The following is a 112,348-nucleotide window of genomic DNA, read 5'->3' on the forward strand; positions in this document are numbered from 1 at the left end:
AGGTCGGGCACGTGAGAGCCCGTTCCGTTCGACTCCCGATGCTGGCGGGCGCCCTGCTCGCCGGGCTGCTCGTGCCGGTCTCGCAGCCGGCCGACGCCGCCATCGCGCCGCCGTGGTGCGGCACGCCGTCCGCCGACGCGGCCGCCGCGCTCCCCACCGGCGCCAACGCCGGCGACCCGGCAGGCAGCTTCCCGCACATCCCCTACTACGCCGTCGGGTGCACGCTCGAGCGCATCCAGGGTGAGAGCAACGGCCGGATGAGCCTCGAGGTCATCGGCGAGTCAGCGCTCGGCCGCCCCATGTACGGCGTGGTGATCAACGCGCTCGAGACGAAGCAGCAGCGCGACGACTACCGGGCCTGGACGAAGGTCCGCAAGGAGATGCTGGAGGACCCGGCGAAGGCGCAGAGCCTGGTCGACGCGGCCGGCTCCCGGATCAAGACGCCCATGGTGGTGCAGGGCGGCATCCACGGCAACGAGTTCGAGGGCGTCGACGCCGCCATGGAGCTCATCGAGAAGTACGCGACGACGCCGTACGGCGTGGACCCCGAGGTCGACTACGCGCTCGACCACCTCGTGCTGGTGTTCAACCCGATCCAGAACCCGGACGGCCGCGTCTCCGGCCAGCGCCTGAACGGCAACGGCTTCGACCTCAACCGCGACTACCTCTCCCAGACCCAGACCGAGACGATCGCGTCGATCAACCTGCAGAAGGAGTGGCTCGCCCCCGAGCTGCTCGACCTGCACGGCTACGTCGCCCCCACCCTCATCGAGGGCACCACCAAGCCGCACAACCCGAGCGTCGAGTACGACCTCTGGATCAAGTGGAACCAGCCGCGCGTGGCCGCCAACGTCGCCGCGATGGACGCCGCCGGCTTCGAGACCACCATCCCGGTGACGGAGTGGTGCTCCGACGGGGACTTCCCCACCGCGCCGTCGGGCCTGTGCGACAACGGGCGGCCGCCCGGCCCCGCCGAGGCGGAGGGCTGGGACGACTGGGGGCCGTTCTACACCGGGATGTACGCCCAGCAGATCGGCCTCGACGCCTCCACCGTCGAGATGTGCTGGACGCCCTTCGACATCTGCGGCGGCCGCGTGGGCGCCAAGGACCAGCAGGTCGTCGTCGTCGAGTCCACGATGGACTTCGTCGCGGACAACCGCAGCGCGATGCTTCACGACCAGCTGGAGATCCTGAAGCGCAACGACGTCAACGCCCCGCGCCCGGCCTGCTGCCCGGCGCCGTACGACGTCGACAACAACTGGATGAACGAGTACGGCGAGGGCTACGTCATCCCGATGGGCACCGGCCAGCGCAGCGAGGCCGAGGCCAACCGGCTCGTGGAATGGCTGCTCTACAACGACATCGAGGTGCAGAAGACGACCCAGCCGTACACCTACGGCGGGACGACGTACGCCCCCGGCTCGTACCTCGTGCCGATGGCCCAGCCGCGCCGCGGGCTCGCGGACACGGCGCTGTCGGTCGGCGTCGACATCTCCGACCGCATCAACCAGCTCTACGCACCGCCGGCGGCCTGGAGCCACGGCTACCTGTGGGGCGCCGACGTCGTCCCCGTCGCGCGGGGTGCCGCCCTGCCGGCCAAGGTCAACAAGGTCCGCGGGCCGAGCCTGCTCGGCGGCGGCGTCCAGGGCGGCAGCGCCGACTACTACGCGCTGGAGATCGACTCCCCCACCGCCGTCCGCTTCCTCAACGGCCTCGTCGCCGACGGCGGCCTGCAGCCGAAGCTCGCGCTCGGCCCGGTGCAGGCGACGACGGGCACGCTGGCCGCGGGCTCCGTCGTCCTCCCCGCCGGCCGACAGGCCCGTCGCGCCCTCGACGCGCTCGCGAAGCGGACGGGCCTGGAGTTCCAGCCGGTGAAGGCGGCCGGCGTTCCGGCCCTGGAGGCCATCGACCGGGTCCCCCGGATCGCCGTCCTCGCCGGCAGCCTCGACCAGAGCGTGTGGTCGCTGCGCGACCTCGGCTTCCCCGCCAACCCGGTCTCCACGGCCATGCTGAACGGCGCCACCAACCCGCTGGACAGCTACGACGTGATCTTCAACGCGGGCACCGGCTACCCGGCCAACACGGCGGCCAACGCGACGGCCCGCGCTCGTCTCGCCGCGTTCTTCGCCGCGGGCGGCGGTTACATCGGAGCGGGTACGACCGGCGCCGGGTTCCTCACCAACGGCGGCCAGGTCACCGGCCTGACCGCGGCGGCGCGGACGGGCGGCGGGCGCTCGGGCATCGTCTGGTGGGACAACACCGGCGGCACCTCGAGCGTCATCACCGGTGCGTACCCGGCGCGCGACACCGCGATCATGGACCCGCCGACCTGGCTGACCGCCGTGCCGTCGACGTTCACGGTCGACGCGCGGCTGCCGCAGTCCGGCTTCTTCGCCGCCGGCCTGTGGCGACTGGACGAGCAGTCGGCGTCGGCGCCGGGCAGCGCGCTCGTCGCCCACGGGACCAACACGACCGGCACCGCCCGCATGACGGTGTTCGCGATGAACCCGCTCTACCGCGCTGACCCCGAGCGGGAGTGGCCGATGGTGAGCGCGGCCGCGTACTGGGCCGACAAGTAGCCCCGGCTCACCGTGCCCGTCCGACGGCGGCCCTGCTCCGGCAGGGCCGCCGTCGGCGTCCGCGCCCCTTCCCGCGGCGGGCGCCGGCGCCGGGTGCGCCAGAATGACGGCGCGGCGCGCTCGGCCCGCAGGACCGCGAGGAGCAGGCGTGGCAGGCGACGTTCGGTGGGGCTTCCTCGGCGCGGGCGCGATGGCCCGCAACATCGCCCCCTGTGTGCACGCGGCCCGCGGCGCGCGCCTGGAGTCGGCCGCCGCCCGGGACGCCGGAAGGGCGCTTCGCCTCGGCCCGGCCGGGTCGGCGTACGACGACTACGAGCTCGTCCTGCAGGACCCCCACGTCGACGCGGTCTACATCGCGCTCAACAACGACGCGCACCTGCCGTGGACGCTGCGCGCGCTCGAGGCCGGCAAGCACGTGCTCTGCGAGAAGCCGCTGGGCCTCACCGGCGAGGAGGTACGCCGCATGGCCGCCGCGGGTGAGGCCGCCGGCAAGCTCGTGGTGGAGGCGTTCTGGTACCGCTGGCACCCGCGCACCCGCCGCGCCGAGGCACTGGTCCGGGCCGGCCTGCTCGGCGAGATCAGGTCCGTGACGTCGACCTTCACCGGCGGGGTGACCGAGGACCTCGTCAACTACCGCTACGACCCCGCCCGCGGCGGTGGCGCCCTCTACGACGTCGGCTGCTACGCCGTGTCGGCCGCGCTCTGGGGGGCGGGGGCCGCTTCCCTGCGCCGGGCCGAGGGCGAGCTGGAGCTGCACGCCAGCGGCGTCGACCTGGCCGGCCGGGCCGGCCTCACGCTCGGCGGCACGGCAGCCGAGGTGAGGTTCGGCATGTCCGGGGCAGACGTCCAGTCGGTCGTCGTCGAGGGGACCGAAGGGCGACTCGAGATCCGGGAGAACGCGTTCGTCTCCCGCTTCGAGGCCGCCGAGCTGCACGTCGACGACCGGGTGGAGCTCTTCGCGCCGGTGGACCCGTACCAGCTGATGTTCGAGGCCGTGTCGGCCCGCATCCGCGGCGAGGCGGACACGATCGTCGAGATCGAGGAGTCGATCCGCATCGCGGACGCGATCGACGCGGTGTTCGCGGCCGCACGCGAGAGAAGCTGACGCCTCAGCGCTTGCCGCGCTCGTTCATCTGCCGCAGCCACGCGTTGTAGGCCGCCAGCTCGTCCTCCTCGCCGCGCGCGCTGGCCCGGTCGGCCGCCCGGTCGGTGCGCCGGGCCTCGCGCTCGTCCGCCCGCGTCCACGCGACGAAGACCGCGATGAGCACGATCGCGATCGGCACCTCGCCGAGTCCCCACCCCAGCCCGCCGCCGAGGTGCTGGTCGTCGAGCAGGCCGCGGCCGTAGGGGTCGCCGAGCTCCTCGTAGTAGTCGGCCGCGAGCAGCGACGTCGTGGACATCACGGCGATCGAGAAGAACGCGTGGAACGGCATCGCGGCGAAGAGCACGCCGATGCGGGCGAGGTAGGGGAGCTTGCGCGGCGAGGGGTCGATGCCCACCAGGACGTAGAAGAAGAGCGAGCCGGCCGCGAGGAAGTGCGCCGCCATCAGCGTGTGGCCCAGCGCGTGGTTGCCCATGAGGTAGCCGAACAGCGGCGTGAAGTAGAGGGCGAAGAGGCTGCCGACGAAGATGCCGCCGGCCACCAGCGGGTGCGTGAAGAACGAGACCGGCCGCGAGTGCAGTGCCGCGAGCAGCGCCTGCCGCGGGCCGCGCTCCTCCGGCGTCCGCCCGTTCGGCAGAGTACGCAGGGCCAGGGTCACCGGGGCGCCGAGCACGAGGAAGATCGGCGCCACCATCGACAGCACCATGTGCGACATCATGTGCGCGCTGAAGAGCAGGTGGGAGTAGGCCGCCAGGCCCCCGCAGGTGCAGTAGAGCACCACGGCCAGCCCCGCGTACCAGGACACCGTGCGGCCGACCGGCCAGCCGTCGCCGCGCCGGTGCATCGTCCGCACGCCCACGGCGTAGAGCGCGCCGGCGAGGATCACGAAGGTGAGGAAGAAGCCGTCGACCTGGTACTCGGTCAGGTAGCGCAGCGGGGTGGGCGCGGGCGGAGGGTCGAAGCCGAGGATCGAGCGCAGCAGCGACGCCGTGGCCGGCGCCGTGTCGGTCGGGATCGGCGTGGGCGTCCGCGCGAGGGCGACGGCCAGGCCGACCAGGCCCGCCATCACGAGCACCTCGACCGCGGCGAGCCGGGCGAAGGCGTCCCGGGAATCGGCCAGCCGGGGCAGCACCGCGAGGCGCATCCGCGCGCCGAACGCGACCAGCAGCGCGAAGCCGGCGGCCTTCCACAGGACCAGCCCGCCGTACTGCGAGGACAGCACCGCCTCGACACTGCCGAGGCGGAGCCACGCGCTCACGACGCCGCTGGCCCCGACCGCGACGGCGGCCCAGATCGCGATGCGGCTGTAGCGCGGGACGGCGAGGACGAGGGGCGCCCCCGTCGTGGTGCGCCGCCAGACCCACAGCAGGGCCGCCAGCCCGCCGGCCCAGAGGACGGCGGCGACGACGTGGACGACGAGGCTCGACACCGCGAGCATGTGGTTGCCGGCGCCGGCCGCATGCCCGGTCAGCAGCGGCGGGGTCACCGCGCCCACGGCCAGCGCGAGCACGAGCAGCGCGCCGCGTACGGACGTGGTGAATCGCGCCAGGACGGCGACCAGGCACGCGAGCGCGACCTGCACGACGAGCGCGCGGCCCTGCGGCAGGACGGTCAGGAACTCGTGCAGCGCCGAGCCCGACAGCGCCTCGAGGGGCGGCTGGCCGAAGACGTCGGAGAGAGTGAGGAGGGTCTGCACGAGCGCGGCGGACGCCCACGCTGCCGCCGCGGTGCCGGCCAGGCGTACGCCGAGGAAGGCGCTGCCGCGCAGCTGGCCCTCGCGGTTGGCGAGCAGCACCGCGCCCGCGAGCAGCAGCCCGACGGTAGCGACGGCGGCGCCGTCGGCGAGCAGCCGGGCCAGCGGCAGGCCCCACCCCGTGACGGGGCCGGCGTCGGGCAGCCCGGCGGCAGGCTTCTCCGGCCGTCCCCCACCCACCACCAGCGTCACGAGCAGGACGAGGTAGGCCACCGCCGCCGCGGGCGGGCCCCAGGGCCGGCGGGTACGCCGCGGGTCCGCCCGCTCGGGCGCCGGCGCGACAGGGGCGGTCGTCGAGGTCGAGCTCATCGGCCGCTCACCGGCCGTCGCGGGCGGCACGGTCGCGTCGGCGGCGGAGCGCGTCGACGACGAGGTATGCCGCCACGACGGCGACCACGACCCAGACGAGGGTGAGCTGGCCGCCGTGGCGGGACAGCCAGCTGGCGTCGTCGTCGCCGCTGGCCGCCGACGCCACGACGACTCCGGCCGGAGCGGGCTTGCCGTGCGCGACCGAGAACGTGACTCGCCCGGACACGGGGTGCCCGTCGGCCGAGACGACCCGCCAATCCAGCGTGTAGGCGCCGGCCGCGACGGCGGCGGCGAGCGGCGCCGTCACCGTGGCACCGTCGGCCGCGGCCTGCCCGAGCTCGACGCCCTGCCCGTCCGGGCCGCTCAGGACGAGCGCGAGGCCCACCGAGGACACGTCCTCGTCGAAGTCGAGCTCCACCTGCGGCGGCCCGCTCTCCAGCGCCTCGCCCTCGCTGGGGAACGAGGAGACCAGCGCCGTGTGGGCCGCTGCGGGCGACGCGGTCAGGAGCAGCGCGGGGGCCAGCACGCCGAGGAGCGCGAGCAGGAGGGCACCGGCGGTGGCCACCGGTGCGGGCAGGGCCCGGCGGGCGGGCCGCGACGAGGGAGGCTGACGGTCGAGGGCGCGCATGCTGGCGTCAAGTCTGCCTGCCCGGGAACGTGCGCGCGATGCCGGGAACCGTGCCGTCCGACACAGCCGGACCACCACGAAGCGTCCCGGCGCGCGCACGATGCGTCCGGGGCTCCTAGGGTGTCGCCCATGGTGGACCGGCTGGTGTGGATCGACTGCGAGATGACCGGTCTCGACCTGCGCGCCGACGCGCTCGTCGAGATCGCCGCGCTCGTGACCGACAGTGAGCTCAACATCCTCGGCGACGGCGTGGACGTGGTGATCAAGCCGCCCGCCGAGGCACTGGCGAACATGCCGGACGTCGTGCGCGAGATGCACACCGCGTCCGGGCTGCTGGCCAGCCTCGAGCAGGGCGTGACGCTGGAGGAGGCCGAGCGCCAGGTCCTGGAGTACGTCCGCAAGCACGTGCCGGACTCGCGCAAGGCGCCGCTCGCCGGCAACTCGGTCAGCACCGACCGCGGCTTCCTCGCCCGCGACATGCCGACGCTCGACGACCACCTGCACTACCGCATCGTCGACGTCTCGAGCATCAAGGAGCTCGCGCGGCGGTGGTACCCGCGCGCCTACTACAACTCCCCGAAGAAATCCGGCGGCCATCGCGCGCTGGCGGACATCCGCGAGAGCATCGCCGAGCTGGCCTACTACCGGGAGGCGGTCTTCGTCCCGCAGCCCGGACCGGACACCGACACGTCCCGTGCGATCGCGGCTCGCCACGTCCTCCCGGCCCCGGAGCCGGGCCTGCCTGCTGCTGCGGGCGAGGTGGCCGCGCCGCAGGGCGCTCCGGAGGAACTGGGCTGAGCTGCGCTCCGGGCGCCCGCTACACTCATCGCTGCCGCGGCGGGCGACCGGCGCGACGTTGGTGGGTGTAGCTCAGCTGGTAGAGCACCGGGTTGTGATCCCGGGTGTCGCGGGTTCGAGTCCCGTCACTCACCCCAACTGGGAGGCCCTGGCCGCTTCGGCGGCCGGGGCCTCTGCCGTTCGGCGGGCCGGCCCGCACCGGCGGCGAGGACGGGTCAGTCGGTGCGGTCTGCGTGCCGCAGGCGCAGGGCCGAGACCCCGAAGAACACCCCGCCGAGGAACGCGTAGCCGGCCACGTTGGCCAGCGTCGGGACGTCCCGGGACGCCAGCACCACGAACGAGGCACCGGCGGCGGTCGAGAGGGCACCGCTGGCCACCATCGCCGCCTGCCCGCCCAAGCGCCGCCGGGTCACGCCGACGGCGAGCTGGACGAGCCCCGCGACGACCGCCCAGGCTCCCCATACCCGCAGGACGGCGGGGATGCCGGAGGCGCACGCGGCGGCGACGGCGACGGCGGCCGCCAGGCTGATCACGACGTTGAGGCGCAGGCCGGCCAGCGCCCCGACCGAGCTCGGCCTCCGCGCGTCGAGCGCGGCAGCGGCCGCGTCGACCAGGGGGTAGAGCACGAGCAGGGCGACCGCCAGCGGGCCGAGGCGCGACGCCGTGCTCAGCAGGGCGAGCGCCCAGGCGACGGCGAAGACGCTGCGCGCGGCATGGAGCCGTCGGAGGGCGGACGCTGCGCCCGGGGAAGCGGACGGGGCGGTGGCGGTTGCGCTCATCGGAGGTCCGATCGGTCGTGCCACGCCATGGGCCGAACCGGCCACAGGACGGAAGAGAACGAACGTTCTCTCTCTGAGCTCACCGTCGCACTGCTCGGCCGAACTGTCAAGAACGAACGTTCTGCCTAGTAGCCTGGCGAGCATGGCGCGCAGCGAGCCCGAGAGCCGGCCGTCGGAAGCGCGGAACCGGCTGCTCACGACGGCGACGAGGGTCTTCTACGCCGAGGGCATCCACTCCGTCGGCGTCGACCGCATCGTCGCCGAGGCGCAGGTGACCCGCGCCACGTTCTACCGGCACTTCCCCGGCAAGGAGGACCTGGTCCTCGCCTACCTGGGCGCGGTCGACCAAGCCATGCGCAGCCAGGCGGACACGGCGGTCACCGCAGGGCCCACGCCCGTCGACGCCCTCCGGTCGATCGCAGCCGGGATCGCCCAGGGCATTCGGTCTCCCGGGTTCCGGGGCTGCGCCTTCCTCAACGCCGTGGCCGAATATCCCGACCCCGGCTCTGCCGTGCACCAGGCCGTCCTCGCCCACCGCCAGTGGTTCCTCGACATCGTCGAAGGCCAGCTCGCACGGGTCCGGAAGGCCTCGGCCGAGCCCGCCGCCCGCCACTTCGTCATGCTGCGGGACGGCGCCATGGCGGCCGGGTGCCTGTTCGAGCCCGACCTCGTCTGCGAGACCTTCCTGCGTGGGATCGAGGAGCTCCTCGAGGGCCATGCCGCACGTCGTCGCCCCTGAGGCGGGCGCTCATCCTCCGTGCCTGGCGAGAGCAGCAGTTCAGTGAATAGGGCTTCAGGCAACTTGTTGCGGCCTTCTGACGGCGTGACATCTCCTGCCGGCGCACAATCGAAGGCAGCGGCTCGGTTCAACGCCTCCGGCCCGGGTAGCCACCCTGCAGACCCGCGTGGCGGGACGGCGGCGCCTGTCGTCGTACGCCCGAGGCAGACACCACGGGGAGACAGGCAGAGATGGACCCGAAGCTCGTGTACAGCTTCAGCGCCTGGGTGGACGTCGCCGCCGACAGCTACGAGGACCTGCTCGAGCTGCAACGCCTGGCGGTCGAAGCCGGGCTGGAGACGCGGCTCACGCGCGTGCCCGACGGCGGATTCGACCACCACCTGCGGGTGTCGGTCGCCGGCGACGACCCACGCCTCGCCGACGCGATCAACGACTTCCGCATCCGGGTGGACCAGCTCGTCACCCAGGCCGTCGACTCGGCGGTCTGAGGCGGCTACTCCCCGAGCAGCCGCTGCAGCTCGAGGGCCTCGGAGATCTTGCGCAGCACCTTCGCGTCCACGGGGTCCCGCTCTCCCAGCCCGAACAGCCCGTCGAGCGCCGCGTCGTCGAAGTTGCCGTTGGTGATCGTGGGGAGCTGGTCGCGGCGGTAGTAGTGGTAGTCGCAGAGCACCTGGTCCACGTGGCGGATCGCGAACGGGTGGCGCAGCACGACGCGTACGACGAAGTCCCAGTCGACCAGCCGCGTCAGCGTCTCGTCGTAGCCGCCGACCTCCTCGACCAGCCGGCGCCGGTGCAGCATGACGTTGGTGTCGATGCTGTTGTGGCGCAGCAAAGACGCGGGGTTGTAGGCCGGGCTGTGCGTCTTGCGCCCGACGACCCGGGCGTCGTGCAGCGGGCCGTCGAGCAGGAACAGGTGGCGGCCGCAGTAGGCCAGCATGTCCTGCTCGCGCAGCTCGCCGGTCATGACCTCCAGGAACTGTGGGGACCAGACGTTATCCGTGTCGAGATAGGCGACGAGGTCGCCGCGGGCCTCGGCGAGTGCGGCGTTGCGCGCGGCGGACACGCCCCGGTGCTCACGGGGCAGGACGCGCAGCCGGCCGTCCGCGCACCCGGCGAGGACCTCGGCCGTGTCGTCGGTCGAGCCGTCGTCGACGACGAGGAGCTCCAGGTCCGGCATCGTCTGCCCGAGGACGGAGTGGATCGCGCGCGGGAGCAGCCCCGCCCGGTCGTAGGTCGGCATCACGACGCTGACGAGCGGCACGTCAGGCCCCCAGCGCGGTCGGCTCGGCGGCGGGGGCCTCGAGCAGGCTCAGGACCGCGGCGTCGAAGCGTGGCCAGAAGCGCCCTTGCGGCTCGTCCAGCCCCATGCGGGCGGGCGTGTCGAGGAAGTGCCACCGTCCGCGGGCGCGCAGCTGCGCGTCGACGAACTCGGCCACGACCGGTGTCGGATAGACGTTGACGTCCGTGAACACCGCCGCGCCATCATCGGCGCGGCGTACGAAGTCCACGCAGAACCAGTCCAGTCCCAGCTCGCGCCCGATCGTTCTCACCTGCTGCTGCTCCTGCTCGCTCATCTCGAAGACGGGCTCGTGCCCGGCCAACGTGCCCAGCCCTGCTTCCCACCCGGTGCTGACGATGACGTCCGTCGCGTGGACCACCCCGAGGAAGTGGAACGCGCGGTAGCGCCGGTGCAGCCCGTCCGCCCCGCGGGCGTCGACGTAGCCGAACGCGCGGTGCCCGGCGGGCAGCGGCCCGTCCAGCCGGCGCAGCTCCTTGCGGCTCGTCTGTCCCGGTCCCTTCACCACGACGAGGTCTCCCTCGCGCGGCTCCGGGTCGGGCACACTCACGCCGGCGTCCCGCAGCCGGGCGAACGTGTCAGGGCGATGGTAGGCGTCGTGGTTCTCGAGCCGGTTCAGGACCGGCACGTCGTGGCCGACCCTGCTCAGCGATTCACGTATCGCCGTTCGCACGTGCAGCGGCACCGGGTCCTGGGTCTGCACCCACACGACGTCCGCCCGCTCCGGCTCGTCGTCCACGACGGCGTGCACCACGCTGCTGTGCTCGTTGATCCAGTACGCGGTCACCGGCCCGAAGCTCGCCCCCGCCACAGGCCCCTCCAGCAGGCACAGGCGCACCGGGCGGCCCGCCCGGGCGTGCCGGCGCCGGCGCAGCGCGGTCAGCGGGCCCGGGGCGTACCCGATGCGGCCGGGCGGGGTGCCGGTCGCGAGCCAGGCCAGCGGCTGCAGCGGCGAGGCCCAGCGCCGGAGCCGCCACCCGGGACGGTTGTCGAGCCAGCGGTCCCAGGGGGCGGGGAGCCGGGTGTCGCGTACGAGCTCCTGCCACACCCAGTGCACCGCGCCTCCTGAACCGTCCGCTCAGCGTCGGTCCGACGTGAGGTCTGCAGGCATTTTCGCCGCTGCAGCCTGGTGGCGCGCGCGGGCTCCCGCGATCGCGCCCAGCGCGAGGCCCGCGGCGAGCAGCAGGAGGCCGCGCAGCCACACCTCGCCGTCGATCTGGGTGAACAGCACGACGCAGGAGAGGATGGCCAGCACGGGGAGCGCGGTCGGCGTGCGGTAGTGGTCCGCGGCCGCGTCGGGCCCAGGGCGGCGGCGCAGGACGAGCACCGCGAGGTTCACGCCGACGAAGACGATCAGCAGCATGAGCACCAGCGTCGAGGCCAGGGTGGCGACGTCGCCGGTGAGCGCCAGCAGGATCGACAACACGCTGGTGGCGGCGATCGCGACCCACGGGGTGCCGCGCCCGGGCAGCACGCGGGCCAGCGCTCCCGGCAGCAGGCCGTCGCGGGCCATCCCGTAGGCGAGCCGCGAGGACATGATCCCCGTGAGCAGGGCGCCGTTGGCCACGGCAACGAGGGCGATGGCGCTGAACAGCTTCTCCGGCACGCCGCCGGCCTCGCGCACCACCTCGAGCAGCGGGCCGCTGGACTCGACGAGCGTCTCCGTCGGCACGACGGCGCTGGCCGCCAGCCCGACGAGCAGGTAGACCAGGCCCGCCACCAGCAGGGCGCCGAAGAGCGCCCGCGGGTAGGACCGGCGCGGGTCCTTCGTCTCCTCGGCGATGTTGACCGAGGTCTCGAAGCCGACGAACGAGTAGAACGCGAGGACCGAAGCGCTCAGCAGCCCGGCCGCGACGCCGTGCTCGGACGTCCCGAGGTCCGTCAGCCGCGCGTAGTCCGCGTCGCCGCGCAGCGCCACCCAGACGCCGAGCACGATCACGAGCACCAGCCCGCCGACCTCGATGAGCGTGGCCACGGTGTTGGCCCGCAGCGACTCCTTGATGCCGCGCGCGTTCAGCAGCGCGAGGGCGACGAGGAACACCACGGCCACGCCCGCGACCGGCAGGTCCACGAACTCGGTGAGGTAGTCGCCGCCGAAGCCGCGCGCCAGCGCCGCGACCGACACGATGCCCGCGGCGAGCATGCAGAAGCCGACCACGAACCCGACGAACGGGCCGAAGGCGCGCGTCGTGTAGTGGGAGGCGCCGCCGGCACGGGGGTACGTCGTGGCGAGCTCGGCGTAGGAGCTGGCCGTCAGCATCGCCAGCGCGAGCGCGATGATCAGCGGCAGCCACACCGCGCCGCCCGCCTCCCCCGCGACCTCGCCGACCAGGACGTACACCCCGGCCCCGAGGACGTCCCCGAGGATGAACAGGAACAACAGCGGTGTCGTCACCGCCCGCCGGAGGCCCGGCCCGCTCGACTCACTCACGGAGCGGTTCGTGCCGCAGGGACGGGCCCGTCAAACAACGGTGCCCCGCGCGGGGCGCTCCGGAGCCCTTGGCAGGATCAGGGGCGTGAACGCCTTCGACGACGTGCTCGCGGCCAACACCGACTACCAGAAGACCTTCGTCGACCCGGGGCTGCCCGGTCGCGCGGCGAAGGGGCTCGCGGTCGTGACGTGCATGGACTCGCGCATCGACCCGCTCGGCATGCTCGGCCTCTCCCCCGGCGACGCCAAGATCCTGCGCACGGCCGGGGCGCGCGTCACCGACGACGTGCTGCGCAGCCTCGTGCTCGCGCACTACCTGCTCGGCGTCGACCGGGTCATGGTGCTCGCCCACACCGACTGCGGCATGGCGAAGGCGCGCGACGAGGACGTCCACGCGGCCGTCCAGCAGCAGGCCGGGATCGACAGCCGAAGCCTGGACTTCCGGACGATCTCGGACCAGGAGGCCACCCTGCGCCACGACGTGCAGCGGGTGCGCAGCTCGCCCTACCTGCCGAAGGGGATGCCCGTCGTCGGCGGGGTCTACGACGTACGCAGCGGCGCGGTGACGGTCACCGTCCCCTGAGCAGGAGTCAGGGCGCCAGCGCGGCGTCGACCGCCGCCTCGACGTGCAGCCGCGTGGTCGGGAAGACGGGCACCGGGCTGTCGGCCTGCCCGACGAGCAGCTCGATCTCGGTGCAGCCGAGGATGACGCCCTCGGCGCCCGCCTCGACGAGCCGGCCGATCACCTCGCGGTAGGCCTGCCGGGACTCCTCGCGGACGACGCCCTGGCAGAGCTCGTCGTAGATGACGCGGTGGACCACGGCCCGGTCGGCCTCGCCGGGGACGAGCACGTCGAGCCCGTGCGAGGCGAGCCGGTCGCGGTAGAAGCTCTGCTCCATGGTGAAACCGGTGCCCAGCAGGCCCACCCGCTCGAGCCCGGCCGCGCGCACCGCACGGGCCGTGGTGTCGCAGAGGTGGAGCAGCGGGATCCCGACCGCGGCCTGCACCTCGTCGGCGACCTTGTGCATGGTGTTGGTGCAGAGCAGGAGCACCTCGGCCCCGGCGGCCTCGACCCCCTTGGCCAGGCCGGCGAGCACCTGCCCGGCCTCGTCCCACTCCCCCGCGGCCTGCAGTCGCTCGATGTCGGCGAAGTCCACCGACGAGAGCACCACTCGGGCCGAGTGCAGGCCGCCGAGCCGCTCCCGGACGAGCTCGTTGAGCAGGCGGTAGTACTCGGCCGAGCTCTCCCAGCTCATGCCGCCGAGCAGGCCGATCACGCGAGGGGTCGGGGTCGTCATGGCGCCAGCCTGGCAGAGCCCCGTCGGCCTACGCTCGGGCTTTATGGCGGACCTGACTGCGGACGACGTGGCGAAGGCACTCGAGCGGCTGCCCGGCTGGTCGGGGAGCACCCAGCGGATCGAGCGGACCGTGCCCGCTCTCCCGGGCGGCGTGCTCGCCCAGGTGCACGCGGCCGAGGAGGAGCTGGACCATCACGCGGTGGTCGACGAGGGGCCGGGCGGGACGACCTTCAGCGTGTGGACCCACTCGCGCGGCTGCGTGACCGACCGCGACGTGGAGCTGGCCCTGCGCATCAACGCGCTGCTCGAGCGCGCCTGAGCCCGACGAGCGCCTCCAGCAGGTAGTAGTCGCCCCAGATGAAGGCGCCGACGTCGTCGCCGTTGCGGTAGACCTGCCGGCGCAGCACGGACGGGCCGCCCGTGCGCACAGTCGTGTAGGCCGGCGAGGTGAGCGCCGTGAGGCCGGCGAGCGCGCTCGCCCGGTAGCGCGCGCCCCGGCGCCGGTCGGGCTCGAGGCGGCCCAGCTCGAGCAGGCCCGCGGCCGCGACCGCCCCGGCCGAGGCGTCCTTCGGCGCGCCGCGCGGGGCGTCGAAGTCCCACGGCGGCACGCAGTCGGCCGGCAGGTGGGCGACCCACCAGTCGGCGGCCCTGCGAGCGGCCTCGCGCAGCGCCGGGTCGCCGGTCTCGCGCCACGCCGTCGTCAGCCCGTGCACCGCCCACGCCTGCCCGCGCGCCCAGGTCGAGGAGTCGGAGAGCCCTTGGGCCGACCAGCGCCGCAGCACCCGCCCCGTCCCCCGGTCCAGGTCCACCACGTGCCAGGTCGACCCGTCCGGCCGCAGGTGGGTGCGCGTGAGCGTCCGCGCGTGCGTTCGGGCGATCCTGCTCAGCCGGGCGTCCCCCGACGTACGGGCGGCGTCGAACATCACCTCGAGGTTCATCAGGCTGTCCACGATGACGCGGGCCACCGCGGGATCCTCGGCCTTCCAGGACCAGTTGGCCCCGACGGCGGGGACGAAGTGCCGCGCCAGCGAGCGGGCCGCGGTCAGCTCCGCCCTGCCGTACGCCGCGCGGCCCGTCAGCCGCCGGCCCTGCCCCGCGCTGCTGCCGAGCATGAACCCGACGTCGTGGCTGGTGCTGCCGGCCTGCCCGAGCAGCCCGGCGGTCCAGCGCTCGGCGCGGGCGCGCAGGCGCCGGTCGCCGGTCAGCTCGTAGGCCAGCCAGAGCGCGCCCGGGTAGAAGCCGGCCGTCCAGTCCGAGGCCCTGCCCCGCTGCCAGTGCCGGTCCCCCGGGTACGCGGCCTTCGGGTAGCGGGAGTACGGCGCCACGTCGGCGGCGACGAGCCGGCGGCGCGCGAGCGCGACCGTGGCCGCCGCCTGCCGCTGCAGCCGGGAACTGTCGCGGACGGGGGCGCAGCTCGCGCCGGTGTCCGCCGCTGCGGGCGCGGGAGCCGGCAGGCCGAGGGCCGGGGCGGCCGCGGCAGGCACGCCGGAGGCCAGGAAGGCCGCCGCGACGGCAAGGGCGAGGGCGCGACGGGAGCTCATCACCCCCGAGTCTGCCCGCCGGGGCCCGCGAGTCCCCCATGGGCCGCAGTCCGGCCGCGGAGCCCTCAGACCCCGCCGACGCGCGGCGGCACCCGCCACATCGACAGCGGGGGCACCACGCGCCGGAGCGCCTCGAGGTGCTCGGCCTTGGCCTTGCGCACGTCCGGGTCGTCCCAGAGGTTGGCCAGCTCGCCGCCGCCGGCGTCGTAGAGCTCGCCCACCTCGTCCTCGCGGCCGGCGTAGACGCCGCCGAGGTACTCGGTGACCTTCCAGCTGTCCGTCACGATCGTCGCGGAGGCGAGCAGGCGCGGGTCGTCGAGGTACTCGAGCACGACCGACTCCCGGACTCGCCGTTCCCCGCGCCACTGCGGCAGCAGGTCGTGGCCGTCGTCCATGGTCGCCGGGACCGGCGCGCCGGCGGCGGTCAGCAGCGTGGGCGCGAGGTCGGTCAGGCTCACGAGGCCGTCGTCGACGCGGCCGCCGCAGATGCCGCCGGCCGGCCAGCGGACGAGCAGCGGGATGGCGGTGCTCTCCTCGTAGGAGAACGGCCCCTTCATCCAGAGGCCGTGGGCGCCGCCGAGCTCGCCGTGGTCGCTGGTGAAGACCACGATCGTGTCCTCGGCGATGCCGAGCCGGTCCAGCTCCTCCAGCAGCTGCCCGACGCAGGAGTCGATCTGCTCGATCGCGTAGTGGTAGCGGCTCAGCGTCGCCCGCGCCCACTCCTCGTCGACGGCACGGAAGTCCTGCCCGTGGCACTGCCCCGGCATGGGGAAGCCGGGATCGAGGACGTAGCCCTCCTCGCGCAGCCGCCCCTCGCGGGCTGCCCGGTAGTGCGGTGGCTTGTCCTCGTGCTCGCCAGCGACGTACGCCGGCGGCACGACGTCAGGTCGGTCGACGTCGGCGCCGCGCGGGGCGACGAACGGGTGGTGGGGGCCCTGGTAGTTGACCGAGAGGAAGAACGGCTGGTCGGACGCGGCGAGGTCGCGCATGTGCGCGATCGCGCGCTCGGTCGCCCAGCTGCTGTCGTAGAGCTCGGGCGGCAGGTCCCAGTCGAACGCGGCGACCTGGCCATCCCCGACGACGGGCTCGAGCCGGGTCATGCCGTCGATCTCGACGTCGGTGAAGCCCTTGTCGTAGAGCCAGAGCCGGTAGTGCCCGCTCGCGCCCCACGAGCCGTGGCCGAAGCTCAGCTCGACCTCGTCGTAGCCGGCGTAGGAGCCGGTGTGCGCACCCCAGCGTGCCGTCGCCCCGCGCTGCAGCTCCGGGCTGTCCGGGCCCTGCCACGAGGACAGGTGGCTCTTGCCGATCAGCCGGGTGGCGTAGCCGGCCGCGCTCAGGGAGCCGGGCAGGCTCGGGTTGCCCTCGGGCAGGTCGACACCGACCGAGTAGGCGCCGTGCGCGTGCGGCAGCCGCCCGGTGTGCAGGCTGGCGCGCGAGGGGGTGCAGGTCGGCTGGCCGTACGCCCGGGTGGCCCGCAGCCCCGTGGCGGCGAGCGCGTCCAGGTGCGGGGTGCGCAACCCGGCCCGACCGGCGCAGCCGAGCGCGTCGCGCTGGTGCTGGTCATCGACGATGAGCAGGATGTTGGGGCGGCGGGTCACGAGAAGCTCCGGGGCGATCGGTTGCGGTGCTGTCCCTGGCAGGTGCGCGGCGGCGCGCTCAGCGGCGACAACACGAGGCCCACGGCAGGCACGGCTCAGCCTCGACGCGAGGCCGGAGCATTCCTAGTGCCATGGTAGGGATGGTAGTAGCCGTCCAGGGCGCTTGGCAAACGCCGGGACGGCGCCCGGACGCGCGCCCGCCCGGTTGGGGACGGCCTGCAGGCGTGAGACACCGCTGGATGGAGCAGGCTGCTCTTGTGAGCCACAGTGCGGACGAGCCGGCGGCCGGCGGCGGCCTGCTCCCCCGTCTCGGCGCGCTCCGGGCCGCGCTCGACGAGGTCGACCTCCCGCTCGAGCTGCCGGGCGCCGACGCCGTGCGCGCCGAGGCCCGGGCGCTGGCCGGCCAGCTCGACGACTACGTGCTGCCGCGGTTGCGCAGCATCGAGGCCCCGCTGCTCGTCGTCGTCGGCGGCTCGACCGGCGCGGGCAAGTCCACGCTGCTCAACTCGCTCGTGCGGGCGCGGGTGTCCGCCTCGGGGGTGCTCCGGCCCACGACCCGGGCCCCCGTGCTCGCTCACGCACCGGCCGACGCGGCGTGGTTCACCGGCCCTCGCGTGCTGCCCGGGCTCCCGCGGGAGACCGGCCAGCCGGGCTCGCCCGGGTCGCCCGGCAGCCTCGCCCTGGTCGCCAGCCCTGCCGTGCCCGCCGGGCTGGCGCTCCTCGACGCCCCCGACATCGACTCCGTCGTCAGCGCCAACCGCGAGCTCGCGGCGCAGCTGCTCGCTGCGGCGGACCTGTGGGTCTTCGTCACGACGGCCGCGAGATACGCCGACGCCGTGCCGTGGTCGCTGTTGCGCGAGGCGTCCGGGCGCAGCGCGGCCGTGGCGGTCGTGCTCGACCGGGTGCCGCCCGAGGCGCAGCAGGAGGTGGCCGAGCACCTCGCGGCCATGCTCCGCGACGAGGGGCTCGGCGACGCGCCGCTGTTCGTGATCGCCGAGGGCGGCGTACACGACGGGCTGCTCGACGAGGACGCCGTCGCTCCGGTGCGCGGCTGGCTGCACGAGCTGGCCGGCGACGCCGCCGCCCGCGCCGCCGTGGTGCGCCGCACGCTGCACGGCGCGCTGGCCGCCTACCCTGAGCGCGTGGGCAGGCTCGCGACCGGCCTCGCGGCGCAGGCCGCGGCCGGGGAGGCGCTGCAAGCGGCCGCCGCCGAGCCGTATGCCGCCGCCACCGACCGCGTCGACGCCGCGCTCGAGGACGGGTCCCTGCTCCGTGGGGAGGTCCTCGCGCGCTGGCAGGAGATCGTCGGGACCGGAGAGCTGCTGCGCCACCTGGAGTCCCGGCTCGGCCGGGTCCGCGACCGGGTCGTCGCCGCGGTGCGCGGACGGCCGGCCCCGGGCGAGGAGCTGACGGTCGCGCTGGAGTCCGGCGTCGAGGCGCTGGTGCTCGCCGAGGCCGACCGCGCCGCCGAGCAGGCTGTTGCCGCCTGGCGGGCCCAGCCCGGCGGCGCCCAGCTGCTCGAGGCGGCGGGCCCGGGCCTGGGGCACGCCTCCGCGCAGCTGCGCCCGGCCGCCCAACGGACGGTCCGCGAGTGGCAGGGCGGGCTGCTCGAGCTGGTGCGCGAGGAGGGCGCCGGGCGCAAGGCGACCGCGCGCGTCCTGTCCTACGGCGTCAACGGGGCCGGGCTGGTCGTCATGGTGGCGGTGTTCGCGTCCACCGGCGGGCTCACGGGCGGGGAGCTGCTCGTCGCCAGCGGCACGTCCGTCGTCGGGCAGAAGCTGCTCGAGGCGCTGCTCGGGGACGAGGCCGTCCGCCGGCTGGCGGCCAAGGCCCGCGCCGACCTCCGCTCCCGGCTGGACTCCCTGCTCGAGGGCGAGCGCGAGCGGTTCACCGCGTTGGTGCCCGAGGGGCTGGGCGAGCGGGGCGCGACCGTGGCCGAACGGCTGCGGGGCGAGGCCGCCGCCGTGGCGCGCGAGCTGCGGAGCGCGCGGTGAGCGGGCTGCTCGCGACACGGCGGCGCACGCGCGAGCTGCCCGAGCGGCTGAGCGCGCTCGACGCCGTCGTCACGGCGGCCGAGGGGCGGGTGCGCCCGGAGCTGGTCGACGCGGCACGCGGCGTGCTCGAGCAGGCCGGGCAGCGCATGCGGCTCTCCCCCGGGTCCACGGTCGTCGCGCTCGCCGGTGGGACGGGCAGCGGCAAGTCCTCGCTCTTCAACGCCCTGTCCGGCAGTGCGCTCTCGACCGTGGGCGTGCGCCGGCCCACGACGTCGGACACGCACGCCTGCGTCTGGCCGCCCGCCGACGCCGGGCCCTTGCTGGACTGGCTGGGCGTCGCGCGGCGGCACGTCGTGCCCGAGGCGGAGGCCGACCCGGCCCTTCACGGGCTGGTCCTGCTCGACCTGCCCGACTACGACTCCACGGAGGCCCGGCACCGGCGCGAGGCGGAGCGGCTCGTCGGCATGGTCGACATCCTGGTCTGGGTCGTGGACCCGCAGAAGTACGCGGACGCCGCCCTGCACGAGCGCTACCTCTCCCGGCTGCGCGCGCACCGGGCCGTGACGCTGCTCGTGCTCAACCAGGCGGACCTGCTCACGCCGGACGCGGTCGAGGCGTGCGTCGCGGACCTGCACCGGCTGCTGAAGGCCGACGGGCTCGGCGCGGCGCCGGTGCTGGCGCTCTCGGCGCGCACCGGCGCAGGGCTCCCGGAGCTGCGCGGCGTCCTCTCCGCCGCGGTCGCGAAGCGCGCCGCCGCGACCGAGCGGCTGTCGGCGGACGTGGACGCGGTGGTCGACCGCCTCGCCGGCGAGCTGGCCGAGCCGGCCGACGGCCAGGCGCTCGGCACCGTGGGGCGCAAGGAGCGCGCCCGGCTGCGCGAGGCGCTGGCGCTCGCGGCCGGCGTACCCGTCATCGAGGACGCCGTGCGCCGGGCGTCCCTCGCCCGCACCGTCGCCGCCACGGGCTGGCCGTTCACCCGGTGGATCGGTCGGCTGCGCCGTGACCCGCTCCGCCGGCTGCACCTGGAGGCCCCGGCGGGACGGTCCTCGCTGCCGCCGCCGTCACCGGTCGCCCGGGCGGGCGTCTACGGGGCCGTGCGCGGGGTGGTCGATGCCGCGTCGCACGGGCTACCTGAGCCGTGGGCGCGTGCCGTCGCCTCGGCGGCCCAATCCTCCGAGGCCGACCTGGACGACGCGCTCGACTCCGCCGTCACGAGCGCGGACCTGCCGGACACCCGGCGCGTCCGGCTCTGGGAGCGCGGCGTGCGCCTGCTGCAGTTGGCGCTGGCTGCCGTCGCGCTCGCCGGGGTGGCGTGGCTCTGCGCGCTCTTCGTGGTCGCATGGGCGCAGCTGCCGGACCCGCCGACGCCCGACGTCGGCCCACTGGCGCTGCCGACCGTGCTGCTGCTGGGCGGGGCGCTGCTCGGGCTCGCGGTCGCCGGGCTCTCGCGCGTGGTGGGCCGGGCGGCGGCCCGTCGCGCGGCGCGGCGGGTGGGCGCCGAGCTGCGACGACGGGTGGACGACGTCGCGGACGCGCACGTCCTCGAGCCGGTCAAGGACGAGCTGCAGCGCTACGTCGCGGCGCGGGAGGCGCTGCGGAGAGCGGGGTGACGCCCGCCCGGCCTCGTGGCAACCGCGCTTCCGTCGCGTCGCCGGCCGGCGGGAAGACGGACTTCGCGAAGACTCTGGAGTCCTACCGGGCCCGGCACGGCGAGATCCGGCTCGTCGACGTACCACCGTTGACGTACCTCATGGTCGACGGCCACGGCGACCCCAACACGTCCGCGGCCTACACGGAGGCGCTCGAGGCCCTCTATCCGCTGGCGTACGCCCTGAAGTTCGCCAGCAAGCGCGAGCTCGGGCGCGACTACGTGGTCCCGCCCCTCGAGGCGCTGTGGTCCGCGGCGGACATGTCCGTCTTCACGACGCAGCGCGACAAGTCCCGGTGGGACTGGACGGTGATGCTGATGACGCCGGAGTGGGTCGACGCGGGCCTCGTCGCGGCGACGCGGGCCGCGCTCGCCGCGAAGAAGCCCGCGCTGGCGCTGGACCGCGTCCGCGTCGAGGCCCTCGAGGAGGGCCGCTGCGCCCAGACGCTGCACGTCGGGCCCTACGACGACGAGGGGCCGGCGCTCGCCGACCTGCACGAGCGCTTCGTGCCCGAGCACGGGCTCGTGATGACAGGCCGCCACCACGAGGTCTATCTGAGCGACCCGCGCCGGACGGCGCCGGAGAAGCTCCGGACGATCCTGCGCCAGCCGGTGCGCCCGGCCCGACTCCCGCGTACGGGCGGCCGGGCCGAGCCTTGAGGGCGAAGCGTCAGGCGGCGACGGCGCCGCGGTGGGCGCGCTCCACGGCCTGCTCGGTGAGGATCGCCTCCACCTCGCGGGCCTCGTCGACGGTGTGGCGGCCGACGATCGCGTCGATCTCCGCGCGGTCCGCCGCGGTCACGTAGGCCCCCAGCTCGCGCTCGAGGCGGAGCCGGGCGTCACGCGCCGCGCGCCACTGGGCGAGCCGGGTCCGGGCCGTAGTCGTGTCGATGATGCTCATGCTGCACTGCTCCTGCTGCGGTCTCGCCTCCCGGAAGACGCGCCTCGAATAGGCGCTTGCCGTCCTCCCGGGAACCTCCCGCGTTTCTCCTTCCAACCCTTCGGCTGGTCGGCACGTCCACTATAACGGTTAGATCACGGAGATATTCCGGACTGCTCGTCGCGTGCGTCACGTACGCCCGATCGGCGCAAATCGCCGTTTTCGCCGACCCGCTTCGGAAGCAGACAACGCTGTCAATTACCCGGCCCGCACCTTCTGGCCCGCGACGCAAACGGCGATGCCGGGACACGCGACGACCAGGCCGGGGCGGCGTGCTCGAGCAGCGCCGTGAAACCGCCCTCGGACGTGTGGTCGAACCGCTGGGTGTCGGGCCGACGGTCCGACCCTTCCCCGTCCGAGCGCAGGCTGGTCTCGTGCGGCCCGGCGAGCATGTCGGCGACGACGTGGGCCTCGCGGGTGCGCCACTGCTCGTCGAGCCGGATGTCGTAGCGGACGGTGCAAGGACGGCCGTCCTCGACCGCCGAGGTGTGCCCCCGCAGCCGCCCGGGCTCGAGATAGACGACCTCGGAGTCGTGCACGGCACCGACGAATCGCCGCGCGGCAAATGACGGAAAGGGATGCAGCTCCATCTCGTATTGAAGCAGCGGCGACAAGCAGCTCTGCCCGGGCGCCACTCCGCCGCGGGCCGGCGCCTGCTCGGCGCTCACTCCTCGATCGCGCGCACGACACGTGCCGGGTTGCCCACCGCCACGACGTTGGCGGGCAGGTCTTTGGTGACGACCGCCCCGGCCCCCACGACTGTGTTGGCGCCGATCGTGACGCCGGGCAGGACGATGGCTCCCCCACCCAGCCAGACGTTGTCGCCGATGGTGATCGGCTCGGCGGCCTCCCACTTGTCCCTCCGCGGGCCCGGCTCGACGGGGTGCGTCGGCGTGAGCAGCTGGACGTTGGGCCCGATCTGCACGTCGTCGCCGATGCTGATGCGGGCGACGTCCAGGGCGACGAGGCCGAAGTTCGCGAAGGACCGCGCGCCGATGGAGATGTTCTTGCCGAAGTCGACGTACAACGGCGGGCGGATGCGGACGTCCTCGCCGACCGCCCCCAGCAGCTCCTCGAGCAATCGGCGCCGGAGCGGCGCCTGGCGCACGGACGTCGCGTTGAACGCGGCCATGAGGTCCATGGCCGCGGCGCTCGCCTCCGCGAGCTCGGCGTCGTCCGCGATGTAGGGGTCGCCGGCCTCCATCCGCTCGCGCATCGTGCGGGGGTCGCCGTCCGGCCGCGTCGTCATGTGGACGAACGTAGGCGCCCTTGGACGGCTGTCCATCTCGACAACAGCCATCGGGAGAGCCAGGGCCTGGTGAAGCGCCCCACAGCCTCCCGCCCGCGCCTTGCCACCCCCGTCCCCGTGTGACACCGTCGAGGTGAGCCCGCGCACCGGGCTCCCGGACGAGGGGTGCCGTACCCGGCGAGCGACAAGACGGCCCGTGGAGGCTCTCGTGTCCTGGCTCGTCCTCGTCATCTCCGGTGTCCTCGAGTCCGTCTGGGCGACGGCCCTGAGCAAGTCCGAGGGGCTCAGCCGGCCCGGCGCGACCGCGGTGTTCTTCGTCGCGCTCCTCGCCAGCATGGGCGGCCTGGCCTACGCGATGCGTGACCTGCCGGTGGGGACCGCCTACGCCGTCTGGGTCGGCATCGGCGCGGCGCTCACGGTGCTCTACGCGATGAGCACCGGCGCCGAGGCCGTGTCGGTGCTGAAGCTCGTCTTCCTCGCGATGATCGTGGGCGGCGTGATCGGGCTCAAGCTCACGCACTGACCTCCCGGTCAGGCGGGCAGTGGCCGGCGGGCGTTGTACGGCATCGCGAAGACCGTCCGGACGCCGCGCGAGAACAGCACCGAGTCCGGCGGACGCGCTGTCACGCCCGGCAGACCGCACGCCGCGACGAGCGCGTCGTCCAGCTCCAGCAGCTCGGCGCTCTGCAGGGGCCATGTCTCGTGGCGGTTGGGGACGTAGGCCGTGCGCCCGAGGATCCGGGTGTGCAGCCCCCAGCGGGCAGTGAGGAACTCGGCGAGCGGGTCGCCGGGCGGCAGCAGCGGGCCGGGCCGCACCGCGACCCGGGTGGAGATGCCGCGGGGAGCGGGCCAGCGCCGGCGGGAGGCGTACGTCAGCACCCCTCCTGCTTCCTCGACCCGCATGCGCGCCCAGGCGTACGGCAGCGCGAACGCGGCGCGGGCGCCCAGGACGACGGCCAGCCGCGACGCCTCGAGTGTCCGGAACACCACGCCCCGCCGGCCCTGCTCGTCGACCGAGTAGAGCCGGACGTTCGTCTCGGCGAAGGAGCCGAGCCACGGGACGGCGGGGCCGGGCCCGACGCCCGCCCCGACCATGCGGAACGGCACGAGGCCGACCCAGGTCGAGCCGTCGTGGACGTCGGGGCGCGTCCCCTGCGGCAGCAGCGGCGCCACGGCCGCGGGCGGCACGCGCCAGTGCAGGAAAGCCAGGTCCCTCCAGGACTGCCCGAGGATCTGCCGCCCGGGCAGCTCGGGCGCGGTCGCGGTCACGGGCTGGAGCGGCACGGGACCACTGTCGTCGCACCCATCGTGCGGCACCACCGGAAGTCACGCCTCCCACGGAGCGGGCACCGTCGGCGGGTGCGGCGGCTCGGGCGCGCAGTGCCGGAGCCGCCCCTCGGCCAGCCGCACCGTCACCGACCGGGCGGGTGGGGTCGTCGACGACTCGAACCGCACCGACGCGACCCCGTGCCCGGCGCCCACGAGCCACCCGCGGCCGAGCTCCGGATGCTCCACGTCCGAGCCCGGCGCCGACTGCTCGGTCACGAGCGGCGCGGAGTCGTCGACGGCGTCCAGCCGCGGGTCGGCGGCGGTCGAGGCGTCTCGGGCGTACGCCGGGTGGAAGCCGGGGGTCGCGGCCGGCTGCAGCACGGACGCGGCCGGCACCAGCTCCGCCACCGGCGCCTCGTCGAGCGCCAGCAGCAGCTGGGCGACCGTGTCGAGCGCCGAGAACGCGACCCCCACCAGCCGCACGCCTGTCCCCGGCGCGGACGTGGCGGCCAGCGCGTGCTCGGCGGCCGCGCGCAGCGGGGCCTCCTCGTCCGTGGGCGAGGCCAGCGACGCCGCGCGCGTCTCGGCGGTGAAGTCGGCGTACTTCACCTTCACGGTGACGGTCCGCGCAGCGGCCCCGGACCGCAGCAGCCGGCGGTGCGCCTCCGAGAAGACCGCGGCGTGGGTCGACCGCAGCGACTCCAGGTCGCGCAGGTCGGCGGGAAGCGTCCGCTCGGCACCGACGGACTTGCGCTCGCGGTCGTACTCGACCCGCCGCGCGTCACGGCCGTGGGCGAGGTCCCACATCGCGGTGCCGTGCGCCTGCCCGAGCAGCCCCACGACGGTCGGCTCGCCTGCCGCGCGGATGTCCGCCACCGTCTTGATCCCGGCGCCGGCCAGCTTCCGGGCGCTGACCGGGCCGATGCCGGGAAGCGCGTCGGCGCCCAGGGTGGGCAGCAGCAGCTCCTCGGCCGCGACGTCGAGCACCGAGGCGCCCGCCGGCTTGGCCGACTCCGAGGCCAGCTTGGCGCCCAGCTTGTGCCGCGCGACCCCGACCGACGCGGTCAGCCCCGTCGCGTCCCACACCGCCTGCCGCAGCGCGGACGCGGCGGCGTACGGGTCGCCCGCCCAGTCCACGCCGAGCACCGCGAGCTCCTTGCCCGGGCCGTCGGGGTCGAGGTCGGCGGGCTCCTCGGGCGCCCGCGCCGAGGACAGGTCGACGTAGACCTCGTCGTAGGCGACCTGCTCGACGCGCGAGAACGTCGCCTTGACCGGGGCGAGCGCGGCGGTCGAGTGCTGCGCGTACGCCGTGCCCCGCGGGGCGAGCCAGACGGCCCCGGGCGCCAGCGCGCGCCCCTGCCAGGACGGCATCGCCGAGTGGACGCCGAAGCGGCGGGCCGGGTAGTTCGCGGTGGTGATGACGCCGCGCCCGCCGCGGCCGGCCACCACGACCGGCCTGCCGCGGATGCTGGGCTTGGCCAGCTCCTCGACCTGCGCGAAGAACGCGTCGAGGTCCAGGTGGGCCACGAGCAGCGGCTCGGTGCCCGCCCGCCCGCCGTCGTCGCCGCCCACGACATCCACAGTGCCACCCGCCGCGGTGCGCCCCGGGTCAGGCCAGCAGCTTGGCCAGCGCGGAGGAGTCGAAGCGCTCGAGCAGCTCGGCCGGCCCCCAGTACGCCTCCACGGCCCCACGGTCGGTGAGCTCCTGGGCGTTGGTCCCGCCGCACTCGAGCCCGATGCACGGGACGTCGAGCTTCGCGGCGGCCTCGACGTCCCAGACGGAATCGCCCACGAACACGACGTCCCCCACGCCGAGCCCGGACTTCGCCAACGCCGCTTCCAGGATGTCTGGTTCAGGCTTGCTGCCCTCGGCGTCGGCCGAGCCCGTCGCCACGTCGATGAGGCCCTCGGCGTCGAGGGCAGCTCGCAGCGCGGAGAGCTCGTCCGCGGACGCCGAGGAAGCGAGCACCACGCTCAGCCCGCGCCGCTTGCACTCGCGCAGCAGCTCGACCGCCCCGGGCAGCGGGCGCAGCCGTGGCCAGAACGTCGAGTAGAGGCTGGAGTGCGCGTGCTGGAGGTCCTCGTCCTGGCCCTCGTCACGGCCGTCGCCGAGCACGTGCGCGACGAGCTTGTCGGCGCCCATCCCGACGGAGCGGTGGATGCGCGCCATCGGGACGTCGTGGCCGAACTGGCGGAACGCCTGCCAGAAGGCCACGGTGTGCAGATAGGTGGTGTCGACGAGCGTCCCGTCGACGTCGAACAGCACTCCGCGTGCCGTATCCGCCATGAGCCCTCCCCTGATGCGCCGAGGCACCTTCTGCCCCGGCGCACGGGAGGTCATGCGGGCGTCAGGCCGGCAGCACCCGGACCGTGCGCTCGCCGGAGAACGACGCGTCCAGGGTGTCCATCATCACCTGGTAGCGCTGCTTGCCGACCGGGCCGGCCTTGAAGCTGACCGCGTAGCGGCCGTTGGCGGCGAGGCGGCCGCTCGCGACCTGCTTCCACGTCCGGGCCTTCGCGTCCCAGCGGGAGACGAAGAACCGCAGCCGGTCCCCGGCGGCCTGCGCCGTGCCGGTCAGCGTCAGGGTGCGGCCGGCGACGACCGTGCTCGGCCCGTTCACCGTCACGGGCGCGCGCGTCGCCGCGTCGGCCGAGGACGAGACGAGCGCCGCCAGCGTCGCAGCCACGACCGCGACCAGCACGGCCACGGCGACGTAGCGCACCGACTTCTCCCGGAAGCTCCGGAGGCTGCTCGAGCTCCTGCGTACCTGCTGACGGGCCATTGCTGCTCCTCGATGACGTGCGCCGACGGCGTCCGGGAGACGGAGCGCACGGCCCGCGCCCTGATACAGGCCTCAGGGCTCGAGCAGGGCGCGCACGTCGGCCAGCTGGACGTCGAGCCACTTCTTGACGTCATTCTCGCGGACCACGCGCGCGGCGGCCGAGCTCAGCCCCCGCCGCTCCTCCTCGCTCATCGTCAGGGCGGCGTAGAGCGCGTCGGCCTGCTGCTGCACGTCGAACGGGTGCAGCGTCACCGCGAAGGCCCCGAGCTCCTCGTAGGCGCCGGTGCTCTCCGACAGCGCGAGCACGGCGTCGCGGCGGCTCACCGCGACCGCCTCCTTGGCGACGAGGTTCATCCCGTCGGCGATGGAGTTGACCATGAGGACGTCGCAGACGGTGTACGCCGCCACGGCCGTCGCGAAGTCCTCCTGGAGCCGCAGGTCGATCGGGCCGTGCCCCTCTCGGGTGTACTTCGCGTTGATCCGGGCGACGACCGCGCCGATCTGGCCGACGTAGTCGATGTACTCCTGCACGTCGAGCCGGCTCGGCTGCAGGAAGGCGAGGAACGTGACCTTCCCGATCAGCTCCGGATGCTGCTCGAGGAGCAGGCCGAAGGCGAGGAAGCCGCGCACGATGTTCTTCGACGGGTCGGTCCGGTCCACCCGCAGCAGGAACTGGCGCCCCTCGCCGCAGAGCTGCGCCTCCATGCGGTCCGCGCGCTCCCGCACCGCCGGCGACTGGGCCAGCTCCTCGAGGCTTTCCACGTCGATGGAGATGGGGTACGTGCGGGCGGACACGACGCGCCCGCCGACCCGCACGGTCATCGCCGCCAGGTCGACCGTCAGCCCGAGCAGCTCCTGCGCGCAGAGCAGGAAGTTGCGCGCGAACCGCTCGGTGTGGAAGGCGACGACGTCGTTGCCGAGCAGCCCGTTGAGCAGGCGCTCGCGCATGTCCTTCGGCAGCACCCGCCAGGCGTCCGGCCCGGGCCACGGGATGTGCACGAAGTGGGTGATGACGGCGTCCGGGCACTTCTCCCGCACCCGTTCGGCCACCAGGTAGAAGTGGTAGTCGTGCAGCATGACGAGCGCATGCCCGTTCCGGGATTGCACTTCGCTGATGACCGCTTCGGCGAACTGCTCGTTGACCCGGACGTAGCCCTCCTCGAACGCCTCGCGCTCGCGCTGCCCGAGCACCGGAGCCGTGGACAGCCCGTAGAGCCCGTGCTGCACGAACCAGAGCAACGGGTTGGCGACGACGGCGTAGAAATCCTCGTGGGCCTTCGCCTCGACGTCGACGAGCCGGATGCCGAGGCAGGGCGTGCCCGACCCCTGCTCCGCCTCCTCGGCAGTGGCGATCCGGGGAGTCGCGTCCATCACCAGCGGGATGTCCTCGCCCTGGTGCTCCCGGCTGACCGCGATGTCCTCCTCGGTGGACGCGGCGGCGACCCACACCGCGTCGTCGAGCTGGCCGGCCAGCCCGACGAGGGCCGTGACGAGGCCGCCCGCCCCGCGCCGGGCGGTGCGCTCGCCGCCCTCCCGACGGAAGGAGACGGGGGCGCGGTGGGACAGCAGGACGACGGGGAGCCCCAGGCGGCGAGCGGTGTCGGAGGCGTCGGGGACCTCGTCGGCAGGAGCGCCCGCTCCGGAAAGGGTCCCGGCGGACGTCGCGGGGCTGGAGTCGGCGGCAGAGGCGTCGGTGCTGGTCACGACGGTTGCCTACCCCGACGAGCCCCACGAGCCACGCCGTCGCGCATCGCAGAAACTCCGCGGCGAGGAGGTTGACCCGGCGCCAGCTGGGCAGGCTCTCCGGGCACGAGTCGAAGGAGACCTGGCCATGGAGATCACGCTGGACCACGACGGAGGCCGCCCCTCCGTCCTTCCGACTCCTCGACCTGTGGTCACCACCTCGGCGCCGTCGATCGTCACCCACCCGCCGCTCCAGGTCCGCCGCCGCGTGGTGCTGCTCGGGCCCGACGGCGACGGGCCGCTCGTGCGCCAGCGCATCGCCGAGGCGGTGCGCATGACCGAGAGCGGCAGCGTGGTCGTGATCGACTCCGACGGCCTGACCGAGGTGTCGCCCGACCTGGTCGACTTCCTGCGGTTCGCCGACGGCGCGGTCCAGCGCCGCGGCGGCACGCTGGCCGTCGAGCCGGCCGACGGCACGGTCGCCCGCCAGCTGCGCGACGCGCTCTGACCCGGAGCTACCTCCCGTACACCGCGTAGGCGTTCCGCCCCGCCGCCTTCGCCTTGTACATCGCCGTGTCCGCGTGGCGCAGCAGCGTCTCCACGTCGTGCCCCTGCTCGGGGTAGACCGCGATGCCGATGCTGACCGTGACATCGGCGCGGTTGTCGGCGAACACGATCGGCTCGGCCAGCGCGGCCCGGATACGCTCGGCAAGGCCGATGGCGTCGGCCTCGTCCACGTCGTCGGCGACCACCACGAACTCGTCGCCCCCCAGGCGGCCCACCACGTCGGTGTCGCGGACCTCGGCGGCGATGCGGTGCGCAGCCGCGCGGAGCACCCTGTCGCCCACCTCGTGGCCGTGGTTGTCGTTGACCGCCTTGAAGCCGTCGAGATCGCAGAAGAGCACCGCGCCGCGTCGGTCCCCCGTGGTCGACAGCTGCAGCGAGCCGGCCAGCCGCTCGTACAGGCTCGCCCGGTTCGCCAGGCCGGTCAGCGGGTCCTGTCGGGCCCGGCGGTCCAGCTCGGCCTCCGCGAGGTGCCGGTCGGTGACGTCCTCGACCTGGTCCAGCGCGTAGAGCGCGCCCCCCGACGCCGAGCGGATCAGCGTCGTCGTGACGGCCACCCAGATGCCGTCGCCCGCGGCGCGCTGCCAGCGGACCTCGCGCCGCCTGACCGCGGCGTCCGCCGGAGGACCGTCGGCGGCCGACGCGAGCAGCCGGCGCGCCGTGGCGGCCTCGGCGGCGCGGTCCTCCGCGGCGACGAGGTCCTCCGGCCGCATCCGGCAGAGCTCGTCTGCGGCGTAGCCGGTGATCCGCGCGAGCTGCTCGTTGACGCGCAGGAAGCGGGCCGGGCCGTCGCGGCCCACCTCGACCATCGCCATGCCCACGCCGGCGCCGTCGAAGGCGAGCCTGAACGCCTCCTCGCTGGCGGCGAGCCGCTCCTGGTTCTCCCGCAGCTGCTCGGCGAGGCTGGCGTTCGCGAGCGCCACCCCGGCCTGGGTCGCGAACAGCTCGAGCAGCTCGCGCTGGACCGGCCCGGGGCGGCGGCCGTCACGGGGCAGGTCGACCGAGAGCATCCCCAGCAGCTCGCCCGCGGCCGCGTAGAGCGGGGCGAACAGAGCGTCCAGGGGGTGCCAGGCGCCAGGCTGCTGCGGGGGGGCGATGTCCGGGATCCAGCTGACCTCGAGGAGCTCCGGCGGCACCCGGTCGTGCGGGACGAAGCGCAGCGCGCCCCACGGCTCGGCGAAGGAGAACTCGCGGTCGTACGCGTCCGACGGCTGGACCCTGCCCAGCAGCGCCTCGCGGGCGTTGCGCGGCCCGGCGACCGCGAGCGTCTCGAACATGCCGTCCGAGCGCAGGATGCTCAACGCCGCGACCTCGAACCCGACGCCCTCGACGACCCCGTCGACGACCGCCTGCAGGGTCTCCCGGAGCGTCTGCGCCCTCCCCACGCGCCCGAGCGCGCGGTAGAGGCTGCGCAGCGCGGTCAGGGGTACGTCGTACTCGCGCTCCAGCACACGCCCTCCGCATCCTTGCGACAGCTGCCCCAATCGTGCCCTACCCGGGGCGTGCACCTCCCGCGTCGAACGGGTCACCGCGCGTCCCGGAGGCCCGGGCGAGGTCGAGCAGCGCGCGCACCGGGACGGGGGCGTCGTGCTCGGCGGCGCGAACGGTCTCGCGGGCGCCGCCGCGCTCGAGCACGACCTCGATCTCGAACCCGTCGGCCGTACGCCCGGGCGCCCGGTCGCCGGGCAGGACCTGTGCGGAGGCTGCCTCGTCGGCCAGGGCGCGCAGCCGGCCCGCCTCCTCCGGCCCGAGGTCCGCCTCCGCGAGGGTCCACACCCGTGCGACGCCCGCGAACCCGCCGGTGCGCCGCACGACGACACGGACGCCAGGCCCGGCGGCGGGGCCGCCCGAGCCCGGGTGCTCGGTCACACCGCCACCCCCACGCCCTGCCAGGCTGCGCGCACCGCCTCGGCCGCCCCCTCGTACGCCGCTGCGGCCCGCACCGTCGCCTGCGCGAAGACGGGGAACCGCGCGGTGGAGCTGAGCCCCGGGTCGGTCAGGGCGGCGTACCAGACCCGGCCGGCGACCTCCCAGGCGTTGCCGCCGATCGCGGTGGCCGCGAGGTAGAACGCGCGGTTCGGGATGCCGGAGTTGACGTGGACGCCGCCGTTGTCCGACAGGGTCTGGACGTAGTCGTCCATGTGTGCGGGCTGCGGGTCCCGGCCGCCGAGCCGCTCGTCGTCGTACGCCGTGCCCGGCTGCGCCATCGAGCGCAGCGCCATCCCCTGCACCCCAGGGAGCAGGAGCTCGGCGCCCACCAGCCAGTCGGCCTCCTCCGCGGATTGTCCGAGGGCGCGCTGCTTCACGAGCACGCCGAACACGTCCGACACCGACTCGTTGAGCGCGCCGGACTGGCCCTGGTAGACCAGCTGCGCTTCGTACTGCGTCACCCCGTGCGTCAGCTCGTGCCCGATGACGTCGAGCGCAGCCGTGAAGTCGCCGAAGATCTCCCCGTCGCCGTCGCCGAACTGCATCTGCTCCCCGTCCCACTGCGCGTTGTCCCAGTGGTCGCCGACGTGCACCGAGGCCAGCAGCGCCATCCCGCGCCCGTCGATCGAGTCGCGGTCGAAGAGCGTCGCGTAGAAGTCGTAGGTCTCCCCCAGCCCGTCATAGGCGCGGTCCACCGACCCGTCCCCGGTCGGGCCGGCGCCCTCGGCCCGGGCCGGCCGGCCCGGGAGCTCGCCGCCGCTGGCGTCGTAGACCGTGCGGCGCGGGGCGAGCGCCGCCGCCGCGGCCCGGGCGGGCAGCACGCCGACCGAGCGGGTGGGGGTGGCGAGCAGCAGGGCCTGCGCGCGCGTCATGCGGAACGACGTGTCCAGCGCGAGCGTGGAGAGGGCCCAGTCGCGCTGCTGCGCGGTGCCGTGGCGGACGATCGCCTCGAGCACGTAGGGCGGGACGACCGAGCAGCCGGGGCGGAAGGACACCGTCACGGGCCTCTCCTCCCCGCGCGCCGCGCGCGCTACCCCCAGCGTATGGTTCGCCAGCGCCACGGGTAGGGCCGTCGTGGCACCGGAGGAAGGCGAGGCGATGGGCAGGGTCACGGCACGTCGCCCGGTCGTCCGGGTCGGGCACGGGGCGGTCACGTCGCGGCCCGACACGCTCGCGGTCGAGGAGCCGCTGGAGGTACGCGTCGGCGGCCGGGCCTTCGCCGTCACCATGCGCACCCCCGGCAACGACGTCGAGCTGGCCCACGGCTTCCTGGTCGGCGAGGGCGTGGTCCGGCGTGCCGACGACGTGCTCGCCGCGCGCTACTGCGCCGGGACCGACGACACCGGCGCCAACACCTACAACGTGCTCGACGTCGCCCTCGCGCCGCACGTGCCGCCGCCCTCGGCCTCGCTCGAGCGCACGACCTACACGACGAGCTCGTGCGGGGTGTGCGGGAAGGCGAGCCTGGAGGCCGTCCGGGTCGCCACCCCGTACGACATCGCCGCCGACCCGGTGCGCGTCGACGCAGCCGTCCTTGCCGGGCTGCCCGACGAGCTGCGCCGCGCGCAGCAGGCGTTCGACCGCACCGGCGGGGTGCACGCCGCGGGGCTCTTCACCCCCGACGGGCGGCTGCTCTGCGCGCGCGAGGACGTCGGCCGGCACAACGCGGTGGACAAGGTCGTCGGGTGGGCGCTGCTGCAGGGCCGGCTGCCCCTGCAGGGCCATGTGCTGCAGGTCAGCGGGCGGGCCTCCTTCGAGCTGGCGCAGAAGGCAGCCCTCGCCGGGATCCCGGTGCTCTCGGCGGTGTCCGCCCCGTCGAGCCTGGCGGTCGACCTGGCCGAGGAGGTGGGCATGACGCTGGCGGGGTTCGTCCGCGGCGGCACCTTCAACGTCTATTCGGGCGCACAACGCATCGTGGCCCCCGACAATGCCGAGCCGCTTCCCGCCCGCTGATCTCGGAGCGCCGGCCGCCCTTATCCGCCATTTCCCCCCGGCCATTGTCTAGATATCTCGGGGAACAGTGGTGCGAACACACCAGGCGGGCGAACGCGCGAGGTGTCAGCATGGAGGAGGAGCGAAAAGCCTCCAGGATCTCCGCGCGGGCGGAACGGGGTCGAGGGGAGGACCGTATGAAAGCGGACACAGTCGTACGAGTCCTGCTCGTCGACGACGACGACGAGGTCCGCGCCGCGCTGGCCGAGGTCATCGAGGACGACCCGCGGTTCGAGGTCGTCGCGGCCGGACGGGACGCGCCGGACGCGGTCCGGCTGGCCCAGGAGCACCACCCCGACCTGGTGCTGCTCGACGTGCGCATGCCCGGCGGGGGCGTCGCCGCCGCCGAAGCGCTGCGCCGGGACGCCCCCGAGGGGGTCCTGGTCGGGGTGTCCGCGCACGCCGACGCCGCGACCGTGGAGCAGATGGTGCGCGCCGGAGTCGTCGGGTTCTTCACCAAGGGCCAGCTCGGGGCCGACCTGCCCGACAAGCTGCACCTGTGCGTACGCGGCCACGTCGTGCTCGCCGCGGACACCGCCGCCCTCGCGCTGCGGCGGGTCCTCACCGCGCAATGAGCCTCGGACCGCGCACTCAGTCCTGCGCGCTCACTCCGGCACGCTCACTTCGGCTCGCTCATTCCGGCTCTGCGACCGGCCGCACCGGTAGCCAGAAGCGCACCTCGGTCCCTCGCGGCTCGCGCGGCCCGACGCGCCACCAGCCGCCGGCGATCTCGGCCCGCTCGCGCATCGTGGCCAGTCCGAGGTGGCCCGCGGGCGACGTCTCGAGCGTGGGGTCGATCCCCACGCCGTCGTCGAGGACCTCGACCAGCACCCCGCCGTCGGACTCCTCGACCCGCACCGTCGCGTGCTCCGCACCGGAGTGCGCGCGGACGTTGACCAGCGCCTCGCGGGCGACGCGGTAGGCCACCACGCGGCTCGGCGCCTCCGGCTCGAGATCGAGCTCGCCCTCCACCGTCCAGGCGACGCCGGTGTCCTCGAGCACGTGAGCCGCGGCGTTGCGCAGCGCCTGGACCAGGCCGGTGTTGAGCGCGGGCGTCTCGAGGTCGAACAGGAGCTGGCGCAGCCGGGAGGTCGCGTCGCTGACGTTGGCCTGCAGCCGCCCGAGCAGCTCGAGGTGGGCGGCGCCCTCCCCCGCGAGCCGGCGGGCGAGCAGGCCCAGCCGCAGGTCCACCGCGGCCAGCACCTGGATGGTGTCGTCGTGGACGCCGGCGGCGATGGTGCGTCGCTCCTCCTCCTGAGCCGTGACGAGGCGGGCGAGCAGGGCGGCGCGCTGGCGGTCGAGCTGGCGCAGCCGCAGCTCCGCCTCGCGCCGCTCGGTGATGTCCTGGAGCACCCCGCCGACCCCGAGCGGCGCCCCCGTCTCCGGGTGGCTCACGAGGAAGGCGCTGCCGGCGACCGGGACCTCGACGTCGGGCTCGTCGACCCGGCGCAGGAGGAACTCCCCCGTCCACGTCCCGCTGGCCTCGAGCGCGGCGCGCTGGCGCGCGAACAGGTCCGGCACGTCGCCGCCGGCCAGCATCGCCGCCGTCACCGTGCCGACGTCGGCGTCCTCCGCGAGCCCGATCAGCCGCCGTCCGGCCGGGTTGAGGTACTCGAGCCGGTGCTCCGGGCGCGGGCCGACCAGCAGGATCGCCTCGGCCGACCCGTCGGCCAGGGCCTTGAACCGCAGCAGCTCCTCCAGGGAGGAGGCCAGCGCGCGCTCGCGGTCCCGCACCTCCTGCAGCAGCCGCGCGTTGTCCAGCGCGAGCGCCGCCCGGTGCGCGATCTCGGCCGCGAGCGTCTCCTCCTCGGAGGTGTAGGCGGGCCGGGAGGCCCGACGCCCGACGATCATCGTGCCGAGCAGGTGCGCCCGGGCCCGCAGCGGGACGCAGAGCAACCGGAAGTCCCCCATCCCGGCATGGGGCGAGGCGGGCGGCAGCGCGTCCCGGGCCGACATCACCCGGCTCACCGGGCCCCCGCAGGCCGCGGCCTCGGCGACGAGCGCGCGCACCGCGGGCTGCGGAGGATGCTCGGCGAGCTCGTCCTCGAGGAAGCCCATGCTCCCGTCGGCCGCGGGCCGGATCGCCGCGACGCGCAGGTCCTGCCCCTCGCCCGCGAGGCGGACCACGGCGTAGTCGCCGACCATGTCGCGCGCCGCGCGCACGACGACGTCCAGGACCGACCGCACGTCGAGCGCCGCCTCGTCCAGCGCCGTCGACAGGTCGGCCAGGGCGACGGCCCGCCGCTCGGCCCAGCGTCGCCGGCGCTCCGAGCGCAGCCAGCCGCTCACGTCATGGGCCGCCACGAGGGTCCCGACGACCGCTCCCGCCGCGTCGTGCACGGGCTGGAACCGCGCGCGCACGACGTACTCGTCATAGGCCTCCTGCGCCGCGAACCCCTCACCGGTCTGCACGGCCCGCCGGACGTGGCGCAACGTGTCCGGCTGGGTCGCGTAGATCTGCTCGTAGTGCAGCCCGATCGCACCACCTGGCCCGAACGGCGTGTGGACCACCCCGGGCCCCTCGAACATCGTGCAGACGCCGGCCGCGTCGAAGCAGATGAAGATCGCGGAGTCGTCCTCGATCGCCTCCGGGTTGCCCTCGAGCCCGGTGCCCGTCGCGAGGTCCGACAGCAGCTCCGCGGAATCCATGACGCGATCGTGTCACGGCCGCGCGCCGCTTCCCGGCGACGCCGGCAGCCGGCTGCCGATCTTGGGCCGGGCCCGGGCTGCGGCGTACCGGGCGCAGTGCTTGGGTAGGCGAGGCGGCGGTGGAGATCCGCCACCGGTACGACGACCCTGGAGGCGACATGGCCCTCGACGACAGCGACATCACCGGCAGCTCGGACGGCGGAGCGGACGGCGGCGCGCACGGCCCGGCCGACGGCGGCGCGGGCAGCATCCCCGGCGAGCACGACGGCGGCGCCGACGGCGGCGCGGACAGCGGCGCGCACGGCCCCGCGGACGGCGGCGCCGGCTCCGTGGTCCCCGGGGAGCACGACGGCGGTGCGGACGGCGGCGCCGACTCCGGCGCCGGCGACGGCGGTGCGGACTCCGGCGCCGGCGACGGCGGCGCCGACAGCTCGGCCTCCTGAGCTCCGCGTCCCGCATGACGCAGCTCGTCGACGGCCCGCGCCGGGTGGGATCCACCTCCCGCCCGGCGCTGGGCCGCTGCATCTCGCTGTCCCCTGAGGAGTTCGCCGCGGACTACTGGGGCCGGTCGGCCCTGCTGACCCGCGCGGACCAGCTGTCCGGTGGCTTCGCCGACCTGCTCGACCTCGACGCCGTGGACGAGCTCGTCTCGCGGCGCGGGCTGCGCACCCCGTTCCTCCGCGTGGCCAAGGACGGCCAGGTCATCGACCCCAAGCGGTGGACCGGCGGCGGCGGCGCCGGCGCCGAGGTTGCCGACCAGGTCCAGGACGACGCGCTGACGGCGCTGTTCGCCGACGGCGCCTCGCTCGTGCTGCAGGGGCTGCACCGCACCTGGCCGCCGGTCGTGGAGTTCGCCTCCGCGCTCGCGGCCGAGCTGGGGCACCCGGTGCAGGCCAACGCCTACATCACGCCACCGCAGTCGCGCGGGTTCGACCCGCACTACGACGTCCATGACGTGTTCGTGCTGCAGTTGTCGGGCGAGAAGCGCTGGCGCATCCACCGCCCGGTGCTCGAGCACCCGCTGCGCAGCCAACCCTGGACCGACCGCAAGGCCGACGTCGCCGCGCAGGCGGAGGGCGAGCCGTACATCGACACGGTCCTGCAGCCCGGTGACGCGCTCTACCTGCCGCGCGGCTGGCTCCACTCGGCCGAGGCGCTCGGCGACGTCTCGGCCCACCTCACGATCGGGATCCACACGGTCACGAGGTACGCCCTGGTCGAGGCCCTCACGGGACTGGCCGCCCGCTCCCCGGAGCTGCGCAGCTCGCTGCCGCTCGGCGTCGACGTGGCCGACCCCGAGCAGCTGCGCGAGGACCTCGCCGCGACGCTCGACGCCCTCGCCGCGGCCGTGCGCTCCGTCCCGGCCGAGGACGTCGCCGCCCGGCTGCGCCGGAAGGTGTGGCCGCAGACCCGGCCCGCGCCGGTCTCCCCGCTGCGGCAGGCGGCCGCGGCCCGCGCCGTCACGGCGGACACGGTCGTACGCCTGCGGCCCGCGCTGCACGCCCGGGTCGTGGATGCGGCCTCACCCGACGACGTGACGCTGCAGCTCTCGGGCCGCCAGCTGACGCTGCCGGGCACGGCCCGTCCCGCCCTCGAGGCCCTGCTCGCCGGCGAGCCGCTCGCCACCGGTTCGCTGCCCGGTCTCGACGCCGAGGAGGCCGTGGTGCTCGTCGCCCGGCTCCTCAGGGAAGCCGTCGTCGTCCCCTGCTGAGGCGGCACCACCCGTTCGGCCCGATTGCCTCGTGCACGCGCATCGAGGCGCTCAGCGAGGCGGAGCCGAACGGGTGGCCCCGGGCCTTCGGTCCTGGTGTCGTGCCCCTCGGTCGAGGCAGGGTGACACCCGACCGGCTCATCAGCGGCAGACGATCACGACCGAGAGGTATTCCATGGCAACGACAACCACCGGAGCCGCGGCCACCTCCGCCTCCGACCTCTGCATGGGGCTCCTCGCGGCCGGAGTGCCGCTGTCCCTGATCTGCGACCTGACCGACCCGCACATGGCGACGTCACGGGACATCCTCGAGACCGAGGGACGACCGGAGGTCGCTTGGTGGCAGGCGGTCTGACCGCTGGCGGCGCACGCGCCTCGCTGGAGAGCGGCACCCCTGCGGGTGTCCCCCTCTGGGGCTGGTAGTCTTACTGCCGTTGCGCCGCTAGCTCAATAGGCAGAGCAGCTGACTCTTAATCAGCGGGTTGGGGGTTCGATTCCCTCGCGGCGCACAATCGGTCACCAAGGTGGCCTCGATGCCCTGGCCGGCAGGAATGCCGGCCAGGGCATCTGCGTCTTCCGGGTCCCGGGTCAGAGCTTGTTCTCGCGGTCCTCCGCTTCGGCGAGCCACGCGACGATCTGCTGGCTTGCCGCGACGATCAGGCTGCGGATCATGATGTCGTCCGCATCGCCCCTGATCTGGTTGTTCGCCCGAGCGATCAGCTGCTCGAGATAGGCGGTTGCGCGGGTCTCGCTCCCGCTCTCCACGAGTACCGCCGCTCGGATCCGGCGATCCTCCAGGCTGGCCGCCACGCGCATGTTGAGCCTGCCCGCGCCCGCGAACGAGGCGATCATCTGGCCCAGCTCGTCCAGCCAGGTCAGCGTCCGGACCGCGTGCATGTTGTCGTAGGACCGGCGGGCGGCTCCGGCTGCGCCGCCGAGCGCCGCGGGCGTGTTCGGAGCGGTGTCCTGCTCCCACAGCGGATAGTGGTAGCTCCGTGCCCCCACCGCGTCGAAGAACGCCCGGAACGGGATATTGCCTTGGCCGAACTCGAGGATCTGCGAGCCCGTCCCGCCGGGGACGACGTTGCCGTCCTTGACGTGGAACAGCGCGAAACGCTGCGGCCGGGAGACCACGTAGTCCGGCGGGTTGAACCCGGGGAAGCGGGCCGCACCGACGTAGGCCCAATAGATGTCCATCTCGATCACCGCATTGGGGTGGGTGATGTTCTCGACCAGGACGTCGTACTTGCGGCGAGCCGGGTTGTCGGTGGTGAAGGCGAACTCGCCGTCGTGGTTGTGACCGTAGACCTTCAGGCCCATCGTCGCTGCCGCGGCGCCCGCGGTGTTGTACTGCTCGGCGATGCGCTGGATGTCCGAGACGGTGTTCGACGGGAGCATGCTCGGGAAGAGCGCGCCGCTGCCGACGTGCGTCATGCCCAGGGTGCGGGCGTTCTCGAACTCCTGCATCTGAGCGGCGGCGCCGTTGAGGCCGAGCACGGCGTTGAGGTTCTGATGGGCGCCGACGGCCCGCAGGCCGTTCGCGTCGAGCAGCCCCCGCAGGCCGGCGATCGTCAGCCCGGGCGACGCGGGCGAGGTGTAGCCGGCGAACTCCACGTCCTTGAAGCCGATGTCCGCCAACTCCTGGAACACCGCTTGGAAGCCCAACGAGGAGACGAGGTTGCGGATGCTGAACATCTGCAGACCCAGGTTGGGATAGGGGGTGTCGGGCGCAGCCACGCCCATTGCGGCCGTAGCGGTGCCGGCCGTCGGCCCCAAAGCCGACGCCGTGGCGACGCCGAGGCCCGCCGCTGCCGCAGTGGCGAGAAATTGCCGTCGATTCAGGTCTGGCTTCGCCATCCGATGCCTCCCGGTGAGCGCTTGGCACGATTCCTGACGGTGCGTGCACTGCGGTCCCAGCGCACGGCGACGGGAGCGGGTTCGACCCGACATGTGAAGCCAGCGAGCCGACGTGCTCCGAGGACGACAGGTGGGCGTACGCCGAGGGAGCCGCCGTGTCCGGGGGCAAGAGCGAGTCCGGAGGCACGACGGAACGCCCGCGAACGCGAGCCGCGGTCGGATTGCGAGAGCGGGTCAGCGTGCGCGACACCTGCTTCGGTGAGCCGTAGTTAGCCACCGACAGCACGCCACGTCAAGATGGCAAGGAGCCGTTTCCTCGGGCGAGACCCTCGAGGGGCCTGAGCACGACGTCCCTGACGACACCTACGGTCAGAGGTAGAGCCCCGTCGCGCCCTCGCTGACCCGGGCGGCGGCGATGGCGGAGATGTCGCGCTCGCGGAGCATGACGTACGTCGAGCCGTGCAGCTCGACCTCGGGCTTCTCCTCGGCGTCGAAGAGCACCGAGTCGCCCGGCTCGATCATGCGGGCGTTGGGGCCGACGGCGACGACCTCGGCCCACACCAGGCGCCGGCCCATGGTGGCGGTGGCCGGGATGAGGATGCCGCCGGTGCTGCGGCGCTCGCCCTCGCCGGTGCCGACGCGCACGAGCACGCGGTCGTGCAGCAGCCGGACGGGGAGGCCGGGCGAGTCGGCCGGGCCGGGGACCTCGTTGGGCGGGACGCTCACGACGGGGAAACCTACCTCCTGCGCGGGACGGGCATCGGTGCCCGTCCCCACGCAGGGACGGGGCGGCTAGTGCCGGCGGGCCCGGAGGACGACGAGGGCCACGACGGCGACCACGACGCCGCCGACGACGGCGATCCGGTCGGTGCGCGGGCTGCCGTCGGGGTTGACGAACTGGGCCTTCGCCTTGGCCTTCGCGTCGGCAACGAGGTTGGCCGGCTTGACCCGGTCGCTGATCTCGTCGATCGTGCCGGCGAGGCGCTGGCGCGTGACCTCGATGTCGCGCTCGATCTGTGCGGGGCTGCGTGCCACCCCGTTGGGGGACGTCGACACGGCGGTGCCGGGCGCTTCGCTCACAGTGCCTCCTGATCCGGTCCCGGCTCCGGAGTGCCGGTGCCGATCTGCTTGTGGCGCTGCCTACCCCGCTCGCGGAGCGGCCACGCGCCGGAGTCTAGGGCTCGCGCGGCGCGTTCTGGGAGGGGCGCGCTATCGGGCCGGGACCCGGGACGGGTCGAAGCCGTAGGGCAGCTCGAGCCGGTGGGCAGCCAGCAGGGCCTCGTCCGAGAGCAGCTCCCGAGTCGGCCCGTCGGCGACCACGACGCCGCCGTCGAGCAGGACCGAGCGCGGGCAGAGCTCGAGGGCGTACGGAAGGTCGTGGGTCACCAGCAGCAGGGTGGGGTCGAGCCCGCGCAGCACGGTGGAGAGCTCGCGCCGGCTGGCTGGGTCGAGGTTGCTCGTGGGCTCGTCGAGCACCAGGATGTCCGGCTCCATCGAGAGCACGGTGGCGACCGCGACGCGGCGCCGCTGGCCGAGGCTGAGGTGGTGCGGGGGCCGGTCGGCGAAGCCCTCCATGCCGACCTGCGCGAGCGCCCGGTCGACGGCCGCGTTCAGCGCGGGGCCGCGCAGCCCGAGGTTGGCCGGGCCGAAGGCGACGTCCTCGCGCACGGTGGGCAGGAAGAGCTGGTCGTCGGGGTCCTGGAACACGATCCCGACCCGGCGGCGCACGTCGCGCACCGTGTCCTTGGCCAGCTGGACGCCGCCCACGCGGACCGTGCCGGCGCCGGGCGTGTGGATGCCGTTGAGGTGCAGGACGAGGGTCGTCTTGCCCGCGCCGTTCGGGCCGAGCAGCGCCACCCGCTCGCCGCGCTCGATGCGCAGGTCGACGCCGAAGAGCGCCTGGTGCCCGTCGGGGTACGCGTAGGCGAGGCCCTGCACCTCGAGCGCCGGGGCGGTCATCGCCCGGCCCACGCGAGCGCCAGCGCGACGGACGCGAGCAGCGGCAGCAGGGCGGCGGTGGCCCAGGCCGACGCGGGGGTCGCGGACGAGTCGAGCCGTGGCATCGCCCCGTCGTAGCCGCGGCTGAGCATGGCCAGGTGCACGCGCTCGCCGCGCTCGTAGGAGCGGATGAACAGGGCGCCCGCCGACTTGGCCACCACGGGAAGGTGGCCGAGGTGGCGGGGCGTGAAGCCGCGCGACTCGCGGGCGATGCGCATCCGCTCGGACTCCCCCGCGATCACGTCGGCGTAGCGCAGCATGAACGACGCGATCTGCACGATGGTGCGCGGCATCCCGAGCCGCTCGAGCCCGAGCAGCAGGTCCCGCTGGGACGTCGTGGCGGCGAGCAGGACCGAGGCGATCACACCGAGGGTGGCCTTGGCGAGGATCCCCCAGGCCGACCACAGCCCCGACTCCGACAGCCCGACCCCGAGCACGTCGACCCGCGGGCCGTGGGCGAGGAAGGGCAGCGCGAGCGCGAACAGCACGAACGGCACCTCGATGACGAGCCGTCGGGCCACGAAGCCGGCCGGCACCCGCGCCACCGCGGCGACGGCCGCGAGGAGCAGGGCGTACGCGGCGTACGGCCAGAAGGTCTCACGCGGCGTGCAGACCACCACGAGCACGAACGCCAGGTGCGCGGCGATCTTGCACTGGGCGGGCAGCCGGTGCAGCGCGCTGTGCCCGGCGCGGTAGAGCCCGGCCGAGCCGTGGCCCGCGCTCACGGGCGCCTCAACGAGGGGGCGCCGCGCGGCGCCGGCGTGCGGTGGCGACGTAGGCCACGCCACCGGCCAGGGTGAAGGTGACGACCACGCCGATCACCCCGGCGAGCCCCCCGGACAGCCGCTCGGACTCGACACCCTCGACGCCGTAGTCGGCCAGCGGGGAGCCGGCGGTGGCCGAGTCCTTCTCGTGCTGGTCCAGGCCCTTGTCGATGGCGACCTTGTTCAGCCCGTCGGGCTCGCTGCTGGCGTAGTGGCTGACTCCGCCCGCGAGCACCAGGGCGACGAGCAGGCCGGCGAGCAGGAAGCCGGCGGTGCGCTTGGACCGGCCGGCAGGAGGGGCTTCCGGTCGGGGGTCGACGGTGTCGACGGGGGCGCTCATGCCGCGAGCGCCGTCTCGGGCGTGCGGATGTCGAGCGTGCGGCCGGCGAGGTGGCGTGCGCCGTGGACGAGGTCGGGCCGCGTCGCGAGCACGCTGGAGACGGTGAGCCCGGTGATGAGCGCCTCGCCGAGGCCGATGAGGACGTGCAGGCCGACCATCTGGGCCAGCACCGTCCCGGTCGAGATGTCCGCGGTGCCGCCCACGGCGTACAGGCCCGTGAAGACCACCGCCGCAGCGGGCACCGAGAGCGCGGCGCCGAGCACCGACCCCACGACGACGGAGCCCCTGGTGCGCGGGAGGACGGCCCGGACCAGGGCGAAGACGCCCCAGCCGACGACCACCGTCACCAGCGACATGTTCACGACGTTCACGCCGAGCGCGCTCACGCCGCCGTCGGCGAAGAACAGCGCCTGCACGATCAGGACGACGGAGACGCAGAGCACACCGGTCCACGGCCCGATGAGGACCGCGGCGAGGGTGCCGCCCAGCAGGTGGCCGCTCGTGCCCGCCGCGACGGGGAAGTTGAGCATCTGCACGGCGAAGATGAACGCGGCCACCAGCCCGGCCAGCGGGGCGCTGCGCTCGTCCAGCTCGCGACGCGAGCCACGCAGGCTGACGGCGACTCCGGCCGCCGCGACCGCCGCGCAGGCGAGGGACGTGGGCCCGTCGAGGTACCCGTCGGGAACGTGCATGCCCCCATCCTCCTGCCGATGCGAGCCAGATGCAAACAGTTCGCAACTAGCCGCGGCGCCGACGGCCGGAGGACACCTCCTAGTCTTCCGTCGGACACCTGCGACACCCGTGGAGGGCACGTGAGCGAGGACAGCGCGACCGGCCGGCGGCTCGAGCCCGGCGACGAGGCACCCGGCTTCGTCCTGCCGGACGCCGACGGCAACGAGGTCTCGCTCGCGGGCCTGCGCGGCCGTCGGGCGATCGTCTACTTCTACCCGGCCGCCGGCACCCCGGGCTGCACCAAGCAGGCCTGCGACTTCCGCGACTCGCTGGAGCCGCTGGCCGCGGCCGGCTACGCGGTCGTGGGCATCTCCCCGGACAAGCCGGCCAAGCTCGCGGCCTTCCGCGACGCCGAGGGCGTGTCCTTCCCTTTGCTCTCCGACGCCGACCGCTCGGTGATGACGGCGTGGGGCGCGTTCGGCACCAAGACGATGTACGGCAAGCAGGTGACCGGGGTGATCAGGTCCACGTTCGTCCTCGACGAGGAGGGCCGGGTCGAGCGCGCGATGTACAACGTGCGCGCCACGGGCCACGTCGCGAAGCTGCGCAAGGAGCTGGGGGTCTGAGCAGCGTCCGGCGATCGGATGCTCGCAACGGCTAAGGTGGGCCACCGCGCGGGAGTGGCGGAGCTGGCAGACGCGCGGGATTTAGGTTCCCGTGCCCGAAAGGGCGCAGGGGTTCGAACCCCCTCTCCCGCACCAGAACCCGCGGCGCGCCGGGGCCGACGCCCGGCGCCCCGCCCCGTCCGCATTCGGCTGCGAGCGCAATTGCTGGTGCCCGCGCACCAGGTTGGGCTCGCGACCGCGCCGGGCATCAGAGGCCCTGACCACGACGCTCGGGGGCCCGAATGTGCAGTTTCACGCCGGCGGCGGAGCTCACCCTGCCCATGGACATGAGGGCCGCGGCTCAGGCCCGCAGCTTCGTGACCGAGGCGTCCTGCCCCGCGCACGGCTCCCACGTCTATGACGAGGCCCTGTTGCTGGTCTCCGAGCTCGTGGCCAACGCCGTACGCCACGGCGCCCCACCGATCACGCTCGAGGTCTCGTGCGACGGGAGCATGGGGATGCTCGTCCGGGTGAGCGACGGCAGCCCGGCGGCGCCGGTGGCCAAGCAGGCGTCACTCGAGGACGAGAGCGGGCGCGGCGTCGCCCTCGTGGACCTCATCAGCGACGCCTGGGGCGTGGAGCCGACGAGCGAGGGCAAGGGGGTGTGGTTCCGCATCGGGCTCGCCGCCTGACGGCCCGCGCCCGGCACTCACTCGCCGTCGAGCAGGAACCCGGTCAGCAGGCCGCGGAACCGCGCGGGGTGCTCGACGGCCGGCACGTGCCCGCAGTCCTCGAGCACCTCCAGCCGGCTTCCCGGGACGAGGCCGGCCAGCACCTGGCCGGTCTCCGGCAGCGGAGTGACGCGGTCCTGCGCGCCGTGCACGAACAGCGTCCGGGCCCGCACGGCCGCCAGCTCGGCGGGCGTCAGCGCGAGGTCGGCGGCCCACCGGTCCCGGGGCGGTGGGAAGAGTCGGGAGTATGCCTCCTCCCCCGCCGTCATGGCGGCGAGGCGTGCGTCGACGGCCGCTTCGGTCACGAGCCCGGCGTCGTCGAACAGCAGTTCCAGCAGGGCGCGCGCGTCCTCGCGCGTCGGGCGGGCCGCCCACAACCGGTCGAGCCCGGGTGAGAGCGGAGCGGGCGCGCCCATCGACGCGACGCCGACGAGCGCCGTCACCCGCTCCGGCTCGGCCGCGGCGAGCGCGAGGGCTACCGCTCCGCCCATCGAGTGGCCCACCACGGCGTAGCGCTCGAGGCCGAGCCCGGCCATGACGCCCGCGGCCTGCGCGACCCACACCTCCCGCCCGGCCCGGCCCGCGCCAGGGACCGGCGTCGCCCCGAACCCCGCCTGGTCCGGCACCACGAGGTCGAGCCGGTCGGACAACGCCTCGGCGGTCGCCCGCCACGCGCCCCAGCCGGTCGTCCCCGGGCCCGAGCCGTGCAGCAGGAGCACCGGCGGGCCGGACCCGACGCGCGTCACGTGCACCGGCGCCCCGTCGACGTCGAGCGTCAGGTCCTGGGCGGGAACGGCGTCGGCCGCCGTGGAGGTCCCCACGACGGCCGACGACGGTGCTGTGCTCAAGCCGGGACCGCTGCCCGGTCGAGCAGCGCCATGAAGGCGCGGGAGAACTCCGGCATGTCTGGCCAGCCCCGGCACGACACGATGTTGCCGTCGACCACGTCAGGGGCGTCCACGATGGTCGCGCCGGCGTTCTCCATGTCCCCGTGCAGGGGCGGGAAGGCCGCCGTCTTGCGGCCCTTGAGCAGCCCGTAGACCGCCGGCACCTGCGGGCCGTGGCACACGAGGCCGACCGGCAGGTTCTGGGCGAAGAAGTATTCGGTGATCCGGCGTACGTCCTTGTCCAGCCGGATGTACTCCGGTGCGCGCCCGCCGGGGATGACGAGCGCGGAGTACTGCTCGACCTCGACCTCGGAGAACGCCAGGTCGACCGGGAGCTTGCGGCCGTTCTTCTCCGTGTAGGCGTCGGAGTTGGGGTCGAAGTCGTGGATGACGAGCTGCACCTCGCGGCGCGTCAGGGCCGCGACGTCGACGTCCCACCCCGCCTCTCGGATGCGGTAGAGCGGGTACATGACGTCGAGCTCCTCGGCGGCGTCGCCGGTGAGCAGGAGGGCTCGAGGCACCTCTCCTCCTTGCCTGGGTCGGTGGGCCGTGCCGGCGCTGCCGGACGGTCAGGGGCATCGGGGCGAATCCGATACGATCCGATCCGGAGTTTGCTCCCTCGGACCTTCTGCGTCAATGGCCGTTGCAGAGTTGTGTCCTTCCACGGAAGCAGAATCTCGTCCCGATGTCCCGGCCGGCCGGGAAGCTCCCGCCGCAACGTAAGCGGCACACAGTCCACCGAAGGCGGTGCGCTCCGCGTGACGCTCAGGCTCCCGGCGCGGCCATCGTGTCGAAGATCGGGCGGAAGCGCTCGCCCGACCGCAGGATGTGCCGGCGCATCGCGTACGCCGCGGCGTCGGCGTCGCGCGCGACGATCGCGTCCAGGATCTCCGCGTGCTCGTCCATGGCCTCGTTCGTCACCTTCGCGTCGTAGAGAAGGCGGAAGAGGTGTACGTGCGTGTGCAGCCTCGACAGCGTCTCGCGCACCACCCGGTTGCCTCCGCCGAGGGCGATGAGGTCGTGGAAGGCGGCGTCGCGGCGGCCGAAGATGCCGTAGGCCAGATGCTGGTCGCCCTCCTGCGGCTGGGCCATCTCGGCTAGCAGGGAGCGCAGCTCGTCCGCCTGCTGCGGCGTCATGCGCTCGGCGGCGCGGCGGGCGGCCGACGGCTCGAGCAGCAGCCGGATCTCGACCAGGTCCTCGAACTGCTCGCGCGAGATCTGCGGGGCGACGCGGTAGCCGGCGAGGTGCACCCGGACCACGAGGCCGTCGGCGGCGAGCCGGTTGAGCGCGTCACGGATGGGTGTCTGCGAGACGCCGAGCTCACGGGCCAGGGCGTCGATGGTGACGCGGGCGCCCGGCTCGATGCGCAACGTCATCAGCTGCGACAGCAGGAAGTCGTAGACCTCGTCCGCGAGGCGCGGCCGGCCCGAGCCGGAGGCCGGCCCCGGTCGGGGCGGGTCCATCAGCAACGGGCCTTCCGCGTCGTGCCGCTTCGCCATGAGCCCCATCCTCCCTGACGAGAAGCGTGCGCTCGCATATTGACAGGCGCGTCCGGCTGCACGATTCTTCGATCCGATCGTATCGGATCGTTGCCGATCGCACCTGATTCTTCGCGCGCCGGGACCCCCTCCTCGCGCGAGCCCCGGACTTCAAGGACGTGCCATCCCATGACCCTCTTCGGGCTCCTCCGGAGCCCCCGCCAGGTGCTCTTCGGCGTCGGCCAGCGGCACGCGCTCGGCGCGGCGACGGCCGCCCTGGGGCAGCGGGCGTTCGTCGTGACCGATGCCCGCTTCGGTGACACGCCCGAGTTCGACGAGCTGCTCGGGCTGCTGCACGCCGAAGGGGTGCAGGCCACGCCCTGGACCCAGACCCTGCCGGACGTCCCCACCGAACAGCTGCAGGACTGTGCACGAATCGCAGAACAGGCGACGCCGGACGTCGTGGTGGGGGTCGGCGGCGGGAGCTGCATCGACATGGCCAAGGCGGTCGCCATCCTTCTGGCCCACGGCGGGCGCCCGCAGGACTACTACGGCGAGTTCCGCGTACCCGGCCCGACCGTGCCCCTGGTGGCCGTGCCCACGACGGCGGGCACCGGCTCGGAGGTGACGCCCGTGGCGGTCCTCTCCGACCCCGCTCGTACCAGCAAGGTCGGCATCTCCAGCCCGCACATCATCCCGCACACGGCGATCTGCGACCCCGAGCTGACCTACGGGTCTCCCCCCGGGCTGACCGCGAGCGCCGGCGCCGACGCGCTGACGCACGCAGTCGAGGCCTTCACCGCGATCCGCCGGGAGCCGACGGCCGACCTCTCCAGCCGCCGCGTCTTCGTCGGCAAGGGCGCACTGACCGACCAGTACGCCCTGCTCGCGATCCGGCTCATCGCCGCGAACCTGCACCGCGCGTGGTCGAACCCCGGTGACGTCGAGGCGCGCGAGGCCATGATGCTCGCCGCCACCGCGGGCGGGTTCGCCCTCGGCACCGCGGGGACCGCCGCCGCGCACGCGATCCAGTACCCCCTCGGGGCCCTGACGCACACGCCGCACGGGGTCGGGGTGGGGGCGCTCCTGCCGTACGTCATGGAGTTCAACCGCCCCGTCCGCGAGGCGGAGCTGGCCGAGGTCGCGGCCGCGATGGGCGTCGGCGGCGACGACCCCGGTGCAGCGGCCGACGCCGCGATCGACGCCGTCGCCTCACTGCTCGAGTCGGTCGGCATCCCGCGCACGCTGGCCGAGCTGGGGCTGCCCGAGGACAAGGTCTCCTGGACCGCCGAGCAGTCGCTCAACGCCGCCCGGCTGGTGGAGAACAACCCGCGCCCGCTGGACGCCGCGGCGGCCGAGCGGATCGTGCGGGCCGCGTACGCCGGCGAGCGGGCCGGGCTGCGGGACGAGGCTCAGCCGCTGGTGGCGGCGGGACAGGGGGTTGCACGATGACGGTCCTCGACTGGGGCAAGCTCCCCACCGACCTGCTGATCGGCGGGGTCTGGCGGCCCGCCGCCAGCGGCCGGCGCCTGGACGTCGTCGACCCGTCCACCGGGTCGCCGATCACGTCGGTGGCGGACGCGGACGTCGACGAGGCGGTGGCGGCCGTCGACGCGGCCGCGGCCGCCGCCGACGACTGGGCGGCGACCTCCCCGCGCGCCCGCGCCGAGGTCCTGCGCCGCGCGTTCGACCTGATGACCGAGCGCCGCGAGGAGCTCGCGCAGCTCATCTCCAGCGAGAACGGCAAGTCGCTCGTCGACGCGCGCGGCGAGGTGGCCTATGCCGCCGAGTTCTTCCGGTGGTACGCCGAAGAGGCGGTCCGGGTCCGCGGCGAGGTCGCCCTGGCTCCTGCGGGGACGAACCGCATCCTCGTCGACTACGAGCCGATCGGGGTGTGCGTCCTCGTCACGCCGTGGAACTTCCCGGCTGCCATGGCGACCCGCAAGATCGGGCCCGCGCTCGCGGCCGGCTGCACCGTCGTGCTCAAGCCCGCCGGGGAGACGCCGCTCACGGCTCTGGCCCTCGCCGAGCTGCTCGGCGAGGCCGGCGTCCCGGCGGGCGTCGTGAACGTCGTCACGACCTCGAAGGCAGGGCGCGCCGTCGCAGCCATGCTCGCGGACGAGCGGGTGCGCATGGTGTCCTTCACCGGCTCGACGGAGGTCGGGCGGATCCTGCTGCGCGAGGCCGCCTCGCGGGTGCTCAAGACCGCGATGGAGCTGGGCGGCAACGCGCCGTTCGTCGTCTTCGACGACGCCGACCTCGACGAGGCGCTCGACGGCGCGATGGTCGCGAAGATGCGCAACGGCGGGCAGGCCTGCACCGCCGCCAACCGCTTCTACGTGCAGTCCCGGCTCTACGACGCCTTCGTGACGGGGCTGACCGAGCGCATGGCGGCGGTCGCGCTCGGGCCGGGCACCGACGAGCGGACGCAGTGCGGGCCGCTGGTGAACCAGGAGTCGGTGGACAAGGCCGACCGGCTCGTGCGCGACGCGGTCGCACGCGGCGCGCGCGTCACGACCGGCGGCCAGCCGCTCGACCGGCCCGGGTTCTTCTACCCGCCGACGGTGGTGGCCGACGTCCCGGCCGACGCGGAGATCCTCCAGGAGGAGGTCTTCGCGCCCGTCGCGCCCGTCGTGCGCTTCGACGACCCCGACGAGGTCCTGACGGCGGCGAACGACACGATCCACGGCCTCGTGTCCTACGTCTACACCCGAGACCTGGCGCGCGGGCTGCGCGTCGCCCGACGGCTCGAGTCCGGGATGGTCGGCCTCAACCGCGGCCTGGTCTCGGACCCTGCAGCGCCTTTCGGTGGTGTGAAGCAGAGCGGCGTCGGCCGTGAGGGCGGCCACGAGGGGCTCCTCGAATACATGGAAGCCAAGTACGTCGCGACCTCCTGGTGACCTCACCACGAGCCGACCTGCACATCCCATTAGGAGAAACGATGACGTTCCTCGACAAGCCAGGAGTCCGCCGGCGGCTCCGGCGACGGTTCACCACCGGCGTTGCGGTCATGGTCGCCGTGGGCACGCTGGCCGCCTGCGGCGGCAGCGACGACGACAGCGCGAGCGGCGGGGACAAGGCCCCGGCCACCCTCCCCGAGCTCACGTCCGAGCCCGTCACGCTGAGCTTCCTCTGGTTCGAGTGGCCTCCGGCGCAGGCGCTGGAGGACTTCGCGAACAAGGAGTACAAGAAGGTCAGGCCGAACGTCACGGTGAAGGTCAACACCGTGCCGAACCCGAACTGGCACGACGCGATCTTCACCCAGTTCGCCGCCCGCAAGACCGACTTCGACATCCCGATCCTGGACTCCCAGCACATCGGCGAGGCCGTCACCAACGGCAGCATCCTCGACATCACCGACTTCGTGAAGTCCAACATCGAGACCGAGGCCTACGACCCCTACCTGCTCGCCGCCTACGGGCAGTACCCGCAGGCCGAGACCGGGCAGCGCGACGAGAACGCCAAGCTCTACGGCCTTCCGCTGCTGGGCGACACCTGGGCGATGATCTACCGCAAGGACCTCATCGGCGAGGAGCCGCCCAAGACCTGGGACGAGATGATCGCCACGGCGAAGAAGTGCCAGGAGGACAACCCCGGGGTCAGCGGCCTCGCCTTCCACCAGTCCAACGGCTCGGACGCCGCGGCGGTCACCTACAACACCGTCAACGGGGTCTACGGCGGGAAGCTGTGGGACCCCAAGGAGAAGAAGATCGACGGCATCATCAATGACGAGGCCGGCAAGAAGGCGATGGACGTCCTCGTCAACCAGATGAAGCCGCTGGCCCCGAAGGGCTCCGGCAACTGGTTCATCGACGAGGTGAACGCCGCCATCGCCCAGGGCAAGGTGTGCATCGGCTTCAACTGGCTCGCCGCCATCGGCGGACTGCTCGACCCGGCGCAGTCCACCCTCGGCACGTCCAAGGAGCAGATCCTCGACAAGCTCGGCTTCGCGACCCTGCCCACGCAGGAGGCCGACATCGTGCCGCTCGGCGGCATGGGCATGCACATCTCGAAGTACGCCCCGCCGGAGCGCCAGGCCGAGGCACTGAGCTTCATGAAGTGGTTCGAGCAGGCCGACGTGCAGAAGGCATGGGCGGCGGCCGGGGGCGTCCCTGCGCGCAAGGATGCGCTGTCGTCGCCCGAGTTCCTCAACGCAGCGCCGTGGAACAAGGTGTTCACCGACTCCGTGCCGCGACTGCGGGACATGTGGAACGTCCCTGAGTACGCCAAGCTGATCGACATCGAGAACACCAACGTCAACGCGGCGCTCAACGGCGCCAAGGACCCGATGGACGCGCTCGACACGATCGCCAAGGAGCAGCAGGCGATCCTCGACCAGAGCGGCGACGGCGGCGGGATCCGATAGTCCATGGCCACCACCGAGATTCACGCCCCGGCGGCGCCCCTCACGGCGCCGCCGGCGGCGCGCCGCTACCGATGGCTGGGCGAGCGCCGCCTCGCCACGCTCTTCGTGTCACCGGCGCTCGCGCTGCTCCTGTTCCTCTCGATCTTCCCGCTGCTCTGGGCGCTCTACCTGTCGTTCACGAACTACTCGGCCACCCGTGACACGGGCGCGAGCTTCGTCGGGCTCGACAACTACATCGACATCCTGACCTCGGCGACGGTCCGCCAGCGGGCGATCACCACGTTCGTCTACGTGGTGGGAGCGGTGGGCCTGCAGACCGTGCTCGGCTTCGCCATCGCGTACCTCATCTCGCGACGGGTCCGCGGCCGCGGCGCGCTCACCACGCTCTTCCTCGTGCCGATGATGCTCTCCCCCGTCGTGGTCGGCCTCTTCTGGCGGTTCATGCTCGACACGCAGTTCGGCGTCGTGAACTCGCTGCTGGGCTCGCTCGGGTTCGGGCAGGTGGAGTGGCTGACCAAGCAGCGCACCGCCCTGCTCTCGCTCATCCTGGTCGACACCTGGCAGTGGACGCCCTTCATCATGCTGATCGCGCTCGCCGGCCTGACCGCGGTCCCGAAGTACCTCTACGAGGCTGCGTCGATCGACCGCGCCTCCGAGTGGTTCCGGTTCCGCCACATCACGCTCCCCCTGGTGTGGCCGCTGCTGCTCATCGCGGTGATGTTCCGCGCGATCGAGGCGTTCCGGCTCTTCGACCTCGTCTACATCCTCACCAGCGGCGGGCCGGGGGTGTCCACCGAGACGCTGTCCTTCCACGTCTACAAGGTGGCCTTCCTCGGCTTCGACACCGGCGTGGCCTCGGCGTACGGGATCCTCATGGTCCTCGTCGTCATCGTCCTCGCGCAGTTCTACCTGCGCTACCTCGAGAAGCTGCGGAGCTCCTGATGGCCCTGCACATCGACGAGACGGTCGCCGCGGAGGCCGGTGCGGGACACGCCGACCCGCCACGCGGGCCGCAGCGGCGCCGTCGCGGCACCCTGCGCACCTGGGTGGAGATCGTCGCGCTGGCCGCCATCGCCGTCGTCATGCTCTTCCCCGTCGTCTGGATGCTGGAGACGTCGCTGAAGGAGGGCCGCGACGTCTATGCGGTGCCCGCGAAGATCCTGAGCTTCGACGTGACGCTCGACCACTACAAGGACGTCTTCGTGCAGCGCGACGGCTCGGGCACCTCCGACCTCGCGGTCTCCTTCAAGAACTCCATCATCGTCGCGGGGACCTCCACGCTGCTGGCGACCCTGCTGGGCGTGCCGGCCGCCTGGGCGTACTCCCGCTTCCGCATGAAGGCGAAGAAGGACCAGCTCTTCTTCATCCTCTCGACGCGCTTCATGCCGCCGGTCGTGGTGGTCATCCCGATCTTCCTGATGTACCGCGACCTCGGGCTGCTCAACACCAAGCTCGGCCTCATCCTCATCTACGCGGCGTTCAACCTGCCCTTCACCATCTGGATGATGAAGGGCTTCGTCGACGAGGTGCCGGCGGAGTACGAGGAAGCCGCGATGCTCGACGGCTACTCACGCTTCGAGGCGTTCTGGCGCTACACGCTGCCGCTGTTGGTCCCCGGGATCGCGGCCACCGCGGTCTTCGCCCTCATCTTCTCCTGGAACGAGTTCGTGTTCGCCATCTTCCTCACCTCGAGCGACTCCGTCCGGACCGCTCCCCCGGCCATCGCCGGGCTCATCGGCGGCACCACGATCGACTGGGGCCTGGTGGCCGCGTCGGCGATGGTGTTCGCCGCCCCGGTCCTGCTCTTCGCGTTCCTCGTCCGCAAGCACCTGGTCGCGGGGGTCACGCTCGGGGCGGTGCGTCGCTGATGGCGGGCATCGAGATCACCGAGCTGCACAAGCGCTTCCCCGACGGCACCGTGGCCGTCGAGAAGCTGGACCTGTCCATGCGGGACGGCGAGCTCTTCGTCATGCTCGGCCCCTCCGGCTGCGGCAAGACGACGACCCTGCGCTCGATCGCGGGGCTCGAGCGCCAGACCTCCGGCGACATCCGCATCGGCCACCGCCTTGTCAACGACCTGCCCCCGGCCGAGCGCGACATCGCCATGGTCTTCCAGTTCTACGCGCTCTACCCCCATCTGCGGGCCAAGGACAACATCGCCTTCCCGCTGCGGGCCGAGGGCACCCCGGAGGCCGAGGTGAAGGAGCGGGTCGCCGAGGCGGCCCGCATGCTCCGCCTCGAGGCGCTGCTCGAGCGCCGGCCCAACCAGCTGTCCGGCGGTGAGCAGCAGCGCGTCGCGCTGGCGCGGGCGCTGATCCGCCAGCCCCTGGCGTTCCTCATGGACGAGCCGCTGACCAACCTCGACGCCGAGCTGCGCGCCGACATGCGGACGTCCATCAAGCACCTGCAGCAGCGGCTGGGCACGACGATGGTCTACGTCACCCACGACCAGCTCGAGGCCATGTCGCTGGGCGACCGGATCGCGATCCTCAACAAGGGGCGGCTCGAGCAGGTCGGCACCCCGCTCGAGGTCTACAACCGTCCCGCGTCGCTCTTCTGCGCGGGGTTCATCGGCTCACCGCCGATGAACCTGCTCCCGGTCGAGGTCTCCGAGGGCCGCCTGCGCACGCCGGGCGGGCTGAGCCTGGTGCCGCCCGGCGGGCTGTCGACGCGGCAGGGGCTCGTCGCCGGCGTGCGCCCGGAGCAGCTGGAGGTGACGACGCCCGACGCGGGGGACGCCGTCCCCGCCCGCATCGTGTCCGAGGAGGTCCTCGGGGACGAGATCATCTACGTGGTCTCGGCGGGCGGCGCGGACGTGCGCGTCCGGATGCCACCGACGTCCCGCTTCGGCCTCGACGCCCCCGTCGGGCTCCGCCACACCGGAAGCCCGCCTCCGGTGTACGACGCCACGTCCGAGAGGCTGGTCGCCTGAGATGGGATCGATCTCCACGCAGGGCCTGCGCAAGGCGTTCGGCGACGTCCAAGCGCTCGACGACGTCACGATCGACGTGCCGGACGGGTCCTTCTTCGTCATCCTCGGCCCGTCCGGCGCCGGCAAGACCACGACCCTGCGGGCGATCGCCGGGCTCGAGCGGCTCGACGCCGGGACGGTGCGCCTGGACGGCCTCGACGCCACGAAGGCGGACCCGGCGGCCCGTGACCTCGCCATGGTCTTCCAGAGCTATGCGCTCTATCCGAAGCGCACGGCGTTCGACAACATCGCCTCACCCCTGCGGGCACGCCGGACACCTGCAGCCGAGATCACGCGTCGGGTGGACGAGGTGTCGGCGCTGCTGCACATCGAGAAGCTCATGAAGCGCCGGCCGGCTCAGATGTCGGGCGGCGAGATGCAGCGGGTGGCGCTCGCCCGCGCGCTCGTGCGCAGCCCGCGGGCGTTCCTCATGGACGAGCCGCTGACCAACCTCGACCTGAAGCTGCGGGTCGAGATGCGCACGGAGCTCACGCGCATCCACCGCTCCCTCGGCGGCACCTTCCTCTACGTCACCAACGACCAGGTCGAGGCCATGTCGATGGCCGACCAGGTCGCGGTGCTGAAGGAGGGCCGGGTGCAGCAGGTGGGCACGCCTCGAGAGGTCTACGAGCGGCCGGCCAACTCGTGGGTCGCCGCCTTCGTGGGCAACCCGCGCATCAGCCTGCTCCCGTGCCGGGCCGAGGGGACGCGGCTCGTCGGGGACGGCGGCTGGTCGCTGCCCCGCCCGCGCACGGGCGCTGCGGGCGACGGCCAGCCGCTCCTGCTCGGTCTGCGGGCCGAGGACGTCTCGCTGGACCGCCGGGACGCGGCGGCGGCGCTCGACGGCGAGCTGTACGCCCTCGAGCCGCTGGGCGACCGCACCGTGGTGGACGTCCGGGTCGGGAGCGAGGTGCTCAAGGTGAAGGCGCGTCCCAGCGTCACCGGCCGTCCCGGCGACCGCCTGACGGTGAGCGTGGACCTGGACCGGGCGCACCTGTTCGACGCGGGCACCGGCCTGGCCCTGACGCGATGAGCGCCCCGCCCTCGCCGCTACTCCCAGGCGGCGAGGGCGGTGCCGTCCGCGTCGAGCATCTCGACCGGGCCGCCGACGACCTCCAGCTCCGCGTGACGCTCCACCTCCTCGAGCAGCGCCGTGGAGACGAGCAGGTCGGCCACGTCGAGGGTGTCGTGCATCCGGACGAGCCGGACCCGGTCGGGGTCGGGGCTGCCGCAGGTGAGGACGGCGGCGCTGACCGCCGACGCGTCGTCGGCGAGGACCATGGGCAGGGCCACGCGACGGGTTCCGATCACGCCCGCGGTGAGGGCGTTGGTGTACATCGCGTGCAGGTCGAGCGAGGCCGCCACGGCACGCGTCGTGAAGTCGGCGAGCCCGATGCCGTAGCCGTTGCCCTCCGAGTCCGGGGTGAGGTCCAGCGCGACGATGTTCGTGATGCGCGGCGTCTCCGGCTCGTCGACGCCGCTGATCCGCATCCGTCCGACGACGTTGGTGTCCATGCCGGAGCCGGAGATGTTCTTGCCGAAGCGGTCGACGACCAGCACGTCGAGCTCGTCGAAGGGGAGGGTGCCGAGCAGGCTGCGCGCCTCCCGCAGCAGCGCCTGCTCCTCCTCCCCCGCGATGCCGGCCGGGCCCACCCAGGCGAGGCGCGCGGTCTGGCCCCGGCCGTTCTCCACGACCCCCAGCGCCCCGACCACCTTCCCGGTCGCGACGATCGCACGGGCGACCTCGACGATGCCCGTCGAGAGCTTCACCGGCCCCAGCGCGTGCAGCACCGCGGCGCCGGCCTGGTTGCCGAGCCCGATCGCCGTCATCTTGGCCAGGCCGCTCTCCACACCGCCCCGGAAGTCGGTGTGCGGCTTGACGCGGTTGATGACGAGGACCCCGTCGGCGGCCGCCGCCAGAGCGTCCATGTGCACGGGCATGCCGTCCGGCCCACCGCCGAGGTCGACCGTCTCCATGCCCGAGCGCACGGGGGCACCGACGGACTCCTCGGTCACGCCGAGCTGCACGAGCAGCGACTCCTGGCCCTCGGCCGTGGCGTGCCCGTGCGACCCCATCGACGGGACGACGAAGGGCTCGGCCCCGTGATCGCGCAGCCAGCGCACCGTCTCGCGCACCACCGTCACGAGGTCGTGGAGCCCGCGGCTGCCGACGGTGAGCGCGATCCGGGCGCCCGGCTCGAGGCGCAGGCCGGCGGCGTCGAGCTCGCGGCGGACGGCGTACGCGACATCGGCCTCCTGCGGCTGCCGGCCGCTCCTGCGGACGCGGTGCAGCTTGGGGAGCGGGCACGCGGCCTCGACGGCGGCGAGCGGGAGGCTGAGGGCCTGCTGCGGGGCGACGGGCATTCTTCATCTCCACCGGGCGGAATCGTGCAACATCGCGTTCATCGAGCCGGACACAAAGGCTCTCACGTCCACAGCTTCGGCGAAACCCGCTTCTTGCAATGTCTCGGCGAGCCTTGGGATCGCCTGCACCTGCGGCACCACGTCCCCGTCGACCTCGACCCGCACCTGCGTGCCGAGGTCGCGCACCCGCAGGTCACGGGTCTGGACCCCCTCAGCGGCGAGGAGGCGGCGCACCGACCGCTCCGCCTGCTCGACGCGGTGCAGCCGGTGCGGCGTGATGCGCAGCCCGTACGCGATCCGGCTGGACAGGCAGGCGGCTGCCGGCTTGTCCCACGTGCGAAGGCCCCACGCGCGGCTCACCTCCCGGACCTCGTCCTTCGTCAGCCCGCACTCGGCCAACGGCTCGCGGGCCCCGTGCTCGCGGGCCGCGCGCAGCCCCGGCCGGAAGCCCGCCCGGTGGTCGTCGGCGTTCGTGCCCGTCAGGACCTCCGCCGCACGCTCCCGGGCGACGGGAGCGACGGTGTCGAGCAGGGTCGCCTTGCAGAAGTAGCACCGGTCCCCCGCGTTGGCGCGGTAGCCTTCCACGTCCATCTCGCGAGTAGGCAGGCGGAGATGCCCGACCCCCAGCCCTTCGGCGAACTCCCGCGCGAGCTCGGCCTCCTCGGCCGGGAGCGAGTCGGACACGGCGGTCACCGCGAGCACCCGCCCCGGGCCGAGCGCGCGCACGGCCGCGGCGAGCACGAGGGCGGAGTCAGCCCCACCGGAGAAAGCGACGAGGACGTCGGAGTGGCCGTCGAACCAGCCCAGCAGCCTGCTCGAGAGCTCGTGCACCCGGTCGTCGACGACCAGCGGTCCGCGCATGACGGGAGTCTGTCACTAGATCGCGGGTTTGCCGATCTCGGCTTCGCCTGCGTGGACACCGCCCGCGCATCGCGTACGGGAGATCCTGAAGTGATCTTCGGGCAAGGCAAGCAGCCGGCCCAGGTCGTGTCGATCCTGCAGCGGCTCACGGCGGAGCACCCGGACCGGGCCGTCCTCGCCACGCGCTGCGCGGACGACGCGCTGCGCGCGTGCACGGAGGAGTTCGGCGGCCGCGCACAGGTGGACCCCCTCGCCCGTACCGTCGTCGTCGGGCCGTGGCCGACCGCGTTCGGCCGGGTGGCCGTGGTGTGCGCCGGGACGTCCGACCTCCCGGTGGCGCGCGAGTGCGCCACGACGGTCCGCGCGCACGGAGCGGAGACGGAGCTCGTCGCGGACGTCGGGGTCGCCGGCCTGCACCGCCTGCTCGCGCGCCTCGAGCAGATCCGCGCGGCTGACGCCGTGGTCGCTGTCGCCGGCATGGAGGGCGCGCTGCCCAGCGTCCTCGGCGGCCTCGTCGCGGCACCGCTCGTCGCCGTCCCGACGAGCGTCGGCTACGGGCTCTCGATGGACGGCACGGCAGCCCTGCTGGCGATGCTGAACTCCTGCGCCCCGGGCGTGACCGTGGTGAACGTCGACAACGGATACGGCGCCGGGGTCGCCGCGGCCCGCATCGCGCGCACGATCGGCCGGCTGCGGGCGGGCGAGGGGGCACGGTGACGGGCGTGCCCTGCCTCTGGGTGGACGCCTCCCGTGGCGCTTCCGGCGACATGCTGCTCGGCGCGCTCCTCGACGCGGGCGCCCCGCTCGAGACCGTCCGGTCCGCCCTCGCGGGCCTCGCGACCGAGCCGGTCGGGCTCGGGCTGCGCGAGGTGCACCGGCACGGGCTGCGGGCGGCCAAGGCCGATGTCTTCGTCGCGGAGTCGACGACGACCCGCAACCTCGGCGACGTCCTGGCGGTCCTCGACGGGGCGGGGCTCGAGCCGCCGGTGCACGAGGCGGCGGCCCGTGTGTTCCGGCTCCTCGCGGCGGCCGAGGCGAAGGTCCACGGCGTGTCCGAGCACGAAGTGCACTTCCATGAAGTCGGCGCCCTGGATGCGCTGGCCGACGTCGTCGGGTGCGCCGCGGCCCTGCACTCGCTCGGCGTGCTCGCCCCGGGCGCGCGCATCGTGGTGGGACGGGTCGCGCTGGGTAGCGGCAGCGTGCGTACGGCGCACGGCGAGCTCCCCGTCCCGGTCCCCGCCGTGCTCGAGCTGCTGTCGCAGGCCGGCGCGCCCGTGCACAGCGGTGGGGTCGCCCGCGAGCTGTGCACCCCGACCGGCGCGGCGCTGCTCGCCGCCCTGGCGAGCGGCTGGGGCGACCTGCCGGCCATGACGGTGCACGCCGCCGGGGTCGGGGCGGGGCAGGCGGACCCGCCGCAGGCCGCCAACGTGCTGCGCGTCGTGGTCGGCGAGGCCCAGGGGGCCGCGGGCTGGGCCGAGGAGGAGCTGGTCGTCGTGGAGTCGACGGTCGACGACCTCGACCCGCGGCTGTGGCCCGACGTCCTCGACGCCCTGCACGCGGCCGGCGCCGTGGACGCCTGGGCCACCCCGGTGCTCATGCGCAAGGGCCGGCCCGGCCACGTCGTGACGGCGCTCTGCCCCGCACCGGTCGTCGAGGGGGTCTGCGCGACGCTGGTGGCCCAGGCGCCCACGCTCGGCCTGCGCACGCATCCCGTCCGGCGGCGGTCGCTGCCGCGCACGATGCGGACGGTGCACGTCGACGGCGAGCCGGTCCGGGTGAAGCTCGGCCTCGTCGGGGGCGAGCCGGTCACCCGGCAGCCGGAGTACGCCGACGTCCGAGCCGCAGCCGCGCGGCTCGGCCTGCCCGTCCGCCGGGTGCTCGAGCTCGCCGCGGCGGCCGCAGCAGAGGGCAGCTTCGCGGCCGGGGAAGAGGCAGCAGTGCCCCGCACCGGTTGAGCCCGCGATGCCACGGGCAGGGGAGCACGCATGATCTCAGCGATTGGCCGTGGCATCGCCGCCGGCGCCGCCGGCACCACCGTCCTCAACGCGGTGACCTACCTCGACATGGCCCTGCGCGGCCGGCCGGCGAGCCAGGCGCCCGACCAGCTCGTCGAGCGGCTCGCCGCGGACGTGGGCACCCAGGTCCCCGGCAGCGGCGAGACCGCCGACAACCGGCGTAGCGCGCTCGGCGCCCTCGCGGGGATCGCCACGGGTGTCAGCGTCGGCGTGGCCGCCAGCCTGGCCCGCACCGCGGGCGTGCGCGCCCCGGCCCCGCTCGGCGCGCTGCTGACGGGGGCCGTCGCCATGGCGGCGAGCGACGTGCCGCTGGCTCTCACCGGGGTGAGCGACCCGCGCAGCTGGTCGGGAGCCGACTGGGCCTCGGACGTGGTGCCGCACCTCGCCTATGGCATCACCACCTCGGCGGCCCTGTCCGCGCTGGAGCCGCCGCTGCGTACCGCTCCCCCGGTGTTCGTGCGGGCCGCACTGCTGGGCATCGCCGCCGGTGGCCGGAGCGCGTCCGGGATCACCGCGCTCGCCGTCACGACCTCGCCGCGGCTCGTCCACGGCCCGCTCGCCGCCCTGTCGGGCCGGGCCGGCACGACCACGGCCCTGCTCGGCGCCGCCGGCGAGCTGATCATGGACAAACTGCCGACGACGCCGAGCCGGCTCCGGCCGGAGGTGCTGTTGGCCCGCATCGGCGCCGGTGGGCTCGCGGCCGCCGGGCTGGCGTCGCGCGAGCACGGCAGCCGCGCGCTCGCCCTCGTCGCCGGCGCCGCGGGCGCGGTCGCCGGCAGCTTCGCCGGGGCCAAGTGGCGCGGCTGGGCCGCCGGGCGGGTGCCGGACTGGCAGGCCGCGGTGGCCGAGGACCTCGTCACGTACGCCGTGGCGACGTACGCGGCGCGCCGCCGCTGACGCGTCCCGGCCGTCGGACGCCTGTCGCGGAGACCGCGGTACGTCCGCGCGGGTGAAGCGGCGCGGGGCGCGGAACCACGACGGGCTCCGCCGCGTTCGACTGCGAAAGACCCGCGGGCACCGTGCCCGCGAACCGGAAGGGCCATGAGCAGCGACCACAGACCCAGGGCCGTGCATCCCGACCCCGTTGAGGGGGTGCACGGCCGTTGATGGAAGTCCTGACCCTGCTGCTCGGCGTCCTGGTCGTCCTCCTGATCACCGTCGCGACGGGCTATTTCGTCGCGCAGGAGTTCGCCTACATGGCGGTCGACCGCTCCGGGCTGGCCGCGCGCGCCGAGGCCGGTGACGCCGCCGCCGCGCGGGCGCTGGCCGTCACCCGGCGGACGTCGTTCATGCTGTCGGGCGCGCAGCTCGGGATCACCGTCACCGGGCTGCTCGTCGGCTACGTCGCCGAGCCCCTCATCGGCGAGTCGCTCGGCGCGCTGCTCGGCGGTGTCGCGGTCCCCACGGGGCTGAGCGTCGCGATCGGCGCGGTCGTCGCGCTGCTCTTCTCCACCGTCGTGCAGATGCTCTTCGGTGAGCTGTTCCCGAAGAACCTCGCGATCGCCCGCCCGGAGGTCGTCGCGCGCCGGCTCGCGGCCTCGACCGTGCTGTTCCTGCGTGTCCTCGGCTGGCTCATCTGGGTCTTCGACCAGGCCGCGAACCTGCTGCTGCGAGCCCTGCGGATCGAGCCCGTGCACGACGTCGAGCACGCCGCCACCGCACGCGACCTCGAGCACATCGTCGAGGAGTCGCGCGAGAGCGGGGACCTGCCGGCCGAGCTGTCCATGCTGCTCGACCGCATCCTCGACTTCCCCGAGCGGGACGTGGCGCACGCGATGATCCCGCGGCCCCGCGTCGGCACGGTGGACGACACCGTCACGATCGGCGGGCTCCGCGAGCTGATGGCGCACGGCCACTCGCGCTATCCCGTGCTCGCCGAAGGCACGGAGGACGTCGTCGGGGTGGTGCACCTGGCCGACCTGCTGGCCTCCGCCGCGCCCGACGACGCTCCGGTGACCACGATCGCCCGCCCGAGCCTGTTCGTGTCTGCCTACACGCCGCTGCCCGAGGCGCTGCGCCAGCTCACCGGGACCACGAACCAGCTGGCCTGCGTGGTCGACGAGTACGGCGGGTTCGCCGGCGTGCTCACGGTCGAGGACCTCGCCGAGGAGCTCGTCGGCGAGATCACCGACGAGCACGACGAGGAGCGCCCCGAGTACGTCCCGGTCGAGGGCGACGGCGTCTGGGAGATGCCCGGCGACGTCCACGTCGACGAGGTCGAGCGGGCGCTCGGCGTCGACCTGCCCCGCGGCGGCTACGAGACCGTCGCCGGCCTGGTGATCGCGGCGCACGGCGCGCTGCCGACGCCCGGCACCCGGGTAGTGCTGGCGCTGCCCGAGGACCCGGCCGACCTGCTGAGCGATGACGAGCCCGAGCCGCGCCTGCTCTGCGTCGAGGTGCTCGACGTGGCCCGCCACGTCCCGGCACGCGTCCGGCTCACGCTGCCCGACCTGGATCCCGACTCCACCGGCGACCCGGTCGCCGAGGACGACACCGGCGTCACGAACCACACCGTCGCCACACCCACCACTTCCGAGAAGGGCCTGCGTTGAGCGACAACCCCTGGGTCGTCGTCCCCGCGACCGGCGCGATCGTCGCCGCCAGCGCGTTCTTCGTCGCCGTCGAGTTCGCGGCCCTCGCCGCCAAGCGCCACCGGCTCGAGGACGCCGCGCCCGCCAGCCGGTCGGCCCGCGCCGCGCTGCGCAGCTCCTCGGAGCTGACGCTGCTGCTGGCCGGGTCGCAGCTCGGCATCACCGCCGCCACCCTGGCCCTCGGCGCGATCAGCAAGCCTGCCGTCCACCACTGGCTGACCCCGCTGTTCGAGGACGGCGGGCTGCCGGAGGTGGCGGCAGACGTCGCCGGCTTCGTGCTGGCCCTGCTCGTCGTGACCTTCCTGCACCTGGTCGTGGGCGAGATGACCCCCAAGTCGTGGGCCATCGCGCACCCCGAGCGCTCGGCGACGCTGCTCGCGCTGCCGATGCGCGCGTTTCTGTGGGCCTTCCGGCCGCTGCTGCGCGCGCTGAACGAGATGGCGAACGCCCTGGTCCGGCGGGTCGGGGTCGAGCCCGCCAACGAGGTCGCCGTGGGGCACAGCCCCGACGCGCTGCGCCACCTCGTGGAGCACTCGGCCAACGTCGGCGCGCTGGACGCCCGCTTCTCCGCGCAGCTGTCGGAGGCGCTGGAGATGGAGCGGATGACCGTACGCGAGCTGCTGCGCCCGACGGCGCCGCTCGCCGCCGTGGGCCCCGACGCGCCGGTCAGCGAGGTGCGCGAGGTGACCCGGCGTACCGGGCACCTGCGCGTCCTCGTCGGGGACGCCGACCGCATCACGCACGTCGTACACGTCCGCGACACCTTGACCGCCCCGGCCACGGCGCCGGCGGCCCAGTTCGCCCGCCCGGTGTTCACGCTCGACGCGGACACCACCGTGCACGCCGCCCTGCGCCAGATGCGCGAGACCCGCAACCACCTCGCCGTCGTCACCGCTGACGGCGCGCTGGCGGGCGTCATCACGCTGGCCGACGTGCTGCGCCGGCTGCTGCCTCAGGCAGCGGCTGCCGCCTGACCCGCCGGGCACGTCCGGCCCACCGGACGGCGGGCGAGGACGCGGCGCGTGGGCGTCGCTCCGGGGGCACCGGCGGAGCCTCGCCCATCTGGGCGAGGTGCGGTGATCGCAGGGAATGCCCTACCCTGCCGTCCGGTTGGTTGCCTGAGGAGGTGGTCCTGTGCTGCAGATCGTCGTGCGTCGTCTGACGCAGCGCCGGCACGTCGACCTCCTGCGCACGTGCAGTGCGGCCTGTCGTCCCTGACGACCCTTCCGCCGCCCACCTGCTCGCAACCCGCTCCCGGCGCCGTCGTGCGCCCGAAAGGTCATGCCCATGCGCGCGACTCTGCGCCGCGTCCCCTTCTCCGCCCAGGTCCTGCTCGGCCTCGTGCTCGGCGTCGTCCTCGGCCTCGTCGCCCGGTCCATGGGCGAGGTCTCCGACGGCAGCCCCAACTGGCTCGCCAGCACGCTCGACACCGTCGGCGACCTGTTCGTCAGCCTGCTCCGCGCCGCCGTCGTCCCGCTCGTCCTGACCGCGGTCATCGCGAGCATCGCCAACCTGCGCGGGGTCGGGAACGCAGCCCGCCTCGCCGGCCAGACGCTGCTCTGGTTCGCGATCACCGCGTTCGCCGCCGTGCTCATCGGCATCGGCCTCGGCCTCCTGCTGCAGCCCGGCGACCACACCTCGGTCACGCGCGACAGCGCGCACAGCGTCAGCACCATGGGCGACTGGTGGGCCTTCCTCACCGGCCTCGTCCCGGACAACGTCCTCGGCCTGGAGGCCGACACGTCGGTCACCGACGGGGTCGCCTCGACGAGCCTGTCCTTCAACGTGCTGCAGGTCGTCGTCATCGCCGTCGCCCTCGGCATCGCCGCCCTCAAGGTCGGCGACGCCGCCGAGCCCTTCGTCAACCTCGTGCAGTCTGCGCTGCAGGTCGTGCAGAAGGTGCTGTGGTGGATCATCCGGCTCGCGCCCATCGGCAGCGCCGGCCTGATCGGCCACGCGGTCGCGGCGTACGGCTGGGACGCCCTCGGCTCGCTCGGCGTCTTCGCCGTCGCGGTCTACGTCGGCCTCGCGCTCGTGCTCTTCGTCGTCTACCCGGTGGTCCTCAAGGCCAACGGGCTCTCGATCAAGCAGTTCTTCACCGGCGTGTGGCCGGCCACCTCGCTCGCCTTCGTCTCGCGCTCGTCGCTCGGCACCCTGCCCGTCACCCAGCAGGTGACCGAGCGCAACCTCGGCGTCCCGCGGGCGTACGCCTCCTTCGCCGTGCCGCTCGGCGCCACCACCAAGATGGACGGCTGCGCCGCGATCTACCCGGCGCTCTCGGCGATCTTCGTCGCGCAGTTCTTCGGCGTCTCGCTCGGCATCACGGACTACCTGCTGATCGTGCTCGTCTCCGTCGTCGGCTCCGCGGCCACGGCCGGCACCACCGGCGCCACGGTCATGACCACGCTCACGCTGTCCACGCTGGGCCTGCCGCTCGAGGGCGTCGGCCTGCTGCTGGCGATCGACCCGATCCTCGACATGGGCCGCACCGCGCTCAACGTCACCGGCCAGGCGCTCGTCCCGGCCATCGTGGCCAAGCGCGAGGGCATCCTCGACAAGGCGGTCTACGACGCGCCCCGCGGCAGCGACGGCTTCGCCCTCCCCGTCGACGGCACCCCGGTCGAGGTGCCGGAGCGGGCGGCGGTCCCCGTCCCCGCCTGACGGCCCCGGCCGCGCGCTGGAGCCGCACCTCAGGACCGCACGTCAGAACGGCCCGGACAGCGTCGCTGTCCGGGCCGTTCCACGTCGGGGCGCCTAGCGGCGCAGCTTCTGCGCCTCGTCGCGGATCTCGCCCACCAGCTCCTCGATCACGTCCTCGAGCGCGACGACGCCGACGAGGCCCCCGTCCGCACCGTGCACGCGGGCCAGGTGCGAGCCCGAGCGCTGCATCGCGGTGAGGACCTGGCGCAGCGGGTCGGTCTCGCGGACGGCCGGCAACGGGCGTACGGCCTCCGGGCGCAGCGCGGCGGCGCGCCGGGCGGGCTCCACCTCCAGCACGTCCTTGACGTGGACGTAGCCGCTGAAGCCGCCCGCACCGTCGCGGACGGGGAACCGGGAGTAGCCCGTGCGCGCCGACAGCTCCTCGACCTGGGCGGGCGTCGCGCCGGCGTCGATCACGGTCAGCGCGGCGGTCGGCAGCAGCACCGACCGGGCACCGCGCTCCTCGAAGCTGAGCGCGCCCTTGATCAGGCGCTCCTCGTCCTCCTCGAGCAGCCCCTCACGCCGGGACTCCTCCACCAGGCCGGCGACCTCGTCCCGGGTGAAGGCGCTGGTCACCTCGTTCTTCGGCTGGATGCGCACGGCGCGCAGCGTGCCGTTGGCGAGCGCGTTGAGCGCCACGATCACCGGGTGCAGGGCCCGCACGACCAGCATCAGTGCCGGTCCGAGCAGCAGCGCGGCGCGGTCCGGCCCGACGAGCGCGAGGTTCTTCGGCACCATCTCGCCGAGCACGATGTGCAGGAAGGCGACGATCGAGAGCGCGATGACGAACGCGATCGGGTGCAGGAGGGACTCGGGCACGTGGACGTGCTCGAGCGGCACCTCGATGTAGTGCGCGACCGCCGGCTCGCCGAGCGAGCCGAGCCCGAGCGAGCAGACCGTGACGCCGAGCTGGGCGCCGGCCAGCATGAGGGAGATCTCCTCCATGGCCCGCAGGGTGGTGCGGGCGGCGCGCGACCCCGCCTCGGCGCGCGGCTCGATCGCCGAGCGGCGCGCGCCGACGAGCGCGAACTCCGCACCGACGAAGAACGCGTTGCCCAGCAGCAGGGCGACCGCGATCGCGATCGCGAGCTCGCCGCTCACCGTGCGCCTCCGCCGTCCGCGGCCCCGCCGGGACGGGCGTCCGGCCCGTCGCCCGCCGGCGGCTCCGGCGGCGCTCCGGCGAGCACGAGCTCCACCCGGTCGACCCGAAGCCCGTCCATGGCGACGACGCGCAGCGTCACCTGCTCGTGCCCGAGGCCGCCGCTGACCGGTGCCTCGATCTCGACCGCGTCGCCCACGGCGGGCACGCGGCCGAGCTCGGCGCTGATCAGCCCGGCGATCGTCTCGTAGTCCTCGTCCTGCGGCAGGTCCACGCCGACGTGGCGGGACGCCTCGTCCGGACGCAGCTGGCCCGAGAGCGACCAGGTGCCGTCGGGAAGCTGGCGCACCGACGCGCGCCGCTCGTCGTGCTCGTCGATGACGTCCCCCACGAGCTCCTCGATGAGGTCCTCGAGCGTGACGATGCCCGCCACCCCGCCGAACTCGTCGATCGCGATCGCGGCCTGCAGCCCCTGCTTGAGGATGTCCAGCAGCGGGTCCAGCTCCAACGTGTCCGGGACGAGCACGGGGTCGACCATGACCGACTCGACCTGCACCCGCGCCCGCCGCTCGTGCGGCACGGCCAGGGCGTGCTTCACGTGGACGATGCCGATGACGTCGTCCGCGACGCCCTGCACGATCGGGAAGCGGGACCGTCCGGTCTCCTTCACCGCGGCGACGACCTCGGCGAGGGTCGCGTCGGCGGGCAGGGTGTGCATCTGCACGCGCGGGGTCATCACGTCGCGCGCCCGCCGCTCGCCGAAGGCGAAGCTCTGCTGGAGCAGGACCGCGGTCTCGGCCTCGAGCGTGCCCTGCTCGGCCGAGCGCCGGACGAGCGAGACGAGCTCCTGGGGCGAGCGGGCGGAGGCGAGCTCCTCCTGGGCCTCCACGCCGAAGCGGTGCAGCAGCGCGTTGGCCGTGCCGTTGAGCAGCCGGATCGCCGGTCCGGTCACCCGGGTCGACAGCCGGGAGAACCCCTGCACCGACTTCGCGGTGGCCAGCGGGCGTGCGATGGCGAGGTTCTTGGGGACCAGCTCGCCGAACACCATGGTCAGGACGGTGGCGAGCACGAGCGCGAGCGAGACGGACACGGTCCGCGCCGCCCGCTCGGAGCTGCCCGCAGCCTCGATCAGCGGCCGGACGAGCTCGGCGATCGCCGGCTCGGAGAGGTAGCCGATGAGCAGGTTGGTGACCGTGATGCCCACCTGAGCGCCGGACAGCTGCGTCGAGAGCGAGCGCAGCCCGGCGAGCACCCCCTGGGCGCCGCGGTCGCCGGCCTCGGCGGCCCGCTCGACGCTCGGGCGGTCGACGGTGAGCAGGGAGAACTCGGCCGCGACGTAGGCCCCGCACGCGACCACCAGCACCAGTGCCAGGGCGAGCGAGACCAGGGCGACCGTCATATGGCGCCGGACCGGGGCGGCGCCAAGGGTCTGGAGGGGGGTTCGTCAGGTGCGCAGCTCACCGCACCATCCTGCCAAGCCGTCGGCCCGCCAAACGCGGCCGGGGCCGGGCTGTGGACAGCGCGGGCGGCCGTCCCCACCGGTCGGCGAAGTGGGACATTCCCCCACGGGCGGGTGACGATGGGGTGACTGCGGCCCCGGCCGGGCGCGGCGTACCGGAGACTGGGGGCATGCTCCGCGCTCCACGCCTGCACCCTCGCGCCCGTGCCCTCCCCGTCGTGCTGGCCGCGGCCGTCGCCCTCGTCGGCTCCGTGGCCCTGCCGTCGTCGACCGCCACGGCCGCTCCCGCCGGCTGCCCGACCGCGACCGTGACGGTGGCGGACGGGCCACAGCTGAAGAAGGCGCTGAAGGCCGCCAGGGCCGGGACGACCATCGCCCTGGCCAACGGGACCTACGCCGGCCCGTTCACCCTCGAGCGGTCCGGCCGCGCGGGCAAGCCGGTCCGGCTGTGCGGCGGGCGCGGCGCGGTGCTGCAGGGCAAGGGCATCAAGGGCTACACCCTGCACCTCGAGGGGGTCCACCACGTCGAGGTCCGCGGCCTCACCATCCGCGGCGGGCTGAAGGGCCTGGTCGCCGACCGGACGAGCTCCTCGCTTTTCAAAGGCCTCCTGATCGAGCGCACCGGCCAGGAGGCGCTGCACCTGCGCACCTTCAGCTCGCGCAACACGGTCACGGGCAACACGATCCGCAAGACCGGCCTCAAGGATCCGAAGTTCGGCGAAGGCATCTACATCGGCTCTGCGGAGAGCAACTGGGGCCGCTACACCGGCGGCAAGCCCGACCGCAGCGACTACAACGTCGTGTCCGGCAACACGATCAGCGCGACCACGGCCGAGAACGTCGACATCAAGGAAGGCACGACCGGCGGCAGGCTCGTGGGCAACCGCTTCGATGCCACGGGCATGTCCAAGAACCCGAAGGACGCCGACTCGTGGGTCGACGTCAAGGGCAACGGCTGGGTCATCAGCGGCAACGTCGGCAGGGGCGCGAAGCGGGACGGCTTCCAGACCCACGTCATCCTGCCCGGCTGGGGCAAGGACAACGTGTTCACGGCCAACAAGGCCACGGTCGTCGGCTCCGGCTACGCCTTCCGCCTCGACACCGACGAGCCCAACACCCTCCGCTGCGACAACACGGTCTCCGGCGGCGCAGAGCTGTCCAACGTCGCGTGCTCCTGACAGACTCGGCGCCCGGGAGGTCCCGCACGATGCCCCGCCCCGCATTCCCCTGCCACCGGCGCACGCCGTACGCCGTGGCCGCGGCCCTCGCCCTGGCGCTGGCCGGCTGCGGCAGCGGCACCGACGACGCGGCCGAGCGGGCGTTCGCGTCCGCCGGGGTCGGGCCGACGACGGCGCCCACGCCCGTCGGCTCGCCGTCTCTGGAGACCGCCGTCCCCGCCACGCCCGAGGCCGGCCCCTCCGGCACCGCGAAGCCCTCGGGAACCGCGAAGCCCTCCGGCCCGGCGAAGCCCTCGGGCACGGCCAAGCCCGCCAAGCCGTCGCGTACCCCGTCGAAGCCCTCGACCGCCGCGCAGTGGCTGTCGCGGGCGCGGACGGCCGTGCAGGCCGCCGGGTCCTACCAGGTCAAGGGCGACGGCTACGTCGGCAGCACCGGCTACTCGGTGAGCCTCAGCGTCGGGTGGGACCGGGCCCAGGGGTCGGTGACCGTCGACGGGCGCAAGACGAAGGTCGTGCGGGTCGGCGAGACGGTCTACCTCAAGCCCGAGCCGGAGTTCCTGCCCCTGCTCGACGTCGACGAGGCCAAGGCGCCGTCCCTGGAGAAGAAGTGGGTCAGCGCGACGTTGGGAGACGAGCGCCTGCCGTCCGTGTTCGCGCTGCTCGACCCGAGCGCCTCGCTGCGGGTGGAGTCTGCCCGGCTCGTGGGCGAGCAGGCTTACCGCGGCACGACGACCGTCGAGATCGCCGGCAGCGCCGATTCGCCGCGGCTGCTCGTCGCGAGCGAGGGCAAGCCGCTGCCGCAGGCGATCGCCCCCGCGGGCGGCGACGAGCCCATCCTCGTCTACAACTACGGCACCAAGGGCGTGACCGCCGAGGCGCCCAAGGGCAGCAAGGTGGTGCGGCTCAGCTCGCTCACGGGCTAGCGCGTCAGCTCGCTGGCGGGCTAGCGCCCTGCGACGAGCTCCGCCAGCCGAGGGGCGAACGCGCGCAGCGCGACCCCACGGTGGGAGAGCGCGTCCTTCTCCGCCGGCGACAGCTCGGCCGTCGAGCGCTCCTCGCCGTGGGGCACGAACACCGGGTCGTAGCCGAAGCCGCCGCGCCCGCGCGGCTCGCGCAGCAGCGTGCCGGAGACCACGCCCTCCTCGGTCGCGACGGTGCCGTCGGGCAGGGCGAGCGCGACGGCGCACACGAACGCCGCCCCCCGCCGCTCGTCCGGGACGTCGGCCACCTGGGCGAGGAGCAGCTCGACGTTGGCGACGTCCCCCTTGCCCCCGCTCCAGCGGGCGCTGAGGACGCCGGGCATGCCGTTGAGCGCGTCGACCGCGATGCCGCTGTCGTCGGCGAGCGCGGGCAGCCCGGTGGCGGCCGCGGCAGACCGGGCCTTGAGCAGGGCGTTGTCGACGAAGGTCGCGCCGTCCTCCACCACCTCGGGGGCATCGAAGCCGTCGAGCGAGACCAGCTCGACCCCCTCGACGCCGGTCGCCTCGAGGATGCGGCGGACCTCCTCCACCTTGTGCGCGTTGCGGGTGGCGAGCACGACGCGCGCCATGGTCAGCGCCCCAGGGCTTCGAGCTGCAGGACGCCGAGCTGGGTGCAGCCGCCGGCCGCGAGCTCCAGCAGCGCGTCCAGCTCGGCGCGGTCGAACGGCGCGCCCTCCGCGGTGCCCTGCACCTCCACGAAGCGGCCGTCGCCGGTCATCACGACGTTCATGTCGGTCTCGGCGGCCACGTCCTCCTCGTAGCAGAGGTCGAGCCGCGGCTCCCCGGCGATGATCCCGACGCTGACCGCGGAGACCGTGCCGCGCAGCGGCTCGCCCTTGACCAGCTTGCGCTCCTTGAGCCAGGACACGGCGTCCGCGAGAGCGACGTACGCCCCGGTGATCGCGGCGGTGCGGGTGCCGCCGTCGGCCTGCAGCACGTCGCAGTCGAGCACCACCGTGTTCTCGCCCAGCGCCTTCTCGTCGATGACCGCGCGCAGGGAGCGGCCGATGAGGCGGGAGATCTCGTGCGTGCGCCCGCCGATCTTGCCCTTGACGGACTCGCGGTCGCTGCGGGTGTTCGTGCTGCGCGGCAGCATCGCGTACTCCGCGGTGACCCAGCCGAGCCCGCTGCCCTTGCGCCAGCGCGGCACGCCCTCGGTCACGCTCGCCGTGCAGATCACCCGCGTGCGCCCGAACTCCACGAGGGCGCTGCCCTCGGCGTGCTCGGCCCAGCCGCGGGTGAAGGTGACAGGACGGAGCTGGTCGGCGGTGCGGCCGTCGGGGCGAGGCATCGGGCCAGCCTAGCGACGCGGGCGCACCACCCGGACGTCGCCGGCGCGGGCGAGCGAGACCGGCCCGTGGTAGGCCCCGCGGGCCTGGGCCAGGGCGCGCACGGGGTCGCCCCACGGCGGGACGTGCGTCAGCAGCAGGTGGCGGGCGCGCGCCGCGGCGGCGTGCTCCCCGGCCTCGCGAGCGGTCAGGTGCAGCCCTTCGGGCGCGTCGTCGTCGACGCCGTCGAGGAACGACGCCTCGCAGAGCAGCAGGTCCGTGTCGGCGGCGAGCCGGGCCAGCGCATCGGAGCGCCCGGTGTCGCCGGAGTAGACGATGGACGCCCCCGCGAGCTCCACGCGCGTGGCGAAGGCCTCCACCGGATGCACCACCTTGGCTACGGTGAACTGCAGATCACCCGTCGTCCAGCGGTCCCCGTCCGACAGCTCGACGACGTCGAAGACCCCTGCCATCTCCTCCGGCGCTACGCCGTACGCGCGGGCCATCCGCTCCAGCGTGCCGGCCGGGCCGTACACCCGGAGCCGCCCGCGGCGCGCGGCCGCGGGGCTCCAGCGCGCCCAGACGTACCAGCCGCACAGGTCCATGCAGTGGTCCGGGTGCAGGTGGCTGAGCACGACCGCGTCGACCGCGTCGAGCGGGGTCAACGCCTGCAGCGGCCCCAGCGACCCGCTGCCGACGTCGAGCACCACGCGGGTGGTGCCGGAGTCGACGAGGTAGCAGCTGGCCGGGCCCGCCGGGCCGGGCAGCGAGCCGGAGCATCCCGCGACGGACAGGCGCAGATCGTGCGGCACCGGCCCACTCTAGGAGCGGAGCGGGAGGCTCAGGCCCAGAGCTGGCCCTCGAGCGCGTCCTCGGCCTCGTCGAGGTCCATGTCGTACGCGCCGGTCGAGAGGTACTTCCACCCGCCGTCGCAGACGATCAGCGCGATGTCCGCGCGCCGCCCCTCCTTCAGGCACCGCTTGGCGACGCCCATCGCGGCGTGCAGGATCGCGCCGGTGGAGATGCCGGCGAAGATGCCCTCCGAGGTCAGCAGCTCGCGCGTGCGCCTGAGCGCGTCGCGGGGGCCGACCGAGAAGCGCGTCGTCAGCACCGACGCGTCGTAGAGCTCGGGGACGAACCCCTCGTCGAGGTTGCGCAGCCCGTAGACCAGCTCGCCGTAGCGCGGCTCGGCGGCGACGATCTCGACGCCCGGCACCCGCTCGCGCAGGAACCGGCCGACGCCCATCAGCGTGCCCGTCGTGCCGAGGCCCGCCACGAAGTGCGTGATCTCCGGCAGGTCCTCGAGCAGCTCGGGGCCGGTCGTCTCGTAGTGCGAGAGCGCGTTCCCGGGGTTGCCGTACTGGTAGAGCATCACCCAGTCGGGGTGCTCCGCAGCCATCAGCTTGGCCACCCGCACGGCCTCGTTGGACCCGCCGGCGGCCGGCGAGAACGAGATCTCCGCCCCCCACATGCGCAGCAGCTGCGCACGCTCGGGCGAGGTGTTCTCCGGCATCACGCAGACGATGCGGTAGCCCTTGAGCTTGGCCGCCATGGCGAGCGCGATGCCCGTGTTGCCCGACGTCGGCTCCAGGATCGTCATCCCGGGCTTCAGCGTGCCGTCGGCCTCGGCCCGCTCGACCATCGCCAGCGCCGGGCGGTCCTTGACCGACCCGGTCGGGTTGCGGTCCTCGAGCTTGGCCCAGAGCCGCACGTCCGGCGACGGCGACAGCCGCGGCAGCCCCACGAGGGGCGTCCGGCCGACCGAGTCGAGCAGGGAGTCGTAGCGCACGGAGCGGACGCTCAGCCGCCCGCGACGGCCGGCAGCACCGTCACGGCGTCGCCGTCGTCGACCGTCGTCTGCAGCCCCCCGAGGAAGCGCACGTCCTCGTCGTTGAGGTAGACGTTGACGAACCGGCGCAGCGCGTCGCCCTCGACCAGGCGGTCCTTGAGCCCGGGGTGGCGGGTCTCGAGGTCGCTGATCAGCTCGGCGAGCGTGGAGCCCGACCCCTCGACCGCCTTCGCGCCGTCCGTGTATTGACGCAGGATCGTCGGGATCCGCACCTCGATCGCCATGTCCGCCTCTCTCACCAGCTCAGTCCAGCACCTGCGCAGGCTCCGCCCGCGTACCAGGGTCGCAACGGCCCGTCCGCGGGCAACTATTCCGCAGCGGGGGCCTGGTCCACGACCTCGACCGGCTCCTCCGTCACGGCCCCGTCCACGATCCGGTAGGAACGGAACTCGGCCGTGTCGGGCTCCCGCGTCGACACCAGCACGTAGTGGGCGCCCGGCTCCTGCGCCAGGTTGATGTCCGTACGCGAGGGATAGGCCTCGGTCGCCGTGTGGGAGTGGTAGATCACCACCGGCTCCTCGTCACGGTCGTCCATCTCGCGCCAGACCCGCAGCTGCTCCATCGAGTCGAACTCGTAGAACGTGGGCGAGCGGGCGGCGTTGAGCATCTCGATCACGCGCTCGGGGCGGTCGCTGCCGGCAGGGCCGGCGACCACGCCGCACGCCTCGTCGGGGTGGTCGCGCCGGGCGTGCGCGAGAATCGCGTCGTACGCGGCGCGGTCGATACGCAGCACGCCCCCAGCCTAGTTGCGCCCTCCACGGACGCCGCCGCCGCCCGCCGCGGGGTCGCCCATCGCCTGCACGAGCATCTCCTGCAGCCAGGTCAGGTGGTCGTAGACCGCGAACGCGTAGGCCAGCGGGTCGTCCTCGGCCAGCGCCGACGCCCGCTCGTCCCAGTCCTCGCTCACCCCGAGCCGCGTCCCCAGCGCGAGCCGCACGTCGTTGAGCGCGCCCAGCCACGCCAGCGCCTGCCGCTCGTCGAGGTGGCGGGAGCCGTCGGCCGCGTCGAGCGAGGCGAGGGCCACCCGGGCCGCGTCCCGCTTGCGCTCGCGCAGCCCGCGCTCGGTGTAGCGGCGGAACTCCCCCGCCGCCTGCTCGTCGTCGACGTACGCGTCGGGCAGCAGGCGGCGCAGCGCCGGGTCCTTCGGCGGCGTCGTCGAGACCCCGATGCCGAGCGCGGCCGCGAGCGGGTCCTCCGGCGTCGTGTCGTCCTCGCCGTCGGCCAGCAGCTCGAGCACGTCGGTCAGGACGGCGCGCAGCAGCTGCTGCTCGACCTCGTCGAACCGGGCCTCGATCGTGCCGTCGCTGCGCTTGCGGAACTTCTGCCGCGGGCTCATGGGCGCCCCCCGTCGCTTCCGGGCCGGACCGTCCTCACGTGTCGTGCTGGAGCGTGGCCCAGAGCCCGTAGCCGTGCATGGCCTCCACGTCGCGCTCCATCTCCTCGCGCGAGCCGTTGGACACGACCGCCCGGCCCTTGTGGTGGACGTCCAGCATGAGCTCGGTGGCCTTCTCCTTGGAGTAGCCGAAGTACTGCTGGAAGACCCAGGTGACGTACGACATGAGGTTGACCGGGTCGTTCCAGACGAGCGTCACCCACGGCTTGTCGAGCCGGACGACGACGTCCTCCTCCAGGCCTGACTCGGGCCGCTCGGTCTCGACGGGAGCGGTGGACACGCCCCCAGCCTAGACATCGGGCGCCCCGGCACCCCCGCGCCGGGCGCCCGCGCCGCGCCGGGCCGAGCCCGAGCCGTACGCTCCGGCCGTGGGAAACGCGACGCACAGTGACCCGGCCGCGCCGCCGCCGAGCGGCTCCACCGCGCTGCTGACCGACCACTACGAGCTGACGATGCTGCAGGGCGCGCTGCGCTCGGGCACCGCGCACCGTCGGTGCGTCTTCGAGGTCTTCGCCCGCCGGCTGCCGGAGGGCCGCCGCTACGGCGTCGTGGCCGGGACCGGCCGGCTGCTCGACGCGCTGGAGGCGTTCCGCTTCGGCCCCGCTGAGCTCGAGCTCCTCGAGCGGGCCGGCCTGGACCGGGCGACCGTCGAGGCCGTCTCGGGCTACCGCTTCACGGGCGACATCTGGGGCTACGGCGAGGGCGAGACGTACGTGCCCGGCTCCCCGCTGCTCGTGGTCGAGGGGACGTTCGCCGAGGCCGTCCTGCTCGAGACGCTGATCCTGTCGATCCTCAACTTCGACAGCGCCGTGGCGTCGGCCGCCAGCCGCATGACGTGCGCGTCGTCCGGGCGCCCCTGCATCGAGATGGGCTCGCGGCGGGCGCACGAGCAGGCCGCGGTGGCGGCGGCGCGGGCCGCGTACATCTCCGGCTTCGCCACCACGTCGAACCTCGAGGCCTCCCGCCGCTACGGCGTCCCGTCCGCGGGCACGAGCGCGCACGCCTTCACGCTGCTGCACGACGACGAGGAGTCCGCGTTCCGCGCGCAGGTGGCCGCCCTCGGCCCCGGGACGACGCTGCTCGTGGACACCTACGACGTGATGCGCGGCGTCCGCCGGGCCGTCGCCGCCGCCGGCACCTCGCTCGGCGCCGTCCGGCTCGACTCCGGGGACCTCATCACCCAGGCCAAGGAGGTCCGCGAGCTGCTGGACTCCCTCGGCGCCACCGAGACCAAGATCCTCGTGACGAGCGACCTGGACGAGTACGCCCTGGCCGCGATGGCGGCGGCCCCGGTCGACGGGTACGGCGTCGGCACCTCGCTGGTCACCGGCAGCGGCGCGCCCACCGCCGGGCTGGTCTACAAGCTCACGGCGCGAGCGCGCTCGCTCGATCCGGGCGCCCCGCTCGAGCCGGTGGCGAAGGCGTCGGCGGGCAAGCCGAGCCGCGGCGGGCGCAAGTGGGCCGCCCGCCGCTACGACGAGCAGGGCGTCGCCCGCCAGGAGGTCATCGGGCTCGGCTCGCAGCCTCCCGCCGACGAGCCGGGGCGCCCGCTCCTGCGCCACCTGGTGCGCCAGGGCGAGGTCATCGGTCGCGAGCCGCTCGACGCGGCCCGCAGCCGGCACGGCGAGTCGCTCGGCGAGCTGCCGCCGCACGCCCGCCAGCTGTCCAAGGGCGAGGCGGCGCTGGAGACCGTCTACGTCTGAGCGCCGGCGGGCGAGGGGCGGGCGGGGCCGGCGCCCCGCCCGCGCCTCACAGCACGACGAAGGACGTGACGGCGTAGGCCAGCGCGGCCACGAGGGCGGCCATCGGCAGGGTGAGGACCCAGGCGGACGCGATGCTCCCGGCCACGCCCCACCGGACAGCGGACAGCCGCCGCGTCGCCCCGACGCCCATGATCGAGCTCGTGGTCACGTGGGTCGTGGAGACGGGCAGCCCGTAGTGCGAGGTGGTGTAGAGCACCGCCGACGCCACCGTCTGGGCCGCGAAGCCCGAGGTGTTGTCGAACTTGATGACCCGGCGGCCGAGGGTGCGCATGATGCGCCAGCCGCCGGAGTAGGTGCCCAGGCTGATCGCGAGGGCGCAGGAGATGACCACCCAGAACGGGACCACGTAGTCGCCGGACGCGTCCAGGTGGCCCGTGACGACGAGGGCGAGCGTGATGACGCCCATCGTCTTCTGCGCGTCCTGCAGGCCGTGGCCGAGCGACATGGCGGCCGCGGCCACGATCTGCCCGCGCTTGAACAGGGAGTTGGCCCGGTGCGGGTTCATCCGCCGGAACAGCCAGAGCAGCAACAGCATGAACAGGAAGCCGAGCGCGAAGCCCCCGAGCGGCGAGACGACCATGGGGATCACGACCTTGTCCAGGATCCCGTTCCACTTCACGTCGATCCCGCCCGCGAGCCCGGCGCCGACCAGCCCGCCGATCAGGGCGTGCGAGGAGGACGAGGGCAGGCCGAAGTACCACGTGATGAGGTTCCACACGATCGCGCCGACGAGCGCGGCGAAGACGACCGTGAGCCCGTGCGCCCCGTCGTCCGGGGTGTCGATGATCCCCTTGCCGACCGTCGCGGCGACCTTCGTGGAGATCAGCGCGCCGACGAGGTTCATCACCGCCGCGAGCGCGAGGGCCGCGCGCGGTGTGAGGGCCCTGGTCGAGACCGAGGTCGCGATCGCGTTGGCCGCGTCGTGGAAGCCGTTGGTGTAGTCGAAGCCGAGGGCGACGACGATGATGATGACGAGCCCGAGCATCTCCACCCGGGTCAGCTCTCCTTGGCCACGACCGTCTGGACCACGTCGGCCACGTGCTCGAGCGCGTCCGCGGCCTCCTCGAGGTGGTCGATGACGTCCTTGTACTTCATCAGCGTGACCGCGTTGGCGCCCTCGTCCCGGAACAGGCCCGCGATCATCCGGCGGTAGAGCCGGTCGGCCTCGTTCTCGATCCGGTTGACCTCGATCCAATAGTCCTCGAGGCCGGACATCGTGCGCAGCTTCGGCATCGCCTCGGCCGTCCGCTCCGCCCCCTCGACCAGCAGCCGCGCGACCTCGACGGCCTCTGGCGGCAGGCCGTCCACTCCGTAGAGCACGATCAGGTCGCCGGCCTCCTCGAGGAAGTCCAGGACGTCGTCGATGCGGCTGGCGAGCCGGTAGATGTCCTCGCGGTCGAACGGCGTGACGAAGGTCGAGTTGACCGCCTTGAGGATGCGGTGGGTGATCTCGTCACCCTGGTGCTCGGCGTCCCGCAGCCGCTCGTGTATCGCCGGGCGCTGCACCGCCGGGGCCGAGACCAGCTCGGCGCCGATCCGCGTCGCCGTGACGAGGTTGGTGGCCGCCTCCGTGAACAGGTCGTAGAACACTGGTTCACGGGGCCTCAACCGAAAGGCCACGTCCTCTTCCCCTTCCGTTAACCGTCGGCCCAAGGGTGCACCACGCCCGCGCGGGCCTCCCGGCAGGGTCGGCCTCCCGCGGGGGCCGCAGCTGCAGCGTCGTGCCTAGCGGACGGGGTCCTCGTCGGCGGCGTGGTGGTCGCCGCCCGGGGGAAGCGGGGCCGGCGCGTGGGCCACCGCGTGCGCGGGGGCGTACGCGTCCGAGCCGCGGCCCTCGGGCACCTCCTCCTGCCGGTCGGGCGCCTCGGCGCCGACGACCCTTCCGCCGGCCTCGTCGGCCTCGTCCTGGGCCGCGCCCTCCTCCTCCACGCCGATCTCGGCGAGCTGGCGGCGGAAGGTGTAGCGCATGATGACCTTGAGGGCGGCCGCGACCGGGAGCGCGGTCAGGGCTCCGACGAAGCCGGCGAGGCTCACCCCGCACAGGACCGCGATGAAGGCCGCCACCGGGCTGAGGTTGACCGAGCGGGAGAAGACGCGCGGGGCGATGACGTAGTTCTCCAGCTGCTGGTACGCGAGCAGCAGCGCGAACACGATGAGCCCCGTCGTCAGCGACTCGGTGAGGGCGACCAGCGTCACGATGATCGCGCCGATCGTCGCGCCGATCTGCGGCACCGCGTCGAACAGCGCCACCGAGATGCCGAGCACCGCGGCGTACGGGACACCGAGCACCTCGAGGACGACGAACGCGAAGGTGCCCGCGCAGAGGCAGACGGTGAGCTGGCCGGTGACGTAGCCGCCGACCTTGGCGAGCGCCTCCTCCATGACGTCGACGCGCTCCTCGTTGCCGAGCGCCCGGTGTGCGAACGCCCGCATGCGGGGCAGCGCCATCATGAAGTAGACCATCAGCGCCAGCACCGTGAGCAGGCTGAAGACGCCGCCGATGAAGGACGTGATGACGTCGACGGCGGTCTGCAGGCTGGAGGCGACGTAGCCGGGAAGCGAGCTCAGCGAGTCCTGCAGCCGCTGCTGGATGTCGGACTCGTCGACCCACTCCGCGACCGTCTCGTTGCGCTCGGCGAGCCGCTGGATCAGGTCGGGCAGGTCCTGGACCAGCCCGCTCAGCTCGTTGACGGCGGGCGTCACCGCGTACGCGATGAACAGCGCGAGCAGCCCGATGATCCCGAGCAGGAAGACGAGGACGGCCAGGCCGCGGCGCAGCCCCGCGCGCTCGAGCCGGCGGATCACCGGGTCGAAGCCGACCGCGAGGAACAGGCCGAGGAACACGGCGACGACGACCGAGCGCAGCTGGTAGACGAAGTACGCCAGCAGCAGGGTCGCGAGGACGACGACCGTCGCCTTGGCGACCCAGGCCAACGAGCGGTTCGGACGTGCCGGGCCCGGGACGGCGGTACTCATGGCTGCGATCCTGCCAGGGGCGCGGGGCGTGCCCGCGGCGGCGCGGCGTAGGGCGCGGCCCGACGGAGGAGGCGGGCTCCCGCCCCTACGCCAGCCGGCGCCCCTTCGCGTGCCAGTCGCGGATCGCGTCGATGCGCGCCTGCACCTGCTCCGCGGAGGCCTTGACCGTCGGCGGCCCGCCGCACGTGCGCCGCAGCTCGCCGTGGATCACGCCGTGCGGCTGCCCGGTCCGGTGGTGCCAGGCGGCGACGAGGGCGTTGAGCTCCTTGCGCAGGCCCGCGAGCTTGTCGGCGTCGAGCATCGGGGTGGCCGGCGCCGGCGCGGGCTCCGGGACGGTCGCCTTGCGGCCCTTCGCCAGCTGCTCGGCCTGGCGCTGCTTGAGCAGCTGCGACACCTGCTCGGGCTCGAGCAGGCCGGGCAGCCCGAGGTAGTCCTGCTCCTCCGCGGAGCCGACCTCGGCCTGCAGGCCGAACTCGCCGCCGTCGAAGAGCACGCCGTGGAAGGTCGCCTCGGACTCGAGGGACTCGAACGACAGCGCCTCCTGCCCGCCGTCCGGGCTGTCGCGCTGCCGGTTGGCCTCCTGCAGCAGGGCGGCCTCGGGGTCGTAGTCGCCCTCCTTGACCGGCTTGTCCAGGGCGTGGTCGCGCTCGCGCTCCATCGAGTTGGCGTGCTCGAGCAGGATCGGGACGGTCGGCAGGAAGACCGACGCCGTCTCGCCGCGCTTGCGGGCGCGGACGAAGCGGCCGATCGCCTGGGCGAAGAACAGCGGCGTGGAGTAGCTCGTCGCGTAGACCCCGACGGCGAGCCGCGGCACGTCCACTCCCTCGGAGACCATGCGGACGGCGACCATCCAGCGCGACGTCGACGCGCTGAACTCGGCGATCCGCTTGGAGGCGGTCGGGTCGTCGGAGAGCACGACCGTGGGCGCCTCGCCGCAGATCGCCCGCAGCCGGGCGGCGTAGGCGCGGGCCGTGGAGTGGTCGGACGCGATCACCAGCCCGCCGGCGTCGGGGACGTGCCGGCGTACCTCGGTGAGGCGCTTGTCCGCGGCGCTGAGCACCTGCGGCACCCAGTTGCCGTAGGGGTCGAGCGCGGTGCGCCACGCCTGCGACGTGAGGTCCTTGGTGAGCTGGTCCCCGCCGAGCGAGGCGGAGATCTCGTCGCCGGCCGAGGTCCGCCAGCGCATGTTGCCGCCGTAGGCCAGGAAGATCACCGGCCGGACGACGCCGTCGCGCAGCGCGTTGCCGTAGCCGTAGGAGTAGTCGCTCACCGACTTGCGCACGCCGTCGTGGTCCGGGGCGTACGTGACGAACGGGATCGGCGAGGTGTCCGACCGGAACGGCGTGCCAGTCAGGGACAGCCGGCGGCGCGCGGGGTCGAAGGCCTCGCGGACGGCGTCACCCCACGACAGCGCGTCGCCGGCGTGGTGGACCTCGTCGAGGATGACCAGGGTCGGCCGGGCCTCGGTGCGCGCCCGGTGCAGCATCGGGGCCATCGCGACCTGGGCGTACGTCACCGCGACGCCGGTCAGCCCGGCGGCGTGCGCTCCCTGGGCGTTCTTGAACTCCGGGTCGAGCGAGATGCCGACCCGCTGGGCCGCCTCGGCCCACTGCCGCTTGAGGTGCTCGGTCGGCGCGACGACGGTGACGGCCCGCACGACGCCGCTCCCGAGCAGCTCGGTCGCGATGCGCAGGGCGAACGTCGTCTTGCCCGCGCCCGGGGTAGCGACGGCGAGGAAGTCGCGCGGGCTGCTCTGCAGGTACGCGTCGAGCGCCTCCTGCTGCCAGGCGCGCAGCCGCGGGGCGGTGCCCCAGGGTGCGCGCGAGGGGTAGGCGGGAGGGAGCGAGGAGGCTGCTGTCGTACTCATAAGCCCGGGCAGGCTAACCCGGGAACCGTGATCAACATGCCGGGGCGCCGCGCTGCCCGGCGCGTCGGGCGGGGCGTGGTATCGCTACGCCGCGGGCACCAGCGCGCGGCGGCGCGCCGGCCCCAGCCGCCCGGCCAGCGCGGTCCCGACGAGGGTCACGGCGCCCATCACGGCGAAGACCGTCACGAAGGACGCCGCGCCGAGGCCGGCGTTGACGTGGAGCGCGCTGTGCAGCACGCCCGCCCCGGCGATGAGCAGCGTCCCGCCGAGCGCGTCGGACAGCTGCAGCGCGGCCACGTTGGTGCCGCGCTCGGTCTCCTCCGAGCGCTCGAGCAGGAGCACGCTGACGCCCGAGATCGAGAGCCCCATGCCCAGCCCGGCGAACGCCCACCCGACCGCGGCGAGGGCGGCCGGCACGGCGTCCGCGACGGCGGCGGCGGCCAGCGCGATGCCGGTCAGCACGGCGAGGGTGCCCACGCGGACGAGGACCGGCCGGCGGGACGCCGAGGACGGGCGCCCCTGCCACAGCGAGCCGCCGGCCCAGCCCACCGCGGCCGTGGTGAGGGCGAGCCCGGCGACGCCCGGGCTCAGCCCGCGCTGGTCGACGAGCATCAGGGGGACGAAGGCGTCGGCGCCGAAGAACGCGCCCGCCATGACGCCGCGCAGCAGCACGATGGACGGCACGCCGCGAGCGGCACGCAGCGTCCCAGCCGGCAGCAGCCGGCGCAGCATCGGGGCCATCAGCGCCAGCCCGACGGCGGCGAGCGGCACGCTCCAGAGGTCGAGCCGCTGCCCGGCGTACTGCAGCAGCACGACGCCGACCGCGAGCAGCCCGGCCTGCCGTACCCGCCGGCGCGCGTCGCGGGCGGTCATCTCGGGGTCGGTGGGCGGCACGCCCATGGCCGGCAGCGCGACGGCCAGTGCGGCCAGGGCGAGCGGCACGACGCCGAGGAAGACCCAGCGCCAGGACACCGACTCGGCGAGCCAGCCCGCGACGGGCGGGCCGAGCACGCTCGGCAGCACCCAGCTGGCCGAGAGCAGCCCGAGCGCGCGCGGCCGCAGCTCTTCGGGGTACGCCGCGGCGACCGCGACGTAGATCGCGACGATGGTGCCGCCGGAGAGCCCCTGGACCGCCCGGCCGAGGACGAAGACCGGCATCGACGTCGCGGTGCCCGCGATCAGCAGATGGCGCCCGCGACGACCGCGCGCGGGGAGAAGCGGGTGGAGAGGTCGCCGGCGAGGACCATCGCGACGAGCGAGACGACGAGGAACGCGCTGAAGCCCCACGCGTAGAGGGCCCGGCCCTCGAGGTCGTCGGTCACGACCGGCATGGCCGTGGCGACGGCGACGGCCTCGAACGCGACGGCGAGGACGAGGGCCACGATGCCCGTGGTCAGCCGCAGGTAGGGGCGTGCGAACACGCTCCCCGGCCGGCCGTCCTGGTGCCCGGGAGGAATTGCCGGGACCGCCTAGTCGTCGGAGCCGTCGTCGCCCGGGGGCAGGGTGTCGTAGATCTCCTTGCAGGTGGGGCAGACCGGGTAGCGCTGCGGGTCACGGCTCGGCACCCAGACCTTGCCGCAGAGGGCGCGGATCGGCGTGCCGGTGACCATGGCCTCGACGATCTTGTCCTTCGGCGCGTAGTGCGCGAAGCGCTCGTGGTCGCCGTCGTCGTTGCTCGTCTGCGGGGTCCGCTCGACATCCTGCTCCAGCAGGGTGCCACCGCTGATGCCGGGCTCGTCGAAACCGGGGCTGCTCATGCGGGCATGCTACGGCGCGCGCGAGGCGCAGTGCGGCAGTGCCGGGAGCCCGGCCGGGCCCTCAGTTCTTCGACGGGTCCTCGGGCATCGTGGACAGCATCGCCCGGCGGTCGGTCTGGCGGCGCAGCACGGAACGCCACAGCGCGGTCGGGCTGGCGCTGAAGGCGTCGCCCGGCAGCGAGTCGACGACGAGCCACGCGTCGGCCGCCAGCTCGCCCTCCAGCTGCCCCGACCCCCAGCCGGCGTAGCCGGCGAAGACGCGCATGGCGGCCGTCTGCTCGGCGAGGATCTCCGGCGGGGCGTCGAGGTCCACCAGCCCCAGCGCGCCGACGACCTGCCGCCAGCCCAACGGCTCCGGGTCCTCGGCCGCGGGCACCGTCGCCAGCAGCGCCAGCGCCAGCGCGCTGTCCAGCGCGACGGGGCCGCCGCGGAAGACGACCGACGGCGCGGACATGTGCGGCGCCCAGACCGGCAGCGCGTCCGACACCGGCACGTCGGTCGGCCGGTTGAGCACGACGCCGAGGGCGCCGCCGTTGTCGTGGTCCAGGACGAGCACCACCGACCGGGCGAAGCTCGGGTCGACCAGCGCCGGCGCGGCCACCAGGAGCCGCCCGGCGAGCTGGCCGGCCCCCGCGCCGGCGCCCTCGGACATCCGTCGCCCCTCGGTCATGGCTCCCCCGTCAACGCCCCGTCACAGCCCTGCCCTGTCACAGCTCTGCCCCGTCACAGCCCCGGCTCGTCCGGTGCCCTGCGGCCCGCGTCCCGCTGCCGGCGGGCCCGCTCGACCCGCTCGAAGTGGTGCCCGGCGGCGAGCGCCCCAAGCGCGATGCCGACGACGTCGGCGACCGTGTCCAGCACGTCCCCGCTGCGCCGGGGCAGGAGGGTGCCCTGCAGGACCTCGCTGAGGACCGCGTGGGCGCCGAGCACCCCGAGCAGCGGGCCGGCTGGCAGCCGCAGCCGCAGCCCGGCCCACGCGACCAGCCCGAAGATCGCTGCGTGCACCGCCTTGTCGAGGTACGGCACCCCACCGCCGGGACCGGACGAGGGCGCGTAGACGACGGCCAGCTGCAGGACCACGGCCGCGACGAACACGGCCCAGCGCAGCGGGGTGCGGCGCACCTGCCCCGCCTCGGCCGGCCCAGCCGCCTGCTCGCTCGTCGACGTCACGCCGGCCCCTCCTCGTCGTGGCCGGCGCCCAGGCCCGGCTGCTGGTCCCGCGCCCCCGGCAGCTCCTCCATCGGCTCCGGGGCGGGCGCGCCGCGCAGCGCGGCGTCCCGTACGGCGGCAGCGACCGTGTCCGCGACCCCGGGGTGGAAGACGCTGGGGACGATGTACGCCGCGTTGAGCTCCTCGTCGGCGACCACCGCCGCGAGGGCGCGGGCGGCGGCGAGCAGCAGCCCGGTCGTGACGCCACGGCTCTGTGCGTCGAGCAGCCCGCGGAAGACGCCGGGGAAGGCGAGCACGTTGTTGATCTGGTTCGGGGCGTCGCTGCGCCCCGTCGCCACGACCTCGGCGTGCTCGGCGGCGTCGACCGGGTCGACCTCCGGGTCCGGGTTGGCCAGCGCGAACACGACCGCGCGCGGGGCCATCGTGGCGATGTCGTCGCCGGTCAGGATGCCCGGGGCGGAGACGCCGACGAAGACGTCCGCGCCGGCCAGCGCGCCCTTGAGGCTGCCCTGGTAGCCGCGCGGGTTGGTCCGCCGGGCGATGGCGCAGAGCCGCTCGTCGGTCGCGGGGCGGTCGGGGTGCAGCGCGCCGTGCTCGTCGCACACGACGACGTCGCGGGCCCCCGCCGCCAGCAGCAGGTCCAGGATCGCGGTGCCCGCGGCGCCGGCGCCGGCCATGACGATCCGGACGTCGGGCAGCGCCTTGTCCACGACCTTGAGCGCGTTGGTCAGCGCGGCGAGCACCACGATCGCGGTGCCGTGCTGGTCGTCGTGGAAGACGGGGATGTCGAGCAGCTCGCGCAGCCGGCTCTCCACCTCGAAGCAGCGCGGGGCCGAGATGTCCTCGAGGTTGATCCCGGCGAACACCGGCGCGATCCGCTGCACGGTCTGGACGATCTCGTCGACGTCCTGCGTGTCCAGGCAGATGGGGAACGCGTCGATGCCGGCGAACCGCTTGAACAGCGCGGCCTTGCCCTCCATCACCGGCAGCGCGGGCTTCGGGCCGAGGTTGCCGAGCCCGAGCACGGCCGAGCCGTCGGTCACCACGGCCACGGTGTTGCGCTTGATCGTCAGCCGGCGGGCGTCCTCGGGGTTCTCGGCGATCGCGAGGCAGACCCGGGCCACGCCGGGGGTGTAGACCATCGAGAGGTCGTCGCGGTTGCGGATGGGCACCTTCGACGTGACCTCGATCTTGCCGCCGAGGTGGAGCAGGAACGTCCGGTCGGAGACCTTGCCGATCGTCACGCCCTCGAGGCGCCGCAGGGCGGCGACGAGCTCGCCGGCGTGGTCGCTCGAGCGCGCGGCCATCGTGACGTCGATGCGGACGACCTTCGGGCCGCTGGCGGTGACGTCGAGCGCGGATACGACTCCGCCCGCTTCCTCGACCGCGGTGGTGAGCCGGCTCACGGCTCCCCCCGCTGCCGGCAGCTCGAGCCGCACGGTGATCGAGTACGACACGCTGGGCGCCAGGGTCATGCGGAGATGGTGCCACCCGGAGGTGGGTACGACGCGCAGGTGCAGACTTTCTTGCCGTACCCGGATTTCGTGGCGAGCGCCCAGGCCCTCGACGACAAGCGCCTGGGCAAGCAGCGGGTCGAGACGTTCCAGATCCTCCGCGCCCTGGTCTGGCCGCAGTACGGCTGGAAGAACCACCCCGCCACGCGCATGTGGCGGGGCTTCACGCCGGCGCTCGTGGCGTACGGCCTGGCGACCTGTGACGTGTGGGAGCGCCGCGGCCGGGCCGAGGCCACCCGGGCGTCCCTGCTCGCGTTCACCGGGGGCCGCGAGCCGACGTGGGGGGAGCTGCTCGAGACCGGCCAGCTGCCGCCGTGGATGGGCCACGAGGCCTTCCACGTCAGCCACCGGTCCGCGCTGCTGCGCAAGGAGCCGGACTACTACCGCGACAAGTTCCCCGGGGTCCCGGACGACCTGGACTACTTCTGGCCCGCCCCGGCCTTCCCGCGCTGGCCCGTACGGCGCGGCCGGGACAAGGAGCTGCCCGTCTACGCGGCCCTGGAGCTGCTCGGGCGGGCCGAGGCGACGCCCGAGCAGGAGGACGCGGTCTGGGCACTGCAGGACGGCAAGGACGCCGAGCTGACGCTCGCGGAAGAGAGCGAGGTGACGGCCGCGGGCCTGCTGGCCGGGCTGTGCACCCCCGGCGCCACGCTCTGGGTACGCCGCGGTCCCGCACTGCCGCCCGCACAGGCCGAGCACGAGCCGCACCGGCCGCCCGCCCCGGGGGCGAAGACCTCCGCGTCGATCGCGAAGCCGCCGACCCCCGACGCGGTGGCGGCGATGGAGGCCGAGGCGCAGGCGGAGCCGGAGTTCCGATTCCTGCGTCCGGCATCGGTGACGCCGGCTTCGGCGAAGGGCGCTGGGCTCGTCGTGCTCGACGTGGACGTGGACGAGCCGCCCGTGACGCTGCCGCCGCTGGAGGTGCCGGTGCTCACCCTGCGGCGGCGTCCACCGGAGGAGCGTCCAGCGTGAACCACACGACCTTGCCGTCGGGCAGCGCGCGGGCGCCCCAGTCGCGCGACAGCGCCTGCACGAGGGCGAGGCCTCGGCCGCCCTCGTCCTCGAAGCTGGCGTGGCGCAGCCGCGGGAGCCGGGTGTCGGAGTCGCGGACCTCGATGTGCAGGCTGCGGTCGGCACGGCGTACGAGCAATTGGCAGCTCCCGCGCGGGGCGTAGCGGATCGCGTTGGTGACGACCTCGCTGACGAGCAGCTCGCCGGCGATGGCGGCGGGGTCGTCGGCGAGCCCCCAGCGCTCGAGCGCGGCGGAGAACATGGCCCGGGCCGGGGACACGGCGGCGGGATCCGGCGGCAGGGTGGCCGACACGACCAGCTCGTCCTGGCCGAAGCTGGCCCGCACGAGCAGCACGGCCACGTCGTCCGGCCGGCCGGGGGCGTGCTGGGCGCCCGCCTGCACCGCCTTGTCGCAGAGGGTCTCCAGGTCGTCCCACCCGCCGTGCAGCGCGTCCGCGAGCCGGGCGATGCCGTCGTCGACGTCCTGGCCCGGCGCCTCGACGAGGCCGTCGGTGTAGAGCGCGAGGCCCGTCCCGGTCGGCATCGGGACCTCGAAGTCCTCGTAGCCCAGGTCCGCCCGGACCCCGAGCGGGACGCCGACCGGGCCGCGCAGGACCTCGGGCTCGCCGCCGGGCGGCACGATGATCGGGGGCACGTGCCCGGCGCTCGCCAGCGTGAGCGTTCCGCGTCCGGGGTCGAACACCGCGTAGACGCAGGTGACGATCTGGCCCTCGGCGAGGCCGGCCACGGCCAGGTCGAGCGCGCGCAGCACCTCCGACGGCGGCGGGTCCTGGTAGGCCAGCACACGCACGGCCGTGCGGACCTGGCCCATGACGGCCGCGGCGTGCAGGCCGCGGCCCATCACGTCGCCGACGACGATGGCGACCCGCCCGCTGGGCAGCGGGACGACGTCGGCCCAGTCGCCGCCGACCTGGGTCCCCGTCGCGCCGGGCAGGTAGCGCCACGCGGCCTCGAGCCCTTCGACGCCGGGCAGCACGTCCGGCAGCAGGCTGCGCTGCAGGGCGACGGCGGCCGAGCGCTGCTGCTCGTAGGAGAGCGCATTGGCGACGGCGACCGACGCGCGGTTGACCAGGTCGCGCGCGAGCTCGGCCTCCACCGGCCCGTAGCGCCGCCCGCTCTGCGAGAACACCATGGTCGTCACGCCGATGACCTGCCCGGCGACCATCATCGGCAGCACGAGCACGCTGCGGCCACCGACCGCCCTGACGAAGCCGGCGTCCTTGCCCTGCGGCACCTCCTCGGGCGACGCGGCGACGTCGGCGACGAGATGGGGCTCGCCGAGCTCGGCGGCCCGCCGCAGCGGGTGGCCGTGCGGGTAGTCGTAGACCTGCCCGACGCGGCGGACCGCCTCGGCCGGCACCGTGACGGCGTCGGAGTGGCGGATCGCCATGCGGCGCAGGCCACCGCCCTCCTCGATCAGGTCGACGAAGGCGTGGTCGGCGAGCGCGGGGACGATGAGGTCACAGAGGTTGGACATCGTGAGCTTCGGGTCGAGCGACCCGGCCAGCAGCTCACCGGCCCGCACGATGAAGGCGAGCCGCTCGGCCGCCTCGGCGCGCTCCTGCTCGGCGCGCCGCTGGGCGGTCACCTCGCGGATGATGGACCCCACCCCGACCGGCTGGCCGCCGTGCTCGAGCCGGAAGAACGAGCCGAGCCACGTCCGGTCGCCGTCGCCGGTCTCGCCCTCCTCGCCGCGCGCCCGGCTCACGATCTGCACGTCCGGGGCCGGGTCCCCGGTCCGCAGCACCCGGCCGACGACCTCGTCGACGGGGGGAGCCCCGTCCCCGGCCGCCGAGACGCCGGGCAGCGCCTGGGCGATCGTCTGCCCGCGGTGCTCGGCGTCCGGCAGGCCGTCCAGTTGCTCCAGGGCGCGGTTGATCCGGGTGAACCGGCCGGAGGTGTCGAAGACGGCGAGGCCCACGGGGGCTTCTCGGAACAGCGCGTCGACGAGCGCGAGGTCGCGACGGGCGGCCTGGCGGCGGCCGGTGTCCTCGATGACGGCCACGGCCCCGGACGGCCTGCCGTCAGGGGCGCGCAGCGGCGTGCCCTTCCACGAGAGCGCCCGCACCGTGCCGTCGCCGAGCCGGACGGGCGTCTCGCGCGCCATCGGCTCACCCGCGAGCAGGCGGCGGACGGCCTCGACGAAGCCGTCCTCCTGGCCGAGGAAGACGCTGCGCCCGGCCCAGCGCCCACCGGGAAGGTGGAGCAGCTCCTCGGCGGCCGTGTTGCACACCACCAGGACGCCGTCGACGTCGAGCACGATGGTCGCGACCGCGAGCGCGTCGAGCACGTCGCGCAGCGGCTGCACTCGGTGAAGGCCGCTCCGCGCCTCTGCCGGCGGCGGCGCGGCGTCACCGTCGTCGCGCGGCAGGGTGGACGTCACGTTCGTCACGGTAGTGCCCCCTTGCAGGCGGCGGGGCGCAGAGGCTCCCCCTCGTGCCCGCGGGCTCACTCCGACGGCTCAACCGGGAGGCAGCCCCGGCGGCGCGGGCGGGGGCGGCGGGGGCAGCGCGCCCGGGTCCGGCGAGGGCTCGGGCACGGGCGGTGGCAGCTCGGTCGGGTCGTCGGGCAGCAGCGGCCCGGGGTCGTCGGGGACCGGCTCGTCCGGATCGATCGGCGGCAGGTCCGGGACCGGCTCGGGCGCGGTCTCGGGGGCCGTCGGGCCGCCGGGCTCGGTCGCCGGGGCGGAGCCGCGCAGCGGGCCGCGTACGCGGGGGTCGGCAGCGGCGCTCGAAGCGGGCCGCGCGGGCCCGGCCGGCGTCTCCGGCGGCACGGCCTGCGCCGTCATGATCTCTCCGGTCATGCCCTGCAGGCTGCCCGGCCCGCCCAGCGCCCGAAACCGCCAGCGCCCGAAACCGCCGCGCGCCCGAGACCGCCGCAACCGACCGCCGGGCCGCAACCGACCGCCGCGCCGGGATCGGCCGCCGCCGGTCGCGCGGCTCACGGCCCCACGGGCGCGGGAGGGGCTACGCCGCGACCGCGTAGTCGGCCTTGCGGCGGACGAGCACGCCGCGCGGCCCGACCAGGGCGAAGCTCACGGCGAAGAGGGCCGCGGCCACGAGAGCGTCGAGCCAGTAGTGGTTGGCCGTCACGACGACGACGACGAGCGTGATCGCCGGGTGGGCGAGGACCAGGTAGCGCCAGCGCGAGCCGAAGGTCGCGATGACGGCCGCCGCGACGATGATCGCCCAGCCGACGTGCAGCGACGGCATGGCGGCGTACTGGTTGGCGAGGGCGGCCGCGGTCGGCGAGGAATAGACCGACTCGTTGTAGTAGAGCCCGGTGTCGACGAAGCCGGGAAGCATGCGGGGTGGCGCGAGCGGCAGGACCACGTGCAGCACCAGGGCGACCATCGTCATCGTCGCCATGACCCGGCGGATCCAGAAGTAGTTCGGCCGGGCGAAGAACCAGAGCCCGAGCAGCATCGCCGCCGCCGCCGGGAAGTGGACCCAGGCGTAGTAGCGGTTGGCCAGCTGCACGAGGTCGGGCGACCCGAGCGCCAGGCTCTGCGCCCACGCCTCCTGGGGCAGCCGGAGCGCCTTCTCCAGGTGGAGGATGGCGTACGCGTTCTGCTTCGCCGTCGCCACCGACTCCGCGCTCAGCAGCCGCCCGAACTTGTAGACGGCGAGCAGGACGGCGACGAGGAGGAGCTCGCGCGCACCCTGCGGCACGCGTCGCCCTGCGCCGCGCACGGCTCCCACGACCGCGGTCACTCGCCCTCCCCTCGCTCCTGCCAGCTTGTCACCCGATGGTGCCGCCGGGCGGAACCGCCACGCATCCTCCGGCGGGATGACCGCGCGGGCCCTTCCGGCGGGCGATCCCCTAGGGGCTGAGCAGCGACCAGAGCAGCCTGATACGCGCTCGGGCGAGACGCAAGGCCCTTCCCCTATCGGGCGCAACCGGCCGAACCCGCGCTTTCCACTACCGCCGGAACACGTTGTCCTAGCCTACTGTTGAATGCTCAACAATACCGGCACAACCCTTCCGGAGCACCCAGATGACCGACACGACCGTCTCCGCCCCGTCGACCGCGACGACCGTCTCCGTGCGGTCGGACGGGACGCCCGCTGCCGGCGCGCTGCACCCGCTGCTCGCCGACCGGTGGAGCCCGCGGGCGTACGACCCGGCCCACGAGCTGGACGAGGCCGCGCTGACCACCGTCCTCGAGGCGGCCCGCTGGGCGCCGAGCGCCGTGAACCGCCAGCCCTGGCGCTTCCTCGTCGGCCGCCGCGGCGACGCGACCTTCAAGGGCGTCTTCGACGCGCTCATGCCCGGCAACCAGCTCTGGGCGGGCTCGGCCTCCGCGCTGGTCGTGGGCCTCGCCGCCACCGTCGACGCCGAGGGCGCCCCGATGCGCCACGCGCCGTACGAGCTCGGCCTCGCGATCGCCCAGCTGACCGTGCAGGCGCACGCCCTCGGGCTGCACGTGCACCAGATGGCCGGGTTCTCCGACGAGGCGCTGCACGCCGAATTCGACGTGCCGGCCGGCTACGAGGCGTTCATCGTCCTCGCCATCGGCCGCATGGGCGACCCCGAGGAGCTGCCCGAGACGCTGCGCGCGCGTGAGCTGGCGCCCCGCGAGCGCAAGCCGCTGCCCGAGATCGCGTTCGCCGGCAGCTGGGGCCGGCCCGCCATCGGCTGACCGGCCCCAGCAGTCGCCCGGATCTGAGCCGGCTCAGGCCCAGGCCGTCGTCAGGCGCTCGAGCTCGTCCGCGGACAGCTCGAGCGCCGCGGCCGGCAGGACGTCGGCCAGCTGCTCGGGCGTGCGCGCGCTCGCGATCGGCGCGACGACGCCCGGCTGGGCCCGCAGCCAGGCCAGCGCGACTGCCGCGACGCTCGTCCCGTGCGCCGCGGCCAGCTCGTCCAGGGCCGCGAGCAGCGCGGGGCTGCGCGGGTCGTCGAGGTACGCCGCGGCCCCGCCGCTGCGGACGCTGTCCACTCGCGCGCCCGGTCGGTACTTGCCGGTCAGGAAGCCCGAGGCGAGGCCGTAGTACGGCAGGAAGCCGAGCTGCTCGCGCTGCACCAGCTCCTGCAGGGCCGTGGGGTACTCGTCGCGGTTGACCAGGTTGTAGGCGTTCTGCAGGGCGACGAAGCGCGGCAGCCCCTCGCGGTCGGCAGCGGCGAGGAACTCGGCGAGCCGCGGCGCGGTGAAGTTCGAGGCGGCGATGTGCCGGACCTTGCCCGCGCGCACGAGCTCGGCGAAGGCGCCGAGGATGTCCTCGACGGGGACGCTCGGGTCGTCCTCGTGGGCGTAGTACAGGTCGATGTGCTCGGTGCCGAGCCGGGCGAGCGACTCGTCCGCCGCCTTCGCGATGGTCTCCGGGGCGAGCCCGCGCAGCCCCGACAGCTTGGCGACCTTGGTGGCGACGACGACCTGCTCGCGGTTCCCCCGCGTACGCATCCAGTCGCCGAGGATCTGCTCGGACTCGCCGCCGGAGTTGCCCGGGGCCCATTCGGAGTAGACGTCGGCGGTGTCGACGAAGTTGCCGCCCGCCGCGGCGTACGCGTCGAGGACCGCGAAGGACGCCTGCTCGTCCGCGGTCCAGCCGAAGACGTTGCCACCGAGGCAGAGGCCGAAGACGTCCAGGTCAGTGGTGGGGATGCGAGCCATGACCCCTGGGATACCCGGCCCAGGGGCGAGGCCCGACGTGACGTTGCCCTCAGTGCTTGGCCCGACGCTCGGCCTCCTCCATCACCTCCTGGTCGTCGGTGCTGGGCGGCTCGGCCGGGCTGAGCCACATCCAGGCGAGGAAGACGAGGCCGAGGGCGAGCATCGCGAGCCCGGCCCAGAGGTTGATGTCGATCCCCTGCGCCTTCTCGCGCGCGCCGTCGCCGTCGACCAGCCCGGCGATGGTGACGATGACGCCGTAGACGACGAACAGGCCGCCGATCATGCGCCGGACGTCGAACAGCCGGGCCGCGCTCGCCGACGCCTGCTTCGGGTCCCCCTGCCGGTCACCCTCGTGCCGGGAGGCCCCGCCCTGCTGTCCGGGTCGTCGTGCCATGGAAGCCTCCTCAGAAGAACGGGATGTAGAGCACGACGGACAGGACGAGCGCTCCGGCGCCGAGCAGGACGGGCGAGCGGTACCACGCTTCGTCACCCTTGAGCAGGTCCGTCGGCTTGCTCGTCGCGGACCCCTTGCCGCCGTAGGTGAGGGCCGCGATCTCCTCGACCGGCTTCGGCGCGGTGCGCAGGCTGACCAGGACGGAGACCACGATGTCGACGACGAAGGCGAGCCCGGCGCCCCACATGCTCTCCTCCAGGTCCGAGCGGAAGTCGACGACCCCGGTCTTGTAGAGGATGTAGAGCGTCAGCGACGCGAGCGTCCCGCTGAGCAGCCCCCAGAAGCCGGCCTTCGGCGTCATCCGCTTCCAGAACATCCCGAGGATGAAGGTCGCGAAGAGCGGGGCGTTGAACAGCGAGAAGAGCGTCTGCAGGTAGTTCATGATGTTGCTGAAGCCGGCGGCGATGAACGCGGTCCCGATGCCGATGGCAACGCCGGCGACGGTCACCCAGCGGCTGACCTTGAGGTAGTACTCGTCCGGGCGGTCCTTGCGGACGTACTGCTGCCAGATGTCGTAGGTGAAGACGGTGTTGAAGCTCGAGACGTTCGCAGCCATGCCGGCCATGAACGCAGCGAGCAGGCCGGTGACGGCGACACCGAGCACGCCGGAGGGGAGGTACCTCTCCATCAGCAGCGGGATCGCGTTGTTGTACTCGAAGTCGGCCCCCGCCTCTTCCTTGCCGAGCTGCGGGATCAGCACGAGCGCGATGAGGCCCGGGATCACGGTCACCAGCGGGATGAAGATCTTCGGGTACGCGGCGATGAGCGGGGTGCGCCGTGCCGCGCTCATGTTGCGGGCCGAGAGGGCGCGCTGCACCTCGGCGAAGTTGGTCGTCCAGTAGCCGAAGCCGAGCACGAAGCCCAGCCCGAAGATGATGCCCAGCCAGTTGGCGCCGATCGGGTTGGAGCCGGTGCCGAACCCGGTGCCCTCCCACGCGTGCAGGTACGCCTCGCCGCCGCCCTGCGCGCCGCGTACGCGCTCCTCCAGCCCGCTCCAGCCCCCGACCTCCTTGAGCCCGATGACGACGACCGGGACGAGGCCGGCGAGGATCACGAAGAACTGCAGGACCTCGTTGTAGATCGCGGAGGACAGCCCGCCGAGGCCGATGTAGACGAGCACGAACGCCGCGGCCACGCAGATCGAGACCCAGAGCGGCCAGCCCAGCATCGCCCGCATGACGATCGCGAGGGCGTAGAGGTTGACCCCGGCGATCAGCACGGCCGAGAGGGCGAAGGTGATCGCGTTGAGCAGGTGCGTGGAGTCGTTGAAGCGCAGGCGGAGGAACTCGGGGACCGAGCGGACCTTCGAGCCGTAGTAGAACGGCATCATCACGATGCCGAGGAAGACCATGGCCGGGATCGCTCCGACCCAGTAGTAGTGCACGGTCGCGACGCCGTACTGCGCGCCGTTCGCCGCCATGCCGAGGATCTCGATGGCGCCGAGGTTCGCCGCGACGAACGCCAGGCCGGTGACCCACGCCGGCAGGGCGCGGCCGGAGAGCAGGAAGTCCAGGCTGGTCCTGATCGCCCGTCTGGCCGCGAAGCCGATGCCCAGGACCGTCGCGAAGTAGAGCGCGAGGATCAGGTAGTCCAGGGGCGACATGTCCAGCCGGAGCGCACTCACGGGCTCGACTGTGTCCGCTCCCCCAAGATCCAAACGTGTTTGGCTCAGCCTGCTCGTTGCTCCACCTAACATCTCGGCGGAGCGATCTTGGCGTCGCCGCACACTCCGGTCCGGCTTCGGCCCTACCATCGTCCGGTGACGAACGCGGAGGCCGAGCGCGCGGGCGGCTGCTGCGCCGGTGAGGCCGGCGCCCAGCGGCAGTGCCTGGAGGTGGACGCCGAGGGCCGTCCCGTCGTCGTCCGCGCCGGCCGTCACTTCGTCGAGCGCGAGGTCGTCTCGCGCGGCGCCACCGCTTTCGCCGACGACGCCGCCCTGGTCGCGGCCGAGCTGCTCGCCAACGCCGTGCAGCACGGCGGCCCGCCGATCTCGGTGTGCGTGGCCGGCGACGTCGACCGCATCCGCATCGAGGTGCACGACGGGAGCGCCCGCCCGCCGGTCCGCCCGGCGCCCAGCACCAGCAACATGACCGGCCGCGGGCTCGCCCTCGTCGACGCGGTGTCCGCCGCCTGGGGCGTGGAGCGCGACCCGGACGGAGGCAAGCTCGTCTGGGCCGAGCTGGAGGCCGGCACGACGCACTCGCCCGAGGAGGCCGTCGACATCGACGAGCTGCTCGCCGCGTGGCACGACGACGAGCCCTCGGCCGAGCAGCGCTACACCGTGGTGCTCGGGGACGTGCCGACCGACCTGCTCATCGCGGCGAAGGCGCACATCGACAACGTGGTCCGCGAGCTGAGCCTCGCGCGCGACGCGTCGGGAGCGGAGGCGGTGCCGGAGCACCTGGCCCTGCTCATCGAGACCGTCGTCGAGGGCTTCGCCGACGCACGGGACGCGATCAAGCGGCAGGCCCTCGCCGCTGCCCAGCGCGCGGAGCCGCGGACCCTGCTGACGCTGCACCTTCCGCCGTCGGCGGCCGACGCCGGCGAGGCCTACCTCGCCGCGCTCGACGAGGCCGACACCTACTCCCGCGCCGCCCGGCTGCTGACGCTGGAGACGCCGCCGGCCCACCGGCTGTTCCGCCGCTGGTACGTCGAGGCGGTCGTCCGGCAGGTGCGCGAGCTCGCGGCCGGCAACCGCCCCGAACCCGTCACGCCCTTCGAGACCAGACTGCTCGACGAGGTGCAGCGGCTGGCCGCCCTGCAGCGGGCGAGCGACCGGGCGGCCCGCCTGCAGCGGGTGACCGCCGCGCTCGCCGTGACGCGTACGCCCGAGGACGTCGCCGACGTCGTCGTGTCCGAGGGCGTCGCGGCCCTCGGCGCCTCCGGCGGCGGCCTGCTCCTGCCGTCCGCGGACGGCGATCACCTCACCGTCCCCGGCGTCGTGGGCTACGCGGAGGACCTGGTGGACGCGCTGCGCGAGGAGCGGCTCGACGCCCCGCTGCCGGCGGCGACCGCGCTGCGCACCGGGCAGGCGGTGTGGCTCGAGTCCCAGGACGAACGGGACAGCACGTTCCCCGCCCTGCGCGGGTTCGAGGGCGCGACGGTGTCGATGTGCGCCGTCCCGCTCATCGTGGGCGACCGCACGCTGGGCGCCTTGCGGTTCAGCTTCACCACCCGGCGTCTGTTCGACAAGGACGAGCGCAGCTTCGTGCTGGCCCTGGCGGCGCAGACCGCCCAGACGCTGCTGCGGACCGAGGTCTACGCGGCGGAGCGCGAGGCGGCCCTCGAGCTGCAGCGTGCGCTCCTCCCGGCCGGGCTCGCGGCCATCCGGGACTGGGACATCGCGGCCTACTACAGCCCCGCCGGGGGCCAGGAGGCCGGTGGCGACTTCTACGACGTGCTCCCCCTGCCCGACGGGCGCGTCGTCGCGGTCGTGGGCGACGTCATGGGCCGCGGCGTGCAGGCGGCCGCGGCGATGGCGCAGACGCGCACCGTGATCCGGGCGTACGCGATCGACGACCCGGAGCCGGCCGCCGTGCTGAGCCGAGTGGACGCCTTCTTCGAGACGCTCGACGGCGGGCAGCTCGTCACCGTGCTCTACCTGCTGCTCGACCCGCAGGAGGGCACGGCGCAGATCGCCAGCGCCGGCCACCTCGCCCCGCTGCACGTCCGCGACGGGCACGGCTCGGCCGTCGACGTCCGGGGCGGCACGCCCTTCGGCGTCACCGATGGCGCGCGCCGTTCGGTTCCCGTGACGCTCGCTCCCGGGGACGCGCTGGTCCTGGTGACCGACGGCCTCGTCGAGCGCCGCGGCGAGGACATCGACGTGGGCTTCGCCCGCGTCACGGCGGCCGTCACCGGCAACCTCAGCGGCGGGGCTGACGCACTGCTGCGCCAGGCCCTGCGCGCCGGCACCGCGGAGGCGTCGGCGGACGACGACGTCACCATCCTCGTGCTGCGGCGCGAGAGCTACGCGGACTGACAGAAGCGTGCTTCCCACTCGGAAGTAGAAGCGGGCTCAGGAATCAACCTGCAGCAGTCCCGTCTGCCCCGGCCGGGATCGTGGCGCGGCACCATCACGCGAGCTGTCGTCCCGCGCGCCTCTTCCTGCGGGAAGTGCTGGCGCTGCGGAAGTCCTCGAGGCGGATCGATGCCTGCAACGCTCAGAGGAGCCCGGCTTCGTACGCGGCGATCACGAGATGGACCCGGTCGCGAGCGCCCAGCTTCGCGAGGATGCGGCTCACGTGGGTCTTCGCGGTGAGCGGGCTGACGACCAGCTCGTCCGCGATCTCCTGGTTGCTCCGGCCCGCGGCCACGAGCCGAAGCACCTCCCGTTCGCGCGCCGTCAGGCTGGACAACCGCTCCGGCGCAGGCGCGTCCGGGTAGCTCAGCGCACGGGTGATGACCGCCCTGGTCGCGCCGGGCGACAGCAGCGCCTCCCCTGCCGCCACGGTGCGGATGGCGCCCAGCAGCGCGTCCGGACGGGTGTCCTTCGGCAGGAATCCACAAGCCCCCGCACGAAGGCCGCGCAGCACGTTGGCGTCCGTCTCGAACGTGGTCAGGATCAGCACCTTGCTGCCGCTCGATCCATCGGCGGCGACGATCTGCCGCGTCGCGTCGATGCCGTCGATGCCCGGCATCCTGATGTCCATCAGGACGACGTCGGGGTGCAGGTCGCGGGTCAGCACCACCGCCTCGTCACCGGTGCCCGCCTCCCCGACGACCTTCATGTCGTCAGCGGACCCGACCAGCAACGCGAACGCGCCACGCACCAGGGTCTGGTCGTCGGCGAGCAGGACCCGGATCACGACGACACCCGCCACGCCTCCGGCAGTGGCAGGCTGGCCCATACCTCGAAGCCTCCGGACTCGCCGGGCCCGGCGGACAGCTCACCACCGATGGCCCGTGCCCGTCCTGTCATCCCGGCGATCCCGAAGCCGGCCGACGTCACGGCCGAGTCCGGTCGCGCGGGCCCGTGGTCGACGACCGCGATCCGCAGCCGCTGGCCGTCCTGGTCGAGCCGGACGGTCGCGTGCTTGGCCCTCGAGTGCCGCACGACGTTGGTCAGCGACTCCTGGATGATCCGATAGGCCACGACGGACACCGTCGACGGCAGCTCGTCGCGCAGCCCGTCGGCCTCCACGTCGACCCGGACATCAGCCGCCTCGGCCATCTCCACCAGCCGCTGCAGCTCGCCGAGGTGGGGCGCTGGCTCGGTCGGCTCGGCCTCGCCGCCGTGCAGCACGTCCAGGACCGCACGCAGCTCATGAAGTGTCGACCTGCTCGTGTCCGAGAGGTTGTGCAGCGTGCTGGACAGCTCCTCCAGCGACGCATCGCCCCGCCTCGGCAGCTGGTCGATCAGGTGCGCAGCGACGGACGCCTGGACGTTCACGACCGCGAGGCCGTGCGCCAGGACGTCGTGCAGCTCGGCAGCGATCAGGACCCGCTCCTCGGCCACCCGCCGCTCGACCTCGTCGGCACGCTCCTGCTCCAGCCGCGCGGTGACGGCCGCCTTCCAGTTCCCGTGGAAGCGCACGGCCAGCCCGGCGAAGAAGGCCATGAGAAGCCAGCCGACACCGAGGAAGGCATCGTCGGGTGCCCCTGACGCCTCGTCGGCGAGGACCGGCACGGTCACCGCGGCCACCGCCAGCAGGGCGGCGGCCGGCCGCCGTCGTGGCGTGTTGTAACGCGCCGCCGTGAACGCCGCCACGAGCGAGGCCGGCATCGTGGCCTCGTGGGGGTAGTCGAGGACGTGGTAGGGCGTCGACACGGCGAGGACCGCGAGGACGACGAGGATCGGTCGGCGCCGGCGGGCCAGCAACGGCGCCGACATCGCGCCCAGGAGCGCGATCGCCCACACGTCCACGCTTCGCTCGCCGTCGAAATCGACCGCCTGGAGCGCGAACGCGACGCCGACGCCGAGCACGAACGCCGCCGCCGCCAGCAGCCGATCGGCTGCTGGCGGACCGAGCGCCGTCATCGTTCACACCGGGTCATCGACACAGTCCTGTCCCGCGCGCCACAGCTTGCTGGGCCACCACATTCGCGAGCCCAACGACATCGTCAGTGCGGGGACCACGACGGACCGCACCAGCAACGTGTCGATGAGCACGCCGACGGCGACCAGTATCCCGATCTCGACGAGCATGACGAGCGGCAGCGTGGCGAGCACCGCGAAGGTCGCCGCCAGCACGACGCCGGCCGAGGTGATCACGCCACCGGTCACCGCGAGGCCACGCTTCGTCCCGTCGACAGTGCCGTGCCGAGCAGCTTCCTCGCGTACCCGGGTCATCAAGAAGATGTTGTAGTCGACGCCGAGGGCGACCAGGAAGAGGAACCCGATCAGGGGCACCGACGGCTCCAACCCGGCGAAGCCGAGCACCTGCTCGAACAACAGGCTGCACAGTCCGAGGGCTCCGAAGAACGACACGACGACGGTGGCGACCAGTACCAGCGGGGCCACGATCGCCCGCAGCAGCAGCCCGAGGATGACGAGCACCACCAGCAGGATCAGCGGCATCACCAGGTTGCGGTCGCTCTTGTTGGTCTCGGCCTCGTCAAGCCTCTCGGCACTCGGCCCACCGACCAGCACGGCGTCGCCGGCGACCTCGTGCACGCGCTCGCGCAGCTGCTTGATCGTGACCGTCTCACCTGCGCTGTCCGGTGGGTCGACCGGGATCACGACGATCTCCACCCAGTCCTCACTGGTCCGGTCGATCTCGGCTTCGGCAACCCCCGGCGTACGTTCGACGGCGGTCAGGACCTCGCGGCTCTGGTCCGGCCGACTCATCACCGTGAGCGGCTGACCGCTCTGGTCGGGGTAGCGCGCCTCGATCAGCTTGGCCCCGGCCACCGACTCCGGTGTCGAACGGGCGAACTGGTCCAGCTGCGGGAGCGAGCCGCTGGCACCGAGTGTGCCCAGCGCGAGACCGCCCAGGATCGCCAGCGGCACGGACCAGCCGACGACGCGGCGGCGCGCGACCAACTCGCCGAGCCGAGCCCACCGAGAACCGGATGCGCGTGCCTCGATCCCTCGTCGCGGCACGAACGGCCAGAAGACCCGACGTCCGAGCACCACCAGCAGGGCCGGGAAGAGCGTCAGCATGACGAGCAGCGCGGCCCCGATGCCCGTCGCACCCACGGGCCCAAGACCGCTGATGCTGTTGAGATCCGCGGCCGCCAGGCACAGCAGGCCGGCTGCCACGGTCGCCGCCGAAGCCAGGATCGCCGGGCCGGCCGCGCGCAGCGCCGCCAGCATCGCGTCGATCGGCCGCTCCCAGTTGTGCAGCTCCTCGCGGTAGCGAGACACGAGAAGCAAGGCGTAGTCGGTGCCCGCGCCGAAGACGAGGACGATCAGCAGCGCGGAGCTCATGCTCGTCACGGTGACGTCGAGGATCTGGGTGAGTGCGTAGACCACACCCATCGCCATGATCGCAGCGACCCCGACCGACGCGAGCGGGACCAGCCACAGCAACGGACTGCGGTAGGTCAGGACCAGCAGGACCGCCACCACCACGGCGGTAGCGAGCATCAACGTGGCGTCGACGGCGTCGAAGACCTCGTCCATGTCGGCCCCCAGCGCGGTCGGACCGGTGACATAGGCGTTCAGACCGTTCGGCCGGTCCGCCAGAAGGCCACGCGCCTCCGCAGTGGCGCCGCCCTCCTCGCGGCCGAGCGGCAGGGCGTACATCAGGGCTGTGCCGTCGCTCGAGGCGATGATCCGGGGCGGTGCACCGGTGTCGTTGCCGAACCGCTGCAACAGCGCGGCGCGGCCACGGATGAGCGCGTCCCGATCGCCCGGTTGCAGGCCGTCGGGTCGTTCGTACAAGACCACGAGCAGGCCGCTCTCACCTCCGGGCAGCTCGGCCTCGGCCTGGAGCACCTTGGTCGACTCGGCGCTGGCCGGCAGATAGTCCGCCTGGCCGTCGCGGGTCACCGAGTCCAGTTTGCCGGCAAGCGAGTAGCCGCCCACGAGCAGCCCGACCCACACGGCCACCATGAGCCAGGGCAGCAGGGTCTTGGCCGGTGATCTCTTCGGTCTGGTACGAGGTGCGGTCGAGGCTGGCGCCCGCTGTTCAGTGGTCATGGCGATCAGGCTGGCAAGCCACCGGCGCTGACGCGTCCGGCCACGGCAGACACTTCGCCGTACTCCGCGCGGAGTACGGCGCGCGGCTGGGGCGGGCGGGTGGGCTACACCTCCGCTCCCCCATCCCCCCGCCGCCCGATCCGCGCCCCCAGCCACCGCACCGGGTCGTACTTCCGGTCCGCGACCCGCTCCTTCATCGGGATGATCGCGTTGTCGGTGATCTTGATCCCCTCCGGGCACACCTCGCTGCAGCACTTGGTGATGTTGCACATGCCGATACCGTGCTGCTCCTGCGAGCGCTTGCGCCGGTCGACCGTGTCGAGCGGGTGCATCTCGAGCTCGGCGAGCCGGGCGAAGAACCGCGGCCCGGCGAACGCCGGCTTGTTGTCCTCGTGGTCACGGATGACGTGGCAGACGTTCTGGCACAGGAAGCACTCGATGCACTTGCGGAACTCCTGGCTCCGGTCCACGTCGACCTGCTGCATCCGGAACTCGCCCGGGGCCAGCCCCTCGGGCGGCGCGAACGACGGCACCTCGCGCGCCTTCGTGTAGTTGAACGACACGTCGGTCACGAGGTCGCGCAGGACGGGGAAGGCCCGCAGCGGCGTGACCGTCACCGCCTCGTCCTCGGTGAAGACGCTCATCCGGGTCATGCACATGAGCCGCGGCCGGCCGTTCACCTCGGCGCTGCACGAGCCGCACTTGCCGGCCTTGCAGTTCCACCGGACCGCGAGATCGGGGGCCTGCGTCGCCTGGATGCGGTGCACGATGTCGAGCACGACCTCGCCCTCGGAGACGTCGACATCGAAGTCCTGCAAGCTCCCGCCGGCGGCGCTCCCCCGCCAGATGCGAAAGTGCGCGGAGTACGTCATCGAGGCCCTCCCCCGGTCGGCTGTTCGGGCAGGCCGGCCAGCTCGTCCTCGGCGAGATAGCTCGCCAGCTCCTTGCGCTCGAAGAGGCCGAGCAGCTCCGGCGGCATCGACGCGAGCGGCTTGCGGTCCACCGACACCTGCCCGGTGGCATCGAGGCGGCACACGAGGTTCCACCGCCGCCATTGTGCCGACGCCTTCGGGAAGTCCTCACGGGTGTGCCCGCCGCGGGACTCCTCCCGCTGCAGCGCGGCACGGGCGACGCATTCGCTGACCAGAAGCATGTTTCGCAGGTCGAGTGCGAGGTGCCAACCGGGGTTGAACTGCCGGTGCCCTTCGACCGCGACCTCGGCCGCCCGCTTGCGCAGCCGCTCCAGCCGGTCGAGCGCTTCTTCCATCTCGCCGGCCCGTCGGATGATGCCGACGAGGTCGTTCATCGTCTGCTGCAGCTCCTGGTGCACGGCGTAGGGGTTGTCGGCGGTGCCGTCCCGGAAGGGCGCAAGGGCCGTACGCTCCGCCGCCGTGACGTCGTCAGCCGCGACGGCCGGCGAGTCCCCGGCGAGCGACTCGACCCACGCCGCGGCGGCCAGCCCGGCGCGCCGGCCGAACACGAGCAGGTCCGACAGCGAGTTGCCGCCGAGCCGGTTGGACCCGTGCATGCCGCCGGCGACCTCCCCGGCCGCGAACAGCCCTGGCACGCCGACGGCCCCCTCGGTGTCCGGGTCCACCTCGACGCCGCCCATGACGTAGTGGCAGGTCGGGCCGACCTCCATCGGCTCGGCCGTGATGTCCACGTCGGCCAGCTCCTTGAACTGGTGGTACATCGACGGCAGCTTGCGCCGGATGACGTCGGCGGGCAGCCGGCTGGACACGTCGAGCAGGACGCCGCCGTGCGGCGACCCGCGGCCCTCCTTGACCTCGCTGTTGATGGCTCGGGCCACCTCGTCGCGCGGGAGCAGCTCGGGCGGCCGGCGGTTGGAGTCGGGGTCGGCGTACCAGCGGTCCGCCTCCTCCTCCGTCTCCGCGTACTTCGCGCGGAAGACGTCGGGGACGTAGTCGAACATGAAGCGCTTGCCCTCGGAGTTGCGCAGCACACCGCCGTCACCGCGGACCGACTCGGTGACGAGGATCCCTTTCACGCTCGGCGGCCACACCATCCCGGTCGGGTGGAACTGCACGAACTCCATGTTGACCAGCGACCCGCCGGCGAGGAGGGCGAGCGCGTGGCCGTCGCCGGTGTACTCCCACGAGTTGCTGGTGACCTTGTACGACTTGCCGATGCCGCCGGTCGCGAGGATCACGGCGGGGGCCTCGAAGACGACGAAGCGCCCGGACTCGCGCCAGTAGCCGAAGGCCCCGGCGACGCGCGGGCCGTCCTTGAGCAGCTCGGTGATGGTGCACTCGGCGAAGACCCGCAGCCGCGCCTCGTAGTCGCCGTGCTGCCGGAAGTCCTCCTGCTGGAGGGCGACGATGCGCTGCTGCAGGGTGCGGATGAGCTCGAGCCCGGTGCGGTCGCCGACGTGCGCCAGCCGGGGGTACTCGTGTCCGCCGAAGTTGCGTTGGCTGATCCGTCCGTCCGGTGTCCGGTCGAACAGTGCGCCCCAGGCCTCGAGCTCCCAGACGCGCTGCGGCGCCTCCTGGGCGTGCAGCTGCGCCATGCGCCAGGAGTTCAGGAACTTGCCGCCGCGCATCGTGTCCCTGAAGTGCACCTGCCAGTCGTCGTGGCTGTTCACGTTGGCCATGGCGGCGGCGATGCCTCCCTCGGCCATGACCGTGTGGGCCTTCCCGAACAGCGACTTGCAGATGACGGCCGTACGCATCCCCCGCTGCCGTGCCTCGATCGCCGCCCGGAGGCCGGCTCCGCCCGCCCCGATCACCACGACGTCGTACACGTGGCGCTCGTGCTCGCCCATGCAGGCCCTTCCCGTCGTGTGCGGTCGCGGTCAGAAGAACCGTGGATCGCTGAACATGTCGGTCGCGAGGAGGCGGACGTAGAGGTCGGCGATGGCGACGCTGAAGAGCGAGAGCCACGCGAAGAGCATGTGGCGTGCGTTGAGCCGCGACACGTACGTCCAGAGCCGGTAGCGCACGGGGTGCCGGGAGAAGTGCTTGAGGCGGCCGCCGACGACGTGCCGGCACGAGTGACAGGAGAGCGTGTAGACCGTCAGCAGTGCGGCGTTCGCCAGCAGCACCACGGTCCCGAGTCCCATGTGGCCCCATTCGCCGTCCTCGTTGCGGAACCCGAGGATCGCGTCCCACGTGAGGATCACGTTGAAGACCAGCGCCGCGTAGAAGAAGTAGCGGTGCGCGTTCTGCAGCACGAGCGGGAACCGCGTCTCGCCCGAGTAGCGCCGGTGCGGCTCCGCGACCGCGCACGCCGGGGGCGAGAGCCAGAACGCGCGGTAGTAGGCCTTCCGGTAGTAGTAGCAGGTGAGCCGGAAGCCCAGCGGGAAGACCAGGATGAGCAGGGCCGGTGAGAGCCGCCACCAGTCGCCTGCGGCGGCGCCGAAGTCGGACGACCCCGGCGCGCAGCTGGTCGCGAGGCACGGGGAGTAGAACGGCGAGAGGTAGGGCTCGGCGAAGTAGTGCCGGTCCTCGAACGCGCGCCACGTCGCGTAGACGACGAAGAGGAACAGGACGCCGAAGGTCACCGCCGGGGAGACCCACCAGCGGTCCGACCGCAGCGTGCGCGCCTCGACCTCCGCGCGCCCCGGCGCGCTCGTCACACTGCTCACGCCGGCGGCCTAGCGGTGGCGTCCGACGCCTTCGTCCTCTGCGTCGGCGAAGAAGCCGGGTGGGTAGTCGCCGTCGGGGATCACGTCCGGCGTCACGCTCAGGGCGGTCACGGGAGACTCCGGCCCGAAGAGCAGGTCGAGGTCCTCGGCGATCCGCTGGGTGTCCTGGACGAGACGGCGCAGGTCCGGGCTGTCGTCGCCGTCCCGCCGCAGCGCCTCGACCGCGCGAGCCAGGTCGCGGGCGGCGTGGCGTACGTCCGACTCGGACTGCTGCCGGGCCGACTGGGTGTTGATCGACACTGGACGCACCTCCGTTGGTGCCTGCGCCGGATGTTCCCCTCGGCTGCAGTGTCCTCGCCCGGCGCTCTTCGCGCTAGGCCCAAGTCCCGATCGGATCACCGGCCGCACCCCGCCGGGCCGCGGTCGCGACGCTCGCGGACGCGAAGGCCGGCCCGCCGCTCAGTGCGACGCGGCCCCCTCCGCGCCGTGGCCGGTGAGCGAGCGGACCTCGAGCTCGGCGTACCTGTCGTCGTCCCGCTCCTTCGACAGCACGGTGCCGAGCCAGCCGCACACGAAGCCCACCGGGATCGAGACGATGCCGGGGTTGTCGAGCGGGAACCAGGAGAAGTCGGAGCCGGTGAAGAGCGACGTCTCCTTGCCGGACACGACCGGGCTGAAGATCACCAGCGTCACGGCGGAGACGAGGCCGCCGTAGATCGCCCACACGGCGCCGGAGGTGTTGAAGCGGCTCCAGAAGAGGCTGTAGAGGATGGCCGGCAGGTTGCCCGACGCGGCGACGGCGAACGCGAGCGCCACCAGGAACGCGACGTTGAGGTTCTGCGCGAAGATGCTCAACACGATCGCGACCGCGCCGATGACGAAGGCCGAGACGCGCGCGACGCGGACCTCCTGGCCCTCCGCCGCCTCACCACGCTTGAGCACGCTGGCGTAGACGTCGTGCGCGAACGACGACGACGACGCCAGTGTGAGCCCCGCGACCACGGCGAGGATCGTCGCGAACGCGACCGCCGCGATGACCGCGAGCAGCACCGTCCCACCCGTGTCGCCGAAGAAGTGGTCGCCGACCGATCTCGCGAGCTGGGGCGCGGCGGTGTTGCCGCCCGGGTTCTGCTCCGCGATGGCGCCGCTGCCGACGAACGCGGCCGCTCCGAAGCCGAGCGCGATGGTCATCAGGTAGAAGACGCCGATGATGCCGATCGCCCAGATGACCGAACGGCGAGCGTCGCGTGCCGTCGGGACGGTGTAGAAGCGGATGAGGATGTGCGGCAGGCCAGCGGTGCCGAGCACGAGCGCGAGGCCCAGGCTCAGCAGGTCGAGCTTGCCGGTGAGGCCGCTCGCCTCGGTCGCGTAGCGCAGGCCGGGCTCGAGGAAGGCCTCGCCTTTGCCGCTGCGGTCCGCGGCGCGGTCGAGCAGCTCGTTGACGCTGAAGCCGACCCACGCCAGGACCAGCAGGGTGATCAGCGTGGTCCCGGTCATGAGCATGACGGCCTTCACGATCTGCACCCAGGTCGTGCCCTTCATGCCGCCGACCGTGACGTAGAAGATCATCAGGAGGCCGACGACGACGATCGTGAGCGCCTTCGCCGTGTCGTTGTCGGAGGAGATGCCGAGCAGCAGCGCGACGAGCGCGCCCGCCCCGACCATCTGCGCGAGCAGGTAGAAGATCGAGACCACGATCGTGGACACGCTCGCCGCGACCCGCACGGGCCGCTGCCGCATCCGGAACGCCACGACGTCGGCCATCGTGTATCTGCCGGAGTTGCGCAGCAGCTCCGCGACGAGCAGCAGCGCGACCAGCCAGGCGACGAGGAACCCGATCGAGTAGAGGAACCCGTCGTAGCCGTAGAGCGCGATGATGCCGGCGATGCCCAGGAAGGACGCCGCGGACATGTAGTCCCCGCCGATCGCGAGGCCGTTCTGCACCGGCGAGAACGACCGGCCCCCGGCATAGAAGTCAGCCGCCGTCTTCGTCTGCCGGCTGGCCCGCAGCGTGATGTAGAGCGTGATGGCGACGAAGACGAGGAAGAGCGCGACGGTCAGCCCGCGCTGGCCGCCGGTGACGTCGCTCGCCGCCGCCGCGAGCACCCCGTCGCCGCTCACAGAGCACCTCCGCGCCCGTCGCCCAGCGCGCCGGCCTCGTGCGCGATCCGGTCGGCGAGCGGGTCGAGCCGCGACCGGGCATGCCGGGCGTACAACCAGGCGATGAGGAACGTCGAGACGAACTGCAGGAGGCCGAAGACGAAGGCGACGTTGACCACCCCGAGCAGCTGGGTCCCCATGAAGTCGCGCGCCCACGCCGAGCAGACCACGTAGAGCAGATACCACGCCAGGAAGGCAGCGGTCATCGGGAAGACGAACCCGCGGAAGCTGGCGCGCAGCTGGCGGAAGTCCGCGCTGTCGCGCAGAGCGTTGTAGTGCGCGGCGGATCCCTGCTGCCCCCCCGACAGCCGGGTGGAGCCGCCACGAGCCTTCGACCGGGCCATGCGCGCCTTCTTCCTCGGAGGAGAACGCTGCCTGTTGCCGAGGGAACGAAGGATAGGACGATCAGCGCGAAGCGCGGAAGAGCTACGACGCGCCGCGCTGAAGACAACCCCCGACGTGGTCCGCGACGCCGGGAGGGCGCGTCAGCTCAGCGTGCTGTCCGCGACCTCCGGCGCTCCGGGCACGACCGGCTGCACCCCCGGCGAGCGCGCCTGGTCGTCGCCCGCGTCGGCGATGACCTCCTCGGGACGCGGCGGGACCGCCGAGTCCTCCTCCAGCTCTTCGAGCTCGTGGTCCGGCTGCTGGCTCATCGACCCTCCTGCTGGTCCTGCGCGTGGATGGGGAACGGGCGGCCGCCCGCGGATCCGGCGCACGAGCGACCGCGGTGGTGCCGAACTCGCTTCCCGGAATCCGGCTTCCTGCCTACCCGCCGGTCACGAGGCGGAACCGGACGACGTCGCCGGGCCGCCGCTGCGCGAGCCGGTCCACGTCCGACGGGGCGAGCACGCCGATGACCGGGTATCCGCCGGTGACGGGGTGGTCGGCGAGGAACACCAGCGGCTCCCCGCCGGCGGGCACCTGCACCGCGCCCCTGACGATGCCTTCCGGAGGCAGCTCACGGCTCACTCTGCGCACCAGCGCAGGGCCGTGCAGGCGGGCTCCGACCCGGTTGCTGTCGGGGGTCACCTCGTAGTCCGAGCCCGTCAGCACCCGCAGTGCCTGCGGCTCGAACCAGTCCGCGCGCGGGCCGGGGCGCACGGCGAGCGAGCCGGCGAGGCCCAGGTGCGGCTCGGCCGGCAGGTCGACGTCCCATACCGGTCTCCCGGTCGGGGCGCCGACCGCGAGCACGTCCCCCACCTGCGGGCGCGGCGGGCCGATGCCCGACAGCGTGTCGGTCGAGCGCGAGCCGAGAATCCGCGGCACGTCAACGCCGCCGGCCACCGAGACGTACGTCCGCAGCCCGTGGGTGGCCCGCCCGACCCGCAGCTCGTGGCCCGGCTGCAGGACGAGGGGGCGCAGGGACGGCATCGGGGCGCCGTCGAGCGTGATCGGCGCCGGGGCCCCCGTCACCGCGACGATGTGCCGCTCGTGGGCGACGAGCGTGACCTCCCCGAGCGTCAGCTCGAGCGTGGCGGCGCAGCCGTCGTTGCCGACGAGCCGGGCACCGAGCAGGTGGCTCGACCGGTCCGCGGCACCGGACGGCGACACCCCCCAACGCCCATAGCCGGGGCGGCCGGAGTCCTGCACGGTCACGAGGCCGGCGACGTGCACGACCTCGATCAACGCGCCACCACGAACCGCACGGAGTCCCCGGGCTGCACGAGCCCGGGCGGGTCGCGCGACAGGTCCCACATCGCTGCTGTCGAGGTGCCGAGCAGGTGCCAGCCTCCGGGCGAGGCGCCGGGGTAGACGGCGGAGTACTCCCCGGCGATCGCGACGGCGCCGGCGGGGACACGGGTACGCGGCGTCGGCCGCCGCGGCAGGTGCAGCTGCGAGGGGAGCCCGGTGAGGTACGCGAAGCCGGGGGCGAAGCCGCAGAAGGCGGCGCGGTAGCCCGCGGTGGAGTGCAGCCGGACGACCTCCTCGACGGTCGTGCCGGCAGCGGCGGCGACCTCGGCGAGGTCCTCCCCGTCGTACGTCACGGGGATCTCGACCACGGAGCCGTCGGGGGCGTCGCTCGCCGTCGGCGGCGTCGAGCGCAGCCAGGAGGCGACCGCGTCGGCGGTGGTCGTGTGCAGGTCGTAGGTCACCAGGATCGTGCACTGCGCGGGGACGAGGTCGGTGACGCCGGGCGGCACGCTGGCGGCGAGCGCCGAGTACGCGCCGAGCACGTCCCCTGCGTTCCCCATCTCCAGGAGCAGTCCGGAGTCGCCGCAGGGGCGGATGTCGGGCACGTCAGCCCGCCCGGACGAAAGGCCGAATCTCGACTCCTGCATCCGTCAGCGCTCGTCGGGCCTCGTGCGCGACGCTGGCCGCGCCCGGGGTGTCGCTGTGCACGCACAACGTCGCCAGCGAAGTACGCACCTCTCCGGCGATGTGCCCCTCCGTCGCCAGCCGCACCGCCTGCCGGCGCACCTCGTCGAGGTCGGTGAGGACCGCGTCCGGCTGCGACCTCGGGGCGAGGCCGCCGTCGACCGTGTATCTCCGGTCGACGAAGCCTTCGAGCGCGACCTCGAGCCCCGCCTGCGCGGCGGCGCGCCCGAGCAGCGAGCCGGGCGGAGCCACGACCGCGAGCGGTGCGGAGAAGCGGAGGATGCCATGCAGCACGCCGTCCGCGTAGTCCGGGCGCCGGGCGGCGGCGTGGTAGAGAGCGCCGTGCGGCTTGACGTAGGCCACCCGCGCCCCCGCGGCGCGCGCGAAGGCGTCGAGCGCCCCGATCTGGAACAGCACCGCGTCGGCCAGCTCGGCCTCGGTCATCTCCAGGTGCCGGCGCCCGAAGCCGGGCAGGTCCGGGAACCCCACCTGCGCCCCGATGACGACGCCGCGCTCGACCGCGAGCTCGCAGGTCCGGCGCATCCACGACGGGTCGCCCGCGTGGAAGCCGCAGGCGACGTTCGCGCTGGTGACCACGGCGAGGAGCTCGTCGTCGGCGCCGAGCTCCCAGACCCCGAAGCCCTCGCCCACGTCGCAGTTCAGGTCGACCTGCACTCCGCCTCCTCGCCGCTCGCTGCGGCACGGTCGCAGATCCCCGGGCGGGGTGCAAGGGCGCTCGGCGTCAGAACGCGTAGCGCACGCGGCAGTACGGCAGCTTCTCGGAGATGAGGTCAGTGAGGGCGCTGACGTAGCGGCCCTTCTGGCCGGTGCGGTAGCGCACGTTCACCCCGCCGCTCTCGGAGCGCTTCGTCTGCTGCAGGTCGGGCCGCCAGAGCACCTGCTCGGCCTTCGGGTGCCAGCCGAGGTTGACCTCGTGCAGCGCCTGGTTGTGGGTGAGCATGATGACCTCGCACGCCAGCTGGGCCTTCGCCTGCGGGCCGATGCCGGCGTCGACCTGGTCCAGCAGCTCGGCCCAGTCCTCGAGCCACCCGTCGTGCACGATGACGGGACTGAAGTTGAGGTGCACCTCGTAGCCCGCCTCGACGAAGTCGTCGATCGCGGCGATCCGCTCGGCGACGCGTGAGGTGCGGATGTCGACGAGCCGGGAGACCCGGTCGGGCATCAACGAGAACCGCACCCGGGTGCGCCCCTGCGGGTCCCAGTCGAGCAGGTCGCGGTTGACGTGCTTGGTCGCGAAGGACGCCTTGGCCGTCGGCATCAGCCGGAACAGCTCGACGAGGTCGCGCACGTTGTCGCTCACGAGCGCGTCGACCGAGCAGTCGCTGTTCTCGCCGATGTCGTAGACCCACGCCTGCGGATCGCACTGGTTGGGCTCGGTCTTGACGCCCTGGCGCTTGACGTGGCGCGCGATGTAGCCCGTGATCGCGTCGATGTTGGCGAAGGCGGTGATGGGGTTGCTGTAGCCCTTGCGCCGGGGCACGTAGCAATAGGCACAGGCCATCGCGCAGCCGTTGGCGGTGGAGGGCGCGATGAAGTCCGACGAACGGCCGTTCGGGCGTGCCGCCAGCGACTTCTTGACCCCGAGGACGAGCGCCTCGGTCTTGATGCGCACCCAGCGGTCGACGTTGGCCTCGTCGCCGTGCAGCTCGGGGATGTTCCAGTGCGAGGCGACCTCGACCCGCGTGGCGTCCGGCCAGCGGGCGAGGATCTCCTGCCCCCGCGGCAGCTCGGCCGCCGCGGGCTCGACGTAGATCCGGCGTACGTCCAGCAGTGCGCTCATGTCACGTCCAATACAGGAATCGAGCCTCGGGCAAGCGCGTCGCCAAGGCCTCGTCGAACCACGAGCGCAGCTCGTTCATCACGGGCGCCGGGTAGACGTGCTTCACTGCCCCGAACTTGCCGCGCTTCTGCCGACGCAGGTCCTCGTCCATCTCGAGCTTGGTGCGCGGATACCAGCCGAGCAGCACTTCCTTGCTCTTCGGGGTGAAGCGGTGCGTGATGAGCTCAGCGGTCAGGTCGAGCTGCGGAACACCCGCGACGGCCGCCGACACCGCGTCGAGCAGCGCGGCGTACTCCTCGCGCCAGCCCTCGACGGGCATGATCGGCGCGATGGTCAGCCCCACCGGATAGCCCGCCGACGCGAGGCGGCCCAGCGCGGACAGCCGGTCCTGCGAGCGCGCGGTGCCGCCCTCGAAGCGCTCGACCGACGCGGCGTTGACGGAGAACCGGACCCGGGTCCGCCCGTTGTGCGGGAGCGCCAGCAGCGGATCGACGCCGTCGAACTTGGTCGTGAACCGCAGCTGGACGGGGCCGCCGAGGTCCTGCGTGCCGAACCGGGTGATGGCGGCCGACAGCGAGCCGGTCAGGTGCTCGATGCCCAGCGGGTCGGTGTAGCAGGAGGCCTCGAACGTCGTGCCCTCGTGGCCGCGCTCCTCGGTCCCGCTCGTGACGGCGCCGCCGCCGACGTGCTGCGGGACGGCGTCGAGGATCTCGTCGAGGTTCGCGTAGGCCCGGGTGATCGGCGGCCCGCCGAGCGAGCCGGCAAGGTAGCAGTACTGGCAGTGGGCGGGGCACCCCTCGGCGAGGTCCACGCGCCAGTCCGCGCTCGGCGGGATGGGCTGCAGCTTGCGCTTGGACGGCGGCGCGACGACCACGGCGAGGGTGGACTTCGCCAAGGCGTACGCCGACCGCGGGTCGTCGCCGCCGAGGCTGGGCAGCCGGTCCGTCCGGAGCAGCTGCACGTCCTCCACTCCGGCGGCCGCGCAGCGGTCCACGATCTGCCGTCCGTGCGGGAGCTCGGCGGCGGAGCGGGTGACGAGCACGCGCTTCGGCAGCCAGGTCGATCGGGTCACGGATTGTTCAACGCAGGAGACGATGGGGTACGTCCCGGTCCCGCCCGCTCAGCCTGTGACGGTCGCCACGCGCCCGCTCAGCCTCCCCTGCGGCCGCGCAGGGCGCGAACCGCGGCGGCACCGGCGACTGCGATCGTCCCCGCCCCCGCCGCCACCGCCAGCTCCCCGAGCGGGAGCCCGCCGTCCTCCTCCTCCGGCGGGGCGGCGGCTGAGGCCGGCGTAGGTGCCGCGGGCTGCGCGCCCGACGGCTCCGGAGCGGCCGACGGGCGGGCCAACGCCGGCGCGGGCGCGGAAGGGCTCGCGGAGGCGGTGGACCGGGCGGGGGCGCGCAGCGCGCTCACGTCGGCTCGGTAGCGGCCGAGCTGCCGGTAGACCGTCTCTCCGGGGCACGTGGTGAGCGACATGTCCCGGTGCCCGGCGATCGTGGGCGTGGTCACGGAGCGCCCCTCCGGCCAGCGGTTGGAGCCGCGGGAGACGAAGCGCGCGGTCCCGGGCACGTCGAGCGCGTAGCGGTCGGCGAGCACCGCCAGCAGCGAGACCATCGCCCGCTCGGCCGCGGGGGTCGGGGGCTCGCTCGTGTGGTCGCCGATGTAGCACGCCAGCTGGCTGAAGCCCTGCGTCCCGCCGGTCGCGCTCGGCATCACCGGGCCGGCCAGGCTGCCACTGCGTCCCTCCCACACCCGGCCGAAGCGGTCGACCAGGAAGTTGTAGGCGAGGTCGGGCCACCCCTTGTCCGGCCCGGTGTGGAAGCGGAAGAACGACCGGAGCGCAGGGGCGACGTCCCCCCTGCCGTAGTCGTTGGTGGAGGCCGTGTGGTGGACGAGCAGGAAGCGCACGTCGCCCGCTGCTTCCCGCGGGAGCGGCCCGCGCGGAGGAAGCCCGCGGGCCCAGCTGTCGCGCGGGAGGACGCGCAACGGCCGGCGAGGCGCCGCGGCGGCGGGCAGCTGGGCGGCGAGCGGCAACGTGGCCGCGGCCAGCAGCACGCTGCGCCGTGAAGGGGCTGCGCGCTCAGGAGGAGAGGTCGTCATCGGGGCACTCCTCTTCCGTCCCCACGCAGCGGGGATAGGGCACCTCGATGCCCGGGACGACGTCGCGCAAGGCGTTCGCCTCCGCTCGCGCCTCCGCGAGAGTGCTGTGCACGCCGGCCGCCGCGACCCAGTAGCCCGGCCGGAGGTTGCTGTAGTCGTCGGAGCGGAAGACGAGCGCCTCGTAGCCGGCCGCCTCGATGTTGCGCGCGTCCTCGAGTGCCGCCTCATGGCCGCCGTCCGCCGCGGTGTTGCTGCTCATGACGACGGTGTAGAACATCGACGTCGGAAGCGCAGATCCGGCGTCTGGCGCCGTCGTCTCCGGCTCCGGCTCCGGCTCGGGAGGAACGGCCTCGGTCGGCTCCGCGAGCGACGGTGCGGGGTCGGGGACGTCGACGAACCCGTCGTCCATCGGGGCGGTGTCGGGGTAGAGCTCCTCCTCGCCACCTGGAG

General features: G+C 73.7%; 112 protein-coding genes, 3 tRNA genes, 1 pseudogene and 1 riboswitch (1 of these 117 cut by a window edge). Of the genes and pseudogenes, 41 read left to right on the forward strand and 75 right to left on the reverse strand.

What is annotated here, in order from left to right:
• Positions 1-11: 11 nt before the first annotated feature.
• Both G9H71_RS03230 and G9H71_RS03235 read left to right on the forward strand, forming a co-directional pair.
• The gene (locus tag G9H71_RS03230) at positions 12-2,579 is read left to right on the forward strand and encodes a M14 family zinc carboxypeptidase (protein ID WP_166277735.1); all 2,568 of its coding nucleotides are present in this window, start codon (positions 12-14) and stop codon (positions 2,577-2,579) included.
• A gap of 148 nt (positions 2,580-2,727) precedes the next feature.
• On the forward strand, positions 2,728-3,684 hold the full coding sequence (locus tag G9H71_RS03235; protein ID WP_166277738.1) for a Gfo/Idh/MocA family protein: 957 nt from the start codon (positions 2,728-2,730) through the stop codon (positions 3,682-3,684).
• 4 nt (positions 3,685-3,688) lie between these two features.
• Here the strand turns inward: G9H71_RS03235 and G9H71_RS03240 are convergent, their stop codons facing one another.
• The gene (locus tag G9H71_RS03240) at positions 3,689-5,743 is read right to left on the reverse strand and encodes a cytochrome c oxidase assembly protein (RefSeq protein WP_166277741.1); all 2,055 of its coding nucleotides are present in this window, start codon (positions 5,741-5,743) and stop codon (positions 3,689-3,691) included.
• Positions 5,744-5,750: 7 nt separating this feature from the next.
• Complete coding sequence (locus tag G9H71_RS03245; protein ID WP_166277744.1) at positions 5,751-6,371, reverse strand: copper resistance CopC family protein; 621 nt, start codon at positions 6,369-6,371, stop codon at positions 5,751-5,753.
• Between the two features lie 129 nt (positions 6,372-6,500).
• On the opposite strand from G9H71_RS03245, the gene orn reads away from it, so the two are divergent.
• Positions 6,501-7,169: an oligoribonuclease gene (gene orn, locus G9H71_RS03250; RefSeq protein WP_166277747.1), complete on the forward strand. Its 669-nt coding sequence runs from the start codon at positions 6,501-6,503 to the stop codon at positions 7,167-7,169.
• Between the two features lie 61 nt (positions 7,170-7,230).
• Positions 7,231-7,306, forward strand: a tRNA-His gene (locus tag G9H71_RS03255).
• A gap of 78 nt (positions 7,307-7,384) precedes the next feature.
• On the opposite strand, the gene G9H71_RS03260 is transcribed toward G9H71_RS03255, so the two are convergent.
• On the reverse strand, positions 7,385-7,948 hold the full coding sequence (locus G9H71_RS03260) for a hypothetical protein (RefSeq protein ID WP_166277750.1): 564 nt from the start codon (positions 7,946-7,948) through the stop codon (positions 7,385-7,387).
• Between the two features lie 142 nt (positions 7,949-8,090).
• On the opposite strand from G9H71_RS03260, the gene G9H71_RS03265 reads away from it, so the two are divergent.
• Both G9H71_RS03265 and G9H71_RS03270 read left to right on the forward strand, forming a co-directional pair.
• Entirely contained in the window at positions 8,091-8,687 is a 597-nt protein-coding gene (locus G9H71_RS03265) for a TetR/AcrR family transcriptional regulator (protein WP_166277753.1), read from the forward strand.
• 230 nt (positions 8,688-8,917) lie between these two features.
• On the forward strand, positions 8,918-9,175 hold the full coding sequence (locus G9H71_RS03270) for a hypothetical protein (RefSeq protein WP_166277756.1): 258 nt from the start codon (positions 8,918-8,920) through the stop codon (positions 9,173-9,175).
• Positions 9,176-9,180: 5 nt separating this feature from the next.
• Here the strand turns inward: G9H71_RS03270 and G9H71_RS03275 are convergent, their stop codons facing one another.
• From G9H71_RS03275 to G9H71_RS03285, 3 genes are read right to left on the reverse strand one after another with little or no spacing between them, the layout of a single operon-like run.
• Positions 9,181-9,948, reverse strand: a complete 768-nt coding sequence (locus tag G9H71_RS03275; protein ID WP_166277759.1) for a glycosyltransferase family 2 protein — start codon at positions 9,946-9,948, stop codon at positions 9,181-9,183.
• A 1-nt stretch (position 9,949) separates the two neighbouring features.
• Positions 9,950-11,041 (reverse strand): ATP-grasp domain-containing protein, encoded by a 1,092-nt coding sequence (locus G9H71_RS03280; protein ID WP_166277762.1) that lies wholly within the window; start codon positions 11,039-11,041, stop codon positions 9,950-9,952.
• Between the two features lie 21 nt (positions 11,042-11,062).
• On the reverse strand, positions 11,063-12,415 hold the full coding sequence (locus G9H71_RS03285) for an APC family permease (protein ID WP_331272714.1): 1,353 nt from the start codon (positions 12,413-12,415) through the stop codon (positions 11,063-11,065).
• A gap of 85 nt (positions 12,416-12,500) precedes the next feature.
• Between G9H71_RS03285 and G9H71_RS24350 the strand changes: the two genes are divergently transcribed.
• On the forward strand, positions 12,501-12,998 hold the full coding sequence (locus tag G9H71_RS24350) for a beta-class carbonic anhydrase (protein WP_331272715.1): 498 nt from the start codon (positions 12,501-12,503) through the stop codon (positions 12,996-12,998).
• 7 nt (positions 12,999-13,005) lie between these two features.
• Here the strand turns inward: G9H71_RS24350 and G9H71_RS03295 are convergent, their stop codons facing one another.
• Entirely contained in the window at positions 13,006-13,713 is a 708-nt protein-coding gene (locus tag G9H71_RS03295) for an aspartate/glutamate racemase family protein (RefSeq protein WP_166277768.1), read from the reverse strand.
• Positions 13,714-13,756: 43 nt separating this feature from the next.
• Here G9H71_RS03295 and G9H71_RS03300 point away from each other — a divergent pair, with 43 nt between their 5' ends.
• On the forward strand, positions 13,757-14,032 hold the full coding sequence (locus G9H71_RS03300) for a 4a-hydroxytetrahydrobiopterin dehydratase (RefSeq protein WP_166277770.1): 276 nt from the start codon (positions 13,757-13,759) through the stop codon (positions 14,030-14,032).
• Here the strand turns inward: G9H71_RS03300 and G9H71_RS03305 are convergent.
• Together G9H71_RS03305 and G9H71_RS03310 are read right to left on the reverse strand one after the other, a co-directional pair.
• On the reverse strand, positions 14,007-15,254 hold the full coding sequence (locus tag G9H71_RS03305; protein ID WP_166277773.1) for a glycoside hydrolase family 88 protein: 1,248 nt from the start codon (positions 15,252-15,254) through the stop codon (positions 14,007-14,009). The genes G9H71_RS03300 and G9H71_RS03305 overlap by 26 nt on opposite strands.
• Positions 15,255-15,319: 65 nt before the next feature.
• Positions 15,320-16,852 carry a sulfatase family protein gene (locus G9H71_RS03310; RefSeq protein ID WP_166277777.1) on the reverse strand — a complete coding sequence of 511 codons (1,533 nt, stop codon included), beginning with the start codon at positions 16,850-16,852 and terminating at the stop codon, positions 15,320-15,322.
• Positions 16,853-17,109: 257 nt separating this feature from the next.
• On the opposite strand from G9H71_RS03310, the gene G9H71_RS03315 reads away from it, so the two are divergent.
• From G9H71_RS03315 to G9H71_RS03325, 3 genes are read left to right on the forward strand one after another with little or no spacing between them, the layout of a single operon-like run.
• Positions 17,110-18,846, forward strand: coding sequence for an ABC transporter (locus G9H71_RS03315; protein WP_166277780.1), 1,737 nt, complete (start codon positions 17,110-17,112; stop codon positions 18,844-18,846).
• Positions 18,843-20,456: a YfjP family GTPase gene (locus G9H71_RS03320; protein WP_331272716.1), complete on the forward strand. Its 1,614-nt coding sequence runs from the start codon at positions 18,843-18,845 to the stop codon at positions 20,454-20,456. The genes G9H71_RS03315 and G9H71_RS03320 overlap by 4 nt, the downstream gene beginning before the upstream one ends.
• Positions 20,453-21,154 carry a GyrI-like domain-containing protein gene (locus tag G9H71_RS03325; protein WP_166277783.1) on the forward strand — a complete coding sequence of 234 codons (702 nt, stop codon included), beginning with the start codon at positions 20,453-20,455 and terminating at the stop codon, positions 21,152-21,154. The genes G9H71_RS03320 and G9H71_RS03325 overlap by 4 nt, the downstream gene beginning before the upstream one ends.
• Before the next feature lie 10 nt (positions 21,155-21,164).
• Here G9H71_RS03325 and G9H71_RS03330 read toward each other — a convergent pair whose 3' ends face one another.
• From G9H71_RS03330 to G9H71_RS24355, 3 genes are all read right to left on the reverse strand, one after another.
• Positions 21,165-21,395 carry a hypothetical protein gene (locus tag G9H71_RS03330; RefSeq protein ID WP_166277786.1) on the reverse strand — a complete coding sequence of 77 codons (231 nt, stop codon included), beginning with the start codon at positions 21,393-21,395 and terminating at the stop codon, positions 21,165-21,167.
• A gap of 233 nt (positions 21,396-21,628) precedes the next feature.
• Positions 21,629-21,973, reverse strand: a complete 345-nt coding sequence (locus G9H71_RS03335) for a putative glycolipid-binding domain-containing protein (RefSeq protein ID WP_166277789.1) — start codon at positions 21,971-21,973, stop codon at positions 21,629-21,631.
• 125 nt (positions 21,974-22,098) lie between these two features.
• Positions 22,099-22,683: a sugar O-acetyltransferase gene (locus G9H71_RS24355; RefSeq protein WP_166277792.1), complete on the reverse strand. Its 585-nt coding sequence runs from the start codon at positions 22,681-22,683 to the stop codon at positions 22,099-22,101.
• A gap of 132 nt (positions 22,684-22,815) precedes the next feature.
• Positions 22,816-22,882: riboswitch (guanidine-III (ykkC-III) riboswitch) on the forward strand.
• 9 nt (positions 22,883-22,891) lie between these two features.
• On the opposite strand from G9H71_RS24355, the gene G9H71_RS03345 reads away from it, so the two are divergent.
• Complete coding sequence (locus tag G9H71_RS03345) at positions 22,892-23,206, forward strand: DMT family transporter (RefSeq protein ID WP_166277796.1); 315 nt, start codon at positions 22,892-22,894, stop codon at positions 23,204-23,206.
• 8 nt (positions 23,207-23,214) lie between these two features.
• Here the strand turns inward: G9H71_RS03345 and G9H71_RS03350 are convergent, their stop codons facing one another.
• The 5 genes from G9H71_RS03350 to G9H71_RS03370 form a co-directional block, all read right to left on the reverse strand.
• Positions 23,215-23,967, reverse strand: a complete 753-nt coding sequence (locus G9H71_RS03350; protein WP_166277799.1) for a YqjF family protein — start codon at positions 23,965-23,967, stop codon at positions 23,215-23,217.
• A 42-nt stretch (positions 23,968-24,009) separates the two neighbouring features.
• Complete coding sequence (locus G9H71_RS03355) at positions 24,010-25,524, reverse strand: Y-family DNA polymerase (protein WP_166277802.1); 1,515 nt, start codon at positions 25,522-25,524, stop codon at positions 24,010-24,012.
• Between the two features lie 37 nt (positions 25,525-25,561).
• The gene (locus G9H71_RS03360; RefSeq protein ID WP_166277806.1) at positions 25,562-26,239 is read right to left on the reverse strand and encodes an HAD family hydrolase; all 678 of its coding nucleotides are present in this window, start codon (positions 26,237-26,239) and stop codon (positions 25,562-25,564) included.
• A 61-nt stretch (positions 26,240-26,300) separates the two neighbouring features.
• On the reverse strand, positions 26,301-26,735 hold the full coding sequence (locus G9H71_RS03365; protein ID WP_166277810.1) for a hypothetical protein: 435 nt from the start codon (positions 26,733-26,735) through the stop codon (positions 26,301-26,303).
• 72 nt (positions 26,736-26,807) lie between these two features.
• Positions 26,808-28,322, reverse strand: coding sequence for an alpha,alpha-trehalose-phosphate synthase (UDP-forming) (locus tag G9H71_RS03370; protein ID WP_166279014.1), 1,515 nt, complete (start codon positions 28,320-28,322; stop codon positions 26,808-26,810).
• Positions 28,323-28,566: 244 nt separating this feature from the next.
• Here G9H71_RS03370 and G9H71_RS03375 point away from each other — a divergent pair, with 244 nt between their 5' ends.
• Positions 28,567-28,926, forward strand: a complete 360-nt coding sequence (locus G9H71_RS03375; protein ID WP_166277813.1) for a hypothetical protein — start codon at positions 28,567-28,569, stop codon at positions 28,924-28,926.
• A gap of 7 nt (positions 28,927-28,933) precedes the next feature.
• On the opposite strand, the gene G9H71_RS03380 is transcribed toward G9H71_RS03375, so the two are convergent.
• Genes G9H71_RS03380 through G9H71_RS03390 form a run of 3 tightly spaced genes read right to left on the reverse strand, consistent with a single transcriptional unit; the run spans position 28,934 to position 31,912 of the window.
• Entirely contained in the window at positions 28,934-30,433 is a 1,500-nt protein-coding gene (locus G9H71_RS03380) for a diguanylate cyclase (protein WP_331272718.1), read from the reverse strand.
• 40 nt (positions 30,434-30,473) lie between these two features.
• Positions 30,474-30,851: a protealysin inhibitor emfourin gene (locus tag G9H71_RS03385; protein WP_166277816.1), complete on the reverse strand. Its 378-nt coding sequence runs from the start codon at positions 30,849-30,851 to the stop codon at positions 30,474-30,476.
• The gene (locus G9H71_RS03390) at positions 30,848-31,912 is read right to left on the reverse strand and encodes a M4 family metallopeptidase (protein WP_166277819.1); all 1,065 of its coding nucleotides are present in this window, start codon (positions 31,910-31,912) and stop codon (positions 30,848-30,850) included. The genes G9H71_RS03385 and G9H71_RS03390 overlap by 4 nt, the downstream gene beginning before the upstream one ends.
• 97 nt (positions 31,913-32,009) lie before the next feature.
• On the opposite strand from G9H71_RS03390, the gene fdhD reads away from it, so the two are divergent.
• Both fdhD and G9H71_RS03400 read left to right on the forward strand, forming a co-directional pair.
• A complete protein-coding gene (gene fdhD, locus G9H71_RS03395; protein ID WP_166277822.1) occupies positions 32,010-32,864 on the forward strand; it encodes a formate dehydrogenase accessory sulfurtransferase FdhD in 855 nt (284 codons plus the stop codon).
• Positions 32,865-33,040: 176 nt separating this feature from the next.
• On the forward strand, positions 33,041-33,478 hold the full coding sequence (locus G9H71_RS03400; RefSeq protein ID WP_166277826.1) for a response regulator transcription factor: 438 nt from the start codon (positions 33,041-33,043) through the stop codon (positions 33,476-33,478).
• 58 nt (positions 33,479-33,536) lie between these two features.
• Here G9H71_RS03400 and G9H71_RS03405 read toward each other — a convergent pair whose 3' ends face one another.
• Positions 33,537-35,552: an ATP-binding protein gene (locus G9H71_RS03405; protein WP_166277830.1), complete on the reverse strand. Its 2,016-nt coding sequence runs from the start codon at positions 35,550-35,552 to the stop codon at positions 33,537-33,539.
• A gap of 158 nt (positions 35,553-35,710) precedes the next feature.
• On the opposite strand from G9H71_RS03405, the gene G9H71_RS03410 reads away from it, so the two are divergent.
• The 4 genes from G9H71_RS03410 to G9H71_RS03425 all read left to right on the forward strand — a co-directional run bounded on the left by G9H71_RS03410 (position 35,711) and on the right by G9H71_RS03425 (position 37,772).
• Positions 35,711-35,995, forward strand: coding sequence for a hypothetical protein (locus G9H71_RS03410; RefSeq protein ID WP_166277833.1), 285 nt, complete (start codon positions 35,711-35,713; stop codon positions 35,993-35,995).
• Positions 35,996-36,009: 14 nt separating this feature from the next.
• Positions 36,010-37,263 (forward strand): cupin domain-containing protein, encoded by a 1,254-nt coding sequence (locus G9H71_RS03415; protein WP_166277836.1) that lies wholly within the window; start codon positions 36,010-36,012, stop codon positions 37,261-37,263.
• Positions 37,264-37,438: 175 nt separating this feature from the next.
• Positions 37,439-37,618, forward strand: a complete 180-nt coding sequence (locus G9H71_RS03420) for a hypothetical protein (protein ID WP_166277839.1) — start codon at positions 37,439-37,441, stop codon at positions 37,616-37,618.
• A gap of 81 nt (positions 37,619-37,699) precedes the next feature.
• A tRNA-Lys gene (locus tag G9H71_RS03425) sits at positions 37,700-37,772 on the forward strand.
• Between the two features lie 79 nt (positions 37,773-37,851).
• Here the strand turns inward: G9H71_RS03425 and G9H71_RS03430 are convergent.
• The 6 genes and pseudogenes from G9H71_RS03430 to G9H71_RS03455 form a co-directional block, all read right to left on the reverse strand.
• Positions 37,852-39,213 (reverse strand): sugar phosphate isomerase/epimerase family protein, encoded by a 1,362-nt coding sequence (locus tag G9H71_RS03430; RefSeq protein ID WP_231133995.1) that lies wholly within the window; start codon positions 39,211-39,213, stop codon positions 37,852-37,854.
• Between the two features lie 276 nt (positions 39,214-39,489).
• Complete coding sequence (locus G9H71_RS03435) at positions 39,490-39,846, reverse strand: GroES family chaperonin (RefSeq protein WP_166277842.1); 357 nt, start codon at positions 39,844-39,846, stop codon at positions 39,490-39,492.
• 66 nt (positions 39,847-39,912) lie between these two features.
• A complete protein-coding gene (locus tag G9H71_RS03440) occupies positions 39,913-40,200 on the reverse strand; it encodes a DUF3618 domain-containing protein (RefSeq protein WP_331272719.1) in 288 nt (95 codons plus the stop codon).
• Positions 40,201-40,329: 129 nt separating this feature from the next.
• Positions 40,330-41,079 carry an energy-coupling factor ABC transporter ATP-binding protein gene (locus tag G9H71_RS03445; RefSeq protein ID WP_166277845.1) on the reverse strand — a complete coding sequence of 250 codons (750 nt, stop codon included), beginning with the start codon at positions 41,077-41,079 and terminating at the stop codon, positions 40,330-40,332.
• Positions 41,076-41,843 carry a cobalt ECF transporter T component CbiQ gene (gene cbiQ / locus G9H71_RS03450; RefSeq protein WP_166277848.1) on the reverse strand — a complete coding sequence of 256 codons (768 nt, stop codon included), beginning with the start codon at positions 41,841-41,843 and terminating at the stop codon, positions 41,076-41,078. The genes G9H71_RS03445 and cbiQ overlap by 4 nt, the downstream gene beginning before the upstream one ends.
• A 7-nt stretch (positions 41,844-41,850) precedes the next feature.
• Positions 41,851-42,914: pseudogene (locus tag G9H71_RS03455) on the reverse strand (energy-coupling factor ABC transporter permease).
• Between the two features lie 120 nt (positions 42,915-43,034).
• Here G9H71_RS03455 and bcp point away from each other — a divergent pair.
• The 3 genes from bcp (at position 43,035) to G9H71_RS03470 (ending at position 44,191) form a co-directional block, all read left to right on the forward strand.
• Positions 43,035-43,520, forward strand: a complete 486-nt coding sequence (gene bcp / locus G9H71_RS03460) for a thioredoxin-dependent thiol peroxidase (protein WP_331272720.1) — start codon at positions 43,035-43,037, stop codon at positions 43,518-43,520.
• Between the two features lie 48 nt (positions 43,521-43,568).
• Positions 43,569-43,655, forward strand: a tRNA-Leu gene (locus tag G9H71_RS03465).
• Between the two features lie 191 nt (positions 43,656-43,846).
• Positions 43,847-44,191, forward strand: a complete 345-nt coding sequence (locus tag G9H71_RS03470) for an ATP-binding protein (protein ID WP_231133998.1) — start codon at positions 43,847-43,849, stop codon at positions 44,189-44,191.
• Positions 44,192-44,208: 17 nt separating this feature from the next.
• Here G9H71_RS03470 and G9H71_RS03475 read toward each other — a convergent pair whose 3' ends face one another.
• The 3 genes from G9H71_RS03475 to G9H71_RS03485 all read right to left on the reverse strand — a co-directional run bounded on the left by G9H71_RS03475 (position 44,209) and on the right by G9H71_RS03485 (position 46,617).
• Positions 44,209-45,078, reverse strand: coding sequence for an alpha/beta fold hydrolase (locus G9H71_RS03475; protein WP_231133999.1), 870 nt, complete (start codon positions 45,076-45,078; stop codon positions 44,209-44,211).
• The gene (locus G9H71_RS03480) at positions 45,075-45,638 is read right to left on the reverse strand and encodes a DJ-1/PfpI family protein (protein ID WP_166277857.1); all 564 of its coding nucleotides are present in this window, start codon (positions 45,636-45,638) and stop codon (positions 45,075-45,077) included. The genes G9H71_RS03475 and G9H71_RS03480 overlap by 4 nt, the downstream gene beginning before the upstream one ends.
• A gap of 244 nt (positions 45,639-45,882) precedes the next feature.
• Positions 45,883-46,617, reverse strand: a complete 735-nt coding sequence (locus tag G9H71_RS03485) for a GntR family transcriptional regulator (protein ID WP_231134000.1) — start codon at positions 46,615-46,617, stop codon at positions 45,883-45,885.
• Between the two features lie 168 nt (positions 46,618-46,785).
• On the opposite strand from G9H71_RS03485, the gene G9H71_RS03490 reads away from it, so the two are divergent.
• From G9H71_RS03490 to G9H71_RS03520, 7 genes are read left to right on the forward strand one after another with little or no spacing between them, the layout of a single operon-like run.
• The gene (locus tag G9H71_RS03490) at positions 46,786-48,048 is read left to right on the forward strand and encodes an iron-containing alcohol dehydrogenase (protein ID WP_166277860.1); all 1,263 of its coding nucleotides are present in this window, start codon (positions 46,786-46,788) and stop codon (positions 48,046-48,048) included.
• On the forward strand, positions 48,045-49,496 hold the full coding sequence (locus G9H71_RS03495; protein ID WP_166277863.1) for an NAD-dependent succinate-semialdehyde dehydrogenase: 1,452 nt from the start codon (positions 48,045-48,047) through the stop codon (positions 49,494-49,496). Before G9H71_RS03490 ends, G9H71_RS03495 begins: the two co-directional genes overlap by 4 nt.
• Before the next feature lie 41 nt (positions 49,497-49,537).
• Positions 49,538-50,962: an extracellular solute-binding protein gene (locus G9H71_RS03500; protein WP_166277867.1), complete on the forward strand. Its 1,425-nt coding sequence runs from the start codon at positions 49,538-49,540 to the stop codon at positions 50,960-50,962.
• A 3-nt stretch (positions 50,963-50,965) separates the two neighbouring features.
• Positions 50,966-51,904, forward strand: a complete 939-nt coding sequence (locus G9H71_RS03505) for a carbohydrate ABC transporter permease (RefSeq protein WP_166277870.1) — start codon at positions 50,966-50,968, stop codon at positions 51,902-51,904.
• Positions 51,904-52,830, forward strand: a complete 927-nt coding sequence (locus tag G9H71_RS03510) for a carbohydrate ABC transporter permease (RefSeq protein WP_166277873.1) — start codon at positions 51,904-51,906, stop codon at positions 52,828-52,830. Before G9H71_RS03505 ends, G9H71_RS03510 begins: the two co-directional genes overlap by 1 nt.
• Positions 52,830-53,894 (forward strand): ABC transporter ATP-binding protein, encoded by a 1,065-nt coding sequence (locus tag G9H71_RS03515; RefSeq protein ID WP_166277876.1) that lies wholly within the window; start codon positions 52,830-52,832, stop codon positions 53,892-53,894. Before G9H71_RS03510 ends, G9H71_RS03515 begins: the two co-directional genes overlap by 1 nt.
• Position 53,895: 1 nt before the next feature.
• Positions 53,896-54,966: an ABC transporter ATP-binding protein gene (locus tag G9H71_RS03520; protein WP_166277879.1), complete on the forward strand. Its 1,071-nt coding sequence runs from the start codon at positions 53,896-53,898 to the stop codon at positions 54,964-54,966.
• 17 nt (positions 54,967-54,983) lie between these two features.
• On the opposite strand, the gene G9H71_RS03525 is transcribed toward G9H71_RS03520, so the two are convergent.
• Together G9H71_RS03525 and larE are read right to left on the reverse strand one after the other, a co-directional pair.
• Positions 54,984-56,297, reverse strand: a complete 1,314-nt coding sequence (locus tag G9H71_RS03525) for a nickel pincer cofactor-dependent isomerase, group 22 (protein WP_166277883.1) — start codon at positions 56,295-56,297, stop codon at positions 54,984-54,986.
• Between the two features lie 3 nt (positions 56,298-56,300).
• Complete coding sequence (gene larE, locus G9H71_RS03530; RefSeq protein WP_231134001.1) at positions 56,301-57,158, reverse strand: ATP-dependent sacrificial sulfur transferase LarE; 858 nt, start codon at positions 57,156-57,158, stop codon at positions 56,301-56,303.
• A gap of 51 nt (positions 57,159-57,209) precedes the next feature.
• Between larE and larB the strand changes: the two genes are divergently transcribed.
• From larB to G9H71_RS03560, 6 genes are all read left to right on the forward strand, one after another.
• Positions 57,210-57,875: a nickel pincer cofactor biosynthesis protein LarB gene (larB, locus tag G9H71_RS03535; protein ID WP_331272721.1), complete on the forward strand. Its 666-nt coding sequence runs from the start codon at positions 57,210-57,212 to the stop codon at positions 57,873-57,875.
• The gene (larC, locus tag G9H71_RS03540) at positions 57,872-59,113 is read left to right on the forward strand and encodes a nickel pincer cofactor biosynthesis protein LarC (RefSeq protein WP_331272722.1); all 1,242 of its coding nucleotides are present in this window, start codon (positions 57,872-57,874) and stop codon (positions 59,111-59,113) included. The genes larB and larC overlap by 4 nt, the downstream gene beginning before the upstream one ends.
• A gap of 30 nt (positions 59,114-59,143) precedes the next feature.
• Complete coding sequence (locus G9H71_RS23035; protein WP_196791527.1) at positions 59,144-60,070, forward strand: hypothetical protein; 927 nt, start codon at positions 59,144-59,146, stop codon at positions 60,068-60,070.
• A 209-nt stretch (positions 60,071-60,279) separates the two neighbouring features.
• On the forward strand, positions 60,280-61,725 hold the full coding sequence (locus G9H71_RS03550) for a hemolysin family protein (protein ID WP_231134002.1): 1,446 nt from the start codon (positions 60,280-60,282) through the stop codon (positions 61,723-61,725).
• Entirely contained in the window at positions 61,722-62,738 is a 1,017-nt protein-coding gene (locus tag G9H71_RS03555) for a CNNM domain-containing protein (protein WP_166277895.1), read from the forward strand. Before G9H71_RS03550 ends, G9H71_RS03555 begins: the two co-directional genes overlap by 4 nt.
• A gap of 307 nt (positions 62,739-63,045) precedes the next feature.
• The gene (locus G9H71_RS03560) at positions 63,046-64,425 is read left to right on the forward strand and encodes a dicarboxylate/amino acid:cation symporter (protein WP_196791528.1); all 1,380 of its coding nucleotides are present in this window, start codon (positions 63,046-63,048) and stop codon (positions 64,423-64,425) included.
• Positions 64,426-64,518: 93 nt separating this feature from the next.
• On the opposite strand, the gene G9H71_RS03565 is transcribed toward G9H71_RS03560, so the two are convergent.
• Complete coding sequence (locus tag G9H71_RS03565) at positions 64,519-65,565, reverse strand: hemolysin family protein (protein WP_166277903.1); 1,047 nt, start codon at positions 65,563-65,565, stop codon at positions 64,519-64,521.
• A complete protein-coding gene (locus G9H71_RS03570) occupies positions 65,562-66,962 on the reverse strand; it encodes a hemolysin family protein (protein ID WP_166277906.1) in 1,401 nt (466 codons plus the stop codon). The genes G9H71_RS03565 and G9H71_RS03570 overlap by 4 nt, the downstream gene beginning before the upstream one ends.
• Positions 66,963-67,192: 230 nt before the next feature.
• Here G9H71_RS03570 and G9H71_RS03575 point away from each other — a divergent pair, with 230 nt between their 5' ends.
• The gene (locus G9H71_RS03575; RefSeq protein WP_166277909.1) at positions 67,193-68,200 is read left to right on the forward strand and encodes a right-handed parallel beta-helix repeat-containing protein; all 1,008 of its coding nucleotides are present in this window, start codon (positions 67,193-67,195) and stop codon (positions 68,198-68,200) included.
• Between the two features lie 29 nt (positions 68,201-68,229).
• On the forward strand, positions 68,230-69,123 hold the full coding sequence (locus tag G9H71_RS03580) for a hypothetical protein (RefSeq protein WP_166277912.1): 894 nt from the start codon (positions 68,230-68,232) through the stop codon (positions 69,121-69,123).
• A gap of 20 nt (positions 69,124-69,143) precedes the next feature.
• On the opposite strand, the gene rdgB is transcribed toward G9H71_RS03580, so the two are convergent.
• From rdgB to clpS, 8 genes are all read right to left on the reverse strand, one after another.
• Positions 69,144-69,749, reverse strand: coding sequence for an RdgB/HAM1 family non-canonical purine NTP pyrophosphatase (gene rdgB, locus G9H71_RS03585; protein WP_166277915.1), 606 nt, complete (start codon positions 69,747-69,749; stop codon positions 69,144-69,146).
• A 2-nt stretch (positions 69,750-69,751) separates the two neighbouring features.
• Positions 69,752-70,471, reverse strand: coding sequence for a ribonuclease PH (gene rph, locus G9H71_RS03590; protein ID WP_166277918.1), 720 nt, complete (start codon positions 70,469-70,471; stop codon positions 69,752-69,754).
• Between the two features lie 9 nt (positions 70,472-70,480).
• Entirely contained in the window at positions 70,481-71,260 is a 780-nt protein-coding gene (locus G9H71_RS03595) for an MBL fold metallo-hydrolase (protein WP_331272723.1), read from the reverse strand.
• A gap of 29 nt (positions 71,261-71,289) precedes the next feature.
• Positions 71,290-72,237, reverse strand: a complete 948-nt coding sequence (locus G9H71_RS03600; protein ID WP_166277921.1) for a PLP-dependent cysteine synthase family protein — start codon at positions 72,235-72,237, stop codon at positions 71,290-71,292.
• Positions 72,238-72,248: 11 nt separating this feature from the next.
• Positions 72,249-72,521 (reverse strand): MoaD/ThiS family protein, encoded by a 273-nt coding sequence (locus tag G9H71_RS03605; RefSeq protein ID WP_166279038.1) that lies wholly within the window; start codon positions 72,519-72,521, stop codon positions 72,249-72,251.
• 83 nt (positions 72,522-72,604) lie between these two features.
• Positions 72,605-73,030, reverse strand: a complete 426-nt coding sequence (locus G9H71_RS03610) for a Mov34/MPN/PAD-1 family protein (protein ID WP_166277924.1) — start codon at positions 73,028-73,030, stop codon at positions 72,605-72,607.
• 9 nt (positions 73,031-73,039) lie between these two features.
• Positions 73,040-73,633, reverse strand: coding sequence for a DUF2017 domain-containing protein (locus tag G9H71_RS03615; RefSeq protein ID WP_166277927.1), 594 nt, complete (start codon positions 73,631-73,633; stop codon positions 73,040-73,042).
• A 34-nt stretch (positions 73,634-73,667) separates the two neighbouring features.
• Positions 73,668-73,970: an ATP-dependent Clp protease adapter ClpS gene (gene clpS / locus G9H71_RS03620; RefSeq protein ID WP_166277930.1), complete on the reverse strand. Its 303-nt coding sequence runs from the start codon at positions 73,968-73,970 to the stop codon at positions 73,668-73,670.
• Positions 73,971-74,142: 172 nt separating this feature from the next.
• Here clpS and G9H71_RS03625 point away from each other — a divergent pair, with 172 nt between their 5' ends.
• On the forward strand, positions 74,143-75,393 hold the full coding sequence (locus tag G9H71_RS03625) for a nicotinate phosphoribosyltransferase (protein WP_166279041.1): 1,251 nt from the start codon (positions 74,143-74,145) through the stop codon (positions 75,391-75,393).
• 46 nt (positions 75,394-75,439) lie between these two features.
• Here the strand turns inward: G9H71_RS03625 and G9H71_RS03630 are convergent, their stop codons facing one another.
• The 10 genes from G9H71_RS03630 to G9H71_RS03675 form a co-directional block, all read right to left on the reverse strand.
• On the reverse strand, positions 75,440-76,444 hold the full coding sequence (locus tag G9H71_RS03630) for an inorganic phosphate transporter (protein WP_166277933.1): 1,005 nt from the start codon (positions 76,442-76,444) through the stop codon (positions 75,440-75,442).
• 5 nt (positions 76,445-76,449) lie between these two features.
• Entirely contained in the window at positions 76,450-77,073 is a 624-nt protein-coding gene (locus tag G9H71_RS03635; protein WP_166277936.1) for a DUF47 domain-containing protein, read from the reverse strand.
• A 105-nt stretch (positions 77,074-77,178) separates the two neighbouring features.
• Entirely contained in the window at positions 77,179-78,429 is a 1,251-nt protein-coding gene (locus G9H71_RS03640) for an AI-2E family transporter (RefSeq protein WP_166277939.1), read from the reverse strand.
• An 85-nt stretch (positions 78,430-78,514) separates the two neighbouring features.
• On the reverse strand, positions 78,515-80,296 hold the full coding sequence (locus G9H71_RS03645) for a DEAD/DEAH box helicase (protein ID WP_166277942.1): 1,782 nt from the start codon (positions 80,294-80,296) through the stop codon (positions 78,515-78,517).
• Positions 80,297-80,380: 84 nt separating this feature from the next.
• Positions 80,381-81,454: an MFS transporter gene (locus G9H71_RS03650; RefSeq protein WP_166277945.1), complete on the reverse strand. Its 1,074-nt coding sequence runs from the start codon at positions 81,452-81,454 to the stop codon at positions 80,381-80,383.
• 20 nt (positions 81,455-81,474) lie between these two features.
• Entirely contained in the window at positions 81,475-81,717 is a 243-nt protein-coding gene (locus G9H71_RS03655) for a hypothetical protein (RefSeq protein WP_166277948.1), read from the reverse strand.
• Between the two features lie 48 nt (positions 81,718-81,765).
• Entirely contained in the window at positions 81,766-82,053 is a 288-nt protein-coding gene (locus G9H71_RS03660) for a DUF3039 domain-containing protein (protein WP_166277951.1), read from the reverse strand.
• A 61-nt stretch (positions 82,054-82,114) separates the two neighbouring features.
• The gene (locus G9H71_RS03665) at positions 82,115-82,723 is read right to left on the reverse strand and encodes a YqgE/AlgH family protein (RefSeq protein WP_231134003.1); all 609 of its coding nucleotides are present in this window, start codon (positions 82,721-82,723) and stop codon (positions 82,115-82,117) included.
• Between the two features lie 53 nt (positions 82,724-82,776).
• Positions 82,777-83,220 carry a VanZ family protein gene (locus tag G9H71_RS23040; protein ID WP_196791530.1) on the reverse strand — a complete coding sequence of 148 codons (444 nt, stop codon included), beginning with the start codon at positions 83,218-83,220 and terminating at the stop codon, positions 82,777-82,779.
• Complete coding sequence (locus G9H71_RS03675; RefSeq protein ID WP_166277954.1) at positions 83,217-84,695, reverse strand: NAD-dependent malic enzyme; 1,479 nt, start codon at positions 84,693-84,695, stop codon at positions 83,217-83,219. The genes G9H71_RS23040 and G9H71_RS03675 overlap by 4 nt, the downstream gene beginning before the upstream one ends.
• Before the next feature lie 69 nt (positions 84,696-84,764).
• On the opposite strand from G9H71_RS03675, the gene G9H71_RS23045 reads away from it, so the two are divergent.
• Complete coding sequence (locus G9H71_RS23045; RefSeq protein WP_407939660.1) at positions 84,765-85,706, forward strand: MSMEG_6728 family protein; 942 nt, start codon at positions 84,765-84,767, stop codon at positions 85,704-85,706.
• On the opposite strand, the gene G9H71_RS03685 is transcribed toward G9H71_RS23045, so the two are convergent.
• The 3 genes from G9H71_RS03685 to G9H71_RS03695 all read right to left on the reverse strand — a co-directional run bounded on the left by G9H71_RS03685 (position 85,666) and on the right by G9H71_RS03695 (position 89,479).
• A complete protein-coding gene (locus G9H71_RS03685) occupies positions 85,666-88,149 on the reverse strand; it encodes a SpoIIE family protein phosphatase (RefSeq protein WP_166277957.1) in 2,484 nt (827 codons plus the stop codon). The two genes, G9H71_RS23045 and G9H71_RS03685, sit on opposite strands and share 41 nt — an antisense overlap.
• A gap of 78 nt (positions 88,150-88,227) precedes the next feature.
• Positions 88,228-88,569: a hypothetical protein gene (locus G9H71_RS23050; RefSeq protein WP_196791532.1), complete on the reverse strand. Its 342-nt coding sequence runs from the start codon at positions 88,567-88,569 to the stop codon at positions 88,228-88,230.
• A 163-nt stretch (positions 88,570-88,732) separates the two neighbouring features.
• Positions 88,733-89,479 (reverse strand): phosphatase PAP2 family protein, encoded by a 747-nt coding sequence (locus tag G9H71_RS03695; protein WP_166277960.1) that lies wholly within the window; start codon positions 89,477-89,479, stop codon positions 88,733-88,735.
• A gap of 284 nt (positions 89,480-89,763) precedes the next feature.
• On the opposite strand from G9H71_RS03695, the gene G9H71_RS03700 reads away from it, so the two are divergent.
• Positions 89,764-90,408 carry a nitroreductase family protein gene (locus G9H71_RS03700; RefSeq protein ID WP_166277963.1) on the forward strand — a complete coding sequence of 215 codons (645 nt, stop codon included), beginning with the start codon at positions 89,764-89,766 and terminating at the stop codon, positions 90,406-90,408.
• Positions 90,409-90,441: 33 nt separating this feature from the next.
• Here the strand turns inward: G9H71_RS03700 and G9H71_RS03705 are convergent, their stop codons facing one another.
• From G9H71_RS03705 to G9H71_RS03715, 3 genes are read right to left on the reverse strand one after another with little or no spacing between them, the layout of a single operon-like run.
• Positions 90,442-91,377 (reverse strand): aldo/keto reductase, encoded by a 936-nt coding sequence (locus tag G9H71_RS03705; protein ID WP_166277966.1) that lies wholly within the window; start codon positions 91,375-91,377, stop codon positions 90,442-90,444.
• 49 nt (positions 91,378-91,426) lie between these two features.
• Positions 91,427-91,771, reverse strand: a complete 345-nt coding sequence (locus tag G9H71_RS03710; RefSeq protein ID WP_166277969.1) for a hypothetical protein — start codon at positions 91,769-91,771, stop codon at positions 91,427-91,429.
• Between the two features lie 10 nt (positions 91,772-91,781).
• Entirely contained in the window at positions 91,782-93,434 is a 1,653-nt protein-coding gene (locus tag G9H71_RS03715) for a sodium:solute symporter family protein (RefSeq protein WP_231134200.1), read from the reverse strand.
• A gap of 156 nt (positions 93,435-93,590) precedes the next feature.
• On the opposite strand from G9H71_RS03715, the gene G9H71_RS03720 reads away from it, so the two are divergent.
• Positions 93,591-95,813, forward strand: a complete 2,223-nt coding sequence (locus G9H71_RS03720) for a SpoIIE family protein phosphatase (RefSeq protein WP_166277976.1) — start codon at positions 93,591-93,593, stop codon at positions 95,811-95,813.
• 181 nt (positions 95,814-95,994) lie between these two features.
• On the opposite strand, the gene G9H71_RS03725 is transcribed toward G9H71_RS03720, so the two are convergent.
• The 17 genes from G9H71_RS03725 to G9H71_RS03805 all read right to left on the reverse strand — a co-directional run.
• On the reverse strand, positions 95,995-96,639 hold the full coding sequence (locus G9H71_RS03725) for a response regulator (RefSeq protein WP_166279047.1): 645 nt from the start codon (positions 96,637-96,639) through the stop codon (positions 95,995-95,997).
• Positions 96,636-97,811: a sensor histidine kinase gene (locus G9H71_RS03730; RefSeq protein ID WP_166277981.1), complete on the reverse strand. Its 1,176-nt coding sequence runs from the start codon at positions 97,809-97,811 to the stop codon at positions 96,636-96,638. The genes G9H71_RS03725 and G9H71_RS03730 overlap by 4 nt, the downstream gene beginning before the upstream one ends.
• Before the next feature lie 3 nt (positions 97,812-97,814).
• Positions 97,815-99,917 (reverse strand): MMPL family transporter, encoded by a 2,103-nt coding sequence (locus tag G9H71_RS03735; RefSeq protein ID WP_166279050.1) that lies wholly within the window; start codon positions 99,915-99,917, stop codon positions 97,815-97,817.
• A 104-nt stretch (positions 99,918-100,021) separates the two neighbouring features.
• The gene (locus G9H71_RS03740) at positions 100,022-100,789 is read right to left on the reverse strand and encodes a succinate dehydrogenase/fumarate reductase iron-sulfur subunit (protein WP_166277984.1); all 768 of its coding nucleotides are present in this window, start codon (positions 100,787-100,789) and stop codon (positions 100,022-100,024) included.
• A complete protein-coding gene (locus G9H71_RS03745; protein ID WP_166277987.1) occupies positions 100,786-102,699 on the reverse strand; it encodes a fumarate reductase/succinate dehydrogenase flavoprotein subunit in 1,914 nt (637 codons plus the stop codon). Before G9H71_RS03745 ends, G9H71_RS03740 begins: the two co-directional genes overlap by 4 nt.
• 30 nt (positions 102,700-102,729) lie before the next feature.
• The gene (locus G9H71_RS03750) at positions 102,730-103,521 is read right to left on the reverse strand and encodes a hypothetical protein (protein WP_166277990.1); all 792 of its coding nucleotides are present in this window, start codon (positions 103,519-103,521) and stop codon (positions 102,730-102,732) included.
• 9 nt (positions 103,522-103,530) lie between these two features.
• Positions 103,531-103,821 carry a hypothetical protein gene (locus G9H71_RS03755; protein WP_166277993.1) on the reverse strand — a complete coding sequence of 97 codons (291 nt, stop codon included), beginning with the start codon at positions 103,819-103,821 and terminating at the stop codon, positions 103,531-103,533.
• A 159-nt stretch (positions 103,822-103,980) separates the two neighbouring features.
• Positions 103,981-105,642, reverse strand: coding sequence for a solute symporter family protein (locus tag G9H71_RS03760; protein WP_331272728.1), 1,662 nt, complete (start codon positions 105,640-105,642; stop codon positions 103,981-103,983).
• Positions 105,639-106,025, reverse strand: a complete 387-nt coding sequence (locus tag G9H71_RS03765; protein WP_166277996.1) for a DUF485 domain-containing protein — start codon at positions 106,023-106,025, stop codon at positions 105,639-105,641. The genes G9H71_RS03760 and G9H71_RS03765 overlap by 4 nt, the downstream gene beginning before the upstream one ends.
• 141 nt (positions 106,026-106,166) lie before the next feature.
• A complete protein-coding gene (locus G9H71_RS03770; RefSeq protein ID WP_166277999.1) occupies positions 106,167-106,334 on the reverse strand; it encodes a hypothetical protein in 168 nt (55 codons plus the stop codon).
• Between the two features lie 112 nt (positions 106,335-106,446).
• Positions 106,447-107,376 carry a 5-oxoprolinase subunit C family protein gene (locus G9H71_RS03775; RefSeq protein ID WP_407939661.1) on the reverse strand — a complete coding sequence of 310 codons (930 nt, stop codon included), beginning with the start codon at positions 107,374-107,376 and terminating at the stop codon, positions 106,447-106,449.
• Positions 107,304-107,918 (reverse strand): 5-oxoprolinase subunit PxpB, encoded by a 615-nt coding sequence (pxpB, locus tag G9H71_RS03780; RefSeq protein ID WP_331272729.1) that lies wholly within the window; start codon positions 107,916-107,918, stop codon positions 107,304-107,306. Before pxpB ends, G9H71_RS03775 begins: the two co-directional genes overlap by 73 nt.
• 1 nt (position 107,919) lies before the next feature.
• Complete coding sequence (locus G9H71_RS03785; RefSeq protein ID WP_166278009.1) at positions 107,920-108,672, reverse strand: LamB/YcsF family protein; 753 nt, start codon at positions 108,670-108,672, stop codon at positions 107,920-107,922.
• Positions 108,673-108,739: 67 nt separating this feature from the next.
• Positions 108,740-109,798, reverse strand: coding sequence for a spore photoproduct lyase family protein (locus tag G9H71_RS03790; RefSeq protein ID WP_166278013.1), 1,059 nt, complete (start codon positions 109,796-109,798; stop codon positions 108,740-108,742).
• 1 nt (position 109,799) lies between these two features.
• On the reverse strand, positions 109,800-110,870 hold the full coding sequence (locus tag G9H71_RS03795; RefSeq protein WP_166278016.1) for an SPL family radical SAM protein: 1,071 nt from the start codon (positions 110,868-110,870) through the stop codon (positions 109,800-109,802).
• A gap of 77 nt (positions 110,871-110,947) precedes the next feature.
• Positions 110,948-111,898, reverse strand: a complete 951-nt coding sequence (locus G9H71_RS03800; protein WP_166278019.1) for a peptidoglycan recognition protein family protein — start codon at positions 111,896-111,898, stop codon at positions 110,948-110,950.
• Positions 111,879-112,348, reverse strand: the 3' portion of a protein-coding gene (locus tag G9H71_RS03805) for a hypothetical protein (RefSeq protein ID WP_166278022.1). The gene runs 124 nt beyond the window's last position; the window shows 470 of its 594 coding nt (coding positions 125-594); its start codon lies beyond the right edge, outside the window; the stop codon is at positions 111,879-111,881. The genes G9H71_RS03800 and G9H71_RS03805 overlap by 20 nt, the downstream gene beginning before the upstream one ends.

Origin of the sequence: Motilibacter deserti, assembly GCF_011250635.1 — a bacterium.
Lineage (GTDB): Bacteria > Actinomycetota > Actinomycetes > Motilibacterales > Motilibacteraceae > Motilibacter_A > Motilibacter_A deserti.

Coding starts and splice junctions, on each gene's coding strand:
- G9H71_RS03560 (WP_196791528.1), top strand. CDS start 63,046: ATGCCCATGCGCGCGACTCTGCGCCGCGTCCCCTTCTCCGCCCAGGTC.
- G9H71_RS03375 (WP_166277813.1), top strand. CDS start 28,567: ATGGAGATCACGCTGGACCACGACGGAGGCCGCCCCTCCGTCCTTCCG.
- G9H71_RS03615 (WP_166277927.1), bottom strand. CDS start 73,633: ATGAGCCCGCGGCAGAAGTTCCGCAAGCGCAGCGACGGCACGATCGAG.
- G9H71_RS03405 (WP_166277830.1), bottom strand. CDS start 35,552: ATGGATTCCGCGGAGCTGCTGTCGGACCTCGCGACGGGCACCGGGCTC.
- G9H71_RS03260 (WP_166277750.1), bottom strand. CDS start 7,948: ATGAGCGCAACCGCCACCGCCCCGTCCGCTTCCCCGGGCGCAGCGTCC.
- G9H71_RS03495 (WP_166277863.1), top strand. CDS start 48,045: ATGACGGTCCTCGACTGGGGCAAGCTCCCCACCGACCTGCTGATCGGC.
- G9H71_RS03330 (WP_166277786.1), bottom strand. CDS start 21,395: ATGAGCATCATCGACACGACTACGGCCCGGACCCGGCTCGCCCAGTGG.
- G9H71_RS03295 (WP_166277768.1), bottom strand. CDS start 13,713: ATGACGACCCCGACCCCTCGCGTGATCGGCCTGCTCGGCGGCATGAGC.
- G9H71_RS03745 (WP_166277987.1), bottom strand. CDS start 102,699: ATGGGCGAGCACGAGCGCCACGTGTACGACGTCGTGGTGATCGGGGCG.
- G9H71_RS03660 (WP_166277951.1), bottom strand. CDS start 82,053: ATGAGCAGCCCCGGTTTCGACGAGCCCGGCATCAGCGGTGGCACCCTG.
- G9H71_RS03360 (WP_166277806.1), bottom strand. CDS start 26,239: ATGGCGGATACGGCACGCGGAGTGCTGTTCGACGTCGACGGGACGCTC.
- G9H71_RS03740 (WP_166277984.1), bottom strand. CDS start 100,789: ATGACGTACTCCGCGCACTTTCGCATCTGGCGGGGGAGCGCCGCCGGC.
- G9H71_RS03415 (WP_166277836.1), top strand. CDS start 36,010: ATGACGCAGCTCGTCGACGGCCCGCGCCGGGTGGGATCCACCTCCCGC.
- G9H71_RS03525 (WP_166277883.1), bottom strand. CDS start 56,297: ATGCCCGTCGCCCCGCAGCAGGCCCTCAGCCTCCCGCTCGCCGCCGTC.
- G9H71_RS03650 (WP_166277945.1), bottom strand. CDS start 81,454: ATGCCGGTCTTCGTCCTCGGCCGGGCGGTCCAGGGGCTCTCCGGCGGC.
- G9H71_RS03305 (WP_166277773.1), bottom strand. CDS start 15,254: ATGAGCTCCCGTCGCGCCCTCGCCCTTGCCGTCGCGGCGGCCTTCCTG.
- G9H71_RS03520 (WP_166277879.1), top strand. CDS start 53,896: ATGGGATCGATCTCCACGCAGGGCCTGCGCAAGGCGTTCGGCGACGTC.
- G9H71_RS03445 (WP_166277845.1), bottom strand. CDS start 41,079: ATGACCGCCCCGGCGCTCGAGGTGCAGGGCCTCGCCTACGCGTACCCC.
- G9H71_RS03800 (WP_166278019.1), bottom strand. CDS start 111,898: ATGACGACCTCTCCTCCTGAGCGCGCAGCCCCTTCACGGCGCAGCGTG.
- orn (WP_166277747.1), top strand. CDS start 6,501: ATGGTGGACCGGCTGGTGTGGATCGACTGCGAGATGACCGGTCTCGAC.
- G9H71_RS03570 (WP_166277906.1), bottom strand. CDS start 66,962: ATGACGGTCGCCCTGGTCTCGCTCGCCCTGGCACTGGTGCTGGTGGTC.
- G9H71_RS03675 (WP_166277954.1), bottom strand. CDS start 84,695: ATGACCCTGGCGCCCAGCGTGTCGTACTCGATCACCGTGCGGCTCGAG.
- G9H71_RS03300 (WP_166277770.1), top strand. CDS start 13,757: ATGGCGGACCTGACTGCGGACGACGTGGCGAAGGCACTCGAGCGGCTG.
- G9H71_RS03240 (WP_166277741.1), bottom strand. CDS start 5,743: ATGAGCTCGACCTCGACGACCGCCCCTGTCGCGCCGGCGCCCGAGCGG.
- G9H71_RS03700 (WP_166277963.1), top strand. CDS start 89,764: ATGACCGACACGACCGTCTCCGCCCCGTCGACCGCGACGACCGTCTCC.
- G9H71_RS03505 (WP_166277870.1), top strand. CDS start 50,966: ATGGCCACCACCGAGATTCACGCCCCGGCGGCGCCCCTCACGGCGCCG.
- fdhD (WP_166277822.1), top strand. CDS start 32,010: ATGGGCAGGGTCACGGCACGTCGCCCGGTCGTCCGGGTCGGGCACGGG.
- G9H71_RS03770 (WP_166277999.1), bottom strand. CDS start 106,334: ATGAGCCAGCAGCCGGACCACGAGCTCGAAGAGCTGGAGGAGGACTCG.
- G9H71_RS03410 (WP_166277833.1), top strand. CDS start 35,711: ATGGCCCTCGACGACAGCGACATCACCGGCAGCTCGGACGGCGGAGCG.
- G9H71_RS03765 (WP_166277996.1), bottom strand. CDS start 106,025: ATGGCCCGGTCGAAGGCTCGTGGCGGCTCCACCCGGCTGTCGGGGGGG.
- G9H71_RS03575 (WP_166277909.1), top strand. CDS start 67,193: ATGCTCCGCGCTCCACGCCTGCACCCTCGCGCCCGTGCCCTCCCCGTC.
- G9H71_RS03640 (WP_166277939.1), bottom strand. CDS start 78,429: ATGAGTACCGCCGTCCCGGGCCCGGCACGTCCGAACCGCTCGTTGGCC.
- G9H71_RS03515 (WP_166277876.1), top strand. CDS start 52,830: ATGGCGGGCATCGAGATCACCGAGCTGCACAAGCGCTTCCCCGACGGC.
- G9H71_RS03705 (WP_166277966.1), bottom strand. CDS start 91,377: ATGGCTCGCATCCCCACCACTGACCTGGACGTCTTCGGCCTCTGCCTC.
- G9H71_RS03730 (WP_166277981.1), bottom strand. CDS start 97,811: ATGACGGCGCTCGGTCCGCCAGCAGCCGATCGGCTGCTGGCGGCGGCG.
- G9H71_RS03645 (WP_166277942.1), bottom strand. CDS start 80,296: ATGAGTACGACAGCAGCCTCCTCGCTCCCTCCCGCCTACCCCTCGCGC.
- G9H71_RS03735 (WP_166279050.1), bottom strand. CDS start 99,917: ATGACCACTGAACAGCGGGCGCCAGCCTCGACCGCACCTCGTACCAGA.
- G9H71_RS03245 (WP_166277744.1), bottom strand. CDS start 6,371: ATGCGCGCCCTCGACCGTCAGCCTCCCTCGTCGCGGCCCGCCCGCCGG.
- G9H71_RS03715 (WP_231134200.1), bottom strand. CDS start 93,434: ATGTCGCCCCTGGACTACCTGATCCTCGCGCTCTACTTCGCGACGGTC.
- G9H71_RS03420 (WP_166277839.1), top strand. CDS start 37,439: ATGGCAACGACAACCACCGGAGCCGCGGCCACCTCCGCCTCCGACCTC.
- G9H71_RS03400 (WP_166277826.1), top strand. CDS start 33,041: ATGAAAGCGGACACAGTCGTACGAGTCCTGCTCGTCGACGACGACGAC.
- rdgB (WP_166277915.1), bottom strand. CDS start 69,749: ATGGCGCGCGTCGTGCTCGCCACCCGCAACGCGCACAAGGTGGAGGAG.
- G9H71_RS03470 (WP_231133998.1), top strand. CDS start 43,847: ATGAGGGCCGCGGCTCAGGCCCGCAGCTTCGTGACCGAGGCGTCCTGC.
- G9H71_RS03605 (WP_166279038.1), bottom strand. CDS start 72,521: ATGGCGATCGAGGTGCGGATCCCGACGATCCTGCGTCAATACACGGAC.
- G9H71_RS03365 (WP_166277810.1), bottom strand. CDS start 26,735: ATGGCCCGTCAGCAGGTACGCAGGAGCTCGAGCAGCCTCCGGAGCTTC.
- G9H71_RS03485 (WP_231134000.1), bottom strand. CDS start 46,617: ATGGCGAAGCGGCACGACGCGGAAGGCCCGTTGCTGATGGACCCGCCC.
- larE (WP_231134001.1), bottom strand. CDS start 57,158: ATGCGCGGACCGCTGGTCGTCGACGACCGGGTGCACGAGCTCTCGAGC.
- G9H71_RS24355 (WP_166277792.1), bottom strand. CDS start 22,683: ATGACGACGCGGCCGGACGGCGACCCCCGCACGATGCGCGAGCGGATG.
- G9H71_RS03430 (WP_231133995.1), bottom strand. CDS start 39,213: ATGTCGGGTCGAACCCGCTCCCGTCGCCGTGCGCTGGGACCGCAGTGC.
- G9H71_RS23035 (WP_196791527.1), top strand. CDS start 59,144: ATGATCTCAGCGATTGGCCGTGGCATCGCCGCCGGCGCCGCCGGCACC.
- G9H71_RS03270 (WP_166277756.1), top strand. CDS start 8,918: ATGGACCCGAAGCTCGTGTACAGCTTCAGCGCCTGGGTGGACGTCGCC.
- G9H71_RS03625 (WP_166279041.1), top strand. CDS start 74,143: ATGCTGCAGGGCGCGCTGCGCTCGGGCACCGCGCACCGTCGGTGCGTC.
- G9H71_RS03550 (WP_231134002.1), top strand. CDS start 60,280: ATGGAAGTCCTGACCCTGCTGCTCGGCGTCCTGGTCGTCCTCCTGATC.
- G9H71_RS03580 (WP_166277912.1), top strand. CDS start 68,230: ATGCCCCGCCCCGCATTCCCCTGCCACCGGCGCACGCCGTACGCCGTG.
- rph (WP_166277918.1), bottom strand. CDS start 70,471: ATGCCTCGCCCCGACGGCCGCACCGCCGACCAGCTCCGTCCTGTCACC.
- G9H71_RS03265 (WP_166277753.1), top strand. CDS start 8,091: ATGGCGCGCAGCGAGCCCGAGAGCCGGCCGTCGGAAGCGCGGAACCGG.
- G9H71_RS03500 (WP_166277867.1), top strand. CDS start 49,538: ATGACGTTCCTCGACAAGCCAGGAGTCCGCCGGCGGCTCCGGCGACGG.
- G9H71_RS03790 (WP_166278013.1), bottom strand. CDS start 109,798: ATGAGCGCACTGCTGGACGTACGCCGGATCTACGTCGAGCCCGCGGCG.
- G9H71_RS23050 (WP_196791532.1), bottom strand. CDS start 88,569: ATGACCGGAGAGATCATGACGGCGCAGGCCGTGCCGCCGGAGACGCCG.
- G9H71_RS03710 (WP_166277969.1), bottom strand. CDS start 91,771: ATGGCACGACGACCCGGACAGCAGGGCGGGGCCTCCCGGCACGAGGGT.
- G9H71_RS03510 (WP_166277873.1), top strand. CDS start 51,904: ATGGCCCTGCACATCGACGAGACGGTCGCCGCGGAGGCCGGTGCGGGA.
- G9H71_RS03490 (WP_166277860.1), top strand. CDS start 46,786: ATGACCCTCTTCGGGCTCCTCCGGAGCCCCCGCCAGGTGCTCTTCGGC.
- G9H71_RS03665 (WP_231134003.1), bottom strand. CDS start 82,723: ATGACCGAGGGGCGACGGATGTCCGAGGGCGCCGGCGCGGGGGCCGGC.